Below are 115343 nucleotides of genomic sequence, written 5' to 3'. Positions count from 1 at the left end.
CTGATCTTCATCGAGCAACCGGGCATACGCCCCCCAGCCATCGGTGTAAAACGTTTGAATGCCAAATGGCTCTAGCAATGCTTTCAACTCCACCAACGCTTGGTCTTTGTGGTCTGCTAGCACATAGACCAACACCTGTCCAGTTTGATGATCAATCGCATGCCACAACCAGCGCTGCTGCTTTTTGGATTGGACAAAACTCCACATTTCGTCTGCTTCAGCTTCTTCGACCTGTTTGACCATGGTGACAGCCGTTGGCTTGAGTTGTCCTAATAGCGCTTGATTCACCTGTTCAAGCTGACGATCTTTTTTTTAATGCTTCAATCACGGTTGTCGGGCTAATCTTGAGCACACGAGCCGTATCTCGAATCCCACTGCCGTTCATCGCCATGTCACAAATCTGTTGCTTCACGGCGGGTAAGTAACCACGGTAGGAATACTCCAAAACAAAGCTGTGACGAGTGCATTCAGAGTTGCGGCATTTATATCGTTGTTTGCCTGCGGCCGTCTTGCCGTATTTAACGAGGTCAAGACTGTTACAGGTGGGACATTTCACGGGTTCAAGTACCATCGCAGTAATTTCGGTGTTATCTAACGTTTGAGTTCTCTGATTCTCCCTCATCCTCATCCCCACGTCTAGAACACTACCGCGAGTCTGTTCAGCCGCCAAGAGATCAACGTTGAGCAGGGTACTGAGTAGTTTTGCCAATAGTTCCACTAAGGCAAGTTCGTCAGTAATTGACTCTACTTGAGGAGTAGGGTGAATGGCACAGAGGGTGCCAAACAAGGAGTCACTGCTATCGATTAAGGGAACTCCAATGTAGGCACCAATTTGAACTTGTCTACCAATGGGGGCGATCGCGTAAGCCGGAATCTCGTCCGAGCGTGGTGCAATCCGAGGACCATATCCCGCTACCATTTGACAGCAAAAGGAATCTGCCCAGCGAAACACATCACCTTCTTCCACGCCATATCCATGGTCACGTGCTTGCAAAACAATCCAGTCTTGCCCTTCAGTCCGAGTCACCATCCACAGATCAAATCCTATACAAGCATGGAGAAACCCCAAAACCGTACGAGCGGCAGAATCAAAATCTGAAAACGCTTGAGCATCAAGCATAGTTATTTAAGTTGTCTGGAGAGACATGAAGGATGCGGAGTTTAGCGGGTTCCAAGGTGCTGAAGTAAGGCTGTAGTCTATCGATAAATCTGCCGTAGCTTCAGTAGATTAATTTATTTATGAAAAAGATTAATTTGTTTATGATGTCTTTTGACAAAGAAAGCTTAGATGATCACGATATTGCTTTCCCGGCTTGAATGCCGGGTGTCTTGGCAGCCGAAATCCGAAAACCTAACTTCCCAAAACCTAACTTCCCAAAACCTAACTTCCCACTGTTTGCAATTCATCCAGTTTTTGTAAGACTTCCGCACTGTGAATCACCGGACGCACTTTGGTGAAGCTGGCACGCAAAACCCCATTTGGATCGATGAGGTAAGTGTTTCGCAAAGACATCGGTGCCAGCCAAGCGCCATAGGCTTTGCTGACCGCTCCATCTTCATCCGCTAGCAGGGGAAACTTCAAGCCTTCGGAATCGCAAAACTCGGTGTGAGAATCGACGGAATCGACGCTAATCCCTAAAATCTGAGTATTTTTGTCGATATATTTAGGCAGGTCTGCTTGAAATCGCTGTGCTTCCAGAGTGCAGCCTGAGGTGAAATCTTTGGGATAAAAGTAAGCGACTACCCATTTGCCGCGATAGTCTTTCAGCGAAATAGCGCGATCGCTGGTGTTACTGGGCAGTGAAAATTCTGGGGCGGCTTGGTTGAGCGGTGGCAATGGGCCACCCAAAGCATGAGCGGCACTGGCAGGACTCAAAACCATCATCAGTGTGAAACACAGCGCTAAAGCAGAAGAGAGCAGCGATCGCGCCATAGTTAAGTTACCGAAACTATCATTTAACATAAGTTTATAAGGCAAGTTGAATAATATTAATGAACTAGCCCTACTCTATTTTGCCAAAGCGCATTTGAGTTAGCTTTTTTTGGGCTTCTGGATCGAGACAGTGGGCTAAGAACCGTCCGCTTGCTTTCTGAGTCGATTTTTTCTGGCGTTTTACCTGAAGGGTAGCGGCATGAACATCCAAAGCAAGCTGCTCTACCGATATGCACTCTGCGCCATAGCCCACGACTGTAAGCCGCTGAGCGCGATCGGAGGTTGCTACAATCAAGCGCTGATGAAACTTGCGAACGTCATTTCGGAAAGCAGCGCAGGCTTTTTCAATAAAGGTGTCTGCGGTTTGTCCAAAATCGGTGTAGCAAACTGACAAATTGCTGGTGATCACTTCGCGAGTGCTGGGAATATCTCGATATTGAGCATCAAACACCAGCCGCGTGTCAAAATCTTGATAGGCGCTGTAGTTTGTCAATACTTCAATTAGCTGCCGCCGTGCTGCTTCTAGCCCATCGCGATCGCGTATTTGTTTTAACTCAGCCCAACTACCGACTACGTTGTAGCCGTCAACTAATAGAATCGCCAGCGGTGTGGAGCGCGGCATGGCAGCAAGTAAGAACGGGGTTAAGGTGTGCTGGGCATCACTTCAGTGTATCGCAATTTCGTCAGGTATCCGGTATCACAGGTAGCAGGTTTCAGGTGTCGGGTTTCAGGTGTCGGGTTTCAGGTTTCAGAAAGAAGTTTGGCGTTGCTGATTTAAGAGATGAATTTCGTAGGGACGTTTTGCGAAGCGCCCCTACAGTAAGGGGCAACATTTTCAAATCATCCCCAGATTCAGCAACACCAGAAGTTTTACATTCGTCATTCGCTATTCGTCATTTGGAATTTGCATCAAGCGATCGCGTAAACGCTGGGGATTGCCGTGATCAACCACTTTGCCACTTTCTAGCAAAAATGCGCCATCGCAATAGTCCAGTTCATCTAGGCGATGGGTAACCCACAAAGCCGTCAGCCCCCGCTCTTTGACTAAGCGCTGCACTTGGGCAACCAGTTCTCGCTGACTGTCGAGGTCGAGCAGGGCGGTGGGTTCGTCAAACAGCACCACGTCACATTGACGGGCGATCGCCCCCGCGATCGCCACTCGTTGCTTTTGTCCACCACTGAGGGCATAGATTGGACGCTGGATCAAAGGCTGCAAATTTACGGCAGTTAAGGCATCGTTGACTCGTTGCTTGACCTGCACGGCGGTCAACTGTTCTGATGCCAAGCCAAAAGCAACATCTGCCCCCACACTGGGCATCACCAGTTGATGATCGGGATTTTGAAACACAAATCCTAGTTTAGGTAGGGGTTTAATCAATCCCGATTCTGGTTGCAGCAACCCTGCCAATAGCTTTAACAGAGTTGATTTGCCACTACCGTTCGTGCCCAACAGCATCCAAAATTCACCTTTTGGCACCTCTAGGCAGCATCCATCTAGAACGATGCTGCCTGATCGCCAACGAAAGTGTAGATCTTGAACCTGAATCGCGATCGCGTCATTTATGGGAGCGATCGTCGTCATTCTGCCACTGAAAAGCTAAAGCCTGGGGGTTTGCCAGAAGAGGTGCCCGCACCCGATTTTTCGTATAGCTGCACGGCTGTAATCTCATTCCCAACAATGCTAATTTTCTTACCCGCTTGGTGTTCACACACTAACTCAATCAAGTGGTGTTCCCCAGACTTCATGGCTTCAATTACCTGCTGATAAGACGCTTCTGCATCTTCCACAGTTTTGCGCTGCACCGACAATGTAATCGGTGTACTCTTCAATGTGACATCAATAATAAACATGTAGCGTATCCGTACAAGAATCAAACAATTCAACCAAATCTAGTATCGCAAATCTCGTCCCAACTGTGCCGAACCCCCTAGAAACCAGGCAAGATGTTAAAGTCTGAGAACAGTCTTCTCACTGGCTCACCTTCACCCAACAATTCTTATATGTTAGAGCGTCCAATGGATCAAACCAGTGTCCTTTCAGATAGCCCTTTAGCCAGCGGCGATCGCGATGATCACAGCCTGTCCACTTCGGCAAAGGCATCATTGCATACTGTGTCTAACCCACTGGCATATACCGATTCTTTCGTCAGGCGGCACATTGGTTCAAACGACGCTGATATAGCTGAAATGTTGGCGCTACTGGGTTTTAGCGATTTAGAAGAATTGATCAGTGCAACAGTGCCCCAGTCGATTCGGATGAAAGCTGCGTTAAAACTAGAAGCTGAAAAAGGCGAGTATGAACTGTTGCAAGAACTGAAAGAAATTGCTCAAGAAAATCAGGTATTCCGCTCCTACATTGGCATGGGCTATCACAACTGCATCACCCCGCCCGTGATTCAGCGCAACATTTTAGAAAACCCCGGTTGGTATACCCAATACACGCCCTACCAGCCTGAAATTGCTCAGGGACGGTTGGAAGCGCTGCTTAACTTCCAGACGATGGTCACTGATTTGACTGGGCTACAAATTGCCAATGCCTCCCTGCTCGATGAAGGCACCGCCGCCGCAGAAGCCATGTCTATGAGCTATGGACTCTGTAAAACTGATGCCAAGACGTTTTGGGTGTCTCAAGCCTGCCATCCTCAAACGATCGCCGTGGTGCAAACTCGCGCCAAAGCATTGGGAATTGAGGTAATCATTGGCGATCACGAAACCTTCGAGTTTGACCCGCCGATTTTTGGCACGCTGCTGCAATATCCCGCTACCGACGGCACGATTTTTGATTATCACGAGTTTTGCGATCGCGCCCATACTGCGAAAGCTCTGGTTATCGTCGCCGCCGATTTGCTCAGCCTCACCCTGCTCAAGCCCCCCGGTGAATTTGGAGCCGACATTGCGGTCGGCAACACCCAGCGCTTTGGGGTGCCCTTGGGATACGGCGGACCTCACGCTGCCTACTTCGCGACGAAAGAAGCCTTCAAACGTCAATTGCCCGGTCGCTTAGTGGGCGTTTCCAAAGATGTGCATGGACAACTTGCACTGCGTCTGGCGCTGCAAACTCGCGAACAGCATATTCGGCGCGATAAAGCCACCAGCAACATTTGCACCGCTCAAGTGCTACTTGCCATCATGGCAGGGATGTACGCCGTCTATCACGGATCTGAAGGGCTACGAAACATTGGTGCGCGAGTTCACCACCTGACGATTCTGCTGGCAGAGGGGCTGAAGCGATTAGGCTACAAGCTCGACTCGGTCGCCTACTTTGATACGCTGCGAATCGACGTGGGTAAAGAACGCCTCACCGCTATCATCGCTCGTGCCCATTCTCATCACATCAATCTCCGTCAGTTAGATGACCAGACCCTTGGCATTTCCTTAGATGAAACCGTTTCTACGGATGATTTGCTTACGCTCTTCCAACTTTTTGCTGGGGGGCAGGGTGTTCATTTCACGCCGGAGGATCTGTTTCATTCGTCTTCGCTTCACGCCGTTGTTCCGCCTGCACTCCAGCGGACTACGCCCTATCTCACTCATGCCGTTTTTAATTCCTATCAGTCTGAAACTGAGCTACTGCGGTATATGTATCGCTTGCAAACCAAGGATTTATCCCTAGCAACGGCAATGATTCCCCTCGGTTCTTGCACCATGAAGCTGAATGCCACTTCCGAAATGCTGCCCGTGACTTGGGCAGAGTTTGGGCAAATTCATCCGTTCGCGCCAACGGATCAAACACGCGGATACCAAACGTTGTTTGATCAGCTAGAACATTGGTTGGCAGAAATTACGGGCTTTGCGAGCGTCTCCCTACAACCCAACGCAGGTTCTCAGGGCGAATATGCGGGCTTATTGGTGATTCGGCAGTACCACGAATCGCGGGAACAAGGACATCGGAATGTTTGCCTAATTCCTACATCGGCGCACGGCACTAACCCCGCGAGTGCAGTCATGGCAGGCATGAAGGTGGTGCCTGTGGCGTGTGACTCTGATGGCAACATCGATATCGCTGATTTGAAAGCAAAGGCGGAGCAGCATCAGGCAACCCTCTCAGCACTGATGGTCACCTACCCTTCGACCCATGGTGTATTTGAGGAAGGAATTCAGGAAATCTGCGCGATCGCCCATGCCAACGGCGGACAGGTTTATATGGATGGTGCCAATTTGAATGCTCAAGTGGGCATCTGCCGCCCCGGTGATTTTGGTGCCGATGTTTGCCATTTAAATCTACACAAAACCTTCTGCATCCCCCACGGCGGCGGCGGTCCCGGTATGGGTCCAATCGGCGTGGCAAAACATCTAGTGCCATTTCTGCCCAATCATCCAATTATTCAGGTGGGCGGAAAACAGGGCATTGGCGCAGTTTCAGCCGCACCCTGGGGTAGTCCTAGCATTCTGCCGATCTCCTGGGTTTATATTGCGGCTATGGGGGCAGAAGGGTTGACTAAAGCCACCCAGGTCGCCATTCTCAGCGCTAACTACATTGCCAAGCGCCTTGAAGGACACTACTCGGTTCTATACAAGGGCAAACAGGGCTTCGTCGCTCACGAATGTATTCTTGACCTGCGCCAGTTTAAGAAAACAGCGGATATTGATGTTGATGATATCGCCAAACGCCTAATTGATTATGGCTTTCACCCACCGACGGTGTCGTGGCCCGTGGCAGGGACGATTATGGTGGAACCGACGGAGAGCGAATCAAAGGCAGAACTCGATCGCTTCTGTGATGCGATGATCGCCATCCGTGAGGAAATTCGTGCCATTGAAGACGGTAGCAGCGATCGCCAGAATAACTTGCTGAAAAACGCGCCTCACACTGCGGTTTCTTTAACTGAAGAGTGGAACCATCCCTACTCACGTCAGCAGGCAGTTTACCCCACCCAATGGACGCGAGATCACAAGTTTTGGGCATCCGTGGGGCGGATTGATCAGGCATACGGCGATCGCAACCTAGTTTGCACCTGCCCACCCATGGAATCCTATCAGTCCTCCGACTCAACTACTCTGGACTGAAAGTCCAAAGGTTAGAAAGGGACTGAAAGTCCTGAACCCTGGCTTCGTTGCTATCACTACTAGGTACCTTTCTCAAATGCTTGATTGCTAAACGAGACCGGAAACTGCTGTGGATTTAGGGCAACACCCGGTGCATCGTTCTGAGGCTGCCCGTCAGTAGCTACAGGAGCATCATCAAGACAAAATTGAGATGCCTTTCTTGCCCACTGACTCGCCTCAGTTAAATCCATCTGGGTATCTCAATTGCGATGTTAAGCAAGGATGGTACTTGAAACCACCGACGCGCAACTTGGCTCAGTTAAAAGGACGGCTTCGGTTGCATCTGTTCAAACTGCAAAAGTCAAACTGCAAAAGTGACCGACTTGCATCGTCAAGCATTTTCAGCATCCTTTCATTGCTTAGGCTGCTTGAACAAATGCCGTCTCAATTGTTGCCGGGTTAATAGTACTGCATCAATTAGCAAGACTCAATGCCGACCCGTGTGGAACGGAAACGAAAGATCAACTAGCCGCCGTAAATCTCTAATGCGATCGCCTAGATGCTACTGTAGTGCTTTTTTGGGATAATCACAAACCTATCAACCAATAGGAAGATTCATCGTCCTATATAAGAAAGAAGTTTTCAGCCTCTAGACTGATGAAGTGAATGGTCTATTTCAGCTAAAAAAGAGTGTGAACATTAAATGAAATACATCACACCTTTTTCACGACGACTAGAGAAAGCTAGTAATCCTTAGCAAGGAAAGCTGAAGATGAAAAAATCTTCTGACTAGCTTACTTTTGCCTCTAATCAGGTTTGATTTGTTTGTAAAAATGCCACCTATATCCATTGGAGAAACTATCATGAACTTTATCCGTACTCGACTAGCTCAATCTATTCGCACTATATTAGTTGCATTCGCTTGTACAATTTTAATCTTTTCAGCTACTTCTCCAGCCTTGGCAGGTGGCAAAACCGCCCCTACCAATCTTACAAAAGGGGAAGCTCCTTTGAGTGACATTATCGATAAATCACAGAATGTTATTCAAAATGGAATTCCGTCTATGGAGAAAGTTCAGAACGAAGCCAACAAAGGGATTAATGAAGTACAAGGTAGCGCTGATAGTGACAAAATGAGCCGTTCTGATAACTCGCGCAAAGCGGTTTCAATTGAAGAGCGGATTAAGACGGGTCTAGAAAAAGCTGAAGGAAAAAACTAATTGAATAATCAAAAAGCAAAATGAATAGTTAATCTATTAACGCTTAACTTATTCAGGTTAAATTTTTCAGCTACAGATACTTTCGCTATCTGTAGCTTTTTGGTTTCCGCACTAACCAATCTAGTTTATTTATATAGTTCTATATCATTTGCTAGATTGAGTTTCCACGAGTCAAAAATCAATTTTATAAGAGTTTTCTAGAGTGGCTGAATGGCATGATATTAAAACAGTCAAAAAACAGTCAATAATTAAAAGGCTTTAATTTTATAAAAAAGCATGTTCTTTACGATCGCTCTTTCAAACAGTGATGAATCCCTTGTAGCTCTACCAAAATCGCTTCCAGCAATTCCTGAGTTTGATTCTTGGGCATTTCCCGCACTTCGATCGTCACTTGCTTAATCCTGAGGACATCTTTCGCAAACCGGGCAACTTCATTTGGGTGAAACAGCAGCAAGTCATTTTCATCCTTGCGAAACTCTGGATTTAGGCGTTTTTTATCATAAGAAGGATTGGGATTCATTGCATCAGTATTAGCATAGCGATAAACAGAAGCTCTAGAACGATTCAACGCTCTTTGCACCGCTTCAATATCCATCAGCCCACTTTGCTGCGTTCCCACTTCAAAATTCATAGTTTTTTCAAACATCAAGACTAGACTCACAAATCTTAACACAAGACTCTTGAGCGGTTACGGAAAAATTAGAGCTTGAATAATGTCTACTGTAACCACAATCCCCAAACTGCCTAGTAAGAGACATAGAATGCCAAACAGAGGATTGAGGTGTAACAGATAGGTTGAAACACAACATAATCCAGCGGTTAGCAAAAACAGCATAATTCCTGAGAAAGCAGCTTGAAAGCATCCCACTAAACGATTTAACCTAGTAGATGGTCGGACAAATTCTTGATATTCTCCAGCATAGGGCTGATTGGAGCGATCGCACTTTCTATCGAGTTTCAAGCGGGTCTAGCCAGCGTAGAATGGTGCGTTCCAACTGGTGGAGTTCTCGATAGGTTTCCTGCCGCATCCATTGGGCGATCGCATCCCATGGCGCAAAACTCTCTCCCGCTTGCCAGTTTACGTCAGAACCTAGCGGCGTTAAATGGCTTCCTGTAAGCTTTTGTACCGTCACCATCGCTGGAAATCGCAGTTGCAGAATCTCCGTTAATCCTCTCGTTTGATCAATCGTGTCATTGCTAAACTTCACCAGCAGATTGCGCGGCACTTGATAGCGCTCGGAAATAATTTGATTAGTTTCCAGCGGCGAGGGGGTAAACTCAACAGTGAAATTCGACGAAAGATCTGAAAAGGCGGAGCCAAACTGAGCGAGAACCGAAGTCACTTGCTCAACCATCGGCACTGCGTCCCGTGCAGCATAATTATTAAAGGAAATCAGGATATTTCCGGCTCGTTCCACTTTATAGAGGCTACCAATCAGCAGATGTAGCTTGCAGCCCATGCTGTGACCCATGCCATAAATAGGCAGATAGCGACTGCGAAAACGGGTTTCACTCAGCGCTTCCACGGCTCGATTAAAGTTGCGATAGACCGTTTGAGCGATCGCGGCATGGTCAAATGTATTAACAAACGGAGTAGCGACCACGGCGTACCCCCCTGCTGCTAATCGCTCCAACAAGCGTCGATAGGTCACTTGTGGAGCGGTTGCCACAAATGCGCCACCGAGAAAATGAATGATTGCGGCGGGACGATCGGGAATCAACACCCAATTGCCATAAAGTTCTTGCCAGTCCATTAAATCCAGAAGATAGGGAACAAAACACAGGGAACATACATAGCCCCCCTACTCATTTTGCCGCGCAAATCGAGGGAATAGGTTAATCAAGCGATGATAAGCGGCTTTCAACTCAGGCTCGCTATCTCAAACCAGAAACCCAAAACCTGACTACAGAACAGCAGATCTTAAGCGTGCGATCGGAAGGTACAGCAGCTTTTTGTAAGCTGGAACATACGCACGTTTACGAAACACATCGTAGTCATTCTGCTCAATCACGTTCAAAATACCGCTGTAAAGCATCAGCGCCGCCCACACTGGAAAACGGGCATCGGGGCTAAGGGTGCTGATGCCCGATTCTGCCGATATGTAAACATTGCGTGCTCGTTGAATTTGAAACCGCATCAGTTCGCGCCACCGTTCGTCCACAACTTGATTCATTAAATCAGCTTCGGTGTAGTTGAACAGGGCAAGATCTTCTAATGGCAGATAAATCCGTCCACGACGGGCATCTTCACCCACATCCCGCAAAATGTTAACCAGTTGATTGGCAATTCCTAGGGCGATCGCTTGCTCGGTCGGATCAATGGTGTTTTTCTGATAGGAATCCCAGGGTGTCGTGCGTCGGGAATCATCAATTCCCATGACTGGAGTCGTCATCAAGCCAACCGTTCCTGCAACCCGGTAACAGTAAAGATTCAGTTCTTCAAAGGTTTCATAGCGAGAGCGATAAAGATCCATTCGCTGCCCTGCAATCATGTCTCGAAAGGGCTGTATATCGAGCGGAAATCGGCTCAGAGCATCGATCAGTGCAACATCCAGATCGTCAATGGGATGCCCCGCAAAGATAGACTCTAGCTCTTGCTCCCAATCGTCTAGGGTTTCATCGGTAGTGAAATCAGCGCGAGGCCCGTCTACCAACTCATCAGTACGACGGCACCACACATAAATCGCCCAAATCGCTCGACGTTTCTCTTCCGGCATCAACATCGTGCCTAGATAAAACGTTTTGGAATACTTCGCCGTGATTTGGCGACACATTTCATAGGAATCCTCAAGGGATGCCAGGGATTTGACGCGAGAATAGTCAGGCAGTTTCAGCATGTCCCTAGGAACGCTCGACGAACATTGCAGGTTAAGGCGGTTCAAAGATAGAGGTACTCCTACGGAAAGAGAGCATTTATCATCTATTTCAGCCAGTTATATACTCTTAACACGGGTTTTTATCAAGAGTTTTGAGAAGGCTGTAAGGATCAACCGAGTCTAGTGAGCATTTCTTGAAAACTAAACGTTAACAAGGGGCTTTTCAGCAGCATTGCCGCCACTAGAAACATCAGTTGCATGTAGACCGCCTGCGATCGCCTGCGCTGACAGCTTACCAGAAAGTACGGCACCTTCCATACTGCCTAGATATCGTTGCAGGGTATAGCTACCTGCTAAATAGAAATTGGCAATGGGAGTTACTTGGGTCGGTCGATAGGCTTGTCGCCCAGGAACTGCCGTGTAGACTGAGCGCGGCGTTTTCACCACTTTCGATTTCACCAACTGGGCAGGATTTTTGCCATTCAAATGATTGGGAAAAACTTTTTTTAATTCATCCATCGCTGCCGCAATAATTTCTTCGTCTGATTTATCAATCCAGTCTTTTGCCGGAGCCAGCACCAGTTCTAACATGGAGCGGTCAGGATTTTCGTATTCCCGACAGGTATTACTCATGTCGGCATAGACGCTGAGCAGATCGGAACGAGAAAACAATAGTTGATCCACATCAGTGAGTTTGCGATCGAACCAAAGATGCAAATTAATCACCGGAACCCCTTCCAGACCATTGAGTTTCTGAAAAAAGGGCATTGCCGCCCAAGGTTTCGGCATCAACACTTTCATCACATCCACCGACATTGCCGACACATAAGCATCAGCTGTCAAATCTTCATCAGGCGCACCCTCTAACCCTCGAATCACAAAGCGGTTAACCGTGCCATCAGCATTTAACGCAATTTCTTTTAAGGGAGCATTGAGTCGAACTTCACCGCCGCCTTGGGTAATGTAATCCACGATGGGTTGACAGAGCCGCTCAGTCGGTGAGCCATCTAAAAAAGCAATTTTAGAACCATAACGCTCTTGCAAAAAGCGATTCAGCGCAGTCAGCAAAATGGTGGACGACACCTCATCCGGATTGATGAATGTCAAGGCTTTACTCGCTGCAATAAAAATGTCAGTGTCAACTCCTTCATCAATTCCTTGCAGGCGTAGCCATTCAGACATGGTGTACTTGTCCATATCTTCCACGTACTGCTGTCCGCGCACCACAGCCGGAATTAGCCCGATCGCGAATCGAATTTTTTGCTGCCAAGTAAGCAGATCGTTGTTCCGCAGGATGGAAACGATGACATTAAAAGGCGCGGGAATATCCGGAACATTGAAATAGGATAGTACGCCAGTTTCAGGCAAGTTGAAAATAAGCTGATGTTTTTTCCACTGCAAGCGATCAGAAATTCCTAGCTCGTCAAGCAGTTGCAGCATGTTTGGGTAAGCGCCAAAAAAAGCATGAAGTCCAGTTTCGTACCAGTCTCCATCTTCGTCTTTCCACGCTGCGACTAATCCGCCTAAAACATCACGGCTCTCCAACACAATCGGTGTATGACCCGCATCTACTAAGTACTTTGCACAGGCTAACCCTGCTAGTCCGCCTCCAGCGATCGCAACACGCATGTAGTCTCTTCACAGCCTCTTTAGAGTTGACATGACCCTCATTATACGTTGCAAACCGTTACAATTCGAGAGTCGAACAAGATTCCGGCATAAAATAACGATTTTTTAGTTTAAGGAACGTTGTAATAGTACTATTATACTTTAATCAGAAATCCTCACTATCCACCAAAGATTAGTGAGGATTTAGAACAGAGTACACTTAACCAACCAATCAGATTTTACACCACTGCCATAGCGCTTACTGCCGATCCCATATCCTTAACAAAGAAGCTTTAGGGTTGCCTCTTCTTACTTCGATATAGCCAATGACATAAGATAGTTTCAGTAAAAATACGGTAAAATTTTCTTCGGTTTGAATAAAAAATTGGTAAGAATACAGAACTGCTCGGTGGTCAAACTGCCTACAGTTAAGCTTTTTAAGTTAAGTCATAATCAGGCATCGCGATCGCAATAGGAATCTAATGAGAACTTCTGATCTTCAACTGCGGCTCAATCATTACTATGAGCAGATCAAAACAATCATTTTGACGCGCCAAAACCCAATTACTGGGCTGCTTCCAGCCAGCACTGCGGTTAATGCCCATGGGGACTACACCGATGCCTGGGTGCGAGATAATGTGTACAGCATTCTGGCTGTGTGGGGTCTGGCGCTAGCCTATCGCAAGGTGGATGACGATCGCGGACGCACCTTTGAGTTAGAACACAGCGTAGTCAAACTCATGCGGGGTTTGCTATTTGCCATGATGCGGCAAGCCCACAAAGTAGAAGCTTTCAAGGAAACTCAATCCTTGCTGGATGCGCTGCACGCCAAATATGACACCCAAACGGGCGATGTGGTGGTCGGCGACGATGCCTGGGGACATTTGCAGTTGGATGCCACGTCGGTTTTTCTGCTGATGCTGGCGCAGATGACTGCATCGGGGCTGCATATTATTTTTAATAACGATGAAGTCAATTTCATCCAAAACTTGGTTTACTACATTGGCAGAGCCTACCGCACGCCAGATTATGGAATTTGGGAGCGAGGCAACAAAATTAACCACGGCAACCCCGAACTGAATGCTAGCTCCGTGGGCATGGCGAAGGCGGCTTTGGAGGCAATGAACGGGCTGAATTTGTATGGCGTGAAGGGCGGACAGTCTTCAGTAATTCATGTATTGCCTGATGAAATTGCCCGTGCCCGAATTACCCTAGAGTCGCTGCTGCCTAGAGAATCCAGTTCCAAGGAGGTGGATGCAGCCTCGTTGAGTATTATTGGATTTCCGGCGTTTGCAGTGGATGATTTGGAATTGTGCGATCGCACCCGCACCAAAATCATCGACAAACTGCAAGGACGCTATGGCTGCAAGCGCTTTTTGCGAGATGGGCACCAAACCGTTTTAGAAGACACCACCCGCCTGCACTACGAACCCTGGGAACTGAAGCAATTTGAACACATTGAGTGCGAATGGCCCCTCTTCTTTACCTATTTGCTGCTCGATAGTGTCTTTCGGGGCGATCAACTGCAAACCAGTGAATACCAAGCCAAGCTGCAAGCGGTGCTAGTAGAGCGCGATGGGGTCGGATTATTGCCCGAACTTTACTTTGTGCCCAAAGAACAGGTGGAAGCCGAGCGCCAAACTCCCCAAAGTCAGCCTCGCCTGCCCAATGAAAATATTCCCCTCGTCTGGGCGCAAAGCTTGTATCTTTTGGGACAACTGCTCAGCGAAGACTTGCTCTCCGTGGGCGATATCGATCCCCTGGGTCGCCATCTGCATGTGCGGCAACAGCGGAAGCCAATTGTACAAATTGCCCTGTTATCGGAAGACGAAGCCCTCCAGTCTCGGCTTGCAGCCTACGGCATTGATACCCAGACTCCTAAACAAATTGAGCCGCTCCAAGTGCGCCGCGCTACTGAGTTGGCAGATGCCTACACCCAAATTGGGCGCAACGACAAACTAGGGCTAACCGGTCGTCCGTGGCGGCGGCTGCGGGGTTTGACCACTTCCCGCATCTTTCGGGTTTCCGGAGAAACTGTAGTCTTTTTGCCGTCCCTGCTCGATCAGCAGCAGTTTTATCTCTCCCTCGATCCTCATTTTCTTGTCAGCCAAATTCGCTCTGAAATTGCCCATATTCAGCGGCATTGGAATCAGTTGGGTCGTCCTACGATGACTCTGCTGCTCACCCACACGATGCTCAAAGTGGAAGATGAGAGTGACAAAGGATTGCCGATCTTAACCTTGATTAAAGAACTTCAAGAAGGCACTTGTAACGGGATTCAGGTGAAATTGGGACGGTTGAATCAGTTGATGCTCACTGCCTGCACCGAGCGGATTGACTTTTTACACAGTTTTTCTTTTGTCAAAACTCCGGTACAAGATGCGGCTCCTACGCAAGTTTACTTAGCCTTCAATCCAGACCGAAATTTTTCCCTCAGCATTACTCAAGAGTTCACGCTGGAATCTGAAACCGATGGGGCACCGCTGCTCGAAAGTTTGCGCCAGTCTGATAACCTATACGAGCAATATGAACTGTTGAGCAGTTTGGCGCGGCTGCATGGGTTTGAGTTTGACACGGGCTTAGGACAGCCGATCCGCAAGGTCAGTGTGGAAGATTTGCTAAATGAGGTTTATTTCAAAGCCGATCGCCTGAAGTTATGGGCAATCTTGCGCGGGGTTGCGGGTCTATATGACAAGATGACGATCAACTTTGCGGATGTGGTCACGGATATTCTGGTGCGACAGAAACAGATTGCGGTAGGACGTGCCTACAGTGAAGATTCTTTGATCACACGCCCCATGGCACCCCAGGAACTGATGGAAAAACTGCGGGAGTTTTGCCGGGAAGATATCCGCGATCGCGTGTTAACCCAAGAAATTCTGGTTTATATCAGCCTGTTGATTAAAGCGGAACCTGCCCTATTTGATGGCTTGCTCACTCTGCGAGTCGGCTTTTTGATTTTGCTGATTACCGCAGAACTAGCACGGGAGACTCAGCTTACCCAAGATGAAGCCTACGATCGCTTGCTGCAACTGAGTCCCCACGAAATTCAGACGCGGCTCTATCAGGTGCTTAAAGGCTACGCCACGATTAACCAGTCCTTCTTTCAGCAGGAATCGCTGCGGGTATCCCAACCACAAGATGGGATCGACTGGGAAGTGCAGTCCGAACAGCCAGAGAGCCAATCTGAGAGCCAGTTGGCAGGGGAATATTGGCTACATAAACGCCAGCGAGAAGGATCGTTGAATCGGGTGCCTGCCGATTTTTATCCCAGCGTCTGGAACGTTTTAAAGTACTGTAAAGGCTTGGTGATTGGGGACAAACTGGAGCGGCGCAATCGGCTAGAAAGTGAGCCTGTACTGGCAGAAATGACTCCGGGTGAAAAGAATTTTGCCCTGCGGGTGGAGCATTTGTTGAATAAAATTCAGGCTCCTGAATATCGTCAAGTGAATATTGAGACGCTGATGGAGTTAGCTGCCTTTGGCGATCGCAACCCCGACCTGTACATCGAAGAAACCATCGCCTTGGATGTCTTGATTGGTCATGCGGTACGGCTGGCATGGCTCGATCGCTATCCTGAACATAGTCAGAGCTACGACGAACATAAAGCGGCGGCATGGCGGCACTTTTACGAAAGCACTCCTCATGACTGCGCTGCTTATGTGGTTAAAGCGCTGCGATTCCTGATTACTCTGGCAGATGGCAAAGAGAACCAACCCGTTTTTGGCGGAGACTCCTTTGAAGACGAAACGGACGTTGTCAGCAGTCAGGGTTCATCCCACTAGCGTCACCCATAGCGCGATCGCTCATCTTGAAAAAGCTTCGGAATTATGTCAAATCCCCTTTATTCAATTTCTGTGCCGTCTCAAACCGGGCGATCGCCCCAAGGAGCCGTTGTATTGCTACATGGCTGGGGTGCCAACTGCCAGGATCTTGCTGGTTTAGCAGACTACATGGATTTATCAGACTATCAATTGGTATTTCCAGAGGCACCTTTTCCCCATCCTTATAATCCCGTCGGTAAGATGTGGTACGACTTTCCGCAAGACTATCGCTTTTTGGGGGGAGCGGAATTTGGCGATCGCGCCGACCTATCCACCAGTCGCCAACGGCTGATTGAGTTTTTGACTCATGTCACCCAAACTTCCAATATTCCCTTCTCGCGAATTATCCTGGGCGGTTTTTCTCAAGGCGGCGCAATGACCCTAGATGTGGGTGTGCGGTTGCCACTCGCAGGCTTAATGATTTTAAGTGGCTACATTCATGCGCCGCTTCAGCCCCAGCAGGCTTCATTGCCGCCTATGTTAATGATCCACGGCAGGCAAGATCAAGTGGTGCCGTTGTCAGCCGCCCATCAAGCGCGTGATAGTTTGGCGGCGATCGGCGTGACTCCAAACTATCAGGAGTACGATATGGGACATGAAATTCAGCCGATCGCGTTGCGACAAATACAAAGTTTTGTTAAAGAGTGGCTGCCAACTCACCACAAGCCGTGAATATTCGGTTTGACTGTAATGAAGTCAGCTAAGATAAGCAAGGACGATCATGGATAGCCTGAAACGTCCTGGGTTTTGATTAAGCCTTGAACACTGCAACCCGGAGATGCCAGTCATGCCAGCATTACATTTAGAACGAGACAAAGTTTCCAGCCTGACTGAGAATGACGTTGCAGAACTGGCAGCGCGGCTAGAGCAAGATGACTACGCTACCGCCTTTGAAGGTTTGCAGGACTGGCATTTGTTACGAGCGATCGCGTTTGAACGTCCTGACATGGTGGAACCCTACCTCTACCTGCTCGACATGGAAGCTTACGACGAAGCCTAGAAAAGCTGAATTACGATTGCAGATTTGAGAGCCTAGACGGATGATGAACTCATTAGTCTAGGCTCTCAGATTTTTATGCAGAGTTATCGAGTTTTAGTGGGTGTGGGCGGTGGAATTGCGGCTTACAAAGTGTGCGAAGTCGTTTCGGCACTGGCAAAAGAGGGCGTGGAAGTCCGCACTGTGCTAACAGACGCTGCCCAGGAATTTGTGACACCGCTCACGTTTGCAACGTTGAGCCGACATCCTGCCTATGGCGATCGCGATTTTTGGCAGCCTGTTCACGGTCGCCCGCTGCATATTGAGCTAGGAGAATGGGCAGACGTTTTTTTGCTGACACCGCTGACCGCCAACACTCTGGCAAAGCTAGCCCACGGCATGGCGGATAATCTGTTGACCAATACGGTGCTAGCTTCCACCTGTCCGGTGCTGCTGGCTCCAGCCATGAATACGGATATGTGGGAACAGGCAGCCGTGCAACGCAACTGGCAGCAAGTCCAGAACGATCCGCGCTATCACACTCTTGCACCGGGATCAGGTCTATTGGCGTGCGATCGCGTCGGTGCTGGACGGATGGCAGAACCCGCTGAGATTTTGCCCTATGTGCGATCGCTGTTGCAAACGAAGGGCGATCGCGATTTGGTAGGAAAACATATTCTGATTAGCGCGGGTGGTACGCGAGAATTTCTCGACCCCGTGCGATTTATCGGCAATCCTTCCACTGGAAAAATGGGGATTGCCTTAGCTCAAGCCGCTTACTATCGCGGGGCTGAAGTAACCCTTGTGTATGCTCCAGCCACTGAGATCGAGGCGGTTCGTGCGTTATCGGGTGTGCAGTGCGTTGCAGTAGAAACAGCGGCAGAAATGCGGCAGGCAATGCTCGACCACTTCCCTCAAGCAGACTGGACGATCATGGCGGCGGCAGTAGCAGATGTGAAGCCTGCCCACTACAGCCCTGAAAAACTACCCAAGGCAGATCTGCCTACAACCCTGCCCCTAACACCAGTGCCCGATATTGTGGCGGAATTGGCATCCCTGAAGCAGCCCCATCAGCGGCTAGTGGGTTTTGCTGCCCAGACTGGAGATATTATCACGCCAGCCAAAGAAAAAATAGTCAGAAAGCAGCTAGACGCGATCGCCGCCAATCCCATCGATCAGCCCAACAGCGGTTTTGGCAGCGACACAAACCAGGCTGTGTTCCTCGATCGCCATGGACGGCAGCACCACATCGATCAGCCATGCAGCAAGTTGACCATAGCGCATCAACTACTCAAATTCATTCAAGCGATTTAGTGCGAGATTTCCAAGATCTACAAGACAATTGCAAAAGTTAAAAATCTGAGAACCGATTTGGGCAATCTAAGAAAGAAGATAGAGTTTGTGATTTTCCACAAGTGATAACAGGACTTTTTGGTGAGCCTGAAATCATTTGTTACTCAAGCTTATATCAGCAACGCCAAAGGTTATAGGTATAAATGAATCGAAGACAAGTGACTGGTGAAGCTCTTCTTGAATATATTCGTTCTGACTTTAAACCAGTTGGCGATCTTGATGATTTTTTAAGAAACTAAGACAGAAGATCAAAATCAGAGTCTTTATTTGGGTAAGTGAACGAGGCGCGATCGCTCACTGGGTTTGTTGAGTAACGCGATCGCGGGTTCGGAGAGAATGGGCGATCGCTGCCATAGTAACTATCAAGCTCCAATGCTGTTCAGTTCCATGGGTTATCCACGAGAAAGATTCTGCCGTTGGGCAGCATAATCTGCCGCCCTGATGTAGTCACCGATCGCGAAATAAGCCACTTTGAGATTGCCCAACACCTGCTCTTCAACCCGAAGATCATTCATTAACCGAGCGATTTCAAGGCGTTGTTCATAGTAACCTATGGCACTGAGATAGTCTCCTAATGCATCATAAGCAACTCCAATGCTGCCCAAAGCCTGTTCTTTGCCTCGCAAATCACCAAGTTTGCGGGTCGCATCTAATCGCTCTTCGCCACATTCAATCGAACGAGTATAGTCTTCTATTGCATAATAGGCATTCCCCAAGTTTCTTAGAATTTGGGCTTCCATGCGGCTATCTCGCAATAGTCTTGCTAGGTCTAACCGCTGTTGATAATAGTCGATCGCGCCCGCATAGTCTCCCAACGCATAGCAAGCATTGCCTAGATTTCTGAGAATTTGCTCTTCTACTGGCTGTGCCCCCAGTTCACGCGCAATGATCAGACTTTGCTTTTCGTAAGAAATTGCTTGCTCATATTGGTTCACCGCTTTGTATGCCAACCCTAAATTATTCAGGGCTGCCATTTCACCAGAGCGATCGCTCACCTCTTTTGCCAGTGCCAGACTTTGAAGCTGATACTCAATTGCTTTATCAGGGTTTTTGAGATGGCGGTAGGCATTGCCAAGGGTACTCAAAATAATGACTGCACTAGGGCGATCGCAGGTGTAGTGAGCCAAAATCAAGGCAGACTGTGAATATTCAATTGCCTTGCCGTAATGCTTTAAGCTATAGAACGTCAAACCAATATTGCTCAGCGATCGTCCCTGCCCCAGATCATCCTGAGTAGCTTGATATAAAGAATAGGCTTGCTTAAAAAGATCCAATGCGGCTTCATATTGACCAGCCTGATAGCTTTCACGCCCTAACCCTAAAAGCTGATTTGCCATGATTTGAGAAGTCTCAATCGGCTGAGAAGCCTCGTCTTCAGCCGATTTGCTAACAATAAACTGCCTATCACTCGCCGGAATCAGAGTTTCTTGTAAAGAATTAGAATCAGCAGACTGATCTAGGGGAACACCCAGGACTCGGTCGTAGTCTTCATCAACGTATCTGAATCTGTTTTCCATTGCTTGGGAACTCCCATTTCATGCTGGCTCAGATTGCCTATGTGGTAGAGACTCCCTGACTTGATCAGCCTAACTTGCTTCACTCAGAAAAGTATTCGGTGATTTCTAGGCTTTTCGCAAAAGATTCGCTGTGCTTGAGCCAGTATATTTAAGGACGTTGGTCAATTTAGAAACTATTAGCCAGTTTGCTAACTGCACTAGCAGGTCCTACCACGGAAACATAAGGTTTCATGAAGTATTGCTGAGCAACCGCTTGAGCCTTTTCCGCTGTAATGTTAGCGATTTGTGTTTGAAAAGTCTGATCAAACTCAATGCCTAAACCCAATGTTTCATACCAGCCAAATGTCTGGGCAATCTGTGCATTGGTCTGTTTTCCTAACGCATATTGCCCCAGCATTTTATTTTTAGCAGCTTGTAGCTCTTCTGCCGTGAGTGGGATTACCCCCAATCGATCAATCTCCGATCGCAATCCTTCTAACCCGATCGCAGTATTTTCCGCTGCTGTTCCCATGTACGTCACAAATTGAGCCGTGTCGAGCCGCGTGGTATAGAAGGCAGATACTTCATAGGCTAAGCCGCGTTTTTCCCGCAGTTCCACAAACAATCGACTCGATAGCCCATTTCCCAAGTGTGTATTCAGCAACTTGAGCGCCGCATAGTCGGGATGAGATGGGGAAGAAGAGCCTTGAGAACCTGCTGGTGATGACGGACTAACTTGCAACGTGGGACTAATGACCGCCGGGGCAAGATAGCCCAGCATCAAAATGGATTGTTGCGTGTCTTGCTCGGTTGTTTTGGATACAGGGTTTTCTAAAATAGGGAGAGACTCAAGGATCGGCAGCGGCTGATCTGATCTGTGCCAATCACCGAAGACCGATTCGATCAGGGAAATTGCGACCTCCGATTGAATCCGCCCTGATAGGCTGACAATCAAATTATCGGGGCGGAAAAAGGTCTGGTGGTAATCCAGCAAATCGGTTTGGTTGAGTTGAGAAACGGTTGCTTCAGTCCCTAAGCCGGACAGGGAATAGGGATGATCCCCATACATACTGCGCCTGAGTTGGTCATAGGCAACGGTGAAAGGCTGCTCTTGCTGAGAGCGAATTGCCTGTAAAGTTAAGCGGCGCTCTAGTTCTAGTTCTTGCTGAGGAAAGGTGGGCGATCGCAACAACTCTCCTGCCAAAATCAGCATCTCTTTAAAATCGGCTGAGACGGCTTTTAAACTCAGAACAAAGTAGTCGGTTGTGGCATCCGTTCCTAAGCTAGCACCCACTGACTCTACCTGCTCCGCGATTTCTAAAGAAGAGAGGGTTACGGTTCCCTTCGTTAACACCGCAGAGATTAAATGAGAGAGTCCAGCCTGATTGGGTTGTTCCCAGCGGCTTCCTGCCCGTAAAAAAAATCGAGCCGCAATAATATCAGCAGTGGGATTCTCAGCCACTAACACGACAATTCCATTGCTTAGGGTGGTGCGATTGATCAGTTGAGTGGGGTGAGAATCGGTGGTGCGAAGTGTCACAGAAAATTCCTTCAGGATGATGGATAAACGTTCAAGTTAAAAGCGAATGGCTCAGGAAATATTTTTGACAAACACCCAAAGGAGGAGTGACTAGGCATGATTTCCTGGTGAAGCTGAGCAATTGTCCCCTTCTCCTGGACGATCGCACTCTCAATTAAACTTTGTTACATCGGTTTCACGACCGTCACGGCATAGTGATAAGGAGACAGATACTGAGCCGCAAGTTGTTGGAGATCTTCGGGCTGAAGTGCCTGAATTCGCTGAGGGTAAGTGCAAATAACTTCGGGCTGAGCAATCATGCTGTAGTAGCCATACAATCCGGCGAGTTGGCTAGGGGTCTCGGTGGAAAAGGCATAGTCGTTGCAGAGTAATCGCTTGCAGCGAGAGAGTTCCGCTTCAGAAATAGGAACAGATGCCAGTTCTGAGAGGCGATCGCAAATGATCGCTTCCACCCGCGCCAAGTCTTCCGCTTCCAGCCATGCGGTAATTGTAAACAATCCAGATTCACGCTGCACGGAAAAACCGCTGCTAATTGCCTGCACTAGGTTACGCTGTTCCCGCAGTTCCCACACCAGCCGCGATGTCCGCCCTTCTGCTAGCAGCACCGATAGAAGATCTAGCCCATAGGCAGCATTCAACTGGTCATCTAAACTTTGGACTGATGAATCCATCCCCGGTCCTAGCCATGCCATCATCAGCCGTGCTTGCTCAATTCGGGGCATCAGCAATTCTTTTCGGCGAATTTGAGTAATTGGAGGTTCGGCTTCGGGAGAATGCTGAGGACAGGTTGCCCGCTCTGAAAAATTGTGAAAGGTGCGATCGACTAAGTTCAAAGCGGCATCCTGACTAACATCCCCCACCACTACAACGGTCAAGTTTTCAGGCTGGTAATAGGTGCGGTGAAAGGCGCGCATTTCGTTGGGCGATCGCGCCATCAATGTTTCTTCATCCCCCAAAATCGGGCGACCATAAGGGTGCCGTTGATAAACGGTTTCAGAAAGCACTTGAAAGGCTACACAGTCGGGATTGTCGTAGGACTGGCGAATTTCTTCTAAAACAACATCCCGCTCTCGGTCAAATTCTTCATCGGGAACTGCCGCATTCAACAAAATATCTGCCAAGTATGGCAAGGTGTCTTCAAGATGCTGAGCGGCAGTGGTAATAAAGTAATGGGCATAGTCGTAACTAGTGGCTGCGTTAGTGATGCCGCCCCGATGTTCCACCTCGCGATCAAAGGCACCAGGGGCAGTTTTTGCAGTACCCTTAAAAATCATGTGTTCTAAAAAATGCGCCATGCCTGACCATTCATCGGGTTCTAAGACTGAACCCGCTTTGACCCACACGTCTACTGCTGCAACAGGCATGGCAGGCGTATGTTGATGAATTACTGTCAGCCCACTATCCAAGCGGATGATGCTTGCAGGAAAAGGTTCAGCTTTTAATAAAACGTTGGTCAATTTTTAACCCTGAAGCGTATTAGAACCAATATAGCGTCGCTTTGGATGAAGTAAGCATAACTCTTGATCATTTACGCTTGAGAAAACGACTAGTATAAGCTTGACTTGGCACTGGTTTCAGGTTTTAGTACTCCATCCACCGAAACCTGTGAATCCAAATTTAGGTTTCATCGGTTCGCCTTCATAAGTTCCCTATGGCTCTAAGTTCAGCAGTTCCCTATGGCTCTAAGTTCAGCGATCGCCCGTTTTTTCAAACCTGCCAGTTCCACCAGTCTGTCTCTGCGGCTGACTCAAATCGGCTTGCTAATGACCGTGTTTTTTCTGGCGTTGGCGCTGTTGGCTCCGCTGTTACAAGGACTTGGCTGGCTACAAGATCCCACAGAATTTTTAGAGAATACGCCCCAGCAAGCTCCATCTTGGCAGCATTGGTTTGGCACCACGCAGCTGGGCTATGACGTTTTTTCACGCACGGTGTTTGGCACTCAGGCGGCGTGGCAAGTGTTGATTTTGGCGACGCTGCTAGGATTGGTGATTGGCATTCCCCTTGGCATGGTCAGCGGCTATTTGGGCGGCAACCTAGATCGGCTACTGCTGTTTTTAATGGACACAATCTATACGCTGCCGGGATTGCTGCTGTCGGTGACTTTGGCATTTGTGGTGGGGCGCGGCGTGTTTAATGCCGCGATCGCCCTCAGCATTGCCTACATTCCCCAATATTATCGACTCGTTCGCAACCAAACCATTGCCGTCAAAAATGAACTGTTCATAGAAGCAGCGCAAGCAATGGGAGCCTCCACTTGGCATATTTTGACTCGCTACCTGTTCCTCAACGTGGTGCAAAGCGTCCCGGTGCTGTTTACGCTGAACGCGGCGGATGCCATTCTCATCTTGGGCGGCTTGGGCTTCCTCGGCTTAGGGTTGCCAGAGGAAACGCCAGAGTGGGGCTATGACCTGAAGCAAGCGTTAGACGGATTGTCTACGGGCGGCATTTGGTGGACAACCCTGTTTCCTGGTTTAGCCATGACCCTGATGGTCATCGGGTTATCTCTCTTAGGAGAAGGCTTAAGCGACTTGATCAATCCTCTATCCAATCGGGATCAGGAGTAAACTGAGACCCTTTTAACCCTCTGCTGAAATGTTGGCAAAATGACTTGAACAAGTGCCTTCAGGCGGCAACTGAGCCTTCACAACAATTTCTGTGTAGCCTCGATCAGTGAGAACTTGACTGAGCATCTGTTCAACCGTTTTTTGGACGCGATCGCCCGCCGTTTTCATCAACCAATTCTGACACGCTGCTTCTTCAACTCGGTTGAGTGCTTCACGTTGAGCCTGCGCTTGTAACTTAACGGCTTCCTTTCCTTGCCTCGCAAAAATACTTCCATCAAATGAATAGACGCTGGAATGGTCTAAATCAAGGTCACTGCCCAGAACTTTAAGCGGAGGTAACGTCACAACCACTTTTTTACCTTCAAACTGCACATCGTCTGATTGAAACTGGCTTAAATCGATGCCAACTCGCACATTACCATGAGCGATGTAAAGCAATTTACTCTTACCCAAAAAGCCTTTATCACTCACGGGCACTACCGTATCCATTTCAAACATTGCTGTAGTTAATTCACTCACATCCCTAACCTGACGAACAATCAACGAACTGGTGTCAACCGGTGCAACTCCTCCACGACCTAGTTGGAAAAACAGCCACAATACGGCTAGAACCAGAATCAAAATAATTCCCGCCAATACTTTGGTCGTTAAACTTGAATCTTTTATTGAGCTAGTAACCATGCTTATTCCCTATTGAAATTTAAATTCTATGAGTTCCATTTAGATGGCTATCCACTGATAACAACTCTTGCAGCGGCGCATTCAGCTTAAATGCTTCCTATGATTGAGATTGACGACTAACCCAGCTTTGGCGAAGATTGCAAACACCCTTCGGCGAAGGCTTAACTATAGTTATACGAGAGGACATGACATTCTTGGGGAGGCAGAATGGATTCCACGAAGCTACAGGCAATATCTCAGACGAAGGGGATTGCAACAAAGTTTGAGGATTGGAACCCTCCAGCGCCACTAAAGAAATTGCGCCCTGCGATGCAGCCGTTAAAATAAATCAGAAATTGAATTGCCGGAATCTTTGCCTGCGGGATTGATTCCCCCTTCTCTCTTTTTTCTTCTCTCTTTCCCCTTTTACCCATGTCCCCCACTCGCCCACCCAAAACCTTTCTGGGGAACCTGACACAGGCTGTTCAAGCTCGAACTCAGGTACTTCTCACTAAGTTAAAACTGAACCCTAATGCCAGAGTGCCGGAGCTTTGGATACAAGAAGCGGATGCTGGTAAAGCTGAGGTTTTCCCGTTGCTGGGCGATCGCCATCTGTTAGGGCGCAGTTCCAAATCCTGCGATATTGTCATCCGCAACCCGGTCGTCAGTCAGGTTCATCTGTCGTTGAATCGAGAAAAGCCGCCGCCGGGATTTTTGGGCTATTTTTGGCGATCGCCCTTTGTCATGCAGGATGAAAACTCCACCAATGGCATTTTTCGGGGTAAACGGCGGGTGCGATCGATGGTGCTGCGCCATGGCGATACCTACACCTTGGGACCTGCGGAACTAGCAGATGGAGTCCGAATCAAGTTCAACGATCCACCACCGTGGTTTGTCAAAGGCTTCCGCTACGGAGTTTATGCCTTGGGTGGAGTCTCTGCCATAGCCGTCGTCGCCGTTTTAATAGAATGGCAAAAATTTGACGTTACGCCATTGCCCAACTCGGTGCAAGGTCCCGTCATGATCTATGCCCGTGATGGCGAAACACCGCTCAGTTCGCCGATCACCCGCACCCATGGCGAAATGAAAGGGCTAAACGAATTTTCCCCCTACTTGTCTAAAGCAATCATTGCGTCGGAAGATTCACGGTTTTACTGGCATATGGGCGTTGATCCAGTTGGGGTAGCAAGGGCGTTGGTGGCAAATTTGCGCGGCGGCACGATTCGAGAAGGAGCCAGTACGTTGACCCAGCAGCTAGCCCGCAGCATTTTTCGAGGTCATGTCGGCACCGATGATACGGCTGCTCGGAAACTCCGTGAAGCTGCTGTTGCCCTCAAGCTCGAAACTTTTTATAGCAAAGACTTTTTGCTGCTGACTTATCTCAACCGGGTTTATATGGGCAGTGGAGCCTACGGGTTTGAGGATGCGGCACAGTTTTATCTGGGTAAATCATCGAAGGATGTCACCCTTTCAGAAGCGGCGATGCTGGTGGGCATTTTGCCTGCGCCTAATCGGTATAACCCGGTGCGAGATTATGAAAAGGCGATCGCCCAGCGAAACGGTGTGCTGCAACGAATGCAGGAATTGGGTATGGTCAGCGGCGAAGAAGCCCAACGCGCACGGCGATCGCGAATTGAAGTCAACCCTAAAGCGAAGGAAGAACTAGACAGCATCCGCGCTCCTTACTACCACGATCAGGTGTATGCCGATTTAGAAAAGCTATTGGGAGTGGAAGTCGCAAAGGAAGGCAATTTTATTGTTGAAACGGGCATGGATTTTGAAGTCCAAGCGCAAGCAGAAGCCGCGTTACGCAATACGGTAACCTCTACGGGAGTTGATTCTGGCTTTTCTCAAGGGGCGATCGTGACGCTGGATGCCAAAACGGGCGAAGTATTGGCGTTGGTAGGCGGTGTTGACTATAAAAAAAGCCAGTTCAATCGGGCAACTCAAGCACGCCGTCAGCCCGGTTCCACCTTTAAGGTATTTGCTTACACGGCAGCACTCCAGCAAGGGATTTCGCCTGGAGCCTCATTTTCCTGTGCGCCGCTGAACTGGGAAGGGCAATATTTTGATGGCTGTCGTTCAGGGGGCGGCAGCATGGATATGTATAGCGGAGTTGCCCAATCGGAAAACGCGATCGCCCTCCGGGTTGCTCAAGAAACCGGGTTAGATCGGGTGGTGCAAACTGCTAAGCGAATGGGCATTCAATCCACCCTCAAATCAGTTCCAGGCTTGGTGCTAGGACAAAGCGAAGTCAGCGTAATTGAAATGACTGGAGCCTTTAGCATTTTCGCCGATCGCGGCATTCGCAACTACCCCCGCACCATTCGCCGGGTTTTGGATGCGGGAGACTGCCCCGATCGCAAAAACCTCAAAACCTGTCGCGTGATTTATGCCTTTAACCAAGATTCGGAGCAAAATCAGCCGGTGATTAAACCTGAAGTGGCTGAAACTATGACAACCTTGTTGCAAGGTGCGGTGCAAGGCGGCACCGGACGCAATGCCGCGATCGGGCAAGGAGCCGCCGGAAAAACAGGCACCACCAACGATAACGTAGATTTATGGTTTATCGGCTTTCTGCCTGCTCAAGGCTTAGTAACGGGTGTGTGGCTCGGCAATGACGACAACACCCCCACCAATGGCAGTAGCGCCCAAGCCGCCCAACTTTGGGGCACTTACATGAGTCGAATTAGTCAATAGGTGTCAGGTGTCAGGGAATAGGGCATAGGGAATGACCTGCTATTCTGAAACCCGAAACCCGAAACCTAAAACCTAAATTAAGCCGATGGAGGCACCCAAAAAGTCCGATATAAGGGCAAAATGAACACTTGGAAACGCGGATTGCCCAGTTGCGGGAATGTTATGAATGTTGACCATGTGTGTTTTTGTGTAGAGGATGTTAAGGCTTTATCGGCTTGGTTTGTAACTTATTTAAAGTTCCAGGCGATCGCGAGTGGAATTTGGCAAGATACCGCGATCGAAGTATTAAACTCTGGCTCCATCTACTTCGTGTTGTGTTCGCCTTTAGCTGTCGATAGTGCCGCCGCCCGATTTTTAGATAAACATCCGCCTGGAGTTTCCAATATTGCTTTTAGGGTGCCAGCGATTGAAGCGGCGATCGCTCAGGCAACCAGTCAAGGGGTTCAACTCCTGCAACCGCTCTACACCGAGCCGCAATCAGCAGGACTGCTAAAGTGGGCAGAAATTCCGGCGTGGGGTCACCTGACTCATACCTTTATCGAACGCCGTGGAATCACGTCTCTGCTGCCGCAACTCACCAGTTCAGACAATCTGCACTCTCTTCAAATCGAATCTGGCAAGCCCTCTACTGTCAAAAAAACAACAGATCCAATCCAGTTTTTGGGGATTGATCACATCGTCCTCAACGTTGCTAAGGGTGAGCTAGATAGTGCTGTTCGTTGGTATGAAAAGGTCTTAGGATTACAGCCCAATCAAAAGTTTGCGATTCAAACGGAATACTCAGGATTATGCAGTCAGGTGATGCGCCATCCTTCAGGTAATGTGCAGATTCCGATTAACGAACCCTCTTCTACTAATTCACAAATTCAGGAATTTTTAACGGTTAATCGAGGGGCTGGCATTCAGCATATCGCCCTCGAAACGGTGGATTTAATCGACGCGATCGCCCATTTGCGACAGGCAGGCTTACCCTTAATCTCAATTCCTGCCACCTACTACACTCAGCTTCAAGCTCAGCCTGAATGTCCCTTGCCAGAAGCCATTTTAAACCGCCTTGCCAGCCAGCAAATCTTGGTAGATTGGCAACCCAACGCCGAAAACCCAGCCGCCCTCCTACAAATTTTCACTCAGCCAATTTTCACTCAGCCTACCTTTTTCTTTGAGTTGATCGAGCGTCAACCCTATTTGATTCCTGAGCAACTCCAGCGCGCTCAAGGGTTTGGGGAAGGCAATTTTCAGGCATTATTCGAGGCAATTGAACGAGAACAGATCAAACGTGGCAATCTGACTTCACCGTAAAAAGCTGCTCACTAACCACAAAATTAAAAATGTCAGCACGCTGGCGAAGGTATTGACCCCAATTTCAATCGGTAGATTAGCAAATAAGCCAGCAACCAACCCAAAAACAAAACTGCCCAGCAGTAAACCAAGAAGTAAGCCAACAAAGGTTAGCAGAACGGCTCGTCCTAACTTACGCTCTTTGCGGTAGAGAAAATAAAAGGCGGAGCCAACTCCCCCAATGAGCGCAATTTGAACGGTTGTAGGCGCAAAGATGACTAATGCACTTAGCCCAGTGGCAACTCCCAAGGGTCGCAAAATATCTGCCCGTGAAGGGGTGTCAACTAAGCTCTGTATCCATGCTGGTGAGTTTTTAGACAAATTGATCGCAGGAGTCGCAGGCGGTTCAGCCAGCTTTTCCGGAAAACGAATGCGATCGGGCACCTTGATTTTTCCCTCCTGTCGCAAACGCAGCCGATCCATCAGCACCGCATCATAAGCAATGTCAATTTTCCGAAGTTGCTCTTCATTACCCTCATATTCAGCGCGCAAACGGCTTTTGGCAGCCTGAATGTCCTCAAAGCTAGAGCCTTCCGTAACCCTAAGCTGTTCGTACGGGTTTTGCTCAGTCATACCATTACTCCACATCCTTCTCCGGCTACCTTAGAGCCTATCCGAAAAACGAGGATACTTACAAATCTGCATGAGTAAAAGGGCTAGATTTTCCGGAAAAAGAGGAATTGTTGGGCACCTTATGTAAAGGTGGGGCATACTGATTTTGGAGTAAATATCTCTCCGTCAACAATCCTATCTAAATCAGCGGTGTATTGAGTTAAACCTGCATGAATAGTTGCTTAATGTTGAAACACTTTTTTCTACTCACTGGTCGGCGCTCAACAATTGTCTAGAATGTTGGTTGCAAACTGACGATCTCAATACAACTGTTGCAATCAGTTTTTGAGACTAGCGCTGTTGCCCTTAGCGCAAGCATCCAAAGTTGAAATTTATTACCCGCCCTTACGAACGCAAGGTTATGGATATGGCTCCTGCCAAAATTCTCGTAGTTGATGATGATCCTGCAATTCGGAATTTGATTCACCGCTTTTTGACAAAACAGGACTACCAAATGGAGTCCGCAGAAGACGGTAAGAGCGCGATGCTCATTTTTGAACAGTTCAATCCGGATCTAGTGATTTTAGATATTAATCTGCCAGATGCCAACGGATATAATCTGTGCAAAGAAATGCAAGCACGAACCGGGGTATTTGTGCTGTTGTTAACTAGCCGAACGGATGAAGGAGATGTCATTCGAGGATTTGCTCAAGGTGCGGATGATTACATTACAAAACCATTTTACTTAGGTGAATTAGGCGTTCGAGTGGGGGCGATTTTACGACGACAACGCACGGTTACTACGGGTGACCAGCAATTACTCACCTTTGAAAAGCTGGTGATTGATCCAGTGCGGCGTGAAGTGAAGTTGGCTGGTGAGTTTGTGCCACTGACGGCGCTAGAGTTTGATTTGCTGTATTTTTTGGCAAAAAATCCGGGGCGGGTGTGGCGACGGGCTGAACTGATTCAAGAAGTTTGGGATTATGAGTATGTGGGCGATCAGCGGGTGGTTGATGTTCATATTGGGCAAATTCGTAAGAAGATTGAAATCGATACGAGTCAACCAGCACTGATTCAAACCGTTCGGGGAGTAGGATACAAGTTTGAAGCTCCTACGGATGGTGATCATGCTAATGCACTTGCCTGATTTGTTTTTCCACCTGTGCCATTCGTTGGAGCCACTAATTAGAAAGCGGCACGGCTCCAGCTTGACAATCGCGCAGCCATCGTCGAATGACTTGGGCTGTTAACTCTTGGGTCGTGTCTCGCATGGGGCTGATGGATTGCTCACGGCTAGGATAGGAGCCTTTGCGGGAATACATCGTAGCAACTTGCCAGCCTGATGTTGCAGTATGGGCAAGAAACAACCAATGATAGGACTGGGATGTGGTGGGCTTTCTAGTGTCATAGCTCCGTTCTAAAACGGTAAAGAATACTTGATGCAAACCGCCCTGTTTTGGGTCGGTCGCGCTGCTGCTTACTACAGGCAGAGGAGCAATATTGGGTTGAGTCGCCGCGATCGCGTAGGTAGGAAACTGGTTGCTCCGCTGGTGGCTAAGCCGGTTGATGTAGCTTGGCAAATCGCGCAGGAGTGCTTTGGTTAGCGGTTCTAATTCTGTTGGGCAGGCAGTGGACGGACGAATGGGTGCAGTCTGAGTTTGGGGCGGGGCAATTGGCGATCGCTCCTGTGCCGCCACAGGCTGGGCGATCGCTCTACTAAAAAGTAAGGCGATCGCTCCACAAAGATGATACCAACGCAAAATCACTATCACAAAACTTTTGAAGGGGAATGGTCACAGCTATGGGTTTCATGGCTGAAGCCAGTTTACACGACCAAGGGAGATACGCATTGAGAAGCGGGCGATCGCAGAGTGACAATTCACCCGATACTAAGTCAATACGCTTGAAAAAATACGCCTAGATCCATGCAGTTTGAGTTTGTTCCAGTTGAAGAGTTTTATTTTGCCCTGACTTTAGCCGTCAAAACCTTAGAAGAAGTGACAACTTCAGGCTTAGCCGAAACCATTGGCAGTCGGCTAAAACAAAAATATGGACAGTCGTCTACGGTGGCTTCGGCGACCCAAAATACCTTCAGCTACGTGTTTAAGGTGAAAGACGTTGATAATAGCCCAAATTCTGGCTTAATTGTGACGATCGCAGATTGGCAGGGTAACCTACGCATTAGCAGCGATTACGGTTGGACGTTGGATGCAGAACGAAAGCCTGTCCGCACTGAAAAATTTGACCAGCGTCCAGAATTTTCGCGGCAGGTGCAGCACTATATTCAAGAGTGGCTAAGTCTGTCGGTAGTGAATGAGTCGGGAGGAGAAGATTGGAAAAGTTGACCGCTAGCACCGCATTCCACATCCCTCTCTTCTGGTTGCGGCTTTACAATGGAGAGGCACTCCATACCCTGAGACATTGATTCAAACAGAGACGCTTGAGTTGTTGGAATGGTCGCGGCTTTGCCAGCACCTTGCAACGTTTGCTGCAACAAAACTGGGCGCGATCGCGGCACGACAGTTAAAGATCCCTGCTCAGTTAGAAGAAGCGCTGATATTGCAGGCACAAACGCGAGAAGTCTACGATCTGGAAAGCAAAACTAGCGGACTAAATTTTGAAGGGATCGGGGATATTGGGGATGCCTTGGAACGGGCAGCCCTGCAAGGAAGTTTGGCAGGCAAAGAATTGCTGGCGATCGCGACGACCTTAGCGGGCGCGCGAAACCTGCGTCGGGTAATTGACAACTACCCTGAATTTGAGGTCTTGAATGCCCTAGTGGAAGATTTGCGAACCTATCCCGAAATCGAGCAAGATATCCATCACTGCATTGATGATCATGGCGAGGTGATGGATCGGGCAAGCCAAAAACTGGCAGGCATCCGCGAACAACTGCGTCAAGTGCGCGATCGCGTTTACAGTATGCTGCACAGCATTTTGCAGAGAAAAGCGGGGGCGGTTCAGGAATCGGTGATCACCCAACGGGCCGGACGCTTTGTGATTCCTGTGAAAGCGCCGCAAAAAGATGCCATTCCTGGGATTGTTCACGACGCTTCTACCAGTGGCGCGACGCTTTACATTGAGCCACACCAAACGGTAAATCTAAACAACCAGTTGCGCCAGTTGCAGCGCCAAGAAGAAACCGAAGCAGAAGCCATTCGGCGATCGCTGACCGAAAAAGTGGCGGCTGTGAAGCCAGATTTAGAGAGGCTACTGGCGATCGCGACCACTCTTGATTTAGCGGCGGCTCGTGCCCGATATAGCCTCTGGCTAGGTGCTAATCCACCCCGATTTATTACAGCCTCCGAATCGATCACTCTTCGTAAGCTCCGCCACCCTTTGCTGATTTGGCAGCAGCAACATGAGCAAGGCAACCCTGTAGTGCCGATTGATCTGATCATGCAGCCCCATCTGCGGGTGATTGCCATTACTGGACCGAATACCGGAGGCAAAACCGTGACCCTAAAAACCATTGGCATGGCAATGCTGATGGCAAAAGTGGGGCTGTTTGTGCCTGCCCGTGAACCCGTGGAACTCCCCTGGTTTGACCAAATTCTGGCAGACATTGGCGATGAACAATCCTTGCAGCAAAGCCTCTCCACTTTCTCAGGTCACATTCGCCGCATCAGCCGAATTCTGGCAGCACTGGAGCAGGTTCCAGGGGGCAGGGGGCAGGGGGCAGGAGAGGAAGAACAGGGAACAGGGGAAGAGGAACAAGAGAACAATCAACAGCTTCCTATTCCACACTCGACACTCGAGACTCGACACCCGACACTCGACACCCCGACACCGGACACCGGACACCGGACACCGGACACCGGACACCGGACACCGGACACCTCTCTCGTCTTGCTCGATGAAGTGGGTGCTGGAACCGACCCCTCTGAGGGGAGTGCGTTGGCGATCGCGTTGCTTAAATATTTAGCGGATCATGCGGCATTGACGATCGCGACGACTCACTTTGGAGAATTGAAGGCGCTTAAGTACCAAAATGAGCGGTTTGAAAATGCGTCGGTGGAGTTTGATGATGTTTCTCTGTCACCTACTTATCGGCTGCTGTGGGGCATTCCAGGGCGATCGAATGCCTTGACGATTGCTCAACGGCTAGGATTGAGCAGCGAAATTATTGAGCAGGCAAAGACCTATGTGGGTGGAGCTTCTCAAGAAATTAACGATGTGATTGCTGGGTTAGAAGCCCAACGGCGACGGCAGGAAACGAAATCTCAAGAAGCGGAAGAATTATTGAAACAGGCGGAACGGCTCTACGGAGAAGTTTCTCAGAAGGCGGCATTGTTGCAGGAACGGGAGCGATCGCTGCAAGTGGCTCAAGAACAAGCGGTGCAAGCGACGATCGCCGAAGCAAAACGCGAGGTTGCCCAGGTCATTCGTCATCTGCAAAAAGGACCCACCGCGCAAGCGGCTCAGCAGTCAACCGATTCACTCAATCAATTGGGTGAGAAATATTTACCGCAACCTGCACAACCTAAGCCAAAAGCAGGGTTTCAGCCAAAAGTGGGCGATCGCATTCGGATTCCGCGCTTGGGTCAAACCGCAGAAGTGCTGACGGTTCCAAACGACGCAAATGAGTTAACCGTCCGCTTTGGGCTGATGAAAATGACGGTTTCTTTACCTGACATTGAATCCTTAGATGGCGAAAAACCCATTTCAGAAGAAAAACCAGCGACTAAAAGCCAGGAAGCAGCAGGCAAAAATAAACCCGACACCCGACACCCGACACCCGATACCTCTCCTGCGCCCGTGATCCGCACCTCTCACAACACATTGGATATTCGCGGTAGCCGAGTTGCCGATGCGGAACCCGCGATCGACAAAGCGTTGGGTGAGGCTCAAGCGACCCTGTGGATCATTCATGGTCACGGCACTGGAAAACTGCGCCAGGGAGTTCATGCTTTCTTACAGCAGCATCCCTTGGTCGATCGCTATGAACTCGCTAGCCGCGAAGATGGCGGAGCAGGCGTAACCGTTGCCTATTTACGGTAGTAAAATTTGCCTAGTTGGCAGGAGGTTCAACGGGAGACGCGGACGGTGGCGGTGGCGGTTCTGCTGGGGCTGGAGCAGGTTCTACAGCCGGAGGAGGAGCTGGTGCTTCCTCCGCAGGGGCAGGGGCGGGTGCTACTGGAGCCTCATAGCTTGGGGCGGGAGCCGCAGGTTCATAAGATCCGGAAGATCCAGAATCGTCGCCTGAATAGGAACCTGAACCAGAAGAACCCGATGAGTTGTCAGAGCTATTGGGATTAGAGCCATCGTAACCAGTTGCCCTACCAGAACCGTCTTCTGGATCGTAAAAACCTGATTTTGTTGAGTTGGGGCGAACAGGTTTCGCTTTAATGCTGCCCTTTCGTCCTTCTAGCTTTGGCAACTCTGGAAACTTCTCAACTTTCATTCCTTTCGTTGCAGACACCATAAAGTTATGCCAAAGTTCTGCGGCTGTGGCACTCGCGCTTCCCGTCGGTTGGTTATCGTCGTTGCCTAGCCAAACCCCTGCAACCAGTTGGGGAATATACCCAATAAACCAGAGGTCACGAGCATTTTCAGAGGTTCCAGTTTTTCCGGCAGCGGGGCGATCTAAGGCGGCGGGTCGCCCAGTGCCACTGCTAATCACGCCCCGGAGCATCCAGGTAATGATGGCGACACTGCCTGGATCAACCACGGGTTTAGGCTTGAAGTTGGCATCGTAAATGACTCGACCCTTGCGATCGAGTATCCGTCGAATGGCATGAGCTTCAATAAATTTTCCTTTGTTCGCTAACGTTGCATAAGCATTAGTCATTTCCAACAAGTTTACTTCTGAGGAGCCTAGCGCTAAGGAATAGGCAGGCAACAGCTTGGATTTAATCCCCATTGCCTTTGCCATTTTGATAGTGGGTTCAAATCCAACATCAATTAGCACTTTAACCGCAATGACGTTAACTGATTGAGCGATCGCGTCTCGCATTGACATCCAACCAGAGTATTTACGGTTGGAGTTTTTAGGCTTATAGCCATCCACCATGTAAGAGGCATCTAAGTAGCCGTCATTTGGTGAAAAACCTGCGGCTAAGGCTGTGGTGTAAACAATTGTTTTGAAGGAAGAACCGGGCTGACGTTGCGCCTGGGTTGCCCGATTAAATTGACTTTTTTTATAGTCATCGCCGCCCACCATTGCCCGGATTTCTCCAGTTTTTGGGTCGATTACCACCATTGCCGCCTGTCCAAAACCCTCATAAGGACCAATATTCTTGATTGCCCCCAAAATCACACTATCTGCTTTTTTTTGCCATTGAGGTTTGAGGGTCGTGTCAACCGTTAAGCCTCCTTCTTCTAAAACTTCCTTGGAGACATATTTGGGCAACTGCTGCTGTACGTAGGTTGTGAAGTAGGGCGTATCGCTGTAAATCTTTTTCGGGGTACTAGGCTTAATCGTCAGCTTTTCTGCTTTAGCGGCGCTGGCTTCTGCTTCAGTAATATAACCCTCTTCTACCATGCGTTCCAGCACGATGTCGCGGCGTTCTTCGGCGGCTTTCAAATTGACTAGGGGTGAATAGGCACTAGGCGCAGGAGGTAATCCGGCGATCGTAGCGGTTTCAGCCAAGGTTAATTGATCGACTGATTTACCAAAAAAGACCCAAGCGGCATCACCCACTCCATAAGCACCTGAGCCTAAGTAGACTAGGTTTAGATAGCGCTCCAGGATCATCTCTTTTGATAGTTCCCGGTTAATTTTTTGAGCCATCATAGCTTCTTGCAATTTGCGCTTGAAGCTTTGCTCTTGATTTAAGTAAACAATTCGGGCTAGCTGCTGTGTGATGGTGCTAGCCCCTTCTACCACGTCTCGCGCCACCACATTTTTAGAGATCGCCCGTCCGATGGATAGAAGATCAATGCCGCTGTGCTGGTAAAAGCGACGATCCTCTGCTGCGATAAATGCTTGCACCACAGTTTCGGGTAATTGCTGATAAGTCAGCTTTTGGCGGGTTGCGGGTCCCTGTTGCTGTAAGATAGTGCCGTCTGACGCTTTGATCGTCAAAGTGCCCCGCCGTACAAATTTCGGAATATCAGCCGTGCTCGGTAGAGTGCGGTCTAAAGACGAGTAGCCCCATGCCAAACCGCCACCCGCTGCCAACCCCAAAAGACCTAACCAAAGGCGCTTGTAGCTATAAATCGAACGATCTTTGTAGGACAGTTTAGTTACTGCTGTTGCTTTTTCAGCAATCAAAGGCAGTTTGAGTGCCGATGAAAGTTTTTTGAAAGGAGAGCGATTTTCAGAAGGGGAAGTCGATTCAGGATCGTGATTCTGTATATCGCTAGAAGCCGACGGCACATCTGTCGAGCCGCTATCTTCTGGCGCTTGAGCGCTACCGTTCTTGTCCGACAAGCTTTTCAGCTTCGAGATGAAATTGCTCACTAAAACCTCACCACCACGGAACGGTTGCTCAAATGTCGCTGATTCAACGGACTCGATGATACCAAAAACTAAGCATTTAAACCAATTGAATGCCCCAAAGCGATCGCAGCGACCAGCATGCCCAAAACAAGAAACGGCTGAGCGCTTGCTTGATACTTAACATCATTTTCCAAAGGATTACGAAGGAAATACATATCCTGGAATGTGATTTGCGGAATGATCAGTAATAGCAGAATAGCAGCATATAAATTCTGATGAATGTAAATCAGGTAAACTGCAATGCCTGCTTGAAATATATCAATCATCAAAACGCAAATCCAGGCAGCGGTTTCAATCCCAAACATGACGGGCAGGGATTGTAAGCCGAGTTGGCGATCGCCCTCCACGCTTTTGAAGTCATTCACAATGGCAATTCCCAACCCTGCCAAGCTATAAAACAAGGTCAGCACCATAATCGTCGGAGTCAGTTGACCAAATAGAGCGTGCCCTGCCCACCACGGGAGTGCAATGTAGCTAGCGCCCAAGGCATAGTTACCCAACCAGCCATTTTTCTTTAACTTCAGTGGGGGCGCAGAGTAAATATAAGAGAGGAAAGAGCCTCCCAGCGCTAGCACCGTCATGATCGGGAAAGGGTGCCCTGCCCACAGATCAAGCGCGTAGGCAACCCCAATGCCAGCGGCTAAAAGAATCCAGATTTGGGTAATCACTTGAGGAATAGAAATTGCGCCGGAGGGAATGGGGCGATAGGGTTCATTAATCGCATCAATCTCGCGATCGTAAAAGTCGTTCATGGTTTGGGTGTAGCCAGCCAGCAGGGGACCCGACATCAACATGCAGGCGGCGGCAATCAAAACATTTTCTAATGACCAGTAGTAGTTGCCGGAAGACGCAGCCCCACACACGACACCCCAAATCAAGGGAATCCAAGTGATGGGTTTCATCAGTTGGAGGCGGATCTTCAAAATAGAGGTTTCTCCCGCCTGAGCGCCTTTCATGCCCAGAATTTGGCGGGCTTTGCTGCTGCGCTCTCCTCCTGCGATCGCGTCATCGACCGTAGGAGTTGAGGGTTCTAAGGGAGATGGATTCGAGTCAGCCATACTATATTGAGGTTTCGCTAAATGGACAGGGAAAAAGATGAGCTAAAACGAAATAATTAAAAAGCCATCTTGAAATTTGGCACCTGCCACCGGCTTGCCGCTAAGTTCAGGCGGTAAAAATATATTGCGCCGCTGATCTCCCGCTTCGATCGTAATTTCAGGTCCATACTGGGTTAGTTTGACCTGCTTGCGATCGAATCCTGGCAAAAACAGACTCACTTTTCGCTCTGCAACATTGATAGCGATCGGGCGCGGAGCTTGGGCGGCTTGATCAAAATCAGGCAGGGCATCCATTAGGGGCTGCCAGCTTTGAATAGGCTGGTTAGAAACAGAAGTGACGGGCAGTGGCTCAAACTGAGCAGGGATCGCGCCGCTATCATCTGCCCGATTCACAATCACACCGCCTACGGTTACTCCTGCTTGCTGGGCAGCACCCCACAGATACTTTGCCGTGACAACAGCAGCTTCATCGGGAGTTGTGACTAGATAGGCTGCTATCCGATTTGGATCGGCTAGGGCAGCCTTTCCTTGGTCAAATAAGTTATTCATTTGCTGAGTTGCGGGTTGATCAAACAAATCTCCTGTCCAACTCACATTCAGCACGGCAGCGGCGATCGGCTGCAAAAAGGGCGACACCGTTCGACCCAAATCGGAGTTGGCGAACACCTGCCGAAAGCGCCGCATATACCAACTCAAGCTTTCGGGCATTCCTAACAGGCGTAACGTTGCTTGATCGCCTGCGCCATCAAATACAATCACGTCGTAGTTGCCACTCGCATCGTATTCCCGAATGGCATTCAACACCAAAGCCCCGTCCATTCCTGGTAAAACGCTAAGTTCTTGCCCGTAGACTTCTTTAAAGAATGGCGATCGCAGATATTGGGTTTCTAGCTTTTTGAGTTCTTCCCAACTGCGCTCTAGCAAAACTGCTGATTGAAGTTGCACTGCATCTAAATTGGGTTCCAGCGTCGTTGGCTCTGTCTCTAACGCCGAACCCATTAACAGTCCGGCGGCAGGTCCGGCATCTTGGGTGGCAAACAGGACGCGCTTTCCTTGCCCAGCTAATCGCTTCGCTGCGGCGATCGCGATTGTCGTCCGCCCAACACCACCCTTCCCAAAAAACGTCAAAATCAAAGCCATCGATTCTTTAGCTCACAAAAGATCAAGCACCTCCTAGGCTAGCTCAATTTCATCTTCAAAAAACCAGGTCGAAAACTTGTCATCAAATCGAACTAGCCAGCCCACGCCACTACCGTCTGTCATTTTGTAATCTTGAATAACGCCAGTTTGACCGAGTTTGTTAATAATTTCGCCATTGACGCGATCGCGCAAGCGCCGCACCCGAACTTTCTGACCGACTTCCATTGCAACTCCGAAGGATAAATCACACACCAGTTTATCAGCGTCTTGCGATCGATTTAGCCAGTCAATTAACCAATTGCCGCTAAAATTCAGGAGACTTAAATTTCTAAGGGCACAATCTATCGTCATGCTGGCAAAACGAATTCTGCCCTGTTTGGATGTGAAAGCAGGGCGCGTGGTTAAAGGGGTAAACTTCGTAAATTTGCGGGATGCGGGTGACCCTGTGGAACTTGCCCAGATTTACAATCAAGCGGGTGCGGATGAACTCGTTTTTTTAGACATTACTGCCACCCACGAAGACCGAAACATTATTTTTGATGTGGTCTATCGCACTGCCGAGCAAGTTTTCATTCCGCTGACAGTGGGGGGTGGCATCCAAAGCTTAGAAACCATTAAACAATTGTTACGAGCGGGTGCGGATAAAGTTAGCATCAACTCTGCCGCTGTGCGTGATCCTGGTTTGATTGACCGTGCCAGCGATCGCTTTGGTAATCAATGTATCGTAGTGGCGATCGATGCCCGACGACGTGACGATTCCACTCATCCAGGCTGGGATGTGTTTGTACGGGGTGGACGAGAAAACACCGGGCTAGACGCGATCGCTTGGGCCGTAGAATTAGCAAAACGGGGCGCGGGTGAACTGTTGGTGACCAGCATGGATGCGGATGGAACCCAAGCGGGCTACGACTTAGAACTGACTCGTGCCATTGCCGAGCAAGTAGAGATTCCAGTGATTGCTTCTGGAGGCGCAGGCAACTGTGAGCATATTTTTGCAGCCCTGACTGAGGGCAAAGCTGAAGCCGCATTACTGGCATCCCTGCTTCACTACGGGCAGCTTAGCGTCGAACAAATTAAGTCTTATTTGACAGAACGTAATATTCCTACGCGATTCCTGTAGGGATTCTCCTACCCTGCGGGAAGCAAGAGCTACGGAGACGCTTTGCGAACGTTTTACGAATTGCCTACTCCATTTTCTGAGTAGCTGTTACAGTGTGTAACATATGCTAATTATTCTTCTTGTTATTGCGATCGCGCTAGTTGCCTGGTCTTTGCATTTGATGCAAGAAGCCCTCGATCGCCAAGAATTTTCGTTAATGCTGGCAGGAACCCTCGTTGCGTTTTCTGCGGCTGCTTTGGTTGGAGTCTACCTTTTAATCAACAATCATATGGGTTCCCTAACCCAAATGGCTCATCAGCCCGTATATGATTTTTCGGCTTACGATGCTCAACTGGTCGTCTCGACTCAACCTGCCAAATTGCGTCCTTAAAAAGCACCTTTTCTGATCCGCTCAATTTTTAGATTTCATTGCTACTTGCGTTATAAACGGATGCAATTTGGTAAGACTAAGACTATGCTTCATTTGCCCCCTTGGTGAACGCTTTCTTTTGGTTTTGCTGGAGACTTGTTAGACCCATGACGTACACCATTCCTGAGCTAGATGCGATTAGTCGCCAATTGATGAGCGTAGAGCGACCGAAGAAGGCGAAAATGCTGGTAGTTGACGACGAGCCAGACAACCTAGACTTGCTCTACCGAACTTTCCGGCGAGATTTTACAGTGCTGAAAGCAGAAAGTGGCATCCATGCGCTTCAAGTGTTAGAAACGGAAGGCGAGGTTGCAGTGATTATTTCGGATCAGCGAATGCCCGAAATGAAGGGGACTGAGTTTTTGAGCCGCACAGTGCCTCAGTTCCCCGATACCATGCGGATTATTTTAACGGGCTTTACTGATGTCGAAGATTTAGTAGAGGCAATTAACTCTGGGCAGGTTTATAAGTACATTACTAAGCCTTGGAACCCAGATGAATTGAAAGCAGTAGTGCAACGGGCGGCGGAAACCTACGAATTATTGAAGCAACGCACGGAAGAATTACAGCGATCGCAAGCTCAAACTGCTCTGCTTTCAGCCATTGTTCGCACTGCACAAGATTCCGCTGATCTAAACTCTTGTTTGTCTCCTATTGCGGATGCTTTTGGTAAAACTTTTCACGCCGATGGTTGTATTTTGCAACGGGTGGACAATGGCGCATTAACGACCCTGAGTGGCGTGTATACGGGTGATGGCGATCGCTTAGAAAATTGGCTAGATAAAGATAGCTTAACGAAAGAGGCGATCGTCAGCCAAAAAATGCAAGTTGCCCTCAATATTCCCGCTGATAGCAATCTAGCAACGGCTGAGCATTACATCGCTTCTGGCATTCAGGCTCATCTCATCGTTCCAGCCGTCTACCGCAATGAAGTGAATGCAGTCCTCTCGGTGCAATGGAAACAACCCTGTACCTTACGAGAAGACGAACTGGTTTTATTACACCTATCCGCGCAGCAGGTGGCACTCGCGTTAGCATGTATGCGCGATGATTAAACTATGCGCGATGGTTAAACCAAACTAAAAATCAAAACAGTCCTGCTTAGATGATTTGAGGTTGCTAGACACAGCTTGCACTATTGATTGCTCTGTCGATCGCGCCAAGTTTAATGCCACTTGCGCTGCACAGGGACGCATCAGCGACCACAGCAACGGTGCTAACCATCCACGCAGGGTCACTGAATAAGAGACACAGGTTCCACAAACGGTTGATTCCACCCGATAAGTGACTTGTTCTTCTAATCCTGGAAAAACCAAAATACGGATACTAAGTGCCTCTTGGGGACGAACACACTCCACAAAAATTTGAATGGGAATTGGAATCAGCCGAGTAAATGCTTGATAGATTAAACCAGGCTTGACCACTAGCCCGTAGGGGACGTTGGTGCTGGCAATAATTGGGTGCCAAGACACATCTTCCAAGTTTGTAATCTTGCTCCACAGATCTTCAACCGAAGCAGAACTCAGCGCTTGATAGGTTCTAACAAGAGGAGTCTGCGAAATAGCTTTCTCACGAGGATTGAATTTAAATAGACCGCTAAGCATGTCTGAGTCCTCTTCGCCGAAGCTTATCTCATATCCTCTGATCTTATCCAAGACCCTGTACTTAAGGGATCGTCCTAACGTTAGGTTTTCTGCAAATCTTTCATTTAAGCAGCGATCGCCTAACAAGACCCCTGACAAAATGATTGCTTGATTGCCCACAAATAAAATTTTAAACCGCTGTAACAATCCGTTGGTTGCAGAGCCAATTCGCGGTAGGCTTAAAAAACATGAATACCAAAGTTTAGTCGTTCAATACTTTACTGACTGTTCTTAAAACTTCTCAATCGAACCCAAAATCGTTTGGAATTTAAGTGCCGTTCTAGGTAAAAATATAGTCTCAGTTCGAGTTTTATCGTATTGAAACGCGCAATAAGCGCAGAAATCCTCTGTTTTTGGTTCGCAAGTTTCAGCACACTACAGACCAGTTTGTATCAGGAATTGGGTGGGTATGACAGCTTTTTTTACTTCCGAAGCAGCCATCGTCGATCAGGCTCTTCCTCCTAGTAACTCTCGTGAGCGGGTGAGTCAGTTATTACGCAATCTGCAAGACGAGATTTGCAGTGGCTTAGAGCAAGCCGATGGAACTGGCAAGTTTCGGGAAGACAGTTGGGTTCGCGAAGAAGGCGGCGGCGGGCGATCGCGTGTCTTACGAGATGGCAACATGATCGAGCAAGGCGGCGTGAACTTTTCTGAGGTTTGGGGAAAAGACTTGCCACCTTCTATTCTGGTTCAGCGTCCCGAAGCGGCAGGGCACGGGTTTTATGCGACGGGCACTTCAATGGTGCTTCATCCCCGCAATCCCTACATTCCCACCGTTCACCTAAACTATCGCTATTTTGAAGCGGGTCCCGTATGGTGGTTTGGCGGCGGTATTGACCTCACGCCCTACTATCCCTTTGCAGAAGACGTAGTGCATTTTCACCGCACTCTCAAACAAGCGTGTGATGCTCACAATCCTCACTACTATCCTGCCTTTAAACTGTGGTGCGATGAGTATTTCTACTTAAAACATCGCCAGGAAACTCGTGGGGTCGGCGGGTTATTCTTTGACTATCAAGACAATCAGGGGAAACTCTATCCTATTTCTTATCCCGGCTCTCATAGTGATACGCCTGCCGCGAACTATAGTCAGACGGCTGGCGACGTGCAAGGACGCAGTTGGGAGGATATATTTGCCTTTGTGAAAGACTGTGGTAAAGCCTTTTTGCCTGCTTATGTGCCAATCGCGGAGCGTCGTCAATCGATGGAATATGGCGATCGCCAGCGCAATTTTCAGCTTTATCGGCGTGGACGATATGTTGAGTTCAATCTTGTATACGACCGAGGCACTATTTTTGGATTGCAAACTAACGGGCGCACTGAATCCATTCTGATGTCTTTGCCGCCTCTAGTACGGTGGGAATATGGCTATGAGCCTGAACCCAATACCCCAGAATCTGATCTTTACACAACCTTCCTTAAGCCTCAAGATTGGGTGAACTGGAATCTGCCAAATTCTTAAGGGGTAAGTTAAACTACAGGTGAACAAATTTGATTGATGAAGGTTTGTTGCCTTCTGATCAACTTGTGTCGAAGTTTAGGTTGAGCCGTAGTCGTCACCCAGATATCCACAGCGTTTAGGAGAAGGGACTGATCCCTATGGAGCAAAAATCGATTCATATGGAGCAAAGAAACCATACGACCCAAGATGGCACCTCTGTGATCGTCCTAGTTCCAACTGGGCGTTTAGACATTACTACTGCATGGCAATTTCGCCTTAAGTTACAGGAATGTATTTCTAAGCTAAGTCACCATGTTGTGGTTAACCTAGGTCAGGTCAATTTTATTGATAGTTCTGGTTTAACTTCCTTGGTTGCTGGAATGCGCGATGCCGACAAGGTAAGAGGGAGTTTCCGAATTTGTAACGTCCATCCTGAAGCTCGACTAGTATTTGAAGTCACCATGATGGATTCGGTATTTGAAATTTTTGATACCGAAGAAGAAGCTCTAGAAGGGGTTCCCCGTGGAATTGCGAGTTAATCCCTAGTCATCTTTTGAGATAGTTAGTGGCTGTAATCTTGAGTCTTTCCATAGCGGTAGGGTCCCATCATCGCTCCCCATAAAGCCTGGTTGGTTTTTGGGTTGATTCCTTTGTCGTAGGTTAAGTATTTGCTGGCACTGGCTTCAAACCCAAGAACCACCTGCCTTATCTCTCCTTGGTAATTGAAGCAACATCGATCGCCAATTCGTGGCTTTGCAATGAAGCGATCGCCCTCTAGCAAACTTACATTCAAAATGCAGCCTGGTAATAAATTGACCTGTTCAAGTGTCACCGATTTAAGCAAATCTGGATTATTTCCAGCCCCTTTGACACTGCCTGGATCTTTAAATTCGTAATACTGTACCTGTAATGCGTGCAGCGAATCTGACGCAGGTTGCAGCCGCATTAAACGCTGACGATAGGGGTTTTGCAGATTCATGATATTTGCTTGCTCTGCGAATATCGTAATGCTGTCTTCGCCAAAAAGCGCCACTGGACGTTGCCATAGCCGTAGGTGAACATACCAAACAGGTTCAGCCGCCGCTTGCTCAGCGTTCTCAAATTCACCCGTGAGATGGGAGGCTAGGGTAAGTAGATTAGGAGGAAGGCGCATGATGATGAAGCAAAGGAGTGATTTATGATTTCTTTAACAAAACTTGGCAAACGTCTCATACCGAGGGAGAATGAAGGGGAGATCAACCACCAAAATTCTACTGTGAATACTGTCCGTACTGTTTCAGATACCAAGCGAGCTTTTTACTCCTGCCATACGCGCCCAATTAATTCGATTTATCGTCGGGTGGTTGAAGAATTAATGGTGGAGATGCACTTGCTTACCGTCAATGTGGATTACCACTACGACCCAATTTATGCTTTGGGAGTGGTTACTTCACTCGATCGCTTCATGCAGGGATATCGCCCTGAGCAAGATAAGGATTCGATTTTTAATTGTCTTTGCCAATCGCTGCCAGACGATCCTCAGCGGTATAAAAGCGATGCCGAGCGCTTGACCACTTTTGCTCACTCAGTCGGCTCAGCGAAAGAGTTGGTGTCTTGGGTGGAAACCGCTGCCACGATCGCGTCGGGGGATGAGCTACAAGAACAAGTCAAAGCGATCGCCAATAATCCCAAATTTAAATACACGCGGTTATTTGCCATTGGGTTATTTACATTATTTGAATTGGCAGATTCGGAAGCGGTGCAAAACGAAGCTCAGCGTCAAGAACTTTTAAAGGAAGTTTGTGCGGCTCTGCGGTTACCTGAAGACAAAATCCAGAAAGATTTGGAGCTTTACCGTAGCAATCTAGAGAAGATGGCTCAGGCTCAGGCAGTCATGGCAGATATTTTGCAAGCCAGTAAGAAAAAGCGGGAAGAACGGCTTCAGGCAAACAGCGAGAATGGTTCTAGTTCTGTTGATATGACTGAGACTCCCAAAAACGAAGCCGCCTCAGGTTCTTAATGTATGTCCCCTCATACGTCTTCAAAACCCCAGCAAGGTCACTACCGGTATGATCCAACTGCTTTAGATCAACAAGGTCCGGCGCGCCTTTTTTCTCATGTGGGGGAAGATGGCGTGATGCGATATATTGCAACCCAATTAGGGAAAGCAGCGGTTGACCAAGGCAAGTTGTCTCATCCTTTAAGTCTGCTGGGTAATCAGTTGAAGCACACGGCTCGCAAGGCGGATGAGCTTTGGAGTGTTGTAACTACCCGGCTAGTTAATTTAGAAATTTTTCAATCGGGCTGGTTTAACTTTGATTTGCCGCCAGATGAGCAATTTGGAGTAGGGTTTGTTCGCGATCGCCGAGACATGATAGAAGCGCTGTTGTCGGCGAGAGAGGCAGCATCAAAGGAAGCTTGTCTCACCCAAGTTAGAGCGCGATCCTACGAAGTCTTAGAACAGCATCGTCGATCGCGTCCAACCGTTGTTCACATTCATGAGCGGGAAGGGGGACTGAGCGATCGCGAGTTTGCCCGTCAGCGGCTTGCAGGACAAAACCCCATGGTGCTGCGTCGCATTCAGCCTGCCGATCAACCGTTACTGCAAAGCTGGGCGAATCTAGAGTGCGTGCTTGCCAATGGCGATCGCGTTGATCTGGCGCAATCGGCAGCGGATAGTTGCTTGTTTGTGGCAGACTACCCCTTGTTACAAAGTTTGACGGTTGCCGATTTGCAGCCCGGTCGCTATGTGGGTAGTCCTGTGGCACTGTTCTACCACACACAAAATGGGTTAGAACCGCTGTTGATTCAGCTTGAAGCAGGATCGGTTGCCCTGCGGCACCAATCAGAAAGCGATGCCTGGATGCTGGCAAAACTGTTCACGCAAGTGGCAGATGTCACCCAACATGAGTTGATTGCCCATCTGTGTGATACGCACTTAGCAATGGAAGCGTTTGCGATCGCGACTCCGCGCCAGTTGCCCACCAGTCATCCGCTGTATCGACTGCTGCGTCCCCATTTCCAATTTTTGTTGGCCATTAATAATCGCGGTAACACCGTGCTGTTGGGTGAGGGAGCCGCGATCGACACTTTAATGGCTCCGACGCGCCAAGCCTCCATTGGGTTAATCAATCGTGCCTATCGGCAGCGATCATTTGGCGATTATGCTTTGCCAAAAAACATCCAACAGCGAGGGATTGAACCCGAATTTTTGCCAGAGTTTCCCTATCGAGATGATGCGCTGCTGCTGTGGGATGCGATTCAGCGGTACGCGACTCAGTTTCTACAGCAGTACTATCCAACAGATGAAGCGGTTCAGCAAGATTTTTATCTGCAAGCTTGGGCGGCGGAATTAGGCAGTTCTCTGGGCGATCGCCCTGGTAGTGATTTTCCCACTGCACCCTCCTGGCTCCCAACTGAGGCGATCGCCCAGGCAGGGCTTGATCTGAGCGAACTGCCCGACTATCCACGAGTCCCAGGGTTCCCCACCGAGATTGCTAGCCTGCAAGATCTTGTTAAGATTGCTACCCAACTAATTTTCACCTGTGGACCTCAACATGCCGCTGTAAATTTCAGCCAGTTTGACTATGTGGGCTATGCGCCCAACGCGCCTCTAGCGGCTTATTGTCACCCTAGCTCCTGCACTTCCGTGGAACAACTGCTGCCACCGCTAAAACAAGACTTGGGACAAATCGAGCTAAGTTTTGCCCTCAGCGGCATTCGGTGGGGCAGATTAGGCAGTTCTGATTTGATTGACTTCAAAGATATTGGCGATCGCCAAGTCTTGGAGCAGTTTCGGACAGAGCTAGTCGCGATCGAGCAAGAAATCATGCAACGCAACCGAAAACGAGTTGCCTCTACAGGGATTGCTTATCCTTATCTGCTCCCCTCTCGCATTCCCAACAGTATTAACATCTAGCAAAGAGATCTAGCAAAGAGTGACTTCCGCACTTAGGATTCCGCACTCAACCGCTCCAAGGAAATTCGGGCTGCTTCCGCAACCTGTGGATGACTATCTTTTGCTAGATATTTCGCGGCAGAAACACTTTTTGGGGTTGGCAAGTGTCCCAACGCTTCCGCAAGCCGCTGACGAACCAGCCAATCTTCCGACTGGGCAAAGCGGAGAATATGGTCTACGGAGTTGATCGCTTTAATTTCACCCAATGCCGCGATCGCCGCCTGCTGAAGCACCACTTCCTGACTCTCCAAGGCTTGAATCAGCACATCATAAGCACGCGGATCTTTCAAATTGCCCAACGAAACCGCCGCACTGAACCGGACTAACCATTCTGTGTCTTCATAAAAAATGCGAACCAGTGGCTCGAATGCCCGAATGTCTTCCAAATAACCCAACGCTCCTGCTGCATCGGCTCGAATGCTGTAGTCCGATTCGTTGGTTAAAACATCTAGCAGCAGCGGATAGCATTCATCAGTTTGCTTAATTCCTAAGGCAAAGACTGCCATCGATCTCACCTGCAAATTTTCATCATGCAGCACTTTTTTGATCAACGGCACCGCATCGATCGCCGGCACATCTCGCAGAGTTGCTAACGCAATCCGGCGATCGCGCACATTTTCACTCTCTAAATCTGCCGCAATTCTTTCTAAATTTGGCTGAATCACTTTAAAAATCTCGTTACAAAACTTTACTATTCAATCATTATAACGGAGATATGAGTACAGAGTTGGGAGTGCGGAGTAATCACCAAGGTCAAGACACTCAAAACGTTCGGCTGAACGCCTTACGTCGAAGCCTCAAAACTTCTTCAGTCATCCTTCTCCACTTGCTTGCTGCTTTCGCTCTTGCAGTTTCAACAAAATCTCGGCATGAACTTCGCGGGTGATCGGATAAAAATAAGCCAATACCAGCCCAATTAGCAAAATTACGGCGGGGATGGGACCAATCATTAGCCGAATCGCCAATAACGCTGAGTCTGGCTGGATTGGGCTAGGCTGACCCGCAGTAGTTTTTAAGAAGCCCGACACTTGCAGCGCCTGCCCGACCAAAAAGACCCCAATCGCCAGCGCTACCTTTTGCAACAACACCATGTATCCATAAAACAGCCCTTCCCGGCGTTGACCCGTGTTCAGTTCATCCAACTCAATCACATCGGGAATCATCGACCAAGGCACTAAATAAGCAGTGGACACCCCAAACCCCGCCATCACCGCCAACACATACATTCCAACAACTTGTCCAGGCTGCAAGAGAAATAAACCAATCTGGGCGATCACCCACAGCGACATCCCCATAAAATAGACCGCTTTTTTGCCGACCCGCTTGCTGACCGCCGTCCAAACAAACAGCATGACCAAGCCAGTTGCCTGCACCGCAATCACCACCTTAGTGAAATCTTGTGCTGTTAGACCCATCCAGTTTTGGACAAAGTAGGGAATGATAGCGACCGTATTTTGCACTGCCAGCCACGAACAGAGATAAATGCCCACCACATAGAGAAAAGGACGATTGCGAAACGCAACTTTTAGCTGTTCTACATAAGACATCGTTTGGGGCGGTGGTGGGTTCGCTTGACGGCGAGCTTCTCCCTCTAGCACTCGTTCACGAATCCCAAAGACGCACCAATACAAGGGCAAGACTGAAAGGACGGCACACACGCCCCCAATCAGCAGATATTGCTTAATGGGATCATTCGGGAAGACTCCAAATAGAACTAGCGCAATAATTAAAGATAGGATGCTGCCGCTAATGGAAAAGGCAAACCGAAAACTATTGAGACTAGTGCGCTCATCGTAGTTTTGTGTCAGTTCAGGGGTGAGAGCGGTGTAGGGTAAGTTGACAACAGTATAGAATGCGTTGGAAAAGATGCTGATGACCACGTAGTACCCAAACAAACCCCACTGATTAGTACTAGGATTGTCGCTGAAGGTGGGAACAACCCATTGCAAAAAGAAAAAGAAGCCAAAGGGCACGGCTCCCCAAAACATCCAGGGTAAGCGTCGTCCCCATTTATTCTCAGTGCGATCGCTCATCGCCCCCACCATCGGATCATTAATCGCATCCCAAATCTTGCCAATTAGCAAAATGCTGCCTGCCAAGCCAGGATCTAACCCTGCCACATTGGTAAAAAACACCAACAAAAACACCACCACAATATTGGCAGTAATCGCAGGACCCAAATCGCCCGCTCCATACGCCATTTTTGTCCAAAAACTGAGTGGGCGAGAATCAAAGCTTTCAGAATCAGAATTGTTCATGAGAAGATGAGTAAAATTTCGTCAACAGTTGTATTATTTTCTTCGACTTCTGCAATGCAAAGAGCTTGACCATGCCAGATCTTTACGTCTCTTGGGAAGATTACCATTACTTGATTGAGCGACTCGCCGTAAAGGTGTATCAATCCAACTGGCAGTTTAATCAGATTATCTGTTTGGCAAAGGGCGGCTTGAGAGTGGGAGATATTTTGTCCCGTTTATATGACGTGCCCCTTGCCATTTTGTCTACGGCATCCTATGGAGGTAGCAAAAACCAATCTCGTGGGTCGCTGATTTTTTCTAATGATCTCACCAAAACCACCGCAAATTTGGGCAGTCATGTCTTATTGGTGGATGATTTAGTGGATTCTGGAGTAACGCTGAAGAAAACGCTCGACTGGCTCGATCTCAAATACGGATTCTACATCGAAGAAGTTCGCACCGCTGTCCTTTGGTATAAACAGTGTTCCGTCATAACTCCCGACTATTACGTCACTCATTTGCCAAACGATCCTTGGATTCATCAGCCCTTTGAACCCTATGAACAGATGACCATCACAGAGCTTGCGGCTGCTCATGCCACTGATGCAGAAAAGGCACTTTAGAGAGTAATCAATTTCTTGATACACAATCTCTATATAAATCTGGATTTATGTGAGGTTTAGCTAAAATCTCGAAGTTTTTTTTGATTGAAGTAGTATTTCTGTAGACAACGGGGCACTCTATCGCTACTCAATGGGTCTTGATCCGAACGTCGGATATATGTGAGCAAAATCTATGGCTGCGAATGACAATCCCCCAGAATCTCAACCCCCTTCATCGTTCCGCCCCAAACGAATTGGTGGCTATTTAGTCGATGCTGGATTACTTACGCCTGCTCAAGTCAACGTGGCGCTGGATGACCAGAAAGTAAACGGGCTACGTTTTGGAGAAATTTTGGCAGCGCGGGGTTGGGTGAAACAGGAAACGATCGAATATCTCATGGAAAAAGTTATTTTGCCGGAGCAAGCATCTTTGAATCAACAAGATCCGCTGGGTAATTCGACTCATCAATCTGATGACATGGATACGCCTTAGCAAAGGCGATCGCAGCGTATTTATAAGCCTCCAAATAGCCATAGCCAGAATGGTAACGTCAGCAGTAAGGTGAGACTGCCGATCGCGATCGCGGTTACTGCCAGTTCATGATCCAATTCATAGGCTTCTGAAATCACCAGTGTGGCAAAAGCAGGCGGCATTGCCATTTGCAGCAAAATTGCTCGATGCACCGATCCATGCACACCCAACCACCACAAACCGCTGCCAATCACCAACGGCACCAGCAGCATTTTAATACTGAGGCTGAAGGCGGCGGGTTGAATACTTTTAAGTGAAGTTAACTGGCTTAAGCGCATTCCCACCAGCACTAAAGACAGCGATACTACGCTCCAGGCAAATCCCCGCAAACTCGCTTCCGCTATGGGTGGAATTGCTATATCCCTAGCCACTAGCCCTATACAAAATCCCCATAATGCGGGGTTAGTGAACAGTGGGCGACAAAAGGTATAGAGCGATCGCAGCCAGTTTGTCTGTCTATTGGTCTGGCGCTTGCCCCAGCGCGAAGCCACTGCCACACCCAAACCATAGGCTCCTAAAGTAGAGCCGAGCATGTCATAAAATATCGCCCAAGCAAAATAATCTGAACCCACCAGCGCCAGAGAAACAGGAAATCCAATGTAGCCCGTATTGCCCACCATTGAGGTGAGTAGGAAACTCGCTTGGGTTTTGCGATTCCAACGGGCGCGATCGCTGTCTACATCGTTCCCAGACTGCTTGTGAATCCACGACTGTCCATACTGCATCCAACCCCAAGCAAGACTGCTGCCCAGCAGAATCGCCGCCCAGGCGGTCACTGGTGCAATCCACAGAGATGCAGAAATCAGCGCATGGCGTAGAAATGCCACAATTCCGATCGGCACCCCAATCCAAAAAAGGAATTTGCCAAGAGCGACGGGAGCTTTAGCGGGTAATAGTCGCCCTAAAATCCAGCCTAACCCTGTCCAGCTTAATAGCGGAATGTAAATTGCCAGCAGCTTGGTAAATGGCATGACGTGACTGAATGCTTATTAGAAAATTCGATTTCAGTCTACAGTTCCTAATGTTAAGATGTTGCTCGTTCAACAGGTGCTCAACAGAGCAGGAGCAAAACGCTTGGATAAGGTTAGCGCACCAGATAACTCCTCTGAAGTTACTAAACATCTGCCAGATGATATTCCGGTTGCACTCCGCGATACTCCTGCTGTTGCACCCGCTACGGTGGATCGCTCAATGTTGATGGCAGGTTTAACGACGCTTGGAGCGATCGCCCTTGCCGCAGGAGTTTTGGTAGCCGTACAGCTTCAGCGATCTCAGCAAGCTCAGTCTGACAGTGCAGCGATCGCGGCTAATTCTGCCCAATCCCCAACGCCTCCCAATCCGACGACATCACCAACTGCCGCATCGGTTAATGCAGACACCATGCTGGGGCATTTTCGCTATGCCGAAGCTCCTGCAGCCGAACTAACACCCATCGTCTCTGATGGCTCGATCAAGCTACGAAAAGCCGCTGCCAAAGCCTACCAAGAGATGCAAGCCGCTGCTCAGCAGGAAGGTGTGAGTCTAGTGCCGCTCTCTGGATTTCGATCGCTTACGGATCAGGACTATCTCTTTTTTGGTAAAAAAGCTGAACGGGGACAGGTTGCTGCTGAACGAGCAAAAGTGAGTGCCCCTCCCGGCTACAGTGAACATCACACGGGCTATGCCTTGGATATTGGCGATGGCGCTGTGCCGGCACTGAATCTCAGCCCAGATTTTGAAAACACGGCTGCTTTTAAGTGGCTCAAGGCAAATGCACCGTTCCACAGCTTTGAGGTATCGTTTCCCAAAAATAATAAACAGGGTGTGAGCTATGAACCCTGGCATTGGCGCTTTGTGGGCGATCGCGCTAGCCTCGAAACCTTTTATAAAGCGCGGGGCAAAAAATAGCGATCGATCAGTATGGGTGATTCAAGCTAGTCGGGCGTTTAAAGGCATTCTCGCGATCACACATTGTTTACGCACAGGAGTGACCCATGTTCAACCTTCAATCATGGTCTTCAAAGATGCTGCTCACAGTCTGCATTATTCTTGCCGCCTGCACAGCGAACTCCCAGCCAGAACCTTCTAAGCCCAGCCCAGCGATCGGGAATCCGGCTCAATCTAAGCAGGAATTAGCACGAGCAGTTCTCTCAGAAATCGGCATCGCTCAGCAATATGACCGATACCTGGGTTACATTGTTGACTTCGCAGTTGCCACCCGCCACCTATAAACCCAAATTTCATGCGTGGCTGCAAGGAGTTTTGGTGCGAGAAGCAGGATGGAACCATGCGGAATCCAAGTATCTTGCGCGGCTAGAAGCCACCTTTTCAGAGGCAGAACTGAAAGAACTATTGACTTTATCCAAGCAACCCGTGATGAAAAAGCTGCTGCAAGCTGAGGTTCAAGCCTATGCGGATGCAGGACAGGATCGGCGCAAGCGACTTGACAAAGTAGCGGATGATTACCAATCTGGTCGAATTCAAATGCCCCCCGAAGTGATGAAAGAAACCGAGCAGCCACGCAAATAAAGTTGAAGTCATCCCCGTCTAATTTCAAGTCTACAAGCAGATTTAGCCTCAGTCCTTCGCTACTGCTGCGTTTGTTGTTAGGCTGAATCAGTCGCACATAACCTTACTGAATGAGTCAGTTATCTCTCAATTTGGTTGCCATTTCTATCTTTGTGATCACGATGTCCGCCCTGCTGGGACCATTAGTGCAGTTGTCTCCAGCAGTGCCGGCGATCGCTACGGCTAGCGTTTTAGGATTGGCGGCACTAGATACTTTAAGTTGGCAGGGGCGTGGCTCCACTTTGATGCTGGACTGGCTAGCGGGGTTTTCTGCCGAGCATCGGGCACGGATTATTCGCCATGAAGCAGGGCACTTTTTGGTGGCTCATCAGTTGGGTGTTCCCGTCACAGACTATACCCTCAGCGCTTGGGAAGCTTTGAAGAAGGGACATCCAGGGCAAGGTGGCGTTCAGTTTGATACCCAAGTTTTGGATGCAGAATTGCAGCAGGGCAAGCTGTCGGCTCAAATGCTCGATCGCCTCTGTACAATTTGGATGGCAGGTGGTGCCGCTGAAGCAATGGTTTATGGCAATGCGGAAGGAGGCGACGACGATCGCGGAAAACTGCGCGCCCTGCTATCCCAAATTCGCTTTTCTGCCGCTGACACTCAACAAAAAGAGCGGGTTTCTGTCTTGCGAGCGAAAACTTTACTAGAAACCCATTGGGTCGCCTATGAGGCGCTAGTGGCTGCAATGGAGCGGCGAGATCCGGTAGAGGACTGCGATCGCATTATTGCTTCTGCGATCGCGGTATCAGAAAGTTCTTCAGTTTAAAATTTTTAAGATTCTTAAGAGCGCCGTCTTGAGAGGAACACGCTAAAGTAGTGGGAGTCAATAGTCCTGATCGTAATTGCTAGTCACCATTGGAGGAGAAGACCTGAAATGAATCAATTCAAGCTAGAATCCACTCGTTATTCTGTCTATGGTCTTCTAGGTGGGCTGATTGCCGCAACGATTCCTTGTTTCATGGCTGCTTCGGCTCAGGCTCAAATCGCGGCTCCCATACAAGATTCACGGGCAAAAGACGATGCCAATTTTTTCTCTGGGCAATCTGGAGATGCCACCAGTAGCTTTACAAATATGATGCTGCGTGCGCTGCAAGGTCCTTCCGTAAGCGCTGAAGAATTTGCATCTGATAAACGAGAAAGCATCGATAAAGAAACTGCTAATTTTCGGAAACAGCAGGCAGATCGCCTCCGGCAACAAGCACCCCAATCGGTTACACCTGCTGTTCTAGAAGTTGGCACGCCTAAATCTAACTAGTGACATCTCAAAAACCAACTGCTAGGCTGGATGCGAATACTTTTCTCCGGTGTGAGGTATATTGCATGACTATTCAGAAAGCAAGCTGGGTCTTTGTTTCGGCTTTAGTGATTGGATGTGGAATTGAGGGGCTTGGTACGACCAATGTCGCGATCGCAGCCCCAAAAGATACATCCATAGAACTGGCTCAGGCAACCGCCGTTTGTCGGCGCATCTTACCAACCCCTGCGCTAATCAAAACAAACGGTGTTTTGCTGCGTTCCCAAGCCTCTAGAACTAGCAAAATTGCTGGCGTTGGCTATGCCCCTGGTGAAAAATTCGATACCAACCTGACTGTACGCAAATCCAGCGATGGCTTAGTCTGGCTGGAAGTGACCAGTCCTCGTGCAGGATGGGTTTGGGCAGGCAATGGCAACAGGGCGACTAGCCTGAGCGATCTCAGTGGCAGCAAGATTACTAATATTGGTGTTTGCCTGTAAGCAGTCCTGCCATTTTCACCCTGGTCTTCTCTCAATGGCAGAAGACTAGGGTGAGGGTCGTTTTTGGGGTGTAGTTGACCTGGGGAAACGCGGGTTTAACGGGGTAAAGAGATAGCGTTTCGTAGAGCCTATGGTGAGAGGTGCAACGGTGATGTAACTGGGTGCCTGACCGCGATCGCGTTTCACCTGAAAGCTGACTATTCCCTTCGCTCCGGTTACTGAAAAACCCGGCTTTGATAAAGCGCGATATACGCCATTCCGCGTCGGATCTTGGCTTAATCCCTTAATCAGAGCTTGAGTGGCATCATAGGCAAGGGCAGTTCGCCAACTGATCAGATCTTTTTCTCCCCAAAGTTTTGTGGCTTGCTGCAAAAAGGGCGTGTTGGTCACATCCACGGGCACCGCTAGCGCAATTCCCACCGCTTTATCTTTGGCAATTTTAGGAACCCGTGGAGTAAACATGCTGTCTCCACCCAAAATGGGAATGCGGCGGTTGGCGCTTTCAATCACGCGGATGGCTTTATCCATGACTTCGCTGTCCGGTGCCAGCATGATCACTTCAGCTTGGTTGGCGATCGCCCGATTGACGCTATCTTCCGCATCAAAATCAGGTCGGGACAGGTCGATTTCTTCGATAACACTCACATCTGCCACACCGCTGTAATCCAGTGCCGTTTTAAACTCCCTGGTTAGCGACTGACTATATTGACTATTTGGATTCGAGAAAATCACCACTCGACGCTTTTGCAAAACACTGACCATATAGTCTTTCAACGCTCTCGCAGTTTGCTGATCCGTCGGCATTGTCCGAAAAATGTGGTCGCCAATCTCTCCAAGCTTTATGGCTGAACTAACTGGCGCAATCATCACCAGTTGCTGAGCTTGATAAATCTGGGCAGCGGCAGAACTGGTATCGCTGGTGCCATGCCCAATCACTCCTAACAGGTTGGGATCTTTTGCCAAACTCTCTGCCACCTGTTGAGCAACCTCGCTCTGATTGCCGTCATCGGCGATCGCCACCTTCAGCGGCACCCCTTGAATTCCGCCTGCTTGATTGATGTTATTCTGGGCGGCGGCTACACCCCGCAAAATCTCCTCGGCAGAGGCAAGCGTATCACTCAGCGGCACAACTGCGGCAATTAGATAGGCTTTATTCGCTCCAATTCGCGCATTGTTTAAATAAATCAGAGCCTCAGGATCGCTAGGATTTTCTGACCGAGCCGATTCTAAGGCAGCTACGGCTTGGTCATAATTCCCGGCGGCGATGTGATCAATGCCTTGCTGCTTTTGAGGATTCGATGACCACCGATTCAACTGGGTGCTGCCTGTACTGATGCGATCGCTCTCCAGTGCTGTATTGGGCGATGTGATCGTCCGGCTGACTTGCCACGGCAGATTATTGGGCGAGTCGGACACACTGCGAACTAAAATTGCGGCTGCTAGGGTTCCCAGGATAGCAAGACCCACTCGTGCCAGAGAAGATTTGTTGGAAGGCGTAAACATCCGGGTTATCTGGCTAGAATTTCCGCGCTCTACGGTGGGTTCATGAATCAAGGTAGTGGGAAGAGCGTGCATCGGAGAACTGGTTAACAGCGTCGGAGCCGTTGAAATCACTTTTCGTAACGCTTGCAGTGCCTCACTGGCAGAGTGATATCGCTCCATAAAGTGAAATCGCGTCATTTTATGGAGTACGGCGGCGAGTTCGTCACTGGCGATCGCCTGATCTTGCCAAATCAACTCAGACGTTTCATGGTCATGGGGCAATTGGGCGGGATGAATTCCTGTTAAGGCTTGAATCCCAACCATTCCGAGGGAATATAAATCACTGCTGAAGCGGGGTCGCCCCAAGCATTGCTCACTCGCGGCATAGCCAGTGGTATAAATTGGCACACTCACGCTAGTGTCACCCGTCGTTTCAGCAACCGTATTGCCAATGGTTTTAACGGCTCCAAAATCGATCAGGACGAGCTTGCTGTCTTGACGACGGCGAATTAAATTCGCGGGTTTTATATCTCGATGAATCACCCCCTGAGCATGAACATATTCCAAAATACTCAGAACATCTTCTAGCAACGGGATCACTTCAGTTTCACTCAGTTGAATGCCTCTAGCCAATTCAGTGCTAAGCGGGTTCCCTTCTATAACCTCTTGGACTAAATAAAACTGCTGATTCTCTTCAAAATATGCCAACAAACGAGGAATTTGGTCATGTTTGCCTAACTGCTCTAAGGTTTCCGCTTCTGCCTGAAACAAGCGCCTGACCTGTTGCAAAATAGCAGTATCACTACTATTGAAGGTCAGATGCTTGAGCACACAGCGAGGATTCCCAGGACGCTGTGTGTCCTCTGCAATATAGGTGTGCCCAAATCCACCGGAACCTAAAACCTCAATAACCCTGTAGCGTGCACCAATCAGTTCGCCTATCATCGAATTCACGGAGTGCAACAGAATGATGCTTCTGCCAGCGAAGCGCTGTTTGTAAAAGACTCTATCGCGACTTTAGTTGCCCTACTCGCATCAGAAGGCTAGTTTATCAGACTACTATGAATCCTAGACCATGATGCTGTGTAATCCCTCCTCGTGATGAACCCAATTTCCCTAGAGTTAGACCAGCAGATGCGCGCGATCGTTCGGCGTTGCGGTCTGCAAATTATTCAGATGGCGAGTCAAGAGTTTGAGGTTTTTGAAAAGGGACCTGAAGATTATGTGACAACGATTGATCAGGCGCTGGATGCCCAACTTTCAGCAGCCTTTTCTCATTTGTTTCCTAACGACGGAGTGATTACGGAAGAAGACATCCAATCGCGGCAAAAGTTCTACCAAAAGTATGCTCGTCTGTGGTGCATTGATCCCTTGGATGGCACAGAGGATTTTATCAAGGGTCGCAGCCATTACTCGGTGATGGTGGGGTTGCTAGAACACTATCAACCGATCGCTGGCTGGGTTTATGCGCCTGCTTTTGATCAACTGTATTATGGCGGTGTCGATTGGGGGCTGTTTCAAACCTCGGCAGATGGCGCACCAATGCCTTTAATACCTTCACCCCAAAGGTTTTCAGCGTCTTCTGCCGATTCCTGCCGAATCATGATTGGGCATCGCGATCAAACGCGCTATGGAGAGGCGATCGCCCGCCAGATTCCCAACGTGGAGTTTTACTCCCTTGGCAGTTTTGGGTTAAAGGTATTGGAAGTGATCACTGGCAAAGCAGGGCTGTATCTTTACCTCAATGGACGAGTCAAATTGTGGGATACAGCCGGTCCCTTGGCGCTGGCGAAAGCGGCAGGACTTACCTGTTGCACCTTGGAAGGCGATTCCATTCAATTTTCACCCGACGCGATCGATGCCATTGATCCCAATACGTTGGCTCATCGTCAGTCAATTGTGATCGGCTGGTCAGAGTATGTAGAAGCACTCCGACCCAAGCTAGAACTAGCTGTGAAGCAGGTTTGGGAAAAGTAACGTCGCACGCTCTACAAGACTGTTTATACTAGGAATTTGCTTTCGTTCATCGAAACGGTTTTGGAAATGCTTAAATTAAGTGGCTTGACGGCTGTCTGAATCATCAAGTGTCGTCATTCACGGGTTCAAGATTGCTAGTATTTTTGAAGCTCCATTATTCTATTTCAACCATTTTTCATGCAGACCGAAGCGTTTAGTGAGCTTTTCCCCTTGTTAACAGCAGCCAACCCAGAAACTCTGGAATGGCTACTTTCTGTTGCTGTCGAACATGAATATCCTGCCAATCGGGCGGTGCTGATGGAAGATGCCTGGGGAAATGCGGTGTATTTCATTGTGTCCGGGTGGGTTAAAGTGCGGCGATTGTCGGGTTCTAGCGAAGACAATGTGGTCACCCTAGCTGTTTTAGGGAAAGGCGACTTTTTTGGAGAAATGGCAATTTTAGATGAGTCGCCGCGATCGACCGATGTCAGTGCTCTCTCTAGCGTGAAGCTCATTAGTATTTCAGCCCAGCGGTTTATTCAAACCTTATTTAAAGATCCTCAACTGCATCACCGGATGTTGCAGCTTATGGTGCGGCGGTTGCGGCAAACCAATATCCGGTTTCAACTGCGCCATAAACCGCCAGCGGTGAAGCTAGCCAATACCCTAGTGGCGCTCGGCGAAAACTATGGGCAGGAATCCCGTGGCGGCACTGAGATCTTTAACATTCCACCCAAAGACTTAGCAGACGTTAGCGATATTGGGGTGGAAGAAACGTCCAAAATTATGGAAAAACTCGATAGCAAAGGCTGGATTAAGATCGATCATGCCAATCAGTCTATGCATTTGATCAATATGAAGCAACTAATGCATTTAGCAGGCAAAGTTTAGAGAACCTATTGTAAAGTAATATTACCGTTGTTAGAAAGCGATACCACTGATGAATCGAGAAACCTGGGAACCTGAAGCAGGGGAGCCGTTCGATCCCCTAAGCCAGTCTAAGGTTCATCCTGATCGAGATCAGGATGTGGAGAGCGCGATTCCAGTAGGGAGCGTTTCACCAATCGCTGATATTTCTTATCCTCTTGCCCAAATGCACTATCAGGTTGCGATGTCTCAGCCTGAATCCCATCTGTTTGAGGTGATGCTGCATGTTAGCGGTTGGCAACCAGACGCAGTACTTGATCTAAAGATGCCCGTCTGGACTCCTGGTTCTTATCTGATTCGAGAGTACGCCCGTCACTTACAAAACTTTAGCGCTGGCACTTCCACTAATGCCTCCTTGCCCTGGCAAAAAGTAGGCAAAAATCATTGGCAAGTTGATCCTCAAGGCAGCACAACGCTGACCATCCGCTACGAGATCTACGCTAATGAGCTTTCAGTGCGGACTAACCATTTGGATGGTTCCCACGGCTATTTCAATGGCGCAGCGCTTTTTTTCTACATTCCTGGACACCAGCAAAATCCAATTCGGGTCGAGATCATCCCTCCCAAACCAGATTGGCAAGTCACTACAACGTTGCCAGTCATTGCTGAAGCGGCGAATACGTTTGAAGCGATCGATTTTGATACGCTGGTTGATAGTCCATTTGAAATTGGCACCCATCAACTTTTTGAGTTTGAAGCACTGGGAAAACCCCACCAGCTTGCTGTTTATAGAGAGGGTAATTTAGAGAGCGATCGCTTAATTAGCGACATTCAACGCATCATTCAAGTTGAGGCAAATCTGTTTGGGGGGTTACCCTACGATCGCTATCTGTTTCTATTGCACCTTTCATCCCATGGCTTTGGCGGGTTAGAACATAAAAACAGTTGCTCTTTAATTTATCAGCGTTTCGGGTTTTGTAACAAAGACAAATACAATCGCTTCATTCAACTGGTTGCCCACGAATTTCTTCACCTGTGGAACGTTAAGCGCATTCGTCCTAAAGGGCTGGAAGTGTTTGATTATGAGCAGGAAAATTATACGCCTTCTCTCTGGTTTAGCGAAGGAACCACCAGCTACTACGATTTGATCGTTCCCTATCGAGCCGGAATTTATGATATCCGGACTTATCTCAATGGTCTTAGTAAGGAAATTAGTCGTTTCTTGACCACTCCGGGTAGGCTCGTGCAGCCACTTGCGGAGTCTAGCTTTGATGCTTGGGTTAAGCTTTATCGGCAGGATGCCAACAGCCCAAACACCCAAATGTCTTACTATCTCAAAGGCGAAATGGTGTCGTTGCTGCTGGATTTGCAGATTCGATCGCGCCATAGTAACAAGCGATCGTTGGACGATGTGCTGCGTTTATTGTGGGAGCAATTTGGCAAATCTGAAATTGGCTTCACGCCAGAGCAACTTCAGCAAACAATTGAGTCGGTGGCAGGCATCGATCTCAGCAAGTTCTTCCATCAGGCGCTCAACACCACCGAAGAATTGCCGTTTGACCAATATCTAGAGCCATTTGGAATGCGGCTGTTGCTCGATCGCGATGATAGCCTTCCAGTTCTAGGTTTGAACCTTAAAACCGAGCATGGACGGGAAGTGATCAAGTTTGTAGAAAGCGGCTCTCCGGCTCAGCAGGTAGGCATGGATGCCGGTGATGAACTGCTGGCAATCGACGGCATTCGCGTTAGCGCTGATCAACTGAGCGATCGCCTGCGTGATTATCAAGCTGATGACTCGCTACAAGTTACTTGGTTTCATCAAGACGAGTTGCGCCAAGCAGCGCTAACCCTAGCAGAGCCGCGCCCCACTCGCTTTCAACTCATCCCCCGCGATCGCCCCACTCGCAAACAAGAACAACTCTTTCACGGCTGGCTAGGGGTTTCTCTGGGCGAGATTATGTAGGCGTAGTTCAGCAAACAAGATGATTAGCTACCAATTTCCGCCTGATTTTCTCTGGGGTACGGCAACTTCCGCATACCAAATTGAAGGCGCTGCTAAAGAGGGTGGACGCAAGCCGAGCGTTTGGGATGTGTTCAGCAGTCTTCCGGGGCGCACCGTGAATGGCGACACTGGAGCCGTTGCCAACGACCATTATCACCGCTATGAAAGTGATGTGAAGTGGCTGGCAGAACTGGGGGTGAAACACTACCGTTTCAGTATTGCTTGGTCGCGGGTGATTCCAGATGGGCGGGGTCAGGTGAATGAAACGGGGATAGATTTTTACCGGAGGCTATGCGATCGCCTGTTAGAAAATGGCATCACTCCCCATGCCACACTGTTTCACTGGGATAGCCCCCAAGCCTTAGAAAAGCGCTATGGATCGTGGCGCAGTCGAGAAATGGCAAAGGATTTTGCCGACTACTGCACGGCTACAGTCCAGCGGTTGGGCGATCGCATTACCCACTGGATGACCTTAAATGAAATTGCTTGCTTTACCCATCTTGGCTACGACGTAGGTAAGATTCCAGAAATGGCTCCTGGCTCTCGCGTCTGGCGTAAAAAAGATGTTTGGCAAACGTCCCATCATGCTTTGCTGGCGCATGGGCTAGGCTGTCAGGCAATTCGGGCTGCCTCGCCCCGCCCCTGTTCCGTTGCGTTAGTCGATAATCCGGCAATCACCGTGCCGCTGACGGAATCGCCAGCCGATATTACCGCTGCTCAACAAGCATTTCACACTAGCTGGGTGAATGGAGGTATCATTTTTCCGGCATTGACCGGGCAATATGATGAAGTATTTTTGCAAAGCCTAGGCAAAGAGGCTCCTACAATTCGCTCAGGTGATTTGGAGACGATTCATCAGCCTTTGGATGCGTTTGGACTAAATATTTATACTGGAAGTCACGTTCGGGCTAGCGAAAATGCACCCGGTTATGAGTATGTTAATTATCCCAAAAGCTATCCCCGGATGCATATGCCTTGGTTATGGGTTGTTCCAGAGTCAATCTATTGGGCAGTAAGACATGTATCAGACGTGCTAAAGCATCCCGAATTGCCGCTGTTGATCACTGAAAACGGCTGCGCTGCTCAGGATGAACTGACCCAGCAGGGCGAAATTTTGGACAGCGATCGCATCTCATACCTGCGTCAATATTTACAATCTGCCCATCGCGCCGTTGCCGAAGGCTATCCACTGAAGGGATATTTTCTCTGGAGCCTAATGGATAACTTTGAATGGTCGTGGGGCTGCGATCGCCGCTTTGGCATTCTTTACAACGACTTCAAAACCCAGCAGCGCACACCCAAAGCCAGCTTTCACTGGTATGCCGAATGTATTCGTCAGAATCGGGCTGTGTGAGGATAGCAGGATGACAACCCGTTCCATGAGTGCCGCTTTCTCTCAAATATGAGAATGGTTAGTTACAATCACCCGATTTTCTTTACAAAAGCTTAGATTGTTGTTACATTGTGTACATGGGAGGCGCAAGCCACTCAATATATAACCAAAATTATCTCGTTGTCCTCCACTTCTTGATCGGCATCTTCTGCTACATGGGACGGGAATGGGAACTCTCCTACCGTTTAGGAATGCGTCCTTGGATCTGCGTTGCATACTCCGCCCCCGTTGCAGCAGCAACCGCAGTCTTCTTGATCTACCCCATCGGACAAGGCAGCTTCTCAGATGGCATGCCCCTTGGCATCTCCGGCACCTTCAACTTCATGTTCGTCTTCCAAGCGGAACACAACATCTTGATGCACCCGTTCCACATGTTGGGCGTAGCAGGGGTATTCGGTGGCAGCTTGTTCAGTGCAATGCACGGTTCATTGGTGACCTCCTCGTTAGTGCGTGAAACGACCGAAACCGAAAGCCAGAACTACGGCTACAAATTTGGGCAAGAAGAAGAGACCTACAACATCGTTGCAGCGCACGGCTACTTCGGACGGTTGATCTTCCAGTATGCGTCGTTCAACAACTCACGTTCCTTGCACTTCTTCTTGGGGGCATGGCCTGTAATCGGCATCTGGTTGACCTCGATGGGCATCAGCACCATGGCATTCAACCTGAACGGATTCAACTTCAACCAGTCGATCATTGACTCGCAAGGACGAGTGGTGAACACATGGGCAGATGTATTGAACCGTGCCAACTTGGGAATGGAAGTGATGCACGAGCGCAATGCGCACAACTTCCCCTTGGATTTGGCTGCGGGTGAAGCGACACCTGTTGCACTGGTGGCACCTGCCATCAACGGTTAGTCTTCTGACTCGCTCTGTTGAATGAATGAACCTAAGCCCTCCCCTCTCTGGGGAGGGCTTTTTAATGGGAAGGATTCCATCTAAAATAATAATATCTAACCTGATGTGTGACTAAAGTCAGCCCATCCTGCGGGAAGCAAGCTATATCCTCTAGTCCCTTCTACGCATGCTCTGCGCTCTACTCCCAAAGCAGGAGCAGGAGGGCAAGATTTCTCAAAGTCCCTCTCTCTGGGCTATCCGTTAGGCAGAAGTATGTAGAAGCATTACTAGGCTTGAGTTTTGAGGGGTCGTTGTGGGAATATGTCGCTCAGTTTAGCTGAAGAGGATACACTCATGAGTGATTGGGTCAGCGAAGAAGTCAAACAGTTTGGGCAGAATCTATAGGAGTTAGGTCGTTAAGAACACGGTCAACCAGATAAAAGCTCATATTTACCAAAAAAATCTCCCGCATTACATCAGGATTAAGTTTATAAGCTACTCAATCGCCTAAAGAGATTTAGGCAACGTCACAATGAAGCTTGTCCCTTTGCCTTCTTCACTTTCAACTTCAAGTTTCCCTCGATGAGCTTCAGTAATACTCTTCTCTAAAAATAATCCCAAACCCCAACCCGTTTGATCCTCCGAACAGGTCGTTCGACGAAATTGTTGAAACAAGATTGATTGAGCATCTAGGGCGATCGGATCGCCTTCATTGTGAACGGCAAGGCTGAGCTGAGTTTCAGTTTGCTGGAGCGTCACGGTAATTGGCGTGTCAGGCGCACCATATTTGACGGCGTTAATCGCTAAGTTTTCAATCACCCGCCGTATTTCTTTAGCGCTGCAACAAATCTTGGCTTCAGACTCAGAGACCACCACAAATCGCTCCCCGTAAGCAAAGTTTAAATCCTCCACTAAGTCTTGTACTAGATTGTCTAAATCACAGTCTTCAAATTTAAGCTTCAGCTTCTGTCCGGTTCGCAGCCGACTCGCATCCAGGAGATTTTGAATCATCGAATCCAGCCGATCACAATTGCACCCATCATCCTCATCGCTACGGTTGCGTGGGTGTCTCCTCTTTCCAGCCGTCGTAGGGTTAGTTGAGTTCCCATTTTTACGACATTAATCGGTGCTCTAAGATCATGCGTTATCGTCACCATCAGCAGTTCTTGGATGTCTTGAAGCGTCTCAGAGAATTGAGTAGCAGCGTCATTAACCGCTTGTTCAATAGAGCCGATGATATCGCGATCGCGCACACTTAAAGGAGCTTCTTCCTCTAAAATCTGAAAAATCACTTGCCGGAGAATATGGTATTCAAAAATGAGTTGGTTCATTGAGTAGTCAGCATATCCCGCTCGTTCATGCCCATGCATCTTGCCGATTCGAGTGCTTTCTATCGTATCGTCTGCAATTTGGCTAGAGGTCTTTCCCCTTTGATCTGAGAGTTCGTCTACCAATTGATTTAGATATAAAGGTAGCGAATTTCGCAAAACAAGAGAATCTTGGTGCATTGATGCATAGACTTCATCACGGGCTCGCTCTTCCCACTGATGCATAATTTTTGGAATGTTTTGCTCAAGCTGCTCAGCGCATTGGTAATACATACGTTGCGGAAGTATCAAGAGACATTGCAGAAATATTAAGTTAATACAAGAATATTTTATTAAAGAATAGTGCACATATTTGAGTCAAGAATCTATCGACGGATATATGCGACCGGCGCTAGTTTTCTTCAACAATAAACAAGATTTCTAAATATACGAGGTGTCATGGCACTTAAAATAGACGTTCCAAGCATTGACGCTCAATCCGCGCAGACTTTAAAGGAAACGATTCTGACCTCTGAACCAGATGCCAAGATTGATATTGATTTAGATGCAAAAACCGTGACTATTGAGGCACAGGCATCAGAAGAAACCTTTAAGCAACTGATCGAGGCAGCAGGTCACCCAATTCGATAGTAGATTTATTGAGTTTGGTTGCTGATGTCTCTGTTTAGATCACCGGCTTATCGCATAATCACTAGCCATGTTCCGGCACCAACCACGCCATCGGAGGCAAGGCTAAACTTTTTTTGGGCAGCTTTAACAGCCGCTTGGGTTTCCGCACCAAATACGCCATCTGATGAGCTTTTTAGAAAACCTAAGGCTTTTAAGCGTTCTTGCAGTCCAATTACGGCTGAGCCTTGCATTCCAATTCGTAGAATTGGGAAGGCGATCGACTCTGGCTTAGCGGGTGATGCCGCAGAGACAGATTGTGTAGTGGCAGGATTTTTGCTTGGGGTTGCTGAAGCGGACGGTGGTTTAGCTGGGATGCCAGTACTAGCTTGCTTGGGAGGAGATGAGCCAGTTGGTTTGGGGGCGGCAGGAGGGGCAGGGTTGGATGAAGCGGTGACCGTGGGGGAGGGGGGGAGTAACCGAGTCCAGGTTTCTGACCCAACCACGCCATCTGCGGGCAGCCCAGCAGCCTTTTGAAATTTAGTGACCGCGATCGCCGTAGAGGGATCATATCCACCATTCACCGCTCCCGTGTAATAGCCCAGTAGTTTAAGAACTCCTTGCAGTTCAAGCACTTCTGCCCCCTGACTGCCAGTGGTAAGCAAGGGGCGGTTTGGAGCTTTTGCACCCTTATTAGATTCATCTTTTGGCGTAGTGGTAGCAGATGGTTTGGGGGGTTGGCTGAAGGTTGGATCTGCGATCGCCAGACTGAAACAGCCTCCAACTCCGACTGCGATCGGAGTCAATAAGCAGAACCGCCAAATTTCTAGATGCCGTAGCATTTTGTGGATACCAACCATAGGAGAAATCCTAAATTAATCGATCAAGCTGGTTTATGACTAGATAAAGCTAAGGGGAGCAGCTTTCGCCAAATGAGTCTAGCCTATCTCAACAGAGCATCGTATTGCTATCAGACTTGATATTTAGCGCTACTATACAAAATCAGAGACAGAATTCAAAGTGAAAGTTGCTTAAAATCTGTGGAATATTCACTCTTCAGTCGGTTTCAGGGTTGTTTCCTAGGGATGGCAATGGGAGAAAGCTTGGGAAGCCAAGTAAATCCGTCGCCTCAGGGGTGCAATCCAGGAAAAGCCGCTGTTTTATCTCAGCTTCAATGGACTGCTATGGCAATTTTGCACGGAGAAAAGCTCGCTCAATCAGGGCAGTGGAACGTTGAGACACACTTAGCGCCAGAAAGCTTAGAGGGAAACCCAACGGGTTGCTTATCGGCTGGGGAACTGGCGATCGCAACCCTACCGATAGCCCTGTTTTATCATGATAACCTGACCCAGCAGCGCCATTATTTAGCCGCAACGGTGACGGCATGGGGCGGAGATCTCAGCACAGCGGATGCGGTCATTGTTTTTGGCTACGCGATCGCCCAGGCAATTAAGGAGCAACTAAATCCAGTCCATTTGATTGCCCAAATCTTGACTTATCTTCATGTTTCATTACCTGAGGCAGCCACCCGTTCAGCTAATCTGATTAGCACCTTAGAAACCTTGAAAAGGTTAGTAGCGCAAGGCTCAGACTTGCAAAGCGCGATCGCGGCATTTCAGTTAAAGGCTGAAACTCAACCAAAATCAGTAGAGATTGCGATCGCAATCTACTGTTTCTTGCAAACTCCAGATACTATATCTTTGGCACTCATTAGAGCCGTTCGGATGGGAGTTAAGCCTAAAATTGTGGGAGCGCTGGCGGGTGCCTTATCTGGAGCCTATACCAGCGATGTTGGGATTCCTGCCGAGTGGCGGTGTGCTTTACAAACTCCATTTGCAACCACTGAGCCTCAGCGGATTGGCTCTCTGTCGGCTCATTTAGTTGCTGCTTGGTCGGGTATTTATGATCCCTCGGCTTTGCAAGAACAAGAGATTCCTATCGTCACGGTTCCCTGGATTGTTCGGTCTCAGCGAATTGTGAGCTAGATTAAGGGACGATCTACTGGGATTCGGGTGGCTTTTTGTAGCTGAGTTTACTGTTAAGAGTTCTGCTTGATTTTCTGCCTGATTGATACACTGATCCTATGTGCTGAGGAATTTGTGGCAAGTGATGAAAGCCCTTCAATCACTGATACATCGTTTGGAAAAAACTGATTTACTGGATAATCTTCGTCCATTGAGTCGTTATTCCAGCACGGTTCAACAGGCAATTCGCTCCTATAAAAATGCTTTTAATCTTACTGAGAAACAACGGTCACAGCCATCCTTGACAGATGTAAATTATCCTGTTGCCCTATCCTGCCCAATCTCACCGCCCAAACGCAGTTTGCTGAACAAAGCAGGGCGATCGCCCCTCGTCTTGGGCGTTGCTATTATTACTTTAACCAGTGCCTTTGGATATCGTTTCTATAACGCGCCTAAGCTAGATATTGGTAAAGCGGCTCCTCAAACGCTTTATGCTCCGCTGTCAGCTAATGTAATTGATAAAAACGCCACGGATCTAAACCGGAGTGCGGCTCGCAAAGATACACTATCGGTTCTGATGCTAGATCAAGCCGTTAACCAAACGGTCATGCGATCGCTGCAACAGCAACTCCAGCAGGGTAGCGATTTACGCCAGACTGCGGGAGCCTTTCCCTTTGTTCGCACTAGCGCTCTGACGCTTTTCACCCAAGCCTACCTGCGTAAATTGCCGGAATCGCAGTGGCAAGCGCTATTAATTGAGGCAGACCGTGGCTTTTCTCAAAACCCTTCTGTTCCTAACTTAAAAATTGCGATTCCTGTCCCTGCAATGGATGCAGCCTCTCAGAAAACGATCGCCGAACTCCGCAACTATCGCCGTTCTGTGGAGATGAGCAGCTACTTGAAACTCGTTCAATCGGTCAATGAATCTCAGTTAAAGTATGTGGCGGCTCTGGCATCCTCCACCGATCCGTTACCTGCTTTGCCGGACGCACAGAATGTTGTCCTATTAGATTTAACCGATGCCGATTGGCAAATGCTGCGATCGCAGACTCCAAAAATTGCCGAACGAATTTTGGCGCAGGGCATTGCTCCAGGACTGCCGCCCACTCTGCTCACAGCAGCCGTGAAACTCCAAGTTAAAGGGGCACTCCCCAAGACGGTTGAAGCGATCGCCAATGACCTTTTAACCTCGCTGTTGCAGCCCAATTTAATTCAGGATGAAACCCAAACACAAGCCCAGGCAGAGCTAGCTGCTCAAGGCATTCAACCCGTCATAGTTTCCATTAATCGCGGTGAAAAAATTATCCGTGCAGGCGACCTCATTTCCTCCAAGGAATTTGCCTTGCTGGATCATTTTGGCTTGAGTCGGCGAGGAGTTGACTGGTTGGGGTTGGCAGCATTTGGATTTTTGGTCAGCGGTTCGGTGGTGGTCGTGTGGGTCATCAAACGCCGATTTCATCCCACTCTGCGACGGCGAGATGGCGTGCTGCTCTGGCTACTCAGTTTAAGTACGCCGCTGTTGGTTGCGCTTCAGGTGCCATCGGTTAATCTGCCGACCATTGGGCTATTGGTCGGCGGCTTTTATGGCGCACCCTTGGGGATCACGGTAGCGGGGTTACTAGCACTCTTGGTGGCGGTTGGTATGGAAGTCACTTGGAGTACTTTAATCGCCAGTGCCACGACCGGGCTGTTGTGCGGGTGGCTGGGGGGTAGGCTGCGATCGCGGGAGGAATTGGCATTACTGGGGTTTGGAGTTGGCTTGCTACAAGGGTTGATTTACCTGATCCTCAACGTGGCATCGGGCTTTGCCTGGTATACCTTGCTCAGTGCCAGCGGCATTCAGGCACTCTTAGGGCTGGCATGGGTAATTGTGGCGCTAGGCATTAGTCCCTATTTAGAGCAACTGTTTGATTTGGTTACCACCATCCGCTTGGTGGAACTTGCGAACCTCAATCGACCCTTACTCAAACGGCTGGCAGCCGAAGCTCCTGGAACGTTTCAACATACGCTGTTTGTGGCAACTCTGGCAGAAGCCGCCGCCCGTGCGCTGGGAGGCAATGTAGAGTTAGTTCGGACAGGAACGCTCTATCACGACATTGGCAAAATGCATGATCCGCAGGGATTTATTGAAAACCAAATGGGCGCACCGAATAAGCACGACTTGATTGATAATCCTTGGATCAGCGCTGAAATTATTAAAAAGCATGTGACTGAAGGAATTGTGATGGCGCGGAAAGCTCGTTTGCCTAAAGCGATTCAGGCATTCATTCCAGAACATCAAGGCACCATGCTGATCGCTTACTTTTATCATCAAGCGCAGCAGCAGGTAGAACAGCAATTAAACTCTGATGGCAGCATTCTTAGCTTGAACGATGCCGATTTTCGCTATGACGGTCCGATTCCTCAATCGCGCGAAACGGGCATTGTCATGCTGGCAGATTCCTGTGAGGCGGCACTGCGATCGCTCAAAGATGCTACCCCAGAAGAAGCTCTTGCGATGATCAACAAAATTCTGCGCGCCCGTTGGCAAGATCAACAACTGGTGCAATCGGGGCTGACTCGGAATGAAATGACTGAGATCGCCACTATTTTTGTTCAAGTTTGGCAACAGTCCAACCATCAGCGCATTGCCTACCCGAAACTCGCGATCGCGCCGCAACCATCACCCTAAAAGTCAGATCTGTTGTCTCAACCTGTCAGTATTATTTGTCAATTTTCTTCAGCGATTCCGGCTTGTGAGCGGCTTCCTTGCTAGTTTTATTGCTTTCCACTAAATATTCTGGGTTATCCTCACTTGCCGCAACGTGGTGCCCTTTGATATCCATGGGTTCTGTCAACTTTTTCTTCACTGTCCCTTCAATATTGCCCTGAGAGCCTTTCCACTCAACGCGATCGCCCTTTTTCAGTTCATCCGTCATGGTTAACACCTCGTTTTTGTTCTGCTCAGTTCAAGCTACAGAGTTCACTTGATTGGAACCTCCCTCTGCGGGTGTAGTCACTGATGCCCTCATACTAACGAGTTGATTTCCTCCGCACTCCTAACTCGGTACTTCGCCCTCTACTTTCATTTACGTTTAGCATCCAGAGCAACTCCTGGTAGGGAGTGAGTAACTGCAACTCGTGGTAGGCGATGTTTGAAGCTGCAAAGAATTTCCCAGGAAATGGTGCCTAATGTTTCTGCCCAGTCATCGGCTGAAATAGATTCTTTGCCATCCTGCCCCAAGATCGTGACGACATCGCCTTCTTGTAGATTGGGCACTTGGCTCACGTCTAACATCAGTTGATCCATGGTTACGGCTCCAATTTGAGGTACGAGTTGTCCTTGAACGATCGCGCTCATTTGGTTCGATAAATTGCGCGGAATCCCGTCTGCGTAGCCAATGCCAACCACCGCGATCGCCGTTTCGCGATCAGCAATAAACCGATGCCCATAGCTGACCCCGGTTCCTGCCTGGATGGTTTTTAGCTGGGTAATTCGTGCCTTCACTTGCAGCACCGGTTTAAGCGCCAAAACTGATTTCAGGTGAGTCGCAGGATACAGTCCATAGAGCGCCAGCCCGACCCGCACAAGGTCGTAATGCAAATTAGCATCGGTTAGAGTGCCAGCGGAGTTTGCTAGGTGCAGTTTGGGCGGAGTGATGCCTGCGGCTCTAATTTGGGCGATCGCGCTGGCAAATCGCTGCTGTTGCTGATTGACCACCGTTCGATCCAAACTTTCTGCCGTTGCCAAATGGGAATAAATGCTGGCGATCTCCAAGTTGGGCAAGCGATGTACCAGTTGAGCAAATTCTGTTGCGGCTTGCCAATCTGTGCCCAAGCGAGACATGCCCGTATCGATTTTGAGGTGAACCGATAACGGTGAAGTCTTGAGGGTAGCAACGGTTTCGGCAAACACCAGCGCTTGTTTTGGGGTGCAAAGGGTGGGTTGCAAATGCCACCGGGCGATCGCTCGAATTTGCTCTGGGGTATAGGTTGCACCCAAAATCAGAACAGGTGCCTGAATGCCTGATTCTCGCAGTTCAATCCCTTCGGGGATCGTTGCCACGCCTAACCAGCTTGCTCCTGATTGTAGGGCGGCTTGGGCGATCGCTCTGGAGCCGTGTCCATAGGCATCCGCTTTAACCACCGCCATCAATGCCGTCTGAGGCTGAAGCAGTCGCTTGATTTGGGTGACATTATGGGCGATCGCTGCCAAATCAATCTCCACCCAGGCTCGTTCTCGCTGCATTTGCGCTAAATTTGAACTTTGCTCCCAACTCAGCATATTTTTCTCCTAATTCACACCAAATTCATTCACATCCAATCAATCTGCCGCGTTCAGTCTGCTGAAAGCAGGATAGATGCCCTTTGAAAATAGGTCAATCGGGCAGTTTATCGATTCAATGCGTAAAGCCCACGTTTCAACCGGAGGCAGGGTGGTTTCATGTTAGCCAGCGGAAAACCTGATGAACTTGATTGGCGAGATCGCGCTTGCAAGCAGGAACGGTTCGAGTGCCCAAGCGACGAGCGAGAGTAGCGCTTTGCGTGCCGCAAGTCTTGAAAATACTGCGGATTCACTTCTTCGCTGGTTGCCAGTGGTCAAAAAGTTGCAGCGGGAAATTTTATTGCCAATCCCCAAGGCAGAGTATTTGTAAAGGGTGCCTACGACTTTTCCAGGATGATATCGGATGAGGTTCCTGTCGCAGTCTGAACGGGCGATCGCTCCCGTTAAAATCCAGCGAAACGCGCACAATTATGTTAAGTAAGTTTTTTGATTAACAGAGAATTATTTGATATGCAGCATATCAAATAATTCCTTTTTGCATAATTCATGAAATAAACAGCGATAGCTGAGCATAAGCGTTTTAATGGGAGCCGTTCGCTGAGTGCGAAAAGCGGATGCCTCCCAAGAGATGTGAAGCGTTTTAGGTAAATCGATCAGCTAATTTGGAGTGGGGCATTACCAAATGGAACATAGAGTCTTAAAATCTGCGATCGCTCTAGGAATTGGATCGCTCAGTTTCTTAGGAAGTATCTTCTTTGCTGAAGTCGCCAAAGCAGACCCTCAGCAACCCATCGATAGCATCCGACCGACCAATTTATCGCTGATCTCAAATGATCCGTTGTTAGAAGAAAACTCAGACTTAGAACAAGTCACCTCTGTTTCGCAATTAACCGATGTTAAGCCAACGGATTGGGCATTTCAGGCATTGCAATCATTAGTAGAGCGCTACGGCTGCATTGTGGGCTACCCAGACAAAACCTTCCGAGGCAATCGGGCGCTCACCCGCTACGAATTTGCGGCTGGTTTGAATGCCTGTTTAGACAAGATCCAAGAATTGATTGCTGCTGCCACGGCAGATTTTGTTAAAAAAGAAGATCTGGAAGTGGTCAAAAAGCTGCAAGAAGAATTTGCCGCAGAACTGGCAGCCCTCCGAGGACGGGTCGAGGGGTTGGAAGTTCGGACGGCGACCTTGGAAAAGCAACAGTTCTCAACGACAACTAAACTATTTGGTCAGGTGGTTTTTGGCGCTCAGGGACGATGGGGAAGGTGCTGAGGATGTGGGTGAATTCGACTTCGGTTAAACCGTAGAGGTGGGCAATCATGCCATCGAGTTCGGCGCGGAGTTTGGCTCGTTCGGCTGCGTCGGTGATACCGTTGGCGTGGGAGCCTAACCCGACTTCGGCGGCGAGGTCGTCAAATTCGGGAGTGGTTCAGATGAGTTTGGCGGCGCGGTCTACGATATCGTTGAAGTAGCGATCGCCTTGCGAAAAAATTCGATCTAAGATTTCCTCTTGATTGACTAGCAAAGCCCCATACATCGATCCCATAAATATTTTTATGCCACAGGATAGGATTGGCTGCAAGCAAATCTGGTAGAACTTCGCCAGTTACCCTAATCAAAAAGCCGTAATTCACTGGTTATAGAGTTAGGTGATATATGGAATAAGAGATAAGTATGATTAAATCCTATAAGAACTGCCTCTTTCATTAGCTCTTTGCAACGGCTTATTCTTAGCATTGCTTTCAATTACTTTCCAATCAGCATTTTCTAGCACAGTATCTAAAACATCCGATAGATTGCAACGCTGCTCATAAGCAATGCGTCTTAGAATATCGTGATGTTCTGGCAAAACATATACAGGCTTTCTTTGTGTTTGCGCCATTTACAGTTTAGTAATGAACTTACCTCCCTAATATACCTTAGCTAAACACATAAGTTGACAAGCAGCTAATTAGCTGCTTTAGTAAAGATATGAGAAAGACATTTATAGATTTGTTCTCTGGCGCAGGCGGAATGTCTTGTGGACTAGAAATGGCTGACTGGCAGAGCTTGCTAGGGATTGACCACGACCAAGCCGCAATCGAGACTTTTAAGCATAATCATCAACAGGCTCAGGCGATCGCTGGCGATATTCACAAAATATCAGTTAAGCAAATTCAAGAAATTATCAACTACAAAAAAGTTGACTTAATCTGTGGTGGGCCACCTTGTCAGGGCTTTTCTACGATTGGACAAAACGATCATCAAGATGAGCGGAATTTTTTGTTTTTTGAGTTTCTTAGAATTGTCGAAGCCCTAGAACCCGATTACATTATTGTGGAAAATGTAACGGGACTTTTATCAAAGAGAAATGAGAATGTTTTAAAGGAAATAATCAAGAGCTTCACAAGTTTGGGCTATACCATTGATGTCAAAGTATTGTCAGCGCATCATTATGGTGTCCCAGAGAAGAGAAGACGGACAATATTTTTGGGTAATCGATTCGGTGTTAAAAATATTTATCCAGATAAAATTTTTAAAGATTCAGAACAAGATGAATATGACTTACCTTTGCCAAGAAACGTAGGATGGGCTTTTGATAACTTATTGAAATCATCTAATGGTGAGATCCTAAATCATGATATAGATCGATCTCAAATTACAAATGACTTGGAAAGAGAACGAATTAGCCATATGCCCGAGGGGAAAAGCGTAAGATATGAAAAAGATCAGTTAGCATATTTACCTAAAAACCTCTGGTTTAACGTTGATTGGAAAGCTATTCATGAAGAGAGGTTTAGAGAAGCGAAATTAAACAGACTCGATCGCAAAAATTGTGCGAATACAATTAATACCAGTCGAACAACTTACTATCATCCAACTGAAAATCGTTATTTAACCGCTAGAGAAGCAGCAGCAATTCAATCTTTCCCCCCTGATTACTTTTTTTGTGGGACACTAACTCAACAGTGGAGGCAAATTGGCAATGCGGTTCCACCTCTTCTTGCCAAAGCCCTTGGTGAATCTATACTTTGTTTGGATTCGATTAAAAATAATATGGAAGAAACTCAGTCGATTGAAGATATTCAGAGCATTAGAGCTAAGGCATTCTTCTATAAAGGATACACCTTTAAAGAGTCTAAGCAATTTGATAAATCTAGATCTACTCAGCTTGCATTATTTTGAACAGCAAATCAAACTATAGGTGGAAATCTACGCCCATCTTTTTCTTCGATATCAAAATGAGACTTTTGGAGGTTTCCGTTCTTGTTTATCTTTAGAACTGCATAGAACCCATACTTATAGATGGGATAGCTATGAATTGTTTTAGCTCTCAACCTCAACTTCATTTCACAATCAAATTGTGGTGTGCCTAATAAAAGAAGATCCTTTTTGAGATGATAAAACCCATATCCTCCAACCTGGATATAGTAGCAATTTTTACTGCCATAAAAGTCATATAAACTATTTATACCGATTTCCACCTTGTCTTCAAAAGCTTGTTGGTCTTGATGTTTCTGTTGAATCGTGATTTCATCTTTGGGGATAGAATATCGATTAGGAATAAATTGTTTATCGTTGATAATATCTAAGACTCCAACAGACGTATACAAAAATGTTACGGAGTCATCAACACACCAACTCCAAATTCCATTGTCCCACCTCAACATTTTTTGTCCATAATCAGCCTTAAGATCGAGCTTAACCTCTAGATGGCATTCTTGAGAATTGTAAAGAAATTTTATATCCGCCGATCTTCCTGCCCCACCTCTAGTTGAATTTATAACTAATAATCCTTTTGCATTTAGCAAATCAAAAATATTTTGCTCATAATTATCACCCTTGTTATATCCCATGATTTTTTCGTAATAAATAAAGTGTTATCAGACTCTCAGTACGGGACAAAAAGCTTGAAAAGATGAACAGGGTAGGGTTTCATCAGAATTACCACACTCATGAGAAACCCTATGAGCCAATATAGCGAATTAAAGCGAGTCCTCCGAACACAATTGAACTGGCATGGAGCGAGGATTTCATTTCTGGCATTGTTCTTGTTAGCCTTGCTCAAAGTCAAAACCGTGAATTTGAGCGACCTGTGTTTAGGCTTTGGTGGCAGGGCATTACCCCAATCGAACTACAAGCGATTGCAGCGCTTTTTTCGAGCGTTTGACCTCGATTACCCCCAACTTGCCAACCTGGTGGTGAGTTGGATGCAGATTCCGGGGGACTGGGTGTTGAGCCTGGATCGCACGACCTGGAAATTTGGTACTCACTGGTACAACATTTTGACGTTGGGCATAGTGCATGAAGGAGTTGCCTTTCCGATATTGTGGTGGCTGTTGGACAAGCAGGGAAATTCCAACAGTGACGAGCGGATGGGGTTAATGGAGAGGTTTGCCCAACGGTTCCCCACCGCTAGAGTGAACTACTTGTGTGCGGATCGAGAATTCATTGGGCAAGCCTGGGTGAGCTATCTCCTGCTCGAACCATCCTTAGCCTTTCGCTTACGCATTCGCAGCAGTGACCAGATTGAACACGATGGCAGGGTGCTGGCGGCGCGAGTCGTCTTTGCCCATCTGCAACCCGGTCAATCCCAACAACTCACAGGCACCTGCCGAGTCTGGGGTTACCCGGTTGCCGTTGAAGCCTTGCGACTTGATGATGGGGAGTTACTCGTGGTGATTGCGCCCGTCAAGGCGCAAGATTTGGTCAAAGACTATGCCTTGCGCTGGGGGATTGAAACGCTGTTTGGTATTTTCAAAACCCGCGGGTTCTGTCTGGAATCGACGCACCTCACCGATGATGAGCGGGTCAGTAAGTTGTTTGCCTTGTTGACTTTAGCCTTATGTTGGGCGATGCGAACCGGGTTATGGTTGCATCAATGGCAGCCCATTGAGATCAAAAAACACGGTCGTCGCGCCAAGAGTTTGTTTCGCTTAGGGTTCGATTATTTGCGCCACTTGGCACTCAATCCATCCCCGTCTAATGAGTCCGACTTTGTGCAATCCCTACAACTTTTGTCCTGTACTTAGATTGTGAACTTGAGCGATCCTGAAGTCGATGAGTTGAAAACCTTTAAACCCGGACATCCCGAACGCTCCGACTATGAATACAAGCGTAATAGAGTGGTCAATCTGTTTGGTTACTTTGAACCGCTAGCCCGATGGCGACCTATGCAAGTGACCGACACCTGCACCAAACTCGAATTCCACTACACTCCTAAACACGCCAGTTGGCTCAATCAAATCGAAGGAGCAGTTGAAGGACTGGGAGCATAAACGGGTAAACAACTTCATGGACTATCTCAACAAGCATCGTCAAGATTGAGATACGGTAATTCTAGAAGATTGGTTGCGATCGCCCTAGAGCTTCCATCCCTGTGCGTTGGAGAAGTCGGCATGATTTAGAGAAGCCTCATCAAATCGAGCATGAGTCAAATTGGCATGATGAAACAGGGTGCCGGGAGCCTGCCGAATCTGGAGCCAGACTAGCTTTAAGGATTGAAGCGTCAGCCAGAGCCAGACAAGGGTAATGCAACTGAATAACGCTCCTCCTGCAAAATGTTGAGTGCTAAGAAACCCGATCGCCATAGTGCCCGTCAAAAATGCGGCTGCGTATCCCATGACGGCTCCAGCCATCGTTGCCATAATGGTTCCGCTTACACCATGCCACCGAGCCAACATCAGCCCAGCGAGAATACCGCTCACCACTGCCCCGGCGATCGCCCACTGGGGATTTTTTCCTATGACGCTGCCCACATAATAGAATCCGTTTATTGCTGCCGCCATGACGGTCGATACTATAAACGCCGCACGATTGACTTTTGAACGAGGCGGCAAAATGGTTCGTAGTCCTGAGCTAACCCCTGCAACGCATAAACTGATACAGAGGACAAGCACATATCCCCAAGCGCGATCGCCAGGAGATTGCCCTAGTGCCCCAAACACTAACCCGCTAATTGCATGACCAGCCAGTAGAAAAGTGGCGATCGTTACTCCTATCCAAATCACTTGCTGTTTAGTGGTTTGTCCCATTTTCGCCCGTTCAAAGTTTGCGCCGATTAACTCTGCTCCGCTAAAATCACAGCCACGCAAATCCGCTCTGCTAAAATCGGCTCCATTTAACGCTTGTCCTCGGAAAGACCGATTTCTCAAATCTTGATTAGCATACAGAAGCGATCGCGAATGCATAGGCTTAAAACTCATATCAATTTGAAATTAAAATGCGACAGTTGGCTTTCTGAGAACGGCAATGCCCCTGTGTTTTAGAACTCAAAGCTCAAAACGATATCACAAACTTCTCCGTCCATGAATTTTCCCAAAAAAGTTATTTTTACTCTGTTGGGTATCAGCATTTTATCTTTGCCGATTGCCGGGTTTGGCTGGATGGTGGCTCAACGTCCACCCCAAACGAACATGGAAAAAACGTTGTTTCAAGGAATTCACTATCGCCGTGAGTTTCAACTGTTACCACGCCCCATCATGCTTCACATCATCGCCATTGATCTAACCACACCGGGAATCAAAGCCCTAGTTACACCGGGAACGCCTGGTTCAGACAATCGCGAACTCAATGCTCGGACTGCTTCAGAGTTTTTACAGGAATTTAAACTACAAGTTGCGGTAAATGCCAATTTTTTCTACCCCTTTGAGGAAGAAACCCCCTGGAACTATTTTCCTCACAGCGGCGATCGCGTCAATGCCGTGGGGCTAGCTATCTCAAACGGGAGCCAATATTCTCCCGGTGAATCAAGCTGGGCGGCATTATGCCTGACGGCAAATCAGGCTCAAATTGTCGCCAATGGAAAGTGCCCTAAGGGTACGATGCAGGCAGTTGCCGGAAGTGCCGTGGTCGTCGCCCATGGAAAGCGATTGCGACTAGAGCCGGGAACAGCCGACAGCAATGGCATCTATTCTCGAACAGCCGTAGCAATTGACCAGCAAGGAAAAAAACTTTGGCTGATTATTGTGGATGATAAGCAGTGGCTGTATAGCGAAGGGGTCACGCTAGCAGAATTAGCAGAGATTGCAATCCGGCTGGGAGCAGATGCCGCCGTTAACTTGGATGGAGGAGGTTCGACGACGCTTGTGGCTGACACTCCAGCCGGAGCAACGGTGCTGAATTCACCCATTCACACCAAAATTCCGATGCGATCGCGCCCGGTTGCCAATCATTTAGGATTCTATGCTCGTCCAGCGCGATCGCCTTTGGATTAAATCCGCAAGTTCCATAAGATTGCTAAACCTTTACAGCAAAAACTCTGCGATCGCCACCGCCGCACCATTCGCTTCAACCCCCAAGGTTACCCAATCCGCAGCGGCTCGCACAGCTTCCGGCGCATTGCCCATCGCAACCCCAATCCCTGCATACTGAATCATTTCTAAGTCATTAAAATTGTCTCCAATCACCATGACATTTTCCGGCTGAATCCCTAAAAAGTCTTCTGCCAAGTACTGAACGGCGGTTCCTTTGTTGACCAGAGGATTGGTAGCCTCGACAAAAATCGGCACCGATTTTGTCAAATACAATTCATCAACCGGATGGAGATCGCGCAACTCTGCCAATATCCGATCCATCAATATGGGATCTTCTCCTAACGCGAGTACTTTGGTTGGCTCTTGGTCAAGCAGCGATCGCAAATCCCCCACAGGAATCGGAATCACACTGGTGCGATAGCCATAATCTTTACTGTCAGGCGTAAGTTCCCGGACATAAAGCTGATCATCAATATAAAGATGGACAGAAAGCTGATCGCGCAGGGCTGGCTGCTCGTAATAGTCCAGCAACGCCGCAACTAAATGGGTTGGCATTGTCCAATGACGATGGATTTTTTCTGTGGTCGGATCTTTGATCAAGGCACCTTGATAAGCCATCAGTGGCAGTGTGGCACCGATCGCCTGGTGAAACCGCAGAGCCGAGCAATACATGCGCCCAGTCGCGATCGCCACCTGTACCCCGTTTGCCTGGGCAGCCCGAACTGCTTGCTTGATGGGTTCACGAATTTCGTTGGAAGCCCCAGCGATCGTGCCATCAATATCAAGCACCAACAGTTGTATGGTTGCCTTGGAAGAAGTAGGGGTTTGCATAGGATAGTCGCTAGGCGTAGTAGTTGAACAAAGAACAAAAGTCATTCCAATTTGATATTAAACGCGATTTTGTAAAGTCGATTCTGTATGGAACCACGCGATCGCGATCGCAGCTTAAATAATCGGCAGCAAAAGGTGAGATAAGCCATTCTCAGCGAGGGCTACATTCCCATCACACATTACCGTCAGTGTAATAACTTTCTGATCGATCAATCGTGTTTCTCCCGCCGAGGTACCCGTTCCAGCATTCACCGGGTAAGCCGGAAAGCAAGCAGCACTTAGGCTAAGCCGAATCGCATCACCTTTCTGAATGCAAATGCAAGTTGGCTGGAGCGCCAAAGTCAGAGGGTCAGTTTTTTGTGCAGACTGAACTTGGATATAGCCCTGAGCAAAATTGTAAACTGCGCCGTTAGGATGCACCGTTGATACCACGGCGCTCAGATCAAAACTCTCGGCATCGGCAAAACAGTAGATCTTGAGAATTACCTCGCCAGCTAAATGGCAGTCTTCTAGCAACGGTGCAGAAGTGTAAGTCAAGATATCACTGCGACAATCCAATGCCGATCGCTCGAACGATCCAGCCGGAAAAGCGGCGTGACCTCCAGCGGCAGGAACAGGTCGCCAAGGGTCATGAACCAAAACATCGAAGGAGTTTTGATTTTTATTCACGTCAGCGGCGCTTGGCGCTTTTGGATTTTGAATTAATTTGCCGTCTTGATCGTCCATCCCCGCGAGTCCGGTGCTGGAAAGATGAAAAGCGGTGGGTTGAGCGGAATTCCACGAGTCGAAGGATCGCCATTGGTTCGTGCCCATCTCAAATAGCTGAATCGGCGCTTCGGTGAGCAACCCCGTATCTTTACCTTTGAGAAAGTGATCAAACCAGCGGATTTGGAGGCGATCGCAAGGGTTATTCGCTTCGATCCCATACTCGATCGCGCCAACTCGCCGACCCCAAGGTAAATGCGCCCAAGCCCCCACAACTAGCTGTTGACGAGACTGACTACGGGTTGCCATGTCTTGATAAAGACTCAAAGTGCCCCGTAAAAAGGTATCAAACCAGCCGCCAATATGCAGCATCGGTAAATCTACAGCTTGCAAGTAGGTTTTGGGTGAAAGGGTTTCCCAATAAGCACCCGGCTCAGGATGGGCAAGCCATTCATGATAAAACGATCGCGGGTCAAGTTCGCTCAAAACCCGCGATCTCGTTGGCACGGTTTCATCAAAAGTCAAACTCTTAGCTTTCGCCGCCAAAGCACAAAAGGCAGCTTCATCCCCCTTCAGTCGAGCCGTTTCAGCCGCGAGTTGCAGTGCCCAACTTAGATTTGCCTGCAAACAAAAGGCACCGTTCTCATACGCCCAGTCGCGATATACGTCATGGGCAAGCATTGCAGGACACAAAGTTTTGAGTGCGATCGGCTTAGCTGCAGCGGCATATAGCTGTGTCATGCCCTGATAGGAAAAGCCATACATTCCCACTGCGCCATTGCTGCCAGGGATATTCGCCGCCCATTGTACGCTGTCGTATCCATCCTCAATTTCATGAGCGAACAGTTTGAACTCCCCTTCTGAGGTGCCGCGACCCCGCACATCTTGAATGACTACGATGTAGCCTTGAGCCGCGTACCAAGTGGGATGAGCGTAAACCACAGTAGACGCGATCGCCCGTCCGTAAGGTTGTCGCATCAGCAATACTGGAAACTCGCCGTCCATAGTAGGACGATAGACATCTGCATCTAGCCGCACGCGATCGCGCGTCCACATAGAAACTGTTTCTTGGACGATAGGGAAACTCATTCAGATAAAAAAATTGGCATAATCTTACCCGAATATTACGATAATCATCGAGTCGAAAATGCCAATATCACTCTCAAAATGGCTAGGATTACCAGCGCAAACTAGGCCACCAACAGAGATTAAGTGCGATCGCACTTATGAGTTAGTGGCTTGAGCAGCCAAAAGTTGCTTTAACTTCTCTAGATCCTGCGCCCAGCGAGGATCAGGCTGAACACTTTCTAAATCAGGAGTAGCAGTTCCCCCAGTCTTACGGGCTTTTGCGTTAGCGCCCTTACTTGCAGCTTTACGGACTCCACTAGGAGCCGGAACAGCCGCATTAGCCACAGGTTGCAGATCGTCTTCTTTCTCCTTCGTTCGAGGGAGCGCTTTCTCAATCTTTATGGGATTGTCGTTCAACACATGTCCGTTGAATTTATCAATGAACGCATCGGCTTCCTCATCTGTTTTAACAGTCACAAAACCAAATCCGCGACACTTATTGGTTTTGCGATCGGTAATCAGCTTTGTAGAAATTGAATCAGCCATTTCCTCAAAAACTGCTTCAAGCTCTTGACGAGTTAGCTCTTCTGACAAGTTACCTATGTATAGACGAACGGACATTGAAGATACCTCCAGACTGGATATTAACTAAACAAACTTTTTCTATTAACGAAGCAATTCATGCGGTGATATGCACACCCAAAATTTGACGAAACAGTTTTTTGCATTAATACTTCTTGCATTAAATCAACACTTTAAAAAACAGCCTATTAAAGCAAAACCATGATAATTCACAAACTCTTTGAATTCCCTAGTTAAGGGTGCAATAGCATAGCTGTTACGCAAGACTTAAAGTATGAACCGCTGAACAAATCGAGGAGTTGCTCTAATGTGTCGCTCTGATTGAGTACTTATGCCACCCATTAAGGTATCACGGTACGTCTGCCCTTGCCATAATGAAACAGAATTTGTGTCTATTGATTCACTGTCACTCGCTGTCTTGCTCAAGGTGCATCGCTAATCAAGCTGAAAATTAACGTACTAGAAACCTGAGATTACAAATCACACCCATTACTGTAACAAAAATGCAACAGACTGCTTGATGATGGATAAATTTAGATAAAAAGCTCAGTGCGGTATTTCTAGTCTTCGGCAAAAATATATTGATAAAGGTCAGCAGGATCAGGGTCTGGACTTTCTAAAGCAAATTCAACGGATTGTTCCACTTCTGCTTGAATTTTCTTTTCGATCGCCTTTAGCTCATCTTGAGTTGCCAAATTTTGTTCAATTAAATAAGTTGAAAACTTCTTGATTGGATCTCGTGCAAACCAGAGATCTTTCTCAGCTTTAGAGCGCAGTTCGTCAGGATCAGCCAAGGAATGCCCTCGGAAGCGATAGGTCAGGCATTCAATTAAAGTAGGACCTTCGCCAGCGCGTGCCCTTGCCACTGCCTCTTGAGCTACTGTATGGACTGCCATAACATCCATGCCATCCACCTCTACTCCCGGCAAGCCAAACACACTTGCCTTTTTGTAGATCTCTGGCTGAGCCGTTGATCGGTCATGCGCCATACCGATCGCCCACTTATTATTTTCCACCACAAATAGAATGGGCAACTTCCACAATGCCGCCATATTCAGGCATTCAAAAAACTGACCGTTGTTAGTTGTGCCATCCCCAAAAAAAGCAGCAGTCACTTGATCAGCAGTTTCATCTCCCATGACTTCTCGCCGATACTTCGATTGGAAAGCGGCTCCAGTGGCAACAGGAATTCCTTCGCCAATGAAAGCAAACCCGCCTAGAAAGCGATGTTCGGCAGAAAAAAGATGCATAGAACCGCCCCGCCCCTTACTGCACCCGGTAGCTTTGCCGAATAGTTCAGCCATGACATTTCGTGCGGGCACCCCGGCACTCAATGCATGAACATGATCGCGATAGGTACTGCAAACATAGTCTTCACCAGGACGCATCGCTTTAATCACGCCGCTGGCTATGGCTTCTTGCCCATTGTATAAGTGGACAAATCCAAACATTTTGCCGCGATAATACATTTCAGCGCATTTATCTTCAAAGAAACGCCCTAAAATCATGTCTTCATAAAGTACCATTCCTTCTGCTTTCGTAATGGTGGCGATCGCAGATGGCAAGCTGGGAACCGTTCTTTCCTGAACCATGGGCGTTAGTGACCTCAGACTTTCTTTAAAAAACTTACTAGAATCTATGTTGCTGACCGGAATATTTTGCTTATTCTAGGTGTAGGCTTCCACTCTGGTGAGTGAACCGATCAATGAACTATCCGTCTCTTTGGTATCTTGACAGGATGCCGTAAGACGCTACCATAGCTTAACTTGCTTCTTACCGTTGGGGAAGTCTTCTGTGCGTATTCCGCTTGACTATTACCGAATCTTGGGCTTGCCCATTCAGGCGACCAACGACCAGTTGCGCCAAGCTCATCGCGATCGCACGTTGCAGTTGCCCCGACGAGAATATTCCGATGCCGCCATTACCGCTCGGAAGCAATTGATTGATCAAGCCTATGCTGTATTGTCCGATACAGACCATCGACAGCGATACGATACCAGCTTTCTTGCCAAAACCTACGAATTCTCCACGGAGACGGATCTCCTCTCAGCCCATGCTCCTTCCGCCTATGTAGGGACGACCGACAGTACAGAACTTGATCCTCATGCGCCTAGCATCGAAATTGAGCAACCTCAATTTATTGGCGCACTGTTAATTTTGCAGGAACTAGGAGAGTATGAGCTAGTCCTCAAGTTAGGGCGACCCTTCCTAACGGGAGGAACCGCCAGCCTAAAAGAGGGGCAATATGGAGAGCCTGCCATTGTTTTCTCAGATGTGGTGCTGACGGTCGCGCTGGCGTGTCTAGAACTAGGACGAGAGCAATGGCAGCAGACCCAGTATGAAAACGCCAGTGAAGCCCTCGAGACAGGACAACAGCTTTTGCTGCGAGAAGGGCTGTTTGCCAATGTGCGCGGAGAAATTCAATCTGATTTATATCGGTTGCGCCCTTATCGCATTTTGGAGCTACTTGCAGCGTCTGAAGAGATGGTGGAGGCTCGCAGTAAAGGGATTGGGCTTTTACAGGCAATGCTGCAAGATCGCGGCGGGATTGATGGAACAAACGATGATCAATCTGGGCTAAATATTGACGATTTTCTACGCTTCATTCAGCAAATTCGTGCCTATCTGACGGCAGAAGAACAACAGCATTTATTCGAGCGGGAGGCAAATCGTCCTTCGGCAGTGGCAACCTATTTAGCAGTGTATTCGCTCCTCGCAAGAGGATTTGCCGATCATTACCCAGAGTTAGTCCAACGGGCAAAGCAATATTTGACTCGACTGAGCGATCGCCAAGATGTGAACCTGGAAAAGGCAGTCTGTTCTCTGTTGTTGGGTCAAACCGAGGATGCAAGTCAGGCATTAGAACTCAGCCAAGAACAAGACTCGATCGCCTTTATCCGTCAGCATTCTCAAGAATCCCCAGATCTTTTACCTGGGCTTTGTCTGTATACGGAGCGATGGTTTCAAGATGAAGTCTTTCCCCATTTCCGAGATTTAGCCCAGTGCCAAGCCGTACTCAAAGAATACTTTGCTGATCCTCATGTCCAAGGCTACCTAGAAGACTTACCTGAGGATGCCAGCATGACAAACCAGCCAGTGTTCTCCTCCCCTGTAGCAACTTCAAAGCTGGGGCTGGTTGCGCCTGATCGGGTAGCCGTCACTACTGGGATTGCTGCTGGGGCTGGAGCCGTTTATGCTGGCATGAATGGCGCACAATCAGGGGTGGCTCCGCATGCACCTACTGCCCACTCTGACTCTTATGCTGACTGGGAACGACAAAATGATCACGAATCGCTGATTGCTGCCGCAAAAGCTCGAATCGCCTCCCGTTCAGTGACTGCAACACTAGGCTCTACTATGACCAATGGCTCCACGATGCCAATGGCAGAGCGCGATAGTGAAGCCTCGACTGAGCCAGAACAATTGCTGCCTACGCGCCCCCTTGAACAGGATCGTCGTCGCAGCGATTCCCAGAGGGATCGTTTCACGAATCGTCCAAACTCAGCAGACAGCAGTAGTCTAAATCAAAATCATCGCCGCGATCGCGTTAGCCTTTCTCCCCAATTTGCTCGATGGCTACTGCCCGGTTTGGCGCTTTTAGGCGTGATAGCCTTGGGCTTTTTCCTTTCTTGGCTAGCGAGAGGCTGGCAAAATAATTCAAATCAGGGTGCTCAGCAACAAGATGAAAAGCTATTGGTGCAGTTAGATAAACCGTTGATTGATCTAGGAGATAGCGCGTCCCTCACCGCCAGTACTTTGGATAAAGGGTCTGCTCAGGCAATATTGTCCTCTTGGCTCACAGCTAAATCTAAGGCGATGGGGGCTACCCATGAAATCGACCAACTGGAGACCATTTTGGCAGATCCAAGCCTGACTGCTTGGCGCACGGATGCAGAAGAGCTAAAGCGCAACAATGAGTATCGAGTGTATCAACACGATGTCACCGTTCAAAGTGTAGAACTGTTGCCAACTTCCGCTACCGATAGCAGTGTCCCCAGTCCTCAAGCCAGTGTTTCTACTTCAAATGAGTCTTCTAGTCCGGCAGTCCCCGCGATCGCCGGGAATACCAGTTCATCACCAGATCCAACCTCGACCAGTCTATCAGCACCGTCTAGTTCTGCTACTGCAAACGAAGCCAAAGTCGTGGCTGATGTGAAGGAAACAACGGAAATTTATCGGAATGGCAAGATTGATGGCGCTCCCCAAACCGATAATTTACGAGTTCAGTACAACTTAGTCCGGAAAGATGGCAAATGGCGTATTCTAGATTGGCAAATGCTTTAGATCCTGCTTTAGCTGAAAGAATTACGCATGGAGCCTAAGCTACAACGCTTTTTTATTGCACTGGTGCCACCGCCAGACATTCAAGCGATCGCCAACGCCATCCAGCAACAGTTCGCTGAAGAGTATGCCAGTCAAGCTGCCCAAAACTCGCCGCCGCATATTACCCTACAGCCTCCCTTTACCTGGATGCTGCCAGAACTACCTAATTTGGAGCAGCCGCTAGCCGAATTTGCCCTACAGCAAATGGCTTTTGAGGTTGAGCTAGACGGATTCGCGGCGTTTCCACCCAAAGTGATTTACATTAACGTCGTCAAAACGGCGGCTTTGCTCAATCTGCAAGCTAGTTTGATGACTCAACTAGAAACTAATTTAGGAATTGTAAATGCAACTTCAAAACAGCGAACTTTTGCGCCCCACATGACTGTTGCATTCCGAGATTTGACCCAGCCCAATTTCGACGCGGCATGGCAACTCTTTCAAGAGCGATCGCTCCAGCTTAAATTTCTAGCATCGTCCCTCAGCTTGTTGCTCCACGATGGGCAGCAATGGCACCTCCATAAAACGTTTCCATTTTCTGAAAAAGTTGACTCCCCGTAGCTAATGCTACTTAGCCAGAAAAAGAATCAGGTACTATTAAAAATTACAAAGTTTTGTTTAGTCATTCGCCAAAAAAACTTTAGCCACTTGTTCAAAGAAGGATATTGCACCGATGACACAAGTTGCTGAACCCTCACTGCATCGAGTTGTGATTGTGGGAGGAGGCTTTGGAGGACTCTATGCAGCCAAATCTTTACGGCGATCGCCCGTTCAGGTCACCCTCATCGATCGCCGTAATTTTCACCTATTTCAACCGCTGCTCTATCAAGTTGCTACAGGTAGCTTGTCTCCTGCCGACATCTCCTCGCCTTTGCGCGGCATTTTGAGTGCCTGCAAAAACACGAGCGTTTTGATGGACGAAGTGACAGACATCGATCCCCAGCAGCAGATCGTCAAAATGCAAGAACAAGAAATTGCTTACGATTCGCTGATTGTAGCAACGGGAGTCAGTCACCATTACTTTGGCAATGACCATTGGAAAACCACCGCGCCTGGATTGAAAACGATTGAGGATGCGCTGGAAATCCGTCGTCGGATTTTTATTGCCTTTGAGACGGCAGAAAAAGAACCCGATCCAGTGAAGCGGCAAGCATGGCTGACCTTTGTGGTTGTGGGCGGTGGACCCACTGGAGTAGAACTAGCAGGCGCGATCGCGGAACTTGCCTTTAACACCTTGAAAAAAGACTTTCGCAGCATCGACACCTCCGCCGCTAAAGTAATTTTGCTAGAAGGTATGGATCGCCTGTTGCCGCCCTACCCGCTCGATCTCTCCGAAAAAGCCGCGATCGCCCTCACGAAGCTAGGGGTCACCGTTTGCACCAAAACCCTAGTGACCAACATTGAAGACAACATCGTTACTGCCAAACAGAATGATCACATAGAGCAAATTCCCACTCGCACTATTTTGTGGGCAGCCGGGGTCAAAGCTTCCGGCATGGGAAAAATCCTGGCAGACTGCACGGGAGTGAGCCTTGATCGCGTCGGGCGAGTCATGGTGGAACCCGATCTCAGCATCGCTGGACATTCCAATATTTTTGTAATTGGCGATCTGGCAAACTTTCCCCACCAAGGCGAAAAGCCACTACCGGGAATTGCGCCAGTTGCCGTTCAAGAAGGAAAATATCTTGCCAAACTGATCACCGAACAACTGCGGGGCAATACGTTAGCGCCTTTCCGGTATGAAGAAGTCGGAAACTTGGCAGTGATTGGGCAAAATGCCGCCGTCGCGGATTTAGGGTTTGTCAAACTATCGGGCTTTCTTGCCTGGTTCGTTTGGAGCTTTGCCCATATTTACTACCTGATTGAATTTGATAACAAGCTAGTGGTGATGGTTCAGTGGGGCTGGAGCTATTTCACCCGCAATCGTGGCGCTCGGTTGATTACGGGTGAAAGCACCCTTGGTCGCGTGGAAACCAGCAACGGCGACGGGCGATCTCACTCAGAACGAAAATCCCCGGTTGAAGTGTAAGCGGTAGATCGCTTAGCAGTAGTAGCCCTGATACCAATCGACAAAACGGGCGATTCCATCTGCGATCGCGGTGTTAGGTGCAAATCCAAAATCCTTCGATAAAGCCTCGACATCCGCATAGGTGGTTAATACTTCCCCTGGCTGCATCGGCAACAGATTGAGAGTGGCTGGTTGACCGATCGCCCGTTCCAGTGTTTGAATCAGCGTCATTAATTCAATCGGTTGATTGTTGCCAATGTTATAAACCCGATAAGGCGCTTGACTATCGGGCTGTTCTGCCAAATTCAACCGAGAATCTACCCCCTCAGGTGGGCACAGCATCACCCGCACCACGCCTTCAATAATGTCGTCAATGTAAGTAAAATCGCGCTGCATCTTGCCAAAGTTATAGACATCGATCGCCTCTCCGGCAAGAATGGCACGAGTAAACTTAAAATATGCCATGTCAGGTCTGCCCCAAGGACCATAAACCGTAAAAAAACGTAGTCCCGTCATGGGCAATCCATACAAATGGCTATAAGTATGGGCAATGAGTTCATCCGCTTTCTTGGTAGCGGCATACAAAGAAACCGGGTGATCCGTGCGATCGCTTTCTGCAAACGGCACTTTTGTATTGGCACCATACACCGAACTGGATGAAGCAAAAACCAGGTGCTTAATCGATTGTTGCCGACACCCTTCTAGCACGTTCACAAAACCCGAAACATTGCTGTCTACATAAGCCCAAGGGTTTTGCAAAGAATAGCGAATTCCCGCCTGTGCCGCCAGATTTACGACACAATCGAAAGGCTGCTGCTGAAATAAATTAGCAACCCCGTCGCGATCGCTTAAATCTAGCGCTTGAAACGTGAAACCTGATTGAGGCTGCAATTGAGCAAGGCGATCGCGCTTTAAACTGACCGCATAGTAGTCATTCAAATTATCAACACCATACACCTGCATCCCATCCTGCAAGAGTCGCTGCGCCAGATGAAATCCAATAAAACCCGCCGTCCCCGTCACTAAAACTTTCATCCAGCCATTCTACTTAAGCGTTGGGATCTTCTCAAAATGCCACAAGATTAAAAGCCAGAAGGTATTGAGTGAAAGTCCCCTGGCTGCTAAATTCTCAAAAATTTAATCGATTCAGGAACGCTTCACTGGATTCCTAAAACAGTCCTCGAACGGGCGCAGGTTGGGATGGGGGGGCTTGCGGGACAGGCTGCGAGAAAGGAGGCGTGGTGATCTGCTGGGGTGACAAATCCTGGGGAACTTGCAGCGGTGATTCCACATAGGGAATGAAGGTTGGATCGACCTCTCGCGGAAAGGCTTGCGTATCAATGCAGGAACTCAGCGCTACCGGAGACGATAAACCCGATGTGCCTCGACTGATGCCGACAACACAATTGGCATATTGCACTGGTTGCAGACTACGACGGCAGCTATCTAACACGTCACCTGCGACCGAATCCTTTAAAGCTCGGCTGATATCGTTGACACAAAATGCCATATCTTCGGGGCGGCGAACCTGGCGACAGGCATTCAACGCGTCGGTCGGCTCATAGCCGCTGACTCTGCTAATATCCAGCACGCAGGTAGACAAATTCTGGGGATACTGTGCCCGTGAGCAAGCCGAAACCGCTAGCTCTGGAGAGATCTTGAGGTTAATCAAAGAGGCGACGCAGTTACGGTAATCTGTTTGGGAATCCTTACGAGCCGCGATCGCCGGGGAGATAGGAGCCGCGATCGCCGCCAACCCCGAAAGGATTACCATACTGGCTAAGGTTTTAGGTAAACGAGTTGCCCATAGATGAGAGATTTCGGACAAATTAAATGGGCAGATCTGGAGTAATTTCATACCTTTTACAGCGTTAACGACATATCTACAACAAATTAAGACGGAAGAATCCAAAACGGATAAATTTAGTTCAAGGCGTGAGATAAGAATAACCGCAATTTAGCCAAAAGCAACGAGCAAAACGGTTCAAAGTCGAAACTGTTCAACCTAACGATCTGCAAGCTTCGATCAATCGAGGGTTGGCGAATGCAGCACTAGAATCAGTATGGAGCAGCGATCGCAGATGCATTATCGTTTGTTGCTTAATATATTACGCCCACAAGCCTCTAGACAGCCTCACTTCTTGCAGCGATCGCGCGGTTTTTGATCCGTTCAAGGTGGCGCTCATAGCGATTCATCAAAGGCGTAGAAGTAACTCCATGCAGAATCACTGAAACGATGACGGTGATAAAGGTAATCCAGGCGATTTGCTCACCCATCTCGCCCTTCAAACCCGATCCCAAAGCATAGGCAAGATAGTAAAGGGAACCCACGCCGCGAATGCCAAACCAGCCAAATAATAAACGCCGGAGTGGAGTATGGTTTTCACCCATGGTGCTAATCCAAGCTCCTAAAGGACGAATGAAGAAGATTAAGGTGCCTGCCACTAGAAGACCTTGGGGTAAAAATCGCAAAATGGGTTCAATTCTCAACAAAGACCCCAATAGGAGGATTGTGCCAACTTCCGATAGTTTTTCCAGAGTTTCGGTAAACTCAAGCTGAGAAAACTTTTTTTCTGGGTCGCGATAGGTTTTTTGGGCAACCACCCCCGCTACAAACACTGCCAAAAAACCATAGCCGTTGACTAATTCTGTGAGTGAGTAAGTAATCAGAATCATACTCAGCGCCACAAAGTCCTCCATTAGGCTATCAACCTCAATTAACTGCTGAGCCTTTTTATCGAGCCATACTACCGCTCTGGCGACGATGATTCCCATAGCAAAACCTGCCGCGATCGCCCAAATCACGTCCACTGCCACCCATTGAGTAACCCAGTTTTGCCAGGTGTCATCCTTCAACCAGTGCAACCCAAAATAAACGAACGGAAACGCTAGGGCATCATTCAACCCCCCTTCGGACGTTAAACCAAAGCGCAATTCATCCTTGTCCTCTGGATCAGAAATTTGCACTTCGGATGCCAAAACCGGATCGGTTGGCGCAAGAATCGCACCTAACAAAATCGCGGAACCCCAATCGAACCTTAAACAGAAATGGGCGATCGCGGCAACTGCAAAAATTGTCATCGGCATTAATAAACCAATTAGTCGAATCGTCGAGTTCCACGCCCAAGATTTGAGGGGGCGATTCATCTTTAAGCCGCAGCTAAACAACGAGATCAGAACTACAAATTCAGTCAGCCGCTCTAAAAATTCTGCTTCGGGACGTAACTGAACTAAGTTTAAGCCGTAGGGACTCAAAAATATTCCGACCAATAAATAAATTAGTGCATAAGAAAGGGGTAAACGAGAGATTAAGCCAGAGCCTAAAGTAACAAATAAAAGTAATATACCAATTACAAGCAGGTCAAGAATATAAACATCCATTAGTCCTAAATTTGTATTCCTAAACTTAGATTGACATCCTGATTATCATTGATGAGCAAGCAAATTTGAATACAGGAAAATAATCCTAAAGAGGGATTTAGGAAATGAAAAAAGGATAGATTTAGACCTGACAAGTGCAGATCTCAAGACTCAGCGTGATGAATCATTGGATAGATCATTTTGCATCCATCAACTCTTAAAGGATTGCCACGATTGGCGTAACGGCGGGATGATCGATCGCCGTTTCTAGTCAATTGTGCCGCCTTAATTTGAGCGTGGGATTTTTCCGATCGCCGCGATCGCTTTGGCGTTGATCATTACCCAATGGCAGTGCCGCTGGCATCGTTTTTACTGCGCTGGATACAGTGTTTGAAAAGGCTCTAGTTTTCCATCACAGGCGAACTTGGCTTTGAATTCCAGAAGTTTCAGCCCCGTACTCTGCACTTTATATTTTGCCTGAGAGCCACAGTCTCCCAATCCTCGATACTTAGAACTAATGGTCAATAGGCGCTGTTTCGGATCGTAGCTTGGTAAGCCTCCAATCGATGGACTTTCAACTTTTTGAATTTTACCGGCTTGATTTTCCCTAAATTCAGTCACCGTTAGTTTTGTCACTGCTTTTTTTGCCCTAGGCTGCTGATTCACCATCAAAAACTCATAGTTGCCTTGATATGCGGCTAGAAAGCATTGAAGCACCACGAAATATTGCTGGTTCGCCAGTTTATAGACCTCAGATGCGCGCTTTGCGGCTTCTAGATCTAAAGAGTCTTTGCAAAATCCCACTTTTTTAGATTTCAGTAGGTTATTCAGCACTGCTTTCTCCGCTGTAGACATTGCTGGATTTGGTGCTGCTGTTAGCTGGATCGCTGGTTTGATGGTGGGCGAGATAGGCATTTCTTTGGCAAAGGTATTGCCGCTCATCAAGGCGATCGCACCAAGGAGGAATGAGGATTGAATCAGTTGCTTCACGTTCATAAAGTTGCGAGAGGTAATGCTTTTATAGTTGACTCAACTCAATCACGTTTCCATCGGGATCTTGTGAAAAAATGGCGGCTCGTCCAGAAGCACTCAATTGAATCGGGCAACCATGCGATTGCAAGTGTGCCTTCGCCAATTCTAAGTCTGCCACTGCAAAAGCAATATGTCGATTTCGTCCCCACTTTTCCCGATTGTTTAGCGGTGCCGGAATGCCTAACATGAGATGAATTTGGTATCCATCCACCTCATACCAGGCACCAGGAAACTTGAGGGCGCGATCGCACTGTTCCAACCCCAGCACCGTTCCATAAAAATTCTTTGCTTTTTCTAGATCAGCAACCAAAATAGCCGTGTGCAGACAGCGAGTAATGTTCATATATAAAAAATTAGGGACATACCATGATACGCCCCCAATTTACCGTATTATTCTGTTTGTTAATGGAGCTGACGGGAGTCGAACCCGTGTCCGCCCTGGGTATTAATACATCACTCATTCACAGGTTTAGCGTTTCTAATCCTCAACGCGGGAATCGTCCTTTATCCCGGACGATAGGATTCTCTGGTAAAGTCTTAGCCAGTTACCAACCAGAGACGGTAAACTGGAGCATCCGTTGGGGGGTTGGTCCATCATCCTTAACGGAGTCAAATGACGGACGCTCGAACCGCTAGGGGTTGTTAGGCAACAACTAGTGCTTGCTTACGAGCAAAGGGTACGATGTTGTTCGCATGTACTGTTTTTTGAGCCATTGATTTCCGAGAGGTAGCTCGCTCTCGACCTGCATCACAATGTAACGTTCGCCAACACGTCGAAACCGTTACAGCCCCGCGTAGTGTTTTCTCATTATAGCCCTATGAATCCAAAAGCTGTGATATTTATTGCCAAGAGTGCAGGGCAACCACATCTAAATTTTTCGCTAATTTTGGTTGCACATCAGGTCATCTCATGATTCACAGTCCTGATTGGCTGATTTTGAGGGCGATCGCTTCTGCCACCTTAATCCCGTCAATCCCAGCGGACAGGATGCCCCCCGCGTACCCGGCTCCTTCGCCTGCTGGATATAGACCCGCCGTATTCAAACTTTGCCCGTCGGCTTTGCGCGTGATCCGAATGGGCGAAGAGGTGCGGGTTTCAACTCCAGTCAACACCGCATCGGACATAGCAAATCCTTGAATCTGTTTATCAAAGGCAGGTAGCGCTTCCCGGATCGCGGCGATCGCATAGTCAGGTAGGCTCTGGCTCAAATCCCCTAACTGTACGCCTGGGGTGTAGGATGGCTTGACCGTACCGAATGCCTCGGAGGGGCGATCGGCGAGAAAGTCACCCACCAGTTGCCCCGGCGCGTCATAGGTGCCGCCGCCCAGCTTAAAAGCTTGCTCTTCCAACCGTCGCTGAAAGGCAATCCCAGCTAGGGCATCACCGGGATAATCGGCAGGCGTGATGCCCACCACAATCGCGCTGTTGGCGTTGCGCTCGTTGCGAGAATATTGGCTCATGCCATTGGTGACCAGCCGTCCTGGTTCCGAGGCTGCCGCGACGACTAATCCCCCCGGACACATACAAAAGCTATAGACTGATCGCTGGTTTTGGCAATGGTGAACCAGTTTATAATCTGCCGCACCCAAGAGCTTATGACCCGCGCGATCGCCAAACCGAGCGCGATCGATTAAGAGTTGCGGATGCTCGACTCGAAAGCCGATTGAAAAAGGTTTTGCTTCAATATAAACGCCGCGATCGAACAGCATTTGAAACGTATCGCGGGCACTGTGACCCACCGCAAGTACGACATGATCGCTGCGAAGATATTCGCCACTCGCAAGCACCACTCCACGCACCTGCCCATCCTCGATGTCGATATCGTCAACTCGACTTTGAAATCGAATTTCGCCACCGAGTGCTTCAATTTGGGCACGTAGATTTTGGACAATTCCGACTAATTTAAAGGTGCCAATATGGGGCTTGTTGATATAGAGAATTTCCGGTGAAGCTCCGGCATTCACCAGTTCTGTCAGCACCTTGCGCCCGTAGTGTTGTGGGTCTTTGACCTGACTGTAGAGTTTGCCATCTGAGAAGGTGCCCGCTCCACCCTCACCAAACTGAGCGTTGGATTCTGGGTTGAGTCCGCTCTTTTTCTTCCAAAAATTGAACGTATCAATCGTGCGATCGCGGACTGCTTTTCCCCGCTCCAAAAGAATTGGACGAAACCCCATTTGCGCCAGCATCAGACCCGCAAACATGCCACAAGGACCGGTCCCAATCACGATCGGTCGCGTCGCCAAAGTATCCGGCGCTTTTGCCTCAAACCGATATCTCATGTCTGGCGTAACCCTGACAGTCGGATCTTTTTTGAACTGCTGAAGCAGACGCTTTTCCTCAGCCGTTTCCACATCCAAAATGTAAACCAGCGTCATCTCTTCTTTCTTGCGCGCATCAAAGCTACGTTTGAAAATCGAATAGCCAACGAGCGCTGCTGAAGGGATTTGTAGTTTTTTGAGGATAGCAGCGGCGATCGCCTCTTCAGGATGATCAAGCGGCAGTTTTACTTCGGTGAGTCGCAACATAGTCAGCAATTAAAGTCCCTACTCTGTGGGGAAGTTAGATAGTTAGATATCAGGGAGAGCATCGCGGTAAAGAAACCAATAGAAATCCAGTATTTTTCTGAACCAGCTAGTTTGGCGATCGAGCTAGCCACAAAAACAGTCGTGGTCACAGACCCCATCACTGATGATTTGATTCTGGACTATGACGGTGATGGCAAAGTGGTTGCGATTACCCTAGGCAGCTATTCTCACAGTATAGAGATGATTAACCTACAAGCACTAGGAGTCCCTCTTTTAGCTGCATCATCTCAAAAACTGTCGCTTTTTATTCTCGCGGTAGACCGGATACTTATGGCACCTAAAGCCGAGACCGGACAAACTTATCTAGGCGCTCCATGCCTTTTTTGATGGTGTCCGTGTCGGTGGCGTAGGAAATGCGAACATAGCCATCGCTGCCAAAGGCGATGCCCGGAACCAAAACGGCTTGTTGTTCTTCCAGCAACGCTTCACAAAATTCGATCGACTTCATGCCCGTGCGTTTGATGTTGGGCAACAGGTAGAATGCGCCGTTCGGTTCCGCACAGGTGATACCGGGCATGTCGTTGAGGTAGCCCAGCATTAGTTTCCGACGTTGTGAAAACGCTTTCAGCATATCTTGGATGAAATCTTGCGAACCTTCGAGGGCTGCGATCGCCCCATACTGGGCAAACGTACAGACATTGGAAGTGCTGTGTCCTTGAACCAAACTACACGCCCGAATCAGTTCAACGGGAGCCGCCAAAAATCCAATCCGCCACCCCGTCATGGCATAGGCCTTGGCAAATCCGCTGCTGATAATCGTGCGTTCAAACGCCTCTGGGCTAACCGCTCCAATGCTGAGGTGTTCGGCTCCATCGTAAAGTAGTTTTTCGTAAATCTCATCGGAAACGACATACAGATCATTGTCTAGGACTACTTTTGCCAAGGCGCGAACTTCATCTGGTGAGTAAACCATGCCCGTAGGATTGGAAGGCGAGTTCAACACAAACAGGCGTGTGTTCGGTGTAATTGCTTGCTGTAGCTGCTCTGGGGTTATTTTAAAGCCCGTGGTTTCATCGGTTTGCACAATCACCGGGGTGCCACCTGCCAAAGTCACCATTTCGGGATAGCTGAGCCAGTAGGGGGCAGGGATAATCACTTCATCCCCTGGCTGAATCGTCGCCATCATCAGGTTATAGAGGGAATGCTTGCCGCCGTTGGTCACAATGATATTTTCAGCGCCGTAGCACAGCCCATTATCTTTTTGCAGCTTTTGAGCGATCGCCTGCCGCAGTTTCATCTCACCTGCCACGGCTCCATAGCGAGTTTTGCCCGCTTCTAGAGCATCTGTTGCGGCTTGGCGAATGTGGGCTGGCGTGGGGAAATCTGGCTCTCCCACGCTGAAATTACAGATATCAGCACCCTCCGCTTGCATGGCTTTCGCCTTCGAGTCAATCACCAAGGTGAGGGAAGGGTTCACCTGCTCAACTCGTGCTGCCAGTCTCATTTGCATCCCGGTTACCATCGCTGCTTAGATTTAATCAGAATACCTCAGCTATCTTGGACTAAAGCATGGTTTTTAATATTTTGTCAGCAAACCCAGACGATGCCTTTAAATTACACTTCTGCCTTCGTTGCGATCGCCGCCCCTAACTTCGATCGCCTGGTTCACTTTTACCAAGCACTTTTTGCCCAAGAACCGACCGTTTACCGTCCCACTGTCTACGCAGAATTTCATCTACTAGGACTAAAACTAGGTATCTACCAACCCAAGGTTAGCGATAAGTTAGATTCGACACCTGATGCTGCCATTAGCCTTTGCTTAGAAGTCGTTAATCTAGAAGCCGCGATCGCCCACCTCACAGAATTGGGGTACCCTCCCCCCGGTAAAATTCTTACCGCGTCTCATGGCAGAGAAATTTATGGCTATGATCCTGATGGCAATCGATTGATTCTGCATCAAGCGATTGATCAATCTACTGATTAGTCAAACTACTTATTAATCAAATTCACCAAATTCTAAGATGGGGCTATTGCCTGAAAGCACCTCATAGTCGCCAATTAGGTTTGCCATGACTACTTTGCTGACCCGCCCACTGCGCCAATAGCTAGTATGGTCGGAGATGAGTCCTAGTGCCATTGCCACATCGCCAATGCTTTTTTTGAGAAAATTACGTTCTCCTAGATAGCGATCGCGAAAGAATAACTCACTATCATCCAAATTCAGGCTAGAGCGCAGAGGATAGGCAAAAATGTCCGATGCATGGATCACATTGATCCATCGTAGAGCCGTGCCGGAATAGGTGCTGGCAAATGTTTTCAGCCGTTGGTCATCCACATTCATCATTTGCTTGAAGATCAACAACGGACAGCCCAATGTGGTGATACTGCGGAGCTTCACTTTGCGCTTATTGGGCGAATCGACTAAATCTTTAATCACGCTGCGAAAGTAGTAAGCCGGATCGGAAGATCCATAGTCTGAAAACAACAAATCCCACAAAATGACGCTGCTGAGGGAATGGGCTATTATATGCAGGTCTTCATCGTAGGGATTATCAGTCAAAAAGTTGAGGAACTGCATTGCCACTGTGCGGCGGATTTCGCGCCCTTGTTGACTACTAAGATATTTAAAAATATCTTGAAAGAAACCAGTAATCAGTTGTTCTCGACGTTGACGGTAGTGAAAAACATCATCGACATCAACTTGAGGATTATCCCATTTGAAGTTTTCTAGGTCTTGCTGGACATAATCCCAAATTTCATTCGGGCTACCTAATTCTTCGCCCCAATAGCTGGAATAAAACTCAGGTGAAGTCAATCCGCGATCGGAAAAATCTGCAATCAAGCGATCGCGGAGTGGATCGGCATAGCCCGATCGCCGGACTGAAGCCCCATGCATAAACCACACTAGCATTCTGCGATCGCTCCCCACTCATAATGATTTCTATGCCCCAAAAGGCGCTTACCATACTATCTTTTTACCATCATGGAGTCTCACTTTAGGCAAATGCCAGATTTAGGGAATTCGCTTTGATTCCAATGAAGCCTTAGCCAGTGCTATTTCAACCTCATCGCTATGAATCGTTTTCAACAAGTTTGCGCGATCGCGCTGTCTATTTATGTGTTGTACCTTTTGAAAGCTGCTGCTGGGATTGATATTTCGTCGCGATACCACGCGATCGATTTGATTAAAATTCCTGCAAATTCTTTAATTCATCGCTTCAATGATGCAGTACGCTTTTTGACTCAAGCTTAATTTTACTTAAGCTTCGTCTGAGCCTTCCCTCATAAGCCCCCAACAGTCTTGGGCGATCGCCCAATTTTCTTGAGTATGAATCACCAGCACCTTTACTTTTGAGTCTGATGTAGCGATATCAATATCTACGGGATGGCTGTTATTTTTTTCAACATCAATCTTTACGCCCAGAAAATCAAACGTCTGACAGGCAAGCTCTCGCACTAATGGCACATTCTCGCCCACGCCTGCCGTAAACACGATCGCATCTAGTCGATCCAAGTTTGCTACCATCGACCCGATCGCCGCCTTGAGATGATGGATGTACATATCAAATGCTAACTGAGCGCGATCGTTGCCTTTTTCAATCTCAATCAAGATCTGGCGCATATCTGCACCGACTCCAGAAATGCCTTTCAGCCCCGACTCTTGGTTGAGCATAGTATCCAATTCATCAGCAGTATAGCCTTGGTTCCGCATCAGATAAATCAAAATGCCAGGGTCAAGCGAACCAGAGCGACTGCCCATCATCAAGCCGTCCAGCGGCGTAAAACCCATCGTTGTATCTACGCTGTAGCCATCTCGAATGGCGGCTAGAGAGCAACCATTGCCCAGATGACAGGTAATTAGCCTTAGATCGAGCAAATCGTGCCCTAGAAGTTGAGCCGCTCGTTCGGAACAATATTTATGACTGGTGCCGTGAAACCCATAGCGACGAATCCCGGCTTCAAGCCAGTCATAGGGTCCCGGATACACATACACATCAGGCGGCAAATGAGCATGAAAAGCAGTGTCAAATACGGCAACCTGCGGCAGTTCAGTTCCCAAAATCTGCTCGATAATTTCAATTCCTTCTAGATTGACGGGATTGTGAATCGGTGCAAAGTTGGCAAGACGGGCGATCGCTGTTTTCACCGTTTGCGTGATTCGCACACTCTCGCGATAGTCTGCCCCACCATGCACAACTCGATGCCCCACTACATTGATTTCGCTAGATGCCTCAATGACCTGAGTTTCACCCTGCCACAAGGTTTGCAATAGCTGGGTGATTGCCTCCGCTTTAGAGGTAAAAGGCACGATGTCGTTTAAAACCTTGCCATGCGCTTTCACCTTAATCGCTGCTTTCCCCGGCTCCACCGTCCAGTCGATCTCCCCTTCCCAGAGTGGCTCTGGTGGCTGATCTAACACCTCACCCGAAAACTCATAGAGGCAACTTTTCTGGCTGCTAGAACCAGCATTTAGCACCAATATCTTCATAACGCACAACTTTTCAACACCCTCCAAAGCCTACGCACAACTTTTCAACACCCTCCAAAGCCTACGCACAACTTTTCAACACCCTCCAAAGCCTACTGCATTAGATCGAAACTCTTTGTATCGCAGGCTCTTCCTGAAAAGAAACCGCGTCATCCCTAATGAATGTAGAGGTTTTGCAAATTGGATGAACTAAGGTTGTGGAGTTGAGAGTCTAAATCATGGCTAGAGTGAGTGCGCTTTTTATTCTGGGTTGATGGCTTCTGGGGGCTGTAAGGTTGGTTTTTTACTGGACAGCCTGTTGATATTAGCCGGATCAGCAGGCTGGGGAACGGGGACAGGCTGAGTCAGAGAAGCCGCGATCGGGGTGAGGATTTGGGCGGTTTGGGTTTGTTGTTGAAGCTGCTGAGTGGAAGAGACTAAGCCGCTCAATCCGTTTACCAGATTTTTTAAGTTACTGCGAAACTTAGGATCGCCGGTTAGCTCATCCAGATCAGCGGTAATTTTCTGGGAATTTTGGAATGTTGCCCTAGCGGAGTCTAACGTTTGTTGCAACACCAGCAGGTTCGCCGGACTGTTTAGAGCATCACTTGCAGCCCTTAAATTGGTTGAAGCTTTGGCGGCATTTGCAGAGAGAGTTTCTAGATTTTGGATAAATTCACCCTGCTCAACCTTGCCAAGCACCGTGCCCAGTTTGCCGATAGAAACCCGTAGATCGCCGCTTGTAGCACTGATGTTATCTAAGGTAGAAACCAGGGTTGCTCGGTTTGTTGCCAGCAAGCTATTGACCTGAGATGCAGTTGCGCTTAGTTGGTTGGCGGTTTGGGTAATCGCTTGGGCGGAAGAAGACAGATTTTTGAGTTCTGAACGAGCGTCTTTTGTGAGCATCGTAAACTCACGGCTAAGGGTCGCAATTTCAGCAGCGGCGATCGAAGTGTTTTTGACGACCCCGTTAACGTTGGCAAAAAATTGGGGGTCAGTATACAGATTGGCAAATCGAATTGTTGCGCGTCCTAATTCGTCAATGCTAAAGCCGGGTTCACCGGATAGACGCGCTTGATTGCATAGAATGGGTCCTGGATTACAGTCCTTGGCTAAGGGAGTTGTTTTGACTGTGGGAGGGAGTTGGGTTAAGGGAGTAAGTTCGATCGCGGTTTGGCTAATGAGTCCCGACTGATTCACTTGAGCGATGACTTGTTTAGGAATCAAAACGGTTGCCGGAGAAATTTCTGCTTCAACTTCGACTTTGTTAGGCTGGGCACGAATCCCTATAATTTTGCCAACCGTCACCCCGCGATAGCGCACGGGTGCCCCAGTCTGTAGCCCAACGGCATTCGCAAATTCAATGAAAATTGTGAAGCTACGTTTACCAGGCTGGATTCCTTGAAGCCATAAAGCAATCCCAATAAATAATCCAATGCCTGCCAAAATTAGCAAGCCTACTGAGCCTTCTCGCACTGTTCGCGATCGCATACGTTGCCCTCACACAATGATTAACCTGCTACTTGAATAGGTCCTTCTACCTTACCGCTAAAAAATTGGCGGATTAAGGGATTGTCCGTGGTGTCAATGTCATTAATGCTGCCTTCCCACTGCACTTTCCCGCGATAGAGCATGATCACCCGATCGGCTGTCCGCCGGATAGTGCTGTCTTGGTGAGTCACCATTACATAAGTGCCACAGGTTTCTTGAGCCTGTTGAAGTTGACGCACCAAATCTTCAATCACCGTGGAAGCGATTGGATCTAGCCCTGCCGTGGGTTCATCGTATAGCAGCACTTCTGGCGTATCCTTTGGATTGGCTGGATTTGACATAATGGCACGGGCAAAGCTGACTCGTTTACGCATTCCCCCCGATAGCTGCGCCGGGTAGCGATCGCCAATGCCAGTCAGCCCAACCATTTCTAAGCGATGGCTCACGAGTTTCCGAATTTCTGCATGAGACAAGTGGGAATGTTCATAGAGTAAAAAACCGACATTTTCATCCACAGTCAGCGAATCAAACAGCGCAGCTTGTTGAAATACCATGCCAATGCCAATCGGATCTTCGGAATCTTCAATCAACCCTTGGCGGCGGTGTCCCTGCACCCAAATTTCTCCTTCATCCGGTGCCAGCAGACCCGCCATAATCCTGAGAATGGTTGATTTGCCCGTGCCAGAAGGACCCACAATTGCCAGTGCTTCCCCTCGATGAATCGTTAAATCAACGGAGTCTAATACAACTTGCTCTCCAAACGCTTTGGAGATTCCTTTTAGTTCAATTAACGGTTCAGACATTGGGATAGGAACCAAGCCACGCAGTACTTAAATTTGGACTCCTATGAATGTAACCGTCAAAGGCATCATCTGTCAGGTGAATAAACCGTTTGCAACGTTTTGGCACAGGATTTTGTGAGAGTCGCCCCCTAATTTATAGAGACCGCCACTACTGTACTTCATTTGCAGGGCGAACAGTCTATACGCTGCACTCCCAGCGCCTCTCTATTCTTTATCTTGGACTCTGCACCCGGTCACCCTGCACCCTGGATGCTAGCACCCCTTTATTGACCGATCAGATTGTGTCGGTTTTTGACTTGCCGAGTACGAGGGATACCTTCCCACTCGCCCCATCAAGTCTACAGTAGACCTCCTGCGCCCATCATTCGCCCTCACCTTAAATCCCTCTCCCAAGCTGGAAGAGGGATTTAGAAATCGGCTCCCCTACTCCCAAATTTGGGAGTAGACCAAAAGGCTTGCATAGCAGGGGTAGGGGGATGTAGCTCGCTTCCCGAAGGGTGGTTTGAAGCCTATTAGCTGAATTATTCTGCGGAAGGAGACGCATCAATACCAAGGTTTTCTCTACTGCTAGAGAGATTACTCCATAAAGCTGCAATTTTTTGATAAGCCTCATCTGGCTGAAGTTTGCCATTGGTTTCAAGGCTGCAAATGTAGCTCACCTTTTGAGAAAATTCCTGTAAGTTTGCATTGAACATCAGGTTTTTTGGAGTAAATTGTCCTCGATATCGAGAGCGAGGAAACAGAAACTCGGTAGCTTGCATTGGATACGCCTCCTAAAATACCCCGTTCGGGGGTCAGAAAATAAGTCTATAGAGTTTGATCTCTAAGGTGTGAATTCATGTATTTTAATCTCTTCTTAACCTAAAACTGCTTTTCTTAATGTTTTGGGGCAATTCCTTAACCTTTGTTTAATCTGGGTTTGTCAGTTTCATTATCTTCACGCGATCGCGATTGGCAACACTTTCTTTAGAGAGAGACTTTGCGAAATCATGGGGAGGTTTGAGGCTTGGTAGCACCCCTGCCCCAGCCTGAAACACTTTGCAGGTAAATACTACCTACGCTGGCTAAAAACAAACCGTAGGCGATCGCCTGGACTAAATAAATTTGATCTTCATAGCCCAATAGCGTGTGCAGCAAAATCCCCGGAAATTGGCGTTCTGGTAGCTCTCGGCTGGTATCCCATAGCAGCGGTCCTAAAATGCAGGAACCTTGTGCTGAAGAATTGAGGCAAAGTGAGGCACCGGGCTGAATCTCTGCTAATCGCGCTAGCCCTAGATCGATGTGTGCTAAAGCAGAGACAACCAACCCCGCCACGATGAACAAGAGAAAAATACCCATTGCCTGGAAAAACAGCCGCAGATTGATTTTCACGCCGAACTGAAACAGCAATATGCCAATGCCAACAGCCACAATGATTCCCGCGATCGCGCCCAAAATTGGCATCGCTCCCTGCTCAAACTTCGCCGCGATAAACAGAACCGTTTCAAATCCTTCTCGCAGCACGGCAAAAAAGATTAGCCAAAAAATCCCCCATCCGGCAGTGGGATCGGTCAAAGCCGAGCTAACAGTTCCCTCAATTTGTTTTTTGAGTAGGCGAGATTGCTGGGTCATCCAAATCAGCATCCAACTCAGCATGGCGATCGCGACCACGCTAAAAAAACCTTCCAGCAGCGGCTTAAGGGCAGGGGCATAGACTTGATTCGCTGAACCCGCCGCATTAAGTCCCCTGATAAATACAAATCCTACGACTGCACTGGCAAGCAATCCTGCGCCAATGCCGCCATAGACCCAAGCCTTCAGGCGAGTTTGCCCAGCTTTCGCCAAATATGCCAGCACAATGCCCACCACCAGCGCCGCTTCCACGCCTTCTCGCAACGTAATCACAAAAGTCGGTAGGGCAGGCGTTAGATCAATCATCAATTGCACTCAAACAGAACATATTCTTGATTGTAAGTTTTGTGGAATAAACGCGCCTGCATCACCCTCTTAAATCAAACATTCCGCCCTTTGAAGTGTCACATAGAGGATTTAGGCGCATACTTTTCTAAAGTCCAACTTCAGGTAATGTTTCAAACTTGTTGTTTTCGATAACAAAGATTACTTTGGTAAAGGAATCACTATTGGGGAGACTCAAGCATGGTTTTAGAGCCGATTGACTGCCCTCAATGTGACAGAGTCAAAGTGATCAAACACAGCACCACTTCAGACGGCAAACAGCGCTATTTGTGTCAAAACACCCAGTGCCCTCGGCGCACCTTTATTTTGCAGTATGAGTATCGAGGATATTTGCTTGAAGTCAAGCAACAAATCAGTGACATGGCGATGAACGGTAGCGGTATTCGAGATACTGCCCGTGTGCTTCACATTAAGCCCGACTACCGTGATTGAGGAGTTAAAAAAAAGAGCATCATCTCATCAAAGCAGTGAATGAAGCAAGCAGTGAATGAAGCAAGCAGTGAATGAAGCAAGCAGTGAATGAAGCAAAACTTGCCCAGCTAGAACCTACTCAAAGTATCGTCAACCTCTGCCAGTGGGAGGATACAGAAGCAGAAGCCGATGAAGATGGGTTGTTTTGTTGAGTCTAAAGCGCAACAAGGATGGCTGTGGCATGCCATTGACCATGAGATTGGCACTGTATTGGCTGATGTCTTAGCATCGCATCAAGATGAGGCATTTATTCAGCTTAAAGCGTTTTTACACAGATGGTTGGGGAGCTTATATTGGCATAGCCTGACGGAGGCATTAAGACATCTCGATCCAAGTCTTCACACGGTGGGTAAACGCAATACTCAGAAGATTGAGCGTAAGCCTTTAACCTTACGCACTCGCATTAAAAGATTGGCTCGCAAAACCATTTGCTTTTCCAAGTCTATTGTGATGCATGACGTTGTGATTGGATTGTTCCTTAATCGATATGAGTTTGGCTTAGCTGTCTAACCTAAAACAACAACTCTAGAACACGACCATCCTCGAATGCAGGGTTTACCGTGGCAAATATCTGGATGGTGGGTGATGCGCTGGAGCAAGTTGTCCATAGGTGCCTCATTTACTCTTGCCGTTTAGCCAGTCGAGTTACACCGCCCATTTTAGTGGATGGTCGCCCCGCAAGCGCGATCGCTTTGGTCAGGTGGGCTGGCATGGCTATGATCCGACCACGGGCGACTCGGTGTGTTTTGGCACGGAGGATGAAATTCGCAGTTGGATCGAGCAACGCTATGACTCAAAAGGGTGGTAGGGATTCCCATGATCTTGGATGATTTTGAGATCGCCCTCAATTTGAGAGTTGATCACAGTTTAATGGCAGTTTAATGGCAGTAAACCCGGCGGTTGCGGCATCCCTGTTGCGGCGATCGCCACTAGCCACACAGATCCATCCTTTGTGGTGATCCAACCTTGGGCTTCAGTGATCGGTGCGGGTGTGGATGTAATAGTGTCTGCCGTCTTCTCTCCCGTTCTCCCTGTCTCCCCTTGCCCTTGTCCTTGCCCTTGTCCTTGCCCTTGCCTGTCCTCATCCCTCACTTCCACCCACTTCACAAATCCCTCGTCACTTTGCAACGGATCAGTTGGACTGGGCGCAATCCCACCCCGCCCGGTCACCGTGAAAGAGTTTGCCCGTTGAACTCCCTTGGGAACACAGGCTTGGGAAATTAGCTGAGTGGGGTCAACCAGATCCCCAGGCAGTTGTACCAATCCGCGACTGGGATCAAAGGTGGGATAGATGACGGTGCCACTGGTGCCCGATCGCGACTCTGCCGAAATATCTACCCGCCCGTTGCCCCGAAATTGAGCAAAACTACCAGGATTGCGCCCGACTGGGGTTGCCCTGCTGCTGCTAAACAATGCCGCCAAAAACACTGGTGAATTGATCAAGATGTTGCCGCCTGCGCCCAATTCAGCATTTGCCAAAATGTCGCTGTCTTCTAGGGCGAGAAAGATATTCGAGCGAATGTTGATGTTGCCGCCGCCGCCCGTGCTGTCAAACACACTGGTGCTGATCAAGCTGCTATCTCGTAGACGAATATCTGCCGCCGCGATATCGATATTGCCGCCGCCCGATCGCGTCGAACTCGCCAGGATTTGCCCCCCGTTACTGCTCAAAGTATCGTTGAGGGAAATATTGATGTTGGCAGCAGTGCCGAACTCAGTTCCTCGACTAGAGATCAATCCATTTTGCGATCGTAAATTGTTCGCTTGGATATCAATATCGCCACCGCGCCCCTGCCCAATAATGTCTGATCGCAAGGCACCCTCATCCAGCAAGTTCAGGTCACCCGTCCGCACGGATAACTTGGCTCCATTAGTTTTCCCGGCTCCAACAGTCGCCAGTGAGCTTCGATTTGCCAGGGTGATCGAATCTCTAACTTGAACACTCAATTCCCCTGCATTCCCCTGCATTCCCGTAGCGGCAGCACTTGAGGCAATGGTGTTAACTAGCCCCAAAATAGCTGAAGACTGAATCGCACCCAGTTGAAGATCCGCAAAAATTCCAGCCCTGGCTGGACTATCAATCCGATCAAAGCTGACGGTGTTGATTGAGGATTGGTTCAGCACATCCAGTTTTCTAGCCGAAACTGAGAGGCTGCCGCCTGCACCCGCCCCAAAGGTGGAAGTGGACACAACACCGCGATTATCTAAACGAACAGAGTCACTCACTTGGATCGCTAAGTTGCCGCCTTGACCTTGACCAACCACGCTGGTTGAAATGAAGCCCGAATTCTGAACGATTAGATTGTCAGTATTAATGTTAATATCGCCGCCGCGCCCCTGCCCAAACAATACAGTGCTGACTCCACCCCCGTTTTGCACAGTGAGAGTTGCGGTTTCCACTAGGAGATTGCCAGTGGTAACAGAAGACCCAATGGCGTTTGAGCCGAGGGAAGAACTTCCCTCTACCAACACTGTTTCTGCCCCACGGACTGTGACATTGCCTGCAGTTCCAAATCCCTGCACGACTGATGAAACACTGGCTAAATTTTGCAGTGTCAAATTACGGGTTTCGATCTGCAAGTCGCCAGCCGCCCCAGCGATCGAGGAGGTGGAAACGCTGCTGTTCTCGACAGTCATGCTATCCCTAGCGCGAATTCGCAAGCTGCCACCCACATCCCCCAATAGTGTGCCAACAGAGATAAAACTAGAATTTTTGACTTGTAATTGGGCAGTGTCTAAAGTAACGTTTCCGCCTTTCTGACCTTCGGCAGCAATCTCGCCTCTATCGAGATTCACCGTAGTTGCCTGAATGTTCAAGTTGCCTGCTTGTCCAAAGAAAGCATTCCCATCGATAACCGCCCCATCTCTAACCGTCAGGCGATCGCTGACAATCTGCATCGTGCCAGCATCACCCGTTGCTCCAAACTGTGCATAAGCAGCCACTGACAATGTGCTAGGGAAAAGACCACTTCCTGCGACATCAATGTCAGAGGCTCGGATAGTTAAGGTGCCTGCGTCGCTCGAAGAAATTGTTCCAGCGTTGATCTCGGCACCGCCTTGCACACTTAATTGTTGGGTATTCAGGGTAATTGTTCCAGCCTTGCCAGTACTTACCAATTCAGGAAGGGTAAATAAGCCGGAGATACGCGATACACTTCCCTGCCCATCCACTTCAATTTGGTTGGCTTGAACAATAATTTCACCTGCGTCACCCGATCTAGTTGAAGCTGCTTGAATTTGTGAGCCAGTGACCGCTAAACGCCTAGTGTTAATGACAATTCTCCCGGCATTCCCACTTCCAAATGAATTAGCGCTGATTCTACTATCATTCAATGCTCCTACTGCAGTTGATATATCAACCTCGTTGGCTTGGATGGTGATGTTGCCAGCGTTTCCAGTTCCACCCCCAGCAGTAGTTGTCGACAAAACTCCACCATTTTGCAGGATCAATCGCCCCGTTGCAATAGTTATATCGCCAGAGTTGCCTCCAAATAGCCTGGTTGTAATAATTTCCGCATTATCTAAAATAATATCTGATCCAGATCTTAAGTTGACATTCCCTCCGTTCGTTTGGATGTCATTACCAAAAAAGCTTGGTTGAAACGTAATGTTGTTGCCTGCTTCAGCCGTTAAGCTGATTCCAGGATTGAGCATAAAAATCGGTGCGGCGAAGGTAATATCGTTCGTGGCTTGCAGGATGACGTTGGCGATCGCTGCGTTAATCGTGCCGTTGTTGATCGTGTTATTCACGCCAGGATCAGCAAACTGATCGTTGGCAGCAAGTTGAGCGGGAGTATTTACCCCGGCAACGACGGTGATATTCGTCGGGTCAAGCAGTAAGGTGCCTGTCAAGCCATTGGGTGCGAGGGTATCCACCTGTCCGTTGTAATCCAGAAATTGCTTTCCAGAGACTTCGACAAAGCCCCCATTGCCGGAATTTTCGCCTGCTTTTGCGCTCACCTTGCCATAAAAGCGGGTTGCCTCATCCGACCAGATGATCACCTTGCCGCCATTGCCGATCCCCCCTTCCCCCCTTGATAAGGGGGGAAGGGGGGATCGCATCGGCATAGATGGTGACACCGGGTGCAACGAAGACGCGGCTGGCAGTGGGCACAATCCCCTGCCCTTGAAAGTCGCCGCCGATCAACACCGTGCCACCGCCGCCGGGAGCCGAAACATCGATCGCGGCTTGATCAAGCAGGGCAACGCGATCGCCCAACACTTCCACTCGTCCGCCCGGTGCCGTCAATCCGCCCGTATTGGTGACGGTGCTGCCGATCAACGTTAGGCTTTGCCCATTGCCGACAGTCAAATTTCCTGCCTGAGTAATGGGAGCCTGTCCGCGTCCATATTGCAATCCGGGCGTGATATTAACCGTGAGCAACGGCGGAGCTTGGGGGTTCGTGGCGCTGAACTGGCTGCCATCGGGAAAAGCGAGGTGACTGGCAGTCGTCGCCACAAAGGAGCCGCGCACATCCAGTCGCGCCTCTGAGCCAAAGATGATGCCGTTGGGATTGATCAAAAACAGGTTGGGTTGAGATGCGCCCAAGGTGCCCAAGGTGCCCAAAATTTCAGAGGGATTAGTGCCTGTGACCCGTGCCAAGATGTTTTGGAGGTTGGCGTTGGGGCTGAGGAAGTAGGCTCCGCGTCCCGGACTGACATTGAATTCCCGAAAACTATGGAACAGGTTTGCGCCGCGTTGTACCCCACCCGCGATCGCGTCTACGGGTTGTCCGCCAAAGTTCTGGATCACTGTCGAAGATTCTGCGCCGAGTGTGGAGTCGGGCACAATATTGCTTTGAGCAACACTGGCGATCGGGGTTACCAGACTGCTGATAACCAAACCCAGCACCCATCCACTTTGCCAGTTAACCTGCCCCATCTCAGTAAATTCCCTGATTAACCTCTGCGGCAATTCTATCAGCAGAGTAAAAGAGCTTGCTGAAATTCATCACATCTTCATGGGCAACGCTATGATTCAAAAGGGTTGTATCTGGATCGGTTGTATCTGTAGATTTGCTGTGAATCGTTGCACTTTCAAGCGATTTTTGTGGGGTTTCCAATGTGGGGCGATCGCGGCTGGAATGTTGGTGATGGTGCCGGGTGGTGCGTTAGGGACGTTGCCGCGATCGCCCATCCACTTAGCGCAGCAGTCTGGGGATGCACCCGATGGGGCAGCGGAGACGCTGTTTAAGCAGGGATTACGGCAGTTTCAACAGCGGCAATGGCAAGCAGCGGAAGCTTCGTGGCAGCAGGCAGTGGAGCGGTATCGTCAGGTGGGCGATCGCCGCCAGGAAGGACGCGTGTTGGGCAATTTGGCAGCAATCCAAGAGGCGCAGGGCAAAAACGCTGAGGCATTGGCGTTGTTTCAGCAAAGTTTGGCAGTGGCGCGTCAGATTCAGGATGCCACGGGCGAAAGTTTTGCGCTGACCAATTTGGGCTATCTCTACAAAAATTTGGGTCAATATCCGCAGGCGATCGCCCATCTCAACGCGGCGTTGCCCATCGCCAAAACTCTGGCTGACCGAGAAGGCGAGTTTACGATCCTGAATCAGTTGGGAATTATCAACCGGGTATCGGGTAACTATGAAGAGGCGATCGCCCTATTTCAGCAAAGTTTACCCCTAGCGCGCAGCTTGGGCAGCGTGGCTGGAGAAGCCAATATTTTAGGCAATCTGGGCAATACCTATACGGATCAGGGCAACTATCCCGCTGCCCTTGCCGACTACCAGCAAGCGTTGCCCTTGATGCAGCAAAGCAACAATCCGGTGGGCAAAGCGGGGATTTTGCAACGGTTGGGAACGCTCTATCTTCAGCTTGGCAACCGAACCCGTGCGAAGGAGTATTTGACCCAAAGTTTGACCTTGGCGCGATCGCTGGGCGATCGTCGCGTGGAAGCCTATATCCTGGGCAATTTGGGTACGGTTTCCTATGAATCGGAGTCGCCACAGCAAGCTTTGGGATATCTCCGGCAAGCCTTGACCCTGATGCAGCAGTTGGGCGATCGCGCGGCTCAGGGACAACTGCTGCACAAGTTGGGGAATGCTTATCAAGCACTGGGAAATTTGGTAACTGCGACAACCTATTACCAGCAAAGTTTAGATATTTCCCGGCAGGTAGGCGATCGTGCTGGCGAAGGCATCGCCCTTGGATCATTGGCGATCGTCCTCGATCAGCAACAACAAAAGCCCCAAGCCATTGCCCGGTATCGAGAAGCCCTGGCAGTGGTGCGACAGGTGGGCGATCGCCCCAACGAAGGACGAGCGCTGTCCAATTTGGGCATGGCACTGTTTGACATTGGGCAACTGGAAGAATCGGCAAAGACCCTGCTGGCGGCGATCGCCATTTGGGACTCGCTGCGACCGGGCTTGGCAGATAGCGATCAAGTCTCGTTGTTTGAAACCCAAGCCGCCACCTACCGCACCTTGCAACAGGTTTTGATTCGGCTGAACCGCGATCGGCAAGCCCTGGAAATTTCGGAACGGGGACGGGCACGCGCCTTTGTGGACTTAGTTGCCCGTCGGCTATCGGTGCAGGCGGCAACTCGGCTGCAAACGGCACCCTTGGCGATCGCCGACATCCAAAAAATCGCCCAGCAGCAAAACGCCACCCTGGTGGAATATGCCATCTTGGGCAAGGCTGAACTGGCAATTTGGGTGATCCAACCCACGGGCGCGATCCACTTTCGCCATGTGACCGTGCCCAGTCAAGCCCTCTCCATTACCGAAACCGCTGAGCAAACACGGGTTGCCACCGCCATTGGACGGGGGCGATCAATAGACGACTCCCTCAGTCGCGCGATTGCTGCTACCCGATCCGCGCTGGTAGCCGATAAAACCGCTCAAGCCTCTGCCCCACCCACTGCTACCCCACCCACTGCTGCCCCGTCCCCGCGCCGCCTCAGTCGAAACCTACGATCGCTGCACCAATGGCTGATTGAACCGATCTCCAATCTACTCCCCTCTGACCCAAATCAGCAGGTGGTGTTCATTCCCCAAGGAACGCTGTTGTTGGTGCCCTTTGCCGCGTTGCAAGCTGCCGATCTCACCTATCTGATTGAGCAACACACCCTGCGAACGGCTCCAGCCATTCAGGTATTGGGCTTAACTCACACCCTCCAAGCTCAACGCTCCACTTTACCCAAATCGGCGATCGCCCCCGGCAATAATCCCGGTACTGATTTGATCATTGGCAACCCCACTATGCCCCGTGTCGGTCAACCCCCAGAACCGTTGAGTGCCCTGCCGTTTGCCGAACAAGAAGCACGGGAGATCGCCGCTCTGCTCAAAACCACGGCATTCGTGGGCAATCAGGCAACCGAAGCCACCGTCACCCAACGATTGCCCAATGCGCGGCGGATTCACTTTGCCACCCATGGCTTGTTGGATGATGTGGAAGGAGTGGGCATCCCCGGAGCGCTGGCGTTAGCCCCCACCTCCACCACCGATGGCTTGCTGACCGCCAGTGAAATTTTGGGCTTGTCGCTAAATCAAGCGGAACTGGTGGTGTTGAGCGCCTGTGATACGGGGCGTGGACGCATTACGGGCGATGGGGTGATTGGCTTGTCGCGATCGCTAATCTCTGCCGGGGCACCCAGCGTCATTGTTTCCCTGTGGGCAGTGCCCGATGATTCCACCGCCGCCTTGATGACCGCGTTTTACCAAACCTTGGCAATTAAACCGGGTAAAGCCCAAGCGATGCGACAAGCAATGCTCAAAACCCTCCAGCAATACCCCAGTCCCCGTGATTGGGCAGCCTTCACCCTGATCGGCGAAAGCGATTGATCCGCCCTTTCTGACATCCAAATCAGCCACCGCAGAAAAGCCTTTTGTTGATGCAACCAGTGCCAAACAGTATGATTGGCGCATACGGTTCTGCCTAACACCATGACAAACGAGCCGAAACGAGCTAGAAGCAGACGCAAACCTGCGACATCCCCTGACAACGCACCGCCTGTCTACTTTTTGTCATTGGAAGTAGAACGAGTTCTCTGCTTCAAAGATCGGCAAGTTCTTGATCTCTCAGATGGCAATGGCAATCCAGCCCAATGGACAGTGCTTTTAGGCGATAACGGAGTTGGTAAAACAACCTTGCTACGGTGTCTTGCTGCCTTAGAAACCGAAACCTTTGAAGATTCCGAAGGAGTGAAAGTAGTTGTTCCAAACTTGGTAATCCCCCGTATCCCAAGTATTTCCTGGGCAGAGCTAAATACGTTGACAGATGAGAATGCCAGAATTGATGCTAAGTTTTCTTGCATTGCTACACTTTCTTCCTTAAAAGAGTTGCGTAGCAATTATACGAACGAGTATTCAGACCGATATGCTTTTGAGGATATTCAAGTACTTGTAGGATCACAGTACTCGGTATCTAATAAAGCTTTAGAAGGACTGGTATGTTATGGGTATGGAGCGTCGCGAAGGATGGGAGGGACTTTTCTAAGCGAAGGTCTTGGCTCTGAAAATTCAGCGAGTTTGTTTTCAGATAGGGTTTCACTCATTAATGCCGAAGAATGGTTATTGCAAACTGATTATGCTGCTCGATCAGTATCGAAGCAAATGCGTAATCGTTTGGCACTTCAATTAAATCAAGTTACAGAAATTTTGAAACGAATCTTACCTGATATTGAAGATCTCCGCATTACAACTGAAGAAAATTCTTACCCAAAAGCGGAATTTTTAACTCCTTATGGATGGGTACGTTTGTCTAGTCTGGGCTTGGGCTATCGAACCTCAATCGCCTGGATGGTCGATCTAGCAGTGCGATTATTCCGGCGCTATCCTGACAGCAAAGATCCCCTGGCTGAACCTGCGATCGTCTTGGTGGATGAAATTGATCTGCATCTCCATCCCAAATGGCAGCGTAATATCATGAGCTTTTTAACGGAGCGATTTCCCAACACCCAGTTTATCGTGACGGCTCACAGTCCGCTCGTAGTGCAAGCAGCAAAGGATGCCAATATTGTGTTGTTAAGGCGAGACGGCGATCGCGTAGTAATTGATAATGATCCTGAAATTGTTGAGAACTGGCGAGTTGATCAAGTGCTGACCAGTGTTTTTGAACTGCCTACCGCCAGACCTGCTAATTTGGAACCATTGCTGACTCGCAGACAAGAAATTTTGTCTAAAGCGAGTCTTTCCAAAGCAGACGAAGCAGAACTTCAAGAGCTAGAAATCCAAATTGGCACTCTTCCGACCGCAGAAACTCCTGACGATATCAAAGCGATGGATATCATTCGTCGTGCGGCTCAATTATTAGAAAACTCTTGAATGGGGTAGCTCGTGATCCGCATTCAAAAACCAGCATTAACGCCCGAAAAACTTGCTCAGGATGGAAAAAAGAAACGGCGATCGCATTGCAGCAGCTATTCTCGCAACCCAACGGTTTACCAATCCGGTGAAAGAACATTCTCTTTCGATAGCAACATTTACGCCCATACAAGTGTTAAACAAGCATTGATCAAAGCCCAACATGGAAAATGCTGTTTCTGTGAACGATTAATTGGGACTGATGGAGATGTGGAACACTTTCGTCCTAAGCAAGCTTATAAACAAGCAACAGGTGAACCTTTGCAGCGACCAGGCTATTACTGGCTTACCTACGAGTGGGATAATCTCTATCTTGCCTGTCCGGGCTGCAACCAGAGACACAAGCAAAATCTCTTTCCACTAAAAAATATTACTGACCGCGCCAGCAACCATCGTCAAAGTATTGATGCTGAACAGCCTTTGTTTATTGACCCAGGCAAAGATAATCCTGAAGAATTCATTGGTTTCCGGGGTGAAATCGCCTATGCCATTGAAGGAAAGTTGAGGGGAGCAGTGACGATTGATTCTTTGAAACTGAATCAGCGATCGCTTCCCGAAGCAAGACTTCAACGATTACAACTTCTGGAAAGTCTTTGGCAAATTGTTCAACTGTCTTCTCAAAAACCAATGGATAAAGATCTTCAAAAGGAAGCCGAGAAAGCAGCAGATTTATTAGAAAAAGCAACTAAAGAAAACGCTGAATTTTCTGCTGCTTCTCGTTGGGCGCTTCAAACAAACTTTCAGTTCATCATTGGATAGATGATTGATACTTTCACAATAGACCTCTTTCAAATTAAGCTGATTAAGCCTCCAGAGATAATTCATAGTTGTACAAGGCAGCAATTAAATTGCAGCGCAGTCCATAACGACGACAGCGATTGCGGTAACGTTCAGCCAGGATTCTAAAGATCTTGAAGCGGCGATTGACGTGTTCAATCCCAATCCGCTCCCCCGCCAATTCGCGGTTCATCGCTTTTTCGGCTGCACTGAGAGATCCCCCCTTGGGTTTCTTGATAGGCAAGCGACTGTTGGAATGGAGCTTTTGGATACCTTGATAGCCTTG

General features: G+C 48.6%; 108 protein-coding genes, 1 other RNA gene and 3 pseudogenes (1 of these 112 running past the window's edge). 53 read left to right on the top strand and 59 right to left on the bottom strand.

Annotated elements, in window-relative coordinates:
• The 6 genes and pseudogenes from AC1S5B_RS27595 to AC1S5B_RS27570 all read right to left on the bottom strand — a co-directional run.
• Window positions 1-571 (bottom strand): IS1 family transposase gene (locus AC1S5B_RS27595; protein ID WP_482039016.1). Its coding sequence is split into 2 segments (ribosomal slippage): window positions 1-312 and window positions 314-571, totalling 741 coding nucleotides; it reaches 171 nt to the left of the window's first position; the frame shifts between segments, so codons are not numbered across the junction.
• 129 nt (window positions 572-700) lie between these two features.
• Window positions 701-1120: pseudogene (locus tag AC1S5B_RS27590) on the bottom strand (GAF domain-containing protein); the annotation flags it as partial.
• Window positions 1121-1381: 261 nt separating this feature from the next.
• On the bottom strand, window positions 1382-1963 hold the full coding sequence (locus AC1S5B_RS27585; RefSeq protein WP_482038858.1) for a peroxiredoxin: 582 nt from the start codon (window positions 1961-1963) through the stop codon (window positions 1382-1384).
• Window positions 1964-2003: 40 nt separating this feature from the next.
• A complete protein-coding gene (locus AC1S5B_RS27580) occupies window positions 2004-2555 on the bottom strand; it encodes an NYN domain-containing protein (protein WP_482038857.1) in 552 nt (183 codons plus the stop codon).
• 264 nt (window positions 2556-2819) lie between these two features.
• Window positions 2820-3515: an energy-coupling factor ABC transporter ATP-binding protein gene (locus tag AC1S5B_RS27575; protein ID WP_482038856.1), complete on the bottom strand. Its 696-nt coding sequence runs from the start codon at window positions 3513-3515 to the stop codon at window positions 2820-2822.
• Entirely contained in the window at window positions 3512-3784 is a 273-nt protein-coding gene (locus AC1S5B_RS27570; RefSeq protein ID WP_482038855.1) for a UPF0367 protein family, read from the bottom strand. The genes AC1S5B_RS27575 and AC1S5B_RS27570 overlap by 4 nt, the downstream gene beginning before the upstream one ends.
• Before the next feature lie 150 nt (window positions 3785-3934).
• Here AC1S5B_RS27570 and gcvP point away from each other — a divergent pair, with 150 nt between their 5' ends.
• Window positions 3935-6940: an aminomethyl-transferring glycine dehydrogenase gene (gene gcvP, locus AC1S5B_RS27565; protein ID WP_482038854.1), complete on the top strand. Its 3006-nt coding sequence runs from the start codon at window positions 3935-3937 to the stop codon at window positions 6938-6940.
• Between the two features lie 59 nt (window positions 6941-6999).
• Here the strand turns inward: gcvP and AC1S5B_RS27560 are convergent, their stop codons facing one another.
• The gene (locus AC1S5B_RS27560) at window positions 7000-7170 is read right to left on the bottom strand and encodes a hypothetical protein (RefSeq protein WP_482038853.1); all 171 of its coding nucleotides are present in this window, start codon (window positions 7168-7170) and stop codon (window positions 7000-7002) included.
• 612 nt (window positions 7171-7782) lie between these two features.
• On the opposite strand from AC1S5B_RS27560, the gene AC1S5B_RS27555 reads away from it, so the two are divergent.
• Entirely contained in the window at window positions 7783-8139 is a 357-nt protein-coding gene (locus AC1S5B_RS27555; RefSeq protein ID WP_482038852.1) for a hypothetical protein, read from the top strand.
• A 283-nt stretch (window positions 8140-8422) separates the two neighbouring features.
• Here AC1S5B_RS27555 and AC1S5B_RS27550 read toward each other — a convergent pair whose 3' ends face one another.
• The 5 genes from AC1S5B_RS27550 to pds form a co-directional block, all read right to left on the bottom strand.
• Complete coding sequence (locus AC1S5B_RS27550; protein WP_482038851.1) at window positions 8423-8770, bottom strand: resolvase; 348 nt, start codon at window positions 8768-8770, stop codon at window positions 8423-8425.
• A gap of 57 nt (window positions 8771-8827) precedes the next feature.
• Entirely contained in the window at window positions 8828-9100 is a 273-nt protein-coding gene (locus AC1S5B_RS27545; RefSeq protein WP_482038850.1) for a hypothetical protein, read from the bottom strand.
• Window positions 9087-9893 (bottom strand): DUF1350 family protein, encoded by an 807-nt coding sequence (locus AC1S5B_RS27540; RefSeq protein ID WP_482038849.1) that lies wholly within the window; start codon window positions 9891-9893, stop codon window positions 9087-9089. Before AC1S5B_RS27540 ends, AC1S5B_RS27545 begins: the two co-directional genes overlap by 14 nt.
• Window positions 9894-10043: 150 nt before the next feature.
• Window positions 10044-10976 carry a 15-cis-phytoene synthase CrtB gene (gene crtB, locus AC1S5B_RS27535; protein WP_482038848.1) on the bottom strand — a complete coding sequence of 311 codons (933 nt, stop codon included), beginning with the start codon at window positions 10974-10976 and terminating at the stop codon, window positions 10044-10046.
• 180 nt (window positions 10977-11156) lie between these two features.
• Window positions 11157-12584: a 15-cis-phytoene desaturase gene (gene pds, locus AC1S5B_RS27530; protein ID WP_482038847.1), complete on the bottom strand. Its 1428-nt coding sequence runs from the start codon at window positions 12582-12584 to the stop codon at window positions 11157-11159.
• A gap of 461 nt (window positions 12585-13045) precedes the next feature.
• Here pds and AC1S5B_RS27525 point away from each other — a divergent pair, with 461 nt between their 5' ends.
• The 4 genes from AC1S5B_RS27525 to coaBC all read left to right on the top strand — a co-directional run bounded on the left by AC1S5B_RS27525 (window position 13046) and on the right by coaBC (window position 18677).
• Window positions 13046-16348 (top strand): phosphorylase b kinase regulatory subunit alpha/beta, encoded by a 3303-nt coding sequence (locus AC1S5B_RS27525; RefSeq protein ID WP_482038846.1) that lies wholly within the window; start codon window positions 13046-13048, stop codon window positions 16346-16348.
• Window positions 16349-16393: 45 nt separating this feature from the next.
• On the top strand, window positions 16394-17059 hold the full coding sequence (locus AC1S5B_RS27520) for an alpha/beta hydrolase (protein WP_482038845.1): 666 nt from the start codon (window positions 16394-16396) through the stop codon (window positions 17057-17059).
• A gap of 115 nt (window positions 17060-17174) precedes the next feature.
• The gene (gene isiD, locus AC1S5B_RS27515; protein WP_482038844.1) at window positions 17175-17387 is read left to right on the top strand and encodes a protein IsiD; all 213 of its coding nucleotides are present in this window, start codon (window positions 17175-17177) and stop codon (window positions 17385-17387) included.
• Window positions 17388-17462: 75 nt separating this feature from the next.
• Window positions 17463-18677, top strand: a complete 1215-nt coding sequence (gene coaBC, locus AC1S5B_RS27510; protein ID WP_482038843.1) for a bifunctional phosphopantothenoylcysteine decarboxylase/phosphopantothenate--cysteine ligase CoaBC — start codon at window positions 17463-17465, stop codon at window positions 18675-18677.
• A gap of 274 nt (window positions 18678-18951) precedes the next feature.
• On the opposite strand, the gene AC1S5B_RS27505 is transcribed toward coaBC, so the two are convergent.
• From AC1S5B_RS27505 to AC1S5B_RS27490, 4 genes are all read right to left on the bottom strand, one after another.
• Entirely contained in the window at window positions 18952-19089 is a 138-nt protein-coding gene (locus AC1S5B_RS27505; protein ID WP_482038842.1) for a hypothetical protein, read from the bottom strand.
• A gap of 19 nt (window positions 19090-19108) precedes the next feature.
• Window positions 19109-20233 (bottom strand): tetratricopeptide repeat protein, encoded by a 1125-nt coding sequence (locus tag AC1S5B_RS27500; protein ID WP_482038841.1) that lies wholly within the window; start codon window positions 20231-20233, stop codon window positions 19109-19111.
• Window positions 20234-20399: 166 nt separating this feature from the next.
• Window positions 20400-21752: a M16 family metallopeptidase gene (locus AC1S5B_RS27495; RefSeq protein WP_482038840.1), complete on the bottom strand. Its 1353-nt coding sequence runs from the start codon at window positions 21750-21752 to the stop codon at window positions 20400-20402.
• 164 nt (window positions 21753-21916) lie between these two features.
• Complete coding sequence (locus tag AC1S5B_RS27490) at window positions 21917-23209, bottom strand: M16 family metallopeptidase (protein ID WP_482038839.1); 1293 nt, start codon at window positions 23207-23209, stop codon at window positions 21917-21919.
• Between the two features lie 219 nt (window positions 23210-23428).
• Between AC1S5B_RS27490 and AC1S5B_RS27485 the strand changes: the two genes are divergently transcribed.
• The gene (locus tag AC1S5B_RS27485; protein ID WP_482038838.1) at window positions 23429-24316 is read left to right on the top strand and encodes an ABC transporter permease; all 888 of its coding nucleotides are present in this window, start codon (window positions 23429-23431) and stop codon (window positions 24314-24316) included.
• Window positions 24317-24328: 12 nt separating this feature from the next.
• Here AC1S5B_RS27485 and AC1S5B_RS27480 read toward each other — a convergent pair whose 3' ends face one another.
• Window positions 24329-24997, bottom strand: a complete 669-nt coding sequence (locus AC1S5B_RS27480) for a DUF4230 domain-containing protein (RefSeq protein ID WP_482038837.1) — start codon at window positions 24995-24997, stop codon at window positions 24329-24331.
• 411 nt (window positions 24998-25408) lie between these two features.
• Between AC1S5B_RS27480 and AC1S5B_RS27475 the strand changes: the two genes are divergently transcribed.
• Window positions 25409-27676 (top strand): PBP1A family penicillin-binding protein, encoded by a 2268-nt coding sequence (locus tag AC1S5B_RS27475; protein WP_482038836.1) that lies wholly within the window; start codon window positions 25409-25411, stop codon window positions 27674-27676.
• A 162-nt stretch (window positions 27677-27838) separates the two neighbouring features.
• Complete coding sequence (gene hppD, locus AC1S5B_RS27470) at window positions 27839-28975, top strand: 4-hydroxyphenylpyruvate dioxygenase (RefSeq protein WP_482038835.1); 1137 nt, start codon at window positions 27839-27841, stop codon at window positions 28973-28975.
• Here hppD and AC1S5B_RS27465 read toward each other — a convergent pair.
• Window positions 28967-29587 (bottom strand): CPP1-like family protein, encoded by a 621-nt coding sequence (locus AC1S5B_RS27465; protein ID WP_482038834.1) that lies wholly within the window; start codon window positions 29585-29587, stop codon window positions 28967-28969. The two genes, hppD and AC1S5B_RS27465, sit on opposite strands and share 9 nt — an antisense overlap.
• A gap of 400 nt (window positions 29588-29987) precedes the next feature.
• Here AC1S5B_RS27465 and AC1S5B_RS27460 point away from each other — a divergent pair, with 400 nt between their 5' ends.
• A complete protein-coding gene (locus tag AC1S5B_RS27460) occupies window positions 29988-30713 on the top strand; it encodes a response regulator transcription factor (protein WP_482038833.1) in 726 nt (241 codons plus the stop codon).
• Between the two features lie 34 nt (window positions 30714-30747).
• Here the strand turns inward: AC1S5B_RS27460 and AC1S5B_RS27455 are convergent, their stop codons facing one another.
• Window positions 30748-31338 (bottom strand): hypothetical protein, encoded by a 591-nt coding sequence (locus tag AC1S5B_RS27455; protein ID WP_482038832.1) that lies wholly within the window; start codon window positions 31336-31338, stop codon window positions 30748-30750.
• Window positions 31339-31491: 153 nt separating this feature from the next.
• Here AC1S5B_RS27455 and AC1S5B_RS27450 point away from each other — a divergent pair, with 153 nt between their 5' ends.
• Both AC1S5B_RS27450 and AC1S5B_RS27445 read left to right on the top strand, forming a co-directional pair.
• Window positions 31492-31911 carry a hypothetical protein gene (locus AC1S5B_RS27450; protein WP_482038831.1) on the top strand — a complete coding sequence of 140 codons (420 nt, stop codon included), beginning with the start codon at window positions 31492-31494 and terminating at the stop codon, window positions 31909-31911.
• Window positions 31912-31987: 76 nt separating this feature from the next.
• Window positions 31988-34567 carry an endonuclease MutS2 gene (locus tag AC1S5B_RS27445; protein WP_482038830.1) on the top strand — a complete coding sequence of 860 codons (2580 nt, stop codon included), beginning with the start codon at window positions 31988-31990 and terminating at the stop codon, window positions 34565-34567.
• Window positions 34568-34577: 10 nt separating this feature from the next.
• On the opposite strand, the gene AC1S5B_RS27440 is transcribed toward AC1S5B_RS27445, so the two are convergent.
• From AC1S5B_RS27440 to petP, 4 genes are all read right to left on the bottom strand, one after another.
• Entirely contained in the window at window positions 34578-36971 is a 2394-nt protein-coding gene (locus AC1S5B_RS27440; RefSeq protein WP_482038829.1) for a transglycosylase domain-containing protein, read from the bottom strand.
• Window positions 36972-37039: 68 nt separating this feature from the next.
• Window positions 37040-38068 carry a chlorophyll synthase ChlG gene (gene chlG / locus AC1S5B_RS27435; RefSeq protein ID WP_482038828.1) on the bottom strand — a complete coding sequence of 343 codons (1029 nt, stop codon included), beginning with the start codon at window positions 38066-38068 and terminating at the stop codon, window positions 37040-37042.
• 42 nt (window positions 38069-38110) lie between these two features.
• The gene (locus AC1S5B_RS27430) at window positions 38111-39208 is read right to left on the bottom strand and encodes a Get3/ArsA fold putative tail anchor-mediating ATPase NosAFP (RefSeq protein ID WP_482038827.1); all 1098 of its coding nucleotides are present in this window, start codon (window positions 39206-39208) and stop codon (window positions 38111-38113) included.
• A gap of 33 nt (window positions 39209-39241) precedes the next feature.
• Window positions 39242-39559: a cytochrome b6f subunit PetP gene (gene petP, locus AC1S5B_RS27425; protein ID WP_482038826.1), complete on the bottom strand. Its 318-nt coding sequence runs from the start codon at window positions 39557-39559 to the stop codon at window positions 39242-39244.
• Here petP and hisF point away from each other — a divergent pair.
• The 3 genes from hisF to AC1S5B_RS27410 all read left to right on the top strand — a co-directional run bounded on the left by hisF (window position 39558) and on the right by AC1S5B_RS27410 (window position 41792).
• Entirely contained in the window at window positions 39558-40328 is a 771-nt protein-coding gene (gene hisF, locus AC1S5B_RS27420) for an imidazole glycerol phosphate synthase subunit HisF (protein WP_482038825.1), read from the top strand. The genes petP and hisF overlap by 2 nt on opposite strands.
• A gap of 103 nt (window positions 40329-40431) precedes the next feature.
• A complete protein-coding gene (locus AC1S5B_RS27415; protein ID WP_482038824.1) occupies window positions 40432-40698 on the top strand; it encodes a hypothetical protein in 267 nt (88 codons plus the stop codon).
• A gap of 146 nt (window positions 40699-40844) precedes the next feature.
• The gene (locus AC1S5B_RS27410; RefSeq protein ID WP_482038823.1) at window positions 40845-41792 is read left to right on the top strand and encodes a response regulator; all 948 of its coding nucleotides are present in this window, start codon (window positions 40845-40847) and stop codon (window positions 41790-41792) included.
• 24 nt (window positions 41793-41816) lie between these two features.
• Here AC1S5B_RS27410 and AC1S5B_RS27405 read toward each other — a convergent pair whose 3' ends face one another.
• Complete coding sequence (locus AC1S5B_RS27405) at window positions 41817-42341, bottom strand: SRPBCC family protein (RefSeq protein WP_482038822.1); 525 nt, start codon at window positions 42339-42341, stop codon at window positions 41817-41819.
• 448 nt (window positions 42342-42789) lie between these two features.
• On the opposite strand from AC1S5B_RS27405, the gene hemF reads away from it, so the two are divergent.
• Complete coding sequence (gene hemF, locus AC1S5B_RS27400) at window positions 42790-43842, top strand: oxygen-dependent coproporphyrinogen oxidase (protein ID WP_482038821.1); 1053 nt, start codon at window positions 42790-42792, stop codon at window positions 43840-43842.
• 137 nt (window positions 43843-43979) lie between these two features.
• Entirely contained in the window at window positions 43980-44360 is a 381-nt protein-coding gene (locus tag AC1S5B_RS27395; protein WP_482038820.1) for an STAS domain-containing protein, read from the top strand.
• 23 nt (window positions 44361-44383) lie between these two features.
• On the opposite strand, the gene AC1S5B_RS27390 is transcribed toward AC1S5B_RS27395, so the two are convergent.
• Window positions 44384-44974: a CpcT/CpeT family chromophore lyase gene (locus AC1S5B_RS27390; protein ID WP_482038819.1), complete on the bottom strand. Its 591-nt coding sequence runs from the start codon at window positions 44972-44974 to the stop codon at window positions 44384-44386.
• 24 nt (window positions 44975-44998) lie between these two features.
• Between AC1S5B_RS27390 and psb29 the strand changes: the two genes are divergently transcribed.
• The gene (gene psb29, locus AC1S5B_RS27385) at window positions 44999-45820 is read left to right on the top strand and encodes a photosystem II biogenesis protein Psp29 (RefSeq protein ID WP_482038818.1); all 822 of its coding nucleotides are present in this window, start codon (window positions 44999-45001) and stop codon (window positions 45818-45820) included.
• A gap of 3 nt (window positions 45821-45823) precedes the next feature.
• The gene (locus AC1S5B_RS27380) at window positions 45824-47719 is read left to right on the top strand and encodes a lipoxygenase family protein (RefSeq protein ID WP_482038817.1); all 1896 of its coding nucleotides are present in this window, start codon (window positions 45824-45826) and stop codon (window positions 47717-47719) included.
• Window positions 47720-47751: 32 nt separating this feature from the next.
• Here the strand turns inward: AC1S5B_RS27380 and AC1S5B_RS27375 are convergent, their stop codons facing one another.
• A complete protein-coding gene (locus AC1S5B_RS27375; protein WP_482038816.1) occupies window positions 47752-48423 on the bottom strand; it encodes a HEAT repeat domain-containing protein in 672 nt (223 codons plus the stop codon).
• A gap of 147 nt (window positions 48424-48570) precedes the next feature.
• Entirely contained in the window at window positions 48571-50016 is a 1446-nt protein-coding gene (locus AC1S5B_RS27370) for an MFS transporter (protein ID WP_482038815.1), read from the bottom strand.
• Between the two features lie 71 nt (window positions 50017-50087).
• Here AC1S5B_RS27370 and AC1S5B_RS27365 point away from each other — a divergent pair, with 71 nt between their 5' ends.
• Both AC1S5B_RS27365 and AC1S5B_RS27360 read left to right on the top strand, forming a co-directional pair.
• Window positions 50088-50618 carry a phosphoribosyltransferase gene (locus AC1S5B_RS27365; RefSeq protein ID WP_482038814.1) on the top strand — a complete coding sequence of 177 codons (531 nt, stop codon included), beginning with the start codon at window positions 50088-50090 and terminating at the stop codon, window positions 50616-50618.
• Between the two features lie 172 nt (window positions 50619-50790).
• Window positions 50791-51090, top strand: a complete 300-nt coding sequence (locus AC1S5B_RS27360) for a cyclic di-GMP-binding domain-containing protein, MshE-related (RefSeq protein WP_482038813.1) — start codon at window positions 50791-50793, stop codon at window positions 51088-51090.
• Window positions 51091-51110: 20 nt separating this feature from the next.
• Here the strand turns inward: AC1S5B_RS27360 and AC1S5B_RS27355 are convergent, their stop codons facing one another.
• Window positions 51111-52100 carry an AEC family transporter gene (locus tag AC1S5B_RS27355; RefSeq protein WP_482038812.1) on the bottom strand — a complete coding sequence of 330 codons (990 nt, stop codon included), beginning with the start codon at window positions 52098-52100 and terminating at the stop codon, window positions 51111-51113.
• 103 nt (window positions 52101-52203) lie between these two features.
• On the opposite strand from AC1S5B_RS27355, the gene AC1S5B_RS27350 reads away from it, so the two are divergent.
• The 6 genes from AC1S5B_RS27350 (at window position 52204) to AC1S5B_RS27325 (ending at window position 55417) form a co-directional block, all read left to right on the top strand.
• Window positions 52204-53016 carry a M15 family metallopeptidase gene (locus AC1S5B_RS27350; protein WP_482038811.1) on the top strand — a complete coding sequence of 271 codons (813 nt, stop codon included), beginning with the start codon at window positions 52204-52206 and terminating at the stop codon, window positions 53014-53016.
• An 86-nt stretch (window positions 53017-53102) separates the two neighbouring features.
• On the top strand, window positions 53103-53339 hold the full coding sequence (locus AC1S5B_RS27345) for a hypothetical protein (RefSeq protein WP_482038810.1): 237 nt from the start codon (window positions 53103-53105) through the stop codon (window positions 53337-53339).
• On the top strand, window positions 53308-53637 hold the full coding sequence (locus AC1S5B_RS27340) for a DUF2059 domain-containing protein (RefSeq protein ID WP_482038809.1): 330 nt from the start codon (window positions 53308-53310) through the stop codon (window positions 53635-53637). Before AC1S5B_RS27345 ends, AC1S5B_RS27340 begins: the two co-directional genes overlap by 32 nt.
• A 110-nt stretch (window positions 53638-53747) precedes the next feature.
• Entirely contained in the window at window positions 53748-54449 is a 702-nt protein-coding gene (locus AC1S5B_RS27335; RefSeq protein WP_482038808.1) for an ATP-dependent Zn protease, read from the top strand.
• A 108-nt stretch (window positions 54450-54557) separates the two neighbouring features.
• Complete coding sequence (locus tag AC1S5B_RS27330) at window positions 54558-54938, top strand: hypothetical protein (protein WP_482038807.1); 381 nt, start codon at window positions 54558-54560, stop codon at window positions 54936-54938.
• Window positions 54939-55003: 65 nt separating this feature from the next.
• The gene (locus AC1S5B_RS27325) at window positions 55004-55417 is read left to right on the top strand and encodes a hypothetical protein (RefSeq protein WP_482038806.1); all 414 of its coding nucleotides are present in this window, start codon (window positions 55004-55006) and stop codon (window positions 55415-55417) included.
• 45 nt (window positions 55418-55462) lie between these two features.
• On the opposite strand, the gene AC1S5B_RS27320 is transcribed toward AC1S5B_RS27325, so the two are convergent.
• Window positions 55463-57844, bottom strand: a complete 2382-nt coding sequence (locus tag AC1S5B_RS27320) for a bifunctional serine/threonine-protein kinase/ABC transporter substrate-binding protein (RefSeq protein ID WP_482039015.1) — start codon at window positions 57842-57844, stop codon at window positions 55463-55465.
• Between the two features lie 156 nt (window positions 57845-58000).
• On the opposite strand from AC1S5B_RS27320, the gene AC1S5B_RS27315 reads away from it, so the two are divergent.
• From AC1S5B_RS27315 to AC1S5B_RS27295, 5 genes and pseudogenes are all read left to right on the top strand, one after another.
• The gene (locus tag AC1S5B_RS27315) at window positions 58001-58876 is read left to right on the top strand and encodes a 3'(2'),5'-bisphosphate nucleotidase CysQ family protein (protein WP_482038805.1); all 876 of its coding nucleotides are present in this window, start codon (window positions 58001-58003) and stop codon (window positions 58874-58876) included.
• 210 nt (window positions 58877-59086) lie between these two features.
• Window positions 59087-59746: a Crp/Fnr family transcriptional regulator gene (locus AC1S5B_RS27310; RefSeq protein ID WP_482038804.1), complete on the top strand. Its 660-nt coding sequence runs from the start codon at window positions 59087-59089 to the stop codon at window positions 59744-59746.
• A gap of 49 nt (window positions 59747-59795) precedes the next feature.
• A complete protein-coding gene (locus AC1S5B_RS27305) occupies window positions 59796-61685 on the top strand; it encodes a M61 family metallopeptidase (RefSeq protein WP_482038803.1) in 1890 nt (629 codons plus the stop codon).
• A gap of 19 nt (window positions 61686-61704) precedes the next feature.
• Entirely contained in the window at window positions 61705-63078 is a 1374-nt protein-coding gene (locus AC1S5B_RS27300) for a GH1 family beta-glucosidase (protein WP_482038802.1), read from the top strand.
• A gap of 155 nt (window positions 63079-63233) precedes the next feature.
• Window positions 63234-63977 (top strand): annotated as a pseudogene (locus AC1S5B_RS27295) (photosynthetic reaction center family protein); the annotation flags it as partial.
• 486 nt (window positions 63978-64463) lie between these two features.
• Here AC1S5B_RS27295 and AC1S5B_RS27290 read toward each other — a convergent pair.
• Entirely contained in the window at window positions 64464-64967 is a 504-nt protein-coding gene (locus tag AC1S5B_RS27290) for a sensor histidine kinase (protein WP_482038801.1), read from the bottom strand.
• Window positions 64964-65464 carry a hypothetical protein gene (locus AC1S5B_RS27285; RefSeq protein ID WP_482038800.1) on the bottom strand — a complete coding sequence of 167 codons (501 nt, stop codon included), beginning with the start codon at window positions 65462-65464 and terminating at the stop codon, window positions 64964-64966. Before AC1S5B_RS27285 ends, AC1S5B_RS27290 begins: the two co-directional genes overlap by 4 nt.
• A 258-nt stretch (window positions 65465-65722) precedes the next feature.
• On the opposite strand from AC1S5B_RS27285, the gene AC1S5B_RS27280 reads away from it, so the two are divergent.
• Complete coding sequence (locus AC1S5B_RS27280) at window positions 65723-65914, top strand: cation transporter (protein ID WP_482038799.1); 192 nt, start codon at window positions 65723-65725, stop codon at window positions 65912-65914.
• Window positions 65915-65961: 47 nt separating this feature from the next.
• Here the strand turns inward: AC1S5B_RS27280 and AC1S5B_RS27275 are convergent, their stop codons facing one another.
• Window positions 65962-66750, bottom strand: coding sequence for a peptidoglycan-binding domain-containing protein (locus AC1S5B_RS27275; RefSeq protein ID WP_482038798.1), 789 nt, complete (start codon window positions 66748-66750; stop codon window positions 65962-65964).
• 180 nt (window positions 66751-66930) lie between these two features.
• On the opposite strand from AC1S5B_RS27275, the gene AC1S5B_RS27270 reads away from it, so the two are divergent.
• Entirely contained in the window at window positions 66931-67875 is a 945-nt protein-coding gene (locus tag AC1S5B_RS27270) for an ADP-ribosylglycohydrolase family protein (RefSeq protein ID WP_482038797.1), read from the top strand.
• A 124-nt stretch (window positions 67876-67999) separates the two neighbouring features.
• Complete coding sequence (locus AC1S5B_RS27265; RefSeq protein WP_482038796.1) at window positions 68000-70525, top strand: HD family phosphohydrolase; 2526 nt, start codon at window positions 68000-68002, stop codon at window positions 70523-70525.
• 31 nt (window positions 70526-70556) lie between these two features.
• On the opposite strand, the gene AC1S5B_RS27260 is transcribed toward AC1S5B_RS27265, so the two are convergent.
• Entirely contained in the window at window positions 70557-70772 is a 216-nt protein-coding gene (locus AC1S5B_RS27260; RefSeq protein ID WP_482038795.1) for a hypervirulence associated TUDOR domain-containing protein, read from the bottom strand.
• Window positions 70773-70918: 146 nt separating this feature from the next.
• Window positions 70919-72118: an alanine racemase gene (gene alr, locus AC1S5B_RS27255; protein WP_482038794.1), complete on the bottom strand. Its 1200-nt coding sequence runs from the start codon at window positions 72116-72118 to the stop codon at window positions 70919-70921.
• Window positions 72119-72299: 181 nt separating this feature from the next.
• On the opposite strand from alr, the gene AC1S5B_RS27250 reads away from it, so the two are divergent.
• Together AC1S5B_RS27250 and AC1S5B_RS27245 are read left to right on the top strand one after the other, a co-directional pair.
• Window positions 72300-72488, top strand: coding sequence for a hypothetical protein (locus AC1S5B_RS27250; RefSeq protein WP_482038793.1), 189 nt, complete (start codon window positions 72300-72302; stop codon window positions 72486-72488).
• Between the two features lie 312 nt (window positions 72489-72800).
• Window positions 72801-73382: pseudogene (locus AC1S5B_RS27245) on the top strand (iron uptake porin); the annotation flags it as partial.
• 415 nt (window positions 73383-73797) lie between these two features.
• On the opposite strand, the gene AC1S5B_RS27240 reads toward AC1S5B_RS27245, so the two are convergent.
• Window positions 73798-74001, bottom strand: coding sequence for a hypothetical protein (locus AC1S5B_RS27240; RefSeq protein WP_482038792.1), 204 nt, complete (start codon window positions 73999-74001; stop codon window positions 73798-73800).
• An 89-nt stretch (window positions 74002-74090) separates the two neighbouring features.
• On the opposite strand from AC1S5B_RS27240, the gene AC1S5B_RS27235 reads away from it, so the two are divergent.
• On the top strand, window positions 74091-75284 hold the full coding sequence (locus AC1S5B_RS27235) for a DNA cytosine methyltransferase (protein ID WP_482038791.1): 1194 nt from the start codon (window positions 74091-74093) through the stop codon (window positions 75282-75284).
• 8 nt (window positions 75285-75292) lie between these two features.
• Here AC1S5B_RS27235 and AC1S5B_RS27230 read toward each other — a convergent pair whose 3' ends face one another.
• Window positions 75293-75955, bottom strand: a complete 663-nt coding sequence (locus AC1S5B_RS27230; RefSeq protein WP_482038790.1) for a hypothetical protein — start codon at window positions 75953-75955, stop codon at window positions 75293-75295.
• A gap of 111 nt (window positions 75956-76066) precedes the next feature.
• Between AC1S5B_RS27230 and AC1S5B_RS27225 the strand changes: the two genes are divergently transcribed.
• Both AC1S5B_RS27225 and AC1S5B_RS27220 read left to right on the top strand, forming a co-directional pair.
• A complete protein-coding gene (locus tag AC1S5B_RS27225) occupies window positions 76067-77131 on the top strand; it encodes an IS4 family transposase (RefSeq protein WP_482038789.1) in 1065 nt (354 codons plus the stop codon).
• Between the two features lie 3 nt (window positions 77132-77134).
• Window positions 77135-77377 carry a hypothetical protein gene (locus AC1S5B_RS27220; protein WP_482038788.1) on the top strand — a complete coding sequence of 81 codons (243 nt, stop codon included), beginning with the start codon at window positions 77135-77137 and terminating at the stop codon, window positions 77375-77377.
• Window positions 77378-77461: 84 nt separating this feature from the next.
• Here AC1S5B_RS27220 and AC1S5B_RS27215 read toward each other — a convergent pair whose 3' ends face one another.
• Entirely contained in the window at window positions 77462-78304 is an 843-nt protein-coding gene (locus AC1S5B_RS27215) for a pentapeptide repeat-containing protein (RefSeq protein ID WP_482038787.1), read from the bottom strand.
• Window positions 78305-78406: 102 nt separating this feature from the next.
• On the opposite strand from AC1S5B_RS27215, the gene AC1S5B_RS27210 reads away from it, so the two are divergent.
• On the top strand, window positions 78407-79315 hold the full coding sequence (locus AC1S5B_RS27210; RefSeq protein WP_482038786.1) for a phosphodiester glycosidase family protein: 909 nt from the start codon (window positions 78407-78409) through the stop codon (window positions 79313-79315).
• A gap of 30 nt (window positions 79316-79345) precedes the next feature.
• On the opposite strand, the gene AC1S5B_RS27205 is transcribed toward AC1S5B_RS27210, so the two are convergent.
• The 4 genes from AC1S5B_RS27205 to pdhA form a co-directional block, all read right to left on the bottom strand.
• Window positions 79346-80185, bottom strand: a complete 840-nt coding sequence (locus tag AC1S5B_RS27205; RefSeq protein WP_482038785.1) for a Cof-type HAD-IIB family hydrolase — start codon at window positions 80183-80185, stop codon at window positions 79346-79348.
• Between the two features lie 114 nt (window positions 80186-80299).
• Window positions 80300-81979, bottom strand: coding sequence for a CocE/NonD family hydrolase (locus tag AC1S5B_RS27200; protein WP_482038784.1), 1680 nt, complete (start codon window positions 81977-81979; stop codon window positions 80300-80302).
• 135 nt (window positions 81980-82114) lie between these two features.
• Window positions 82115-82579, bottom strand: coding sequence for an RNA recognition motif domain-containing protein (locus AC1S5B_RS27195; protein WP_482038783.1), 465 nt, complete (start codon window positions 82577-82579; stop codon window positions 82115-82117).
• A 521-nt stretch (window positions 82580-83100) separates the two neighbouring features.
• Window positions 83101-84132 (bottom strand): pyruvate dehydrogenase (acetyl-transferring) E1 component subunit alpha, encoded by a 1032-nt coding sequence (gene pdhA, locus AC1S5B_RS27190; protein WP_482038782.1) that lies wholly within the window; start codon window positions 84130-84132, stop codon window positions 83101-83103.
• Window positions 84133-84334: 202 nt separating this feature from the next.
• Here pdhA and AC1S5B_RS27185 point away from each other — a divergent pair, with 202 nt between their 5' ends.
• The 3 genes from AC1S5B_RS27185 (at window position 84335) to AC1S5B_RS27175 (ending at window position 88889) form a co-directional block, all read left to right on the top strand.
• Window positions 84335-86824 carry an IMS domain-containing protein gene (locus AC1S5B_RS27185; protein ID WP_482038781.1) on the top strand — a complete coding sequence of 830 codons (2490 nt, stop codon included), beginning with the start codon at window positions 84335-84337 and terminating at the stop codon, window positions 86822-86824.
• Between the two features lie 27 nt (window positions 86825-86851).
• Window positions 86852-87421, top strand: coding sequence for a 2'-5' RNA ligase family protein (locus AC1S5B_RS27180; protein WP_482038780.1), 570 nt, complete (start codon window positions 86852-86854; stop codon window positions 87419-87421).
• Between the two features lie 112 nt (window positions 87422-87533).
• On the top strand, window positions 87534-88889 hold the full coding sequence (locus AC1S5B_RS27175) for an NAD(P)/FAD-dependent oxidoreductase (protein WP_482038779.1): 1356 nt from the start codon (window positions 87534-87536) through the stop codon (window positions 88887-88889).
• Window positions 88890-88901: 12 nt separating this feature from the next.
• Here the strand turns inward: AC1S5B_RS27175 and AC1S5B_RS27170 are convergent, their stop codons facing one another.
• From AC1S5B_RS27170 to AC1S5B_RS27140, 7 genes are all read right to left on the bottom strand, one after another.
• Complete coding sequence (locus AC1S5B_RS27170; protein WP_482038778.1) at window positions 88902-89903, bottom strand: NAD-dependent epimerase; 1002 nt, start codon at window positions 89901-89903, stop codon at window positions 88902-88904.
• Window positions 89904-90036: 133 nt separating this feature from the next.
• Entirely contained in the window at window positions 90037-90726 is a 690-nt protein-coding gene (locus tag AC1S5B_RS27165; protein ID WP_482038777.1) for a hypothetical protein, read from the bottom strand.
• Window positions 90727-90992: 266 nt separating this feature from the next.
• A complete protein-coding gene (locus AC1S5B_RS27160) occupies window positions 90993-92249 on the bottom strand; it encodes a cation:proton antiporter (protein ID WP_482038776.1) in 1257 nt (418 codons plus the stop codon).
• Between the two features lie 348 nt (window positions 92250-92597).
• Window positions 92598-93224, bottom strand: a complete 627-nt coding sequence (locus AC1S5B_RS27155; protein WP_482038775.1) for a DUF1176 domain-containing protein — start codon at window positions 93222-93224, stop codon at window positions 92598-92600.
• 22 nt (window positions 93225-93246) lie between these two features.
• Window positions 93247-93603 (bottom strand): VOC family protein, encoded by a 357-nt coding sequence (locus tag AC1S5B_RS27150; RefSeq protein ID WP_482038774.1) that lies wholly within the window; start codon window positions 93601-93603, stop codon window positions 93247-93249.
• 60 nt (window positions 93604-93663) lie between these two features.
• Window positions 93664-94052: a transfer-messenger RNA gene (gene ssrA / locus AC1S5B_RS27145) on the bottom strand.
• 123 nt (window positions 94053-94175) lie between these two features.
• On the bottom strand, window positions 94176-95786 hold the full coding sequence (locus AC1S5B_RS27140; RefSeq protein WP_482039014.1) for an NAD(P)/FAD-dependent oxidoreductase: 1611 nt from the start codon (window positions 95784-95786) through the stop codon (window positions 94176-94178).
• 48 nt (window positions 95787-95834) lie between these two features.
• On the opposite strand from AC1S5B_RS27140, the gene AC1S5B_RS27135 reads away from it, so the two are divergent.
• A complete protein-coding gene (locus AC1S5B_RS27135; RefSeq protein ID WP_482039013.1) occupies window positions 95835-96173 on the top strand; it encodes a DUF2283 domain-containing protein in 339 nt (112 codons plus the stop codon).
• Here the strand turns inward: AC1S5B_RS27135 and AC1S5B_RS27130 are convergent.
• Entirely contained in the window at window positions 96124-97308 is a 1185-nt protein-coding gene (locus AC1S5B_RS27130; RefSeq protein WP_482038773.1) for a pyridoxal phosphate-dependent aminotransferase, read from the bottom strand. The two genes, AC1S5B_RS27135 and AC1S5B_RS27130, sit on opposite strands and share 50 nt — an antisense overlap.
• An 81-nt stretch (window positions 97309-97389) precedes the next feature.
• Between AC1S5B_RS27130 and AC1S5B_RS27125 the strand changes: the two genes are divergently transcribed.
• Window positions 97390-97770 carry a VOC family protein gene (locus AC1S5B_RS27125; RefSeq protein ID WP_482038772.1) on the top strand — a complete coding sequence of 127 codons (381 nt, stop codon included), beginning with the start codon at window positions 97390-97392 and terminating at the stop codon, window positions 97768-97770.
• 12 nt (window positions 97771-97782) lie between these two features.
• Here the strand turns inward: AC1S5B_RS27125 and AC1S5B_RS27120 are convergent, their stop codons facing one another.
• On the bottom strand, window positions 97783-98697 hold the full coding sequence (locus tag AC1S5B_RS27120; RefSeq protein WP_482038771.1) for a hypothetical protein: 915 nt from the start codon (window positions 98695-98697) through the stop codon (window positions 97783-97785).
• A 162-nt stretch (window positions 98698-98859) separates the two neighbouring features.
• On the opposite strand from AC1S5B_RS27120, the gene AC1S5B_RS27115 reads away from it, so the two are divergent.
• A complete protein-coding gene (locus AC1S5B_RS27115) occupies window positions 98860-99039 on the top strand; it encodes a hypothetical protein (RefSeq protein ID WP_482038770.1) in 180 nt (59 codons plus the stop codon).
• Between the two features lie 6 nt (window positions 99040-99045).
• Here AC1S5B_RS27115 and AC1S5B_RS27110 read toward each other — a convergent pair whose 3' ends face one another.
• The 5 genes from AC1S5B_RS27110 to AC1S5B_RS27090 all read right to left on the bottom strand — a co-directional run bounded on the left by AC1S5B_RS27110 (window position 99046) and on the right by AC1S5B_RS27090 (window position 104465).
• Window positions 99046-100275, bottom strand: a complete 1230-nt coding sequence (locus AC1S5B_RS27110) for an acetate kinase (protein ID WP_482038769.1) — start codon at window positions 100273-100275, stop codon at window positions 99046-99048.
• 240 nt (window positions 100276-100515) lie between these two features.
• The gene (locus AC1S5B_RS27105; protein ID WP_482038768.1) at window positions 100516-101745 is read right to left on the bottom strand and encodes an MlaD family protein; all 1230 of its coding nucleotides are present in this window, start codon (window positions 101743-101745) and stop codon (window positions 100516-100518) included.
• A gap of 20 nt (window positions 101746-101765) precedes the next feature.
• Window positions 101766-102548, bottom strand: a complete 783-nt coding sequence (locus tag AC1S5B_RS27100) for an ABC transporter ATP-binding protein (protein WP_482038767.1) — start codon at window positions 102546-102548, stop codon at window positions 101766-101768.
• A 521-nt stretch (window positions 102549-103069) separates the two neighbouring features.
• Entirely contained in the window at window positions 103070-103309 is a 240-nt protein-coding gene (locus AC1S5B_RS27095) for a DUF7219 family protein (RefSeq protein WP_482038766.1), read from the bottom strand.
• Window positions 103310-103535: 226 nt separating this feature from the next.
• A complete protein-coding gene (locus AC1S5B_RS27090) occupies window positions 103536-104465 on the bottom strand; it encodes an FTR1 family iron permease (RefSeq protein WP_482038765.1) in 930 nt (309 codons plus the stop codon).
• 219 nt (window positions 104466-104684) lie between these two features.
• Between AC1S5B_RS27090 and AC1S5B_RS27085 the strand changes: the two genes are divergently transcribed.
• Entirely contained in the window at window positions 104685-104936 is a 252-nt protein-coding gene (locus tag AC1S5B_RS27085; protein WP_482038764.1) for an IS1/IS1595 family N-terminal zinc-binding domain-containing protein, read from the top strand.
• Window positions 104937-105104: 168 nt separating this feature from the next.
• Window positions 105105-105485: an IS1 family transposase gene (locus AC1S5B_RS27080; RefSeq protein WP_482038763.1), complete on the top strand. Its 381-nt coding sequence runs from the start codon at window positions 105105-105107 to the stop codon at window positions 105483-105485.
• Here AC1S5B_RS27080 and AC1S5B_RS27075 read toward each other — a convergent pair.
• Window positions 105482-105583, bottom strand: a complete 102-nt coding sequence (locus tag AC1S5B_RS27075) for a DUF433 domain-containing protein (RefSeq protein ID WP_482038762.1) — start codon at window positions 105581-105583, stop codon at window positions 105482-105484. The genes AC1S5B_RS27080 and AC1S5B_RS27075 overlap by 4 nt on opposite strands.
• 2 nt (window positions 105584-105585) lie before the next feature.
• Between AC1S5B_RS27075 and AC1S5B_RS27070 the strand changes: the two genes are divergently transcribed.
• Window positions 105586-105783 carry a hypothetical protein gene (locus AC1S5B_RS27070; protein ID WP_482038761.1) on the top strand — a complete coding sequence of 66 codons (198 nt, stop codon included), beginning with the start codon at window positions 105586-105588 and terminating at the stop codon, window positions 105781-105783.
• Window positions 105784-105842: 59 nt separating this feature from the next.
• On the opposite strand, the gene AC1S5B_RS27065 is transcribed toward AC1S5B_RS27070, so the two are convergent.
• Together AC1S5B_RS27065 and AC1S5B_RS27060 are read right to left on the bottom strand one after the other, a co-directional pair.
• Window positions 105843-109043: a beta strand repeat-containing protein gene (locus AC1S5B_RS27065; RefSeq protein WP_482038760.1), complete on the bottom strand. Its 3201-nt coding sequence runs from the start codon at window positions 109041-109043 to the stop codon at window positions 105843-105845.
• Complete coding sequence (locus tag AC1S5B_RS27060; RefSeq protein WP_482038759.1) at window positions 108958-109857, bottom strand: filamentous hemagglutinin N-terminal domain-containing protein; 900 nt, start codon at window positions 109855-109857, stop codon at window positions 108958-108960. Before AC1S5B_RS27060 ends, AC1S5B_RS27065 begins: the two co-directional genes overlap by 86 nt.
• A 139-nt stretch (window positions 109858-109996) precedes the next feature.
• Between AC1S5B_RS27060 and AC1S5B_RS27055 the strand changes: the two genes are divergently transcribed.
• The 3 genes from AC1S5B_RS27055 to AC1S5B_RS27045 all read left to right on the top strand — a co-directional run bounded on the left by AC1S5B_RS27055 (window position 109997) and on the right by AC1S5B_RS27045 (window position 115039).
• The gene (locus AC1S5B_RS27055) at window positions 109997-112759 is read left to right on the top strand and encodes a CHAT domain-containing tetratricopeptide repeat protein (RefSeq protein ID WP_482038758.1); all 2763 of its coding nucleotides are present in this window, start codon (window positions 109997-109999) and stop codon (window positions 112757-112759) included.
• 102 nt (window positions 112760-112861) lie between these two features.
• Window positions 112862-114241, top strand: coding sequence for an AAA family ATPase (locus tag AC1S5B_RS27050; protein WP_482038757.1), 1380 nt, complete (start codon window positions 112862-112864; stop codon window positions 114239-114241).
• Window positions 114242-114253: 12 nt separating this feature from the next.
• Window positions 114254-115039, top strand: coding sequence for an HNH endonuclease family protein (locus AC1S5B_RS27045; protein WP_482038756.1), 786 nt, complete (start codon window positions 114254-114256; stop codon window positions 115037-115039).
• Between the two features lie 43 nt (window positions 115040-115082).
• On the opposite strand, the gene AC1S5B_RS27040 is transcribed toward AC1S5B_RS27045, so the two are convergent.
• Window positions 115083-115343, bottom strand: a 261-nt coding sequence (locus AC1S5B_RS27040) for a transposase family protein (protein WP_482038755.1), incomplete at its 5' end; no start/stop codon positions are given.

This window comes from Leptolyngbya sp. CALU 1928, assembly GCF_056784215.1.
This window is presented reverse-complemented; position numbering and strand designations above follow the sequence as displayed.

Excerpts from the sequence above, each read along its gene's own strand:
- AC1S5B_RS27585 (WP_482038858.1), bottom strand. The coding sequence starts at position 1,963 with ATGTTAAATGATAGTTTCGGTAACTTAACTATGGCGCGATCGCTGCTC.
- AC1S5B_RS27580 (WP_482038857.1), bottom strand. The coding sequence starts at position 2,555 with ATGCCGCGCTCCACACCGCTGGCGATTCTATTAGTTGACGGCTACAAC.
- AC1S5B_RS27575 (WP_482038856.1), bottom strand. The coding sequence starts at position 3,515 with ATGACGACGATCGCTCCCATAAATGACGCGATCGCGATTCAGGTTCAA.
- AC1S5B_RS27570 (WP_482038855.1), bottom strand. The coding sequence starts at position 3,784 with ATGTTTATTATTGATGTCACATTGAAGAGTACACCGATTACATTGTCG.
- gcvP (WP_482038854.1), top strand. The coding sequence starts at position 3,935 with ATGTTAGAGCGTCCAATGGATCAAACCAGTGTCCTTTCAGATAGCCCT.
- AC1S5B_RS27560 (WP_482038853.1), bottom strand. The coding sequence starts at position 7,170 with ATGGATTTAACTGAGGCGAGTCAGTGGGCAAGAAAGGCATCTCAATTT.
- AC1S5B_RS27555 (WP_482038852.1), top strand. The coding sequence starts at position 7,783 with ATGAACTTTATCCGTACTCGACTAGCTCAATCTATTCGCACTATATTA.
- AC1S5B_RS27550 (WP_482038851.1), bottom strand. The coding sequence starts at position 8,770 with ATGAATTTTGAAGTGGGAACGCAGCAAAGTGGGCTGATGGATATTGAA.
- AC1S5B_RS27540 (WP_482038849.1), bottom strand. The coding sequence starts at position 9,893 with ATGGACTGGCAAGAACTTTATGGCAATTGGGTGTTGATTCCCGATCGT.
- crtB (WP_482038848.1), bottom strand. The coding sequence starts at position 10,976 with ATGCTGAAACTGCCTGACTATTCTCGCGTCAAATCCCTGGCATCCCTT.
- pds (WP_482038847.1), bottom strand. The coding sequence starts at position 12,584 with ATGCGTGTTGCGATCGCTGGAGGCGGACTAGCAGGGTTAGCCTGTGCA.
- AC1S5B_RS27525 (WP_482038846.1), top strand. The coding sequence starts at position 13,046 with ATGAGAACTTCTGATCTTCAACTGCGGCTCAATCATTACTATGAGCAG.
- AC1S5B_RS27520 (WP_482038845.1), top strand. The coding sequence starts at position 16,394 with ATGTCAAATCCCCTTTATTCAATTTCTGTGCCGTCTCAAACCGGGCGA.
- isiD (WP_482038844.1), top strand. The coding sequence starts at position 17,175 with ATGCCAGCATTACATTTAGAACGAGACAAAGTTTCCAGCCTGACTGAG.
- coaBC (WP_482038843.1), top strand. The coding sequence starts at position 17,463 with ATGCAGAGTTATCGAGTTTTAGTGGGTGTGGGCGGTGGAATTGCGGCT.
- AC1S5B_RS27500 (WP_482038841.1), bottom strand. The coding sequence starts at position 20,233 with ATGGAAAACAGATTCAGATACGTTGATGAAGACTACGACCGAGTCCTG.
- AC1S5B_RS27485 (WP_482038838.1), top strand. The coding sequence starts at position 23,429 with ATGGCTCTAAGTTCAGCGATCGCCCGTTTTTTCAAACCTGCCAGTTCC.
- AC1S5B_RS27480 (WP_482038837.1), bottom strand. The coding sequence starts at position 24,997 with ATGGTTACTAGCTCAATAAAAGATTCAAGTTTAACGACCAAAGTATTG.
- AC1S5B_RS27475 (WP_482038836.1), top strand. The coding sequence starts at position 25,409 with ATGTCCCCCACTCGCCCACCCAAAACCTTTCTGGGGAACCTGACACAG.
- hppD (WP_482038835.1), top strand. The coding sequence starts at position 27,839 with ATGAATGTTGACCATGTGTGTTTTTGTGTAGAGGATGTTAAGGCTTTA.
- AC1S5B_RS27465 (WP_482038834.1), bottom strand. The coding sequence starts at position 29,587 with ATGACTGAGCAAAACCCGTACGAACAGCTTAGGGTTACGGAAGGCTCT.
- AC1S5B_RS27460 (WP_482038833.1), top strand. The coding sequence starts at position 29,988 with ATGGATATGGCTCCTGCCAAAATTCTCGTAGTTGATGATGATCCTGCA.
- AC1S5B_RS27450 (WP_482038831.1), top strand. The coding sequence starts at position 31,492 with ATGCAGTTTGAGTTTGTTCCAGTTGAAGAGTTTTATTTTGCCCTGACT.
- chlG (WP_482038828.1), bottom strand. The coding sequence starts at position 38,068 with ATGGCTGACTCGAATCCATCTCCCTTAGAACCCTCAACTCCTACGGTC.
- AC1S5B_RS27430 (WP_482038827.1), bottom strand. The coding sequence starts at position 39,208 with ATGGCTTTGATTTTGACGTTTTTTGGGAAGGGTGGTGTTGGGCGGACG.
- hisF (WP_482038825.1), top strand. The coding sequence starts at position 39,558 with ATGCTGGCAAAACGAATTCTGCCCTGTTTGGATGTGAAAGCAGGGCGC.
- petP (WP_482038826.1), bottom strand. The coding sequence starts at position 39,559 with ATGACGATAGATTGTGCCCTTAGAAATTTAAGTCTCCTGAATTTTAGC.
- AC1S5B_RS27415 (WP_482038824.1), top strand. The coding sequence starts at position 40,432 with ATGCTAATTATTCTTCTTGTTATTGCGATCGCGCTAGTTGCCTGGTCT.
- AC1S5B_RS27410 (WP_482038823.1), top strand. The coding sequence starts at position 40,845 with ATGACGTACACCATTCCTGAGCTAGATGCGATTAGTCGCCAATTGATG.
- AC1S5B_RS27405 (WP_482038822.1), bottom strand. The coding sequence starts at position 42,341 with ATGCTTAGCGGTCTATTTAAATTCAATCCTCGTGAGAAAGCTATTTCG.
- hemF (WP_482038821.1), top strand. The coding sequence starts at position 42,790 with ATGACAGCTTTTTTTACTTCCGAAGCAGCCATCGTCGATCAGGCTCTT.
- AC1S5B_RS27395 (WP_482038820.1), top strand. The coding sequence starts at position 43,980 with ATGGAGCAAAAATCGATTCATATGGAGCAAAGAAACCATACGACCCAA.
- AC1S5B_RS27390 (WP_482038819.1), bottom strand. The coding sequence starts at position 44,974 with ATGCGCCTTCCTCCTAATCTACTTACCCTAGCCTCCCATCTCACGGGT.
- psb29 (WP_482038818.1), top strand. The coding sequence starts at position 44,999 with ATGATTTCTTTAACAAAACTTGGCAAACGTCTCATACCGAGGGAGAAT.
- AC1S5B_RS27380 (WP_482038817.1), top strand. The coding sequence starts at position 45,824 with ATGTCCCCTCATACGTCTTCAAAACCCCAGCAAGGTCACTACCGGTAT.
- AC1S5B_RS27370 (WP_482038815.1), bottom strand. The coding sequence starts at position 50,016 with ATGAACAATTCTGATTCTGAAAGCTTTGATTCTCGCCCACTCAGTTTT.
- AC1S5B_RS27365 (WP_482038814.1), top strand. The coding sequence starts at position 50,088 with ATGCCAGATCTTTACGTCTCTTGGGAAGATTACCATTACTTGATTGAG.
- AC1S5B_RS27360 (WP_482038813.1), top strand. The coding sequence starts at position 50,791 with ATGGCTGCGAATGACAATCCCCCAGAATCTCAACCCCCTTCATCGTTC.
- AC1S5B_RS27355 (WP_482038812.1), bottom strand. The coding sequence starts at position 52,100 with ATGCCATTTACCAAGCTGCTGGCAATTTACATTCCGCTATTAAGCTGG.
- AC1S5B_RS27345 (WP_482038810.1), top strand. The coding sequence starts at position 53,103 with ATGTTCAACCTTCAATCATGGTCTTCAAAGATGCTGCTCACAGTCTGC.
- AC1S5B_RS27335 (WP_482038808.1), top strand. The coding sequence starts at position 53,748 with ATGAGTCAGTTATCTCTCAATTTGGTTGCCATTTCTATCTTTGTGATC.
- AC1S5B_RS27330 (WP_482038807.1), top strand. The coding sequence starts at position 54,558 with ATGAATCAATTCAAGCTAGAATCCACTCGTTATTCTGTCTATGGTCTT.
- AC1S5B_RS27325 (WP_482038806.1), top strand. The coding sequence starts at position 55,004 with ATGACTATTCAGAAAGCAAGCTGGGTCTTTGTTTCGGCTTTAGTGATT.
- AC1S5B_RS27320 (WP_482039015.1), bottom strand. The coding sequence starts at position 57,844 with ATGATAGGCGAACTGATTGGTGCACGCTACAGGGTTATTGAGGTTTTA.
- AC1S5B_RS27315 (WP_482038805.1), top strand. The coding sequence starts at position 58,001 with ATGAACCCAATTTCCCTAGAGTTAGACCAGCAGATGCGCGCGATCGTT.
- AC1S5B_RS27305 (WP_482038803.1), top strand. The coding sequence starts at position 59,796 with ATGAATCGAGAAACCTGGGAACCTGAAGCAGGGGAGCCGTTCGATCCC.
- AC1S5B_RS27300 (WP_482038802.1), top strand. The coding sequence starts at position 61,705 with ATGATTAGCTACCAATTTCCGCCTGATTTTCTCTGGGGTACGGCAACT.
- AC1S5B_RS27290 (WP_482038801.1), bottom strand. The coding sequence starts at position 64,967 with ATGATTCAAAATCTCCTGGATGCGAGTCGGCTGCGAACCGGACAGAAG.
- AC1S5B_RS27285 (WP_482038800.1), bottom strand. The coding sequence starts at position 65,464 with ATGCACCAAGATTCTCTTGTTTTGCGAAATTCGCTACCTTTATATCTA.
- AC1S5B_RS27280 (WP_482038799.1), top strand. The coding sequence starts at position 65,723 with ATGGCACTTAAAATAGACGTTCCAAGCATTGACGCTCAATCCGCGCAG.
- AC1S5B_RS27275 (WP_482038798.1), bottom strand. The coding sequence starts at position 66,750 with ATGGTTGGTATCCACAAAATGCTACGGCATCTAGAAATTTGGCGGTTC.
- AC1S5B_RS27265 (WP_482038796.1), top strand. The coding sequence starts at position 68,000 with ATGAAAGCCCTTCAATCACTGATACATCGTTTGGAAAAAACTGATTTA.
- AC1S5B_RS27260 (WP_482038795.1), bottom strand. The coding sequence starts at position 70,772 with ATGACGGATGAACTGAAAAAGGGCGATCGCGTTGAGTGGAAAGGCTCT.
- alr (WP_482038794.1), bottom strand. The coding sequence starts at position 72,118 with ATGCTGAGTTGGGAGCAAAGTTCAAATTTAGCGCAAATGCAGCGAGAA.
- AC1S5B_RS27250 (WP_482038793.1), top strand. The coding sequence starts at position 72,300 with ATGAACTTGATTGGCGAGATCGCGCTTGCAAGCAGGAACGGTTCGAGT.
- AC1S5B_RS27240 (WP_482038792.1), bottom strand. The coding sequence starts at position 74,001 with ATGGCGCAAACACAAAGAAAGCCTGTATATGTTTTGCCAGAACATCAC.
- AC1S5B_RS27235 (WP_482038791.1), top strand. The coding sequence starts at position 74,091 with ATGAGAAAGACATTTATAGATTTGTTCTCTGGCGCAGGCGGAATGTCT.
- AC1S5B_RS27230 (WP_482038790.1), bottom strand. The coding sequence starts at position 75,955 with ATGGGATATAACAAGGGTGATAATTATGAGCAAAATATTTTTGATTTG.
- AC1S5B_RS27225 (WP_482038789.1), top strand. The coding sequence starts at position 76,067 with ATGAGCCAATATAGCGAATTAAAGCGAGTCCTCCGAACACAATTGAAC.
- AC1S5B_RS27215 (WP_482038787.1), bottom strand. The coding sequence starts at position 78,304 with ATGAGTTTTAAGCCTATGCATTCGCGATCGCTTCTGTATGCTAATCAA.
- AC1S5B_RS27210 (WP_482038786.1), top strand. The coding sequence starts at position 78,407 with ATGAATTTTCCCAAAAAAGTTATTTTTACTCTGTTGGGTATCAGCATT.
- AC1S5B_RS27205 (WP_482038785.1), bottom strand. The coding sequence starts at position 80,185 with ATGCAAACCCCTACTTCTTCCAAGGCAACCATACAACTGTTGGTGCTT.
- AC1S5B_RS27200 (WP_482038784.1), bottom strand. The coding sequence starts at position 81,979 with ATGAGTTTCCCTATCGTCCAAGAAACAGTTTCTATGTGGACGCGCGAT.
- AC1S5B_RS27195 (WP_482038783.1), bottom strand. The coding sequence starts at position 82,579 with ATGTCCGTTCGTCTATACATAGGTAACTTGTCAGAAGAGCTAACTCGT.
- pdhA (WP_482038782.1), bottom strand. The coding sequence starts at position 84,132 with ATGGTTCAGGAAAGAACGGTTCCCAGCTTGCCATCTGCGATCGCCACC.
- AC1S5B_RS27180 (WP_482038780.1), top strand. The coding sequence starts at position 86,852 with ATGGAGCCTAAGCTACAACGCTTTTTTATTGCACTGGTGCCACCGCCA.
- AC1S5B_RS27175 (WP_482038779.1), top strand. The coding sequence starts at position 87,534 with ATGACACAAGTTGCTGAACCCTCACTGCATCGAGTTGTGATTGTGGGA.
- AC1S5B_RS27170 (WP_482038778.1), bottom strand. The coding sequence starts at position 89,903 with ATGAAAGTTTTAGTGACGGGGACGGCGGGTTTTATTGGATTTCATCTG.
- AC1S5B_RS27165 (WP_482038777.1), bottom strand. The coding sequence starts at position 90,726 with ATGAAATTACTCCAGATCTGCCCATTTAATTTGTCCGAAATCTCTCAT.
- AC1S5B_RS27160 (WP_482038776.1), bottom strand. The coding sequence starts at position 92,249 with ATGGATGTTTATATTCTTGACCTGCTTGTAATTGGTATATTACTTTTA.
- AC1S5B_RS27155 (WP_482038775.1), bottom strand. The coding sequence starts at position 93,224 with ATGAACGTGAAGCAACTGATTCAATCCTCATTCCTCCTTGGTGCGATC.
- AC1S5B_RS27150 (WP_482038774.1), bottom strand. The coding sequence starts at position 93,603 with ATGAACATTACTCGCTGTCTGCACACGGCTATTTTGGTTGCTGATCTA.
- AC1S5B_RS27140 (WP_482039014.1), bottom strand. The coding sequence starts at position 95,786 with ATGTTGCGACTCACCGAAGTAAAACTGCCGCTTGATCATCCTGAAGAG.
- AC1S5B_RS27130 (WP_482038773.1), bottom strand. The coding sequence starts at position 97,308 with ATGGTAACCGGGATGCAAATGAGACTGGCAGCACGAGTTGAGCAGGTG.
- AC1S5B_RS27125 (WP_482038772.1), top strand. The coding sequence starts at position 97,390 with ATGCCTTTAAATTACACTTCTGCCTTCGTTGCGATCGCCGCCCCTAAC.
- AC1S5B_RS27120 (WP_482038771.1), bottom strand. The coding sequence starts at position 98,697 with ATGCTAGTGTGGTTTATGCATGGGGCTTCAGTCCGGCGATCGGGCTAT.
- AC1S5B_RS27115 (WP_482038770.1), top strand. The coding sequence starts at position 98,860 with ATGAATCGTTTTCAACAAGTTTGCGCGATCGCGCTGTCTATTTATGTG.
- AC1S5B_RS27110 (WP_482038769.1), bottom strand. The coding sequence starts at position 100,275 with ATGAAGATATTGGTGCTAAATGCTGGTTCTAGCAGCCAGAAAAGTTGC.
- AC1S5B_RS27105 (WP_482038768.1), bottom strand. The coding sequence starts at position 101,745 with ATGCGATCGCGAACAGTGCGAGAAGGCTCAGTAGGCTTGCTAATTTTG.
- AC1S5B_RS27100 (WP_482038767.1), bottom strand. The coding sequence starts at position 102,548 with ATGTCTGAACCGTTAATTGAACTAAAAGGAATCTCCAAAGCGTTTGGA.
- AC1S5B_RS27095 (WP_482038766.1), bottom strand. The coding sequence starts at position 103,309 with ATGCAAGCTACCGAGTTTCTGTTTCCTCGCTCTCGATATCGAGGACAA.
- AC1S5B_RS27090 (WP_482038765.1), bottom strand. The coding sequence starts at position 104,465 with ATGATTGATCTAACGCCTGCCCTACCGACTTTTGTGATTACGTTGCGA.
- AC1S5B_RS27085 (WP_482038764.1), top strand. The coding sequence starts at position 104,685 with ATGGTTTTAGAGCCGATTGACTGCCCTCAATGTGACAGAGTCAAAGTG.
- AC1S5B_RS27080 (WP_482038763.1), top strand. The coding sequence starts at position 105,105 with ATGAAGATGGGTTGTTTTGTTGAGTCTAAAGCGCAACAAGGATGGCTG.
- AC1S5B_RS27075 (WP_482038762.1), bottom strand. The coding sequence starts at position 105,583 with ATGGACAACTTGCTCCAGCGCATCACCCACCATCCAGATATTTGCCAC.
- AC1S5B_RS27065 (WP_482038760.1), bottom strand. The coding sequence starts at position 109,043 with ATGCCGATGCGATCCCCCCTTCCCCCCTTATCAAGGGGGGAAGGGGGG.
- AC1S5B_RS27060 (WP_482038759.1), bottom strand. The coding sequence starts at position 109,857 with ATGGGGCAGGTTAACTGGCAAAGTGGATGGGTGCTGGGTTTGGTTATC.
- AC1S5B_RS27050 (WP_482038757.1), top strand. The coding sequence starts at position 112,862 with ATGACAAACGAGCCGAAACGAGCTAGAAGCAGACGCAAACCTGCGACA.